Annotated in this window: 95 protein-coding genes and 5 pseudogenes (1 of these 100 only partly in view); 34 read left to right on the forward strand and 66 right to left on the reverse strand. The window is 71.8% G+C overall.

Annotated elements, in window-relative coordinates:
* Together ACFU95_RS10625 and ACFU95_RS10630 are read left to right on the forward strand one after the other, a co-directional pair.
* Positions 1-573, forward strand: the 3' portion of a protein-coding gene (locus tag ACFU95_RS10625) for a response regulator (RefSeq protein ID WP_383824752.1). The gene continues 90 nt to the left of window position 1, outside the view; 573 of the gene's 663 nt are visible here — the last part of the coding sequence; its start codon lies beyond the left edge, outside the window; the stop codon is at positions 571-573.
* 121 nt (positions 574-694) lie between these two features.
* The gene (locus tag ACFU95_RS10630; protein ID WP_383824754.1) at positions 695-1,852 is read left to right on the forward strand and encodes an ROK family protein; all 1,158 of its coding nucleotides are present in this window, start codon (positions 695-697) and stop codon (positions 1,850-1,852) included.
* Positions 1,853-2,016: 164 nt separating this feature from the next.
* Here the strand turns inward: ACFU95_RS10630 and ACFU95_RS10635 are convergent, their stop codons facing one another.
* Entirely contained in the window at positions 2,017-2,778 is a 762-nt protein-coding gene (locus ACFU95_RS10635) for a GntR family transcriptional regulator (protein ID WP_383824757.1), read from the reverse strand.
* A gap of 171 nt (positions 2,779-2,949) precedes the next feature.
* A complete protein-coding gene (locus ACFU95_RS10640) occupies positions 2,950-3,834 on the reverse strand; it encodes an RNA polymerase sigma-70 factor (RefSeq protein ID WP_383824760.1) in 885 nt (294 codons plus the stop codon).
* Positions 3,835-4,049: 215 nt separating this feature from the next.
* Here ACFU95_RS10640 and ACFU95_RS10645 point away from each other — a divergent pair, with 215 nt between their 5' ends.
* Positions 4,050-4,880: an alpha/beta fold hydrolase gene (locus ACFU95_RS10645; protein WP_383824763.1), complete on the forward strand. Its 831-nt coding sequence runs from the start codon at positions 4,050-4,052 to the stop codon at positions 4,878-4,880.
* Positions 4,881-4,955: 75 nt separating this feature from the next.
* On the opposite strand, the pseudogene ACFU95_RS10650 reads toward ACFU95_RS10645, so the two are convergent.
* A pseudogene (locus ACFU95_RS10650) lies at positions 4,956-5,852 on the reverse strand (EamA family transporter); the annotation flags it as partial.
* On the opposite strand from ACFU95_RS10650, the gene ACFU95_RS10655 reads away from it, so the two are divergent.
* The 3 genes from ACFU95_RS10655 to ACFU95_RS10665 all read left to right on the forward strand — a co-directional run bounded on the left by ACFU95_RS10655 (position 5,843) and on the right by ACFU95_RS10665 (position 10,673).
* Positions 5,843-7,318: a PLP-dependent aminotransferase family protein gene (locus ACFU95_RS10655; RefSeq protein ID WP_383824766.1), complete on the forward strand. Its 1,476-nt coding sequence runs from the start codon at positions 5,843-5,845 to the stop codon at positions 7,316-7,318. The pseudogene ACFU95_RS10650 and the gene ACFU95_RS10655 sit on opposite strands and share 10 nt — an antisense overlap.
* Positions 7,319-7,451: 133 nt before the next feature.
* Entirely contained in the window at positions 7,452-9,026 is a 1,575-nt protein-coding gene (locus ACFU95_RS10660) for an alkaline phosphatase D family protein (RefSeq protein ID WP_383824769.1), read from the forward strand.
* A 261-nt stretch (positions 9,027-9,287) separates the two neighbouring features.
* Entirely contained in the window at positions 9,288-10,673 is a 1,386-nt protein-coding gene (locus ACFU95_RS10665; protein ID WP_383824994.1) for a GNAT family N-acetyltransferase, read from the forward strand.
* Between the two features lie 24 nt (positions 10,674-10,697).
* On the opposite strand, the gene ACFU95_RS10670 is transcribed toward ACFU95_RS10665, so the two are convergent.
* Positions 10,698-11,939, reverse strand: coding sequence for a trans-sulfuration enzyme family protein (locus ACFU95_RS10670; protein ID WP_383824997.1), 1,242 nt, complete (start codon positions 11,937-11,939; stop codon positions 10,698-10,700).
* A 93-nt stretch (positions 11,940-12,032) separates the two neighbouring features.
* Between ACFU95_RS10670 and ACFU95_RS10675 the strand changes: the two genes are divergently transcribed.
* Together ACFU95_RS10675 and ACFU95_RS10680 are read left to right on the forward strand one after the other, a co-directional pair.
* Entirely contained in the window at positions 12,033-12,539 is a 507-nt protein-coding gene (locus tag ACFU95_RS10675; RefSeq protein ID WP_383824771.1) for an Lrp/AsnC family transcriptional regulator, read from the forward strand.
* Between the two features lie 64 nt (positions 12,540-12,603).
* Entirely contained in the window at positions 12,604-14,292 is a 1,689-nt protein-coding gene (locus tag ACFU95_RS10680; RefSeq protein ID WP_383824774.1) for a DUF885 domain-containing protein, read from the forward strand.
* Positions 14,293-14,304: 12 nt separating this feature from the next.
* On the opposite strand, the gene ACFU95_RS10685 is transcribed toward ACFU95_RS10680, so the two are convergent.
* From ACFU95_RS10685 to ACFU95_RS10695, 3 genes are all read right to left on the reverse strand, one after another.
* Positions 14,305-15,138 (reverse strand): SDR family oxidoreductase, encoded by an 834-nt coding sequence (locus ACFU95_RS10685; RefSeq protein WP_383824777.1) that lies wholly within the window; start codon positions 15,136-15,138, stop codon positions 14,305-14,307.
* Positions 15,139-15,298: 160 nt separating this feature from the next.
* On the reverse strand, positions 15,299-15,814 hold the full coding sequence (locus ACFU95_RS10690) for an immunity 21 family protein (protein WP_383824778.1): 516 nt from the start codon (positions 15,812-15,814) through the stop codon (positions 15,299-15,301).
* A 55-nt stretch (positions 15,815-15,869) separates the two neighbouring features.
* Positions 15,870-16,376, reverse strand: coding sequence for a rhodanese-like domain-containing protein (locus ACFU95_RS10695; protein WP_383825000.1), 507 nt, complete (start codon positions 16,374-16,376; stop codon positions 15,870-15,872).
* Between the two features lie 145 nt (positions 16,377-16,521).
* Here ACFU95_RS10695 and ACFU95_RS10700 point away from each other — a divergent pair, with 145 nt between their 5' ends.
* Positions 16,522-16,968 (forward strand): Lrp/AsnC family transcriptional regulator, encoded by a 447-nt coding sequence (locus ACFU95_RS10700; protein WP_383824781.1) that lies wholly within the window; start codon positions 16,522-16,524, stop codon positions 16,966-16,968.
* Positions 16,969-16,989: 21 nt separating this feature from the next.
* Here the strand turns inward: ACFU95_RS10700 and ACFU95_RS10705 are convergent, their stop codons facing one another.
* The 22 genes from ACFU95_RS10705 to ACFU95_RS10810 all read right to left on the reverse strand — a co-directional run bounded on the left by ACFU95_RS10705 (position 16,990) and on the right by ACFU95_RS10810 (position 51,535).
* Positions 16,990-19,980 carry an AAA family ATPase gene (locus ACFU95_RS10705; RefSeq protein ID WP_383824784.1) on the reverse strand — a complete coding sequence of 997 codons (2,991 nt, stop codon included), beginning with the start codon at positions 19,978-19,980 and terminating at the stop codon, positions 16,990-16,992.
* The gene (locus tag ACFU95_RS10710; RefSeq protein ID WP_383824787.1) at positions 19,977-21,140 is read right to left on the reverse strand and encodes an exonuclease SbcCD subunit D; all 1,164 of its coding nucleotides are present in this window, start codon (positions 21,138-21,140) and stop codon (positions 19,977-19,979) included. The genes ACFU95_RS10705 and ACFU95_RS10710 overlap by 4 nt, the downstream gene beginning before the upstream one ends.
* A 142-nt stretch (positions 21,141-21,282) precedes the next feature.
* Positions 21,283-25,851 carry a sacsin N-terminal ATP-binding-like domain-containing protein gene (locus ACFU95_RS10715; protein WP_383824790.1) on the reverse strand — a complete coding sequence of 1,523 codons (4,569 nt, stop codon included), beginning with the start codon at positions 25,849-25,851 and terminating at the stop codon, positions 21,283-21,285.
* A gap of 247 nt (positions 25,852-26,098) precedes the next feature.
* Positions 26,099-27,397 (reverse strand): MDR family MFS transporter, encoded by a 1,299-nt coding sequence (locus ACFU95_RS10720; protein WP_383824793.1) that lies wholly within the window; start codon positions 27,395-27,397, stop codon positions 26,099-26,101.
* Positions 27,387-27,656 carry an MbtH family protein gene (locus ACFU95_RS10725; protein ID WP_383824796.1) on the reverse strand — a complete coding sequence of 90 codons (270 nt, stop codon included), beginning with the start codon at positions 27,654-27,656 and terminating at the stop codon, positions 27,387-27,389. Before ACFU95_RS10725 ends, ACFU95_RS10720 begins: the two co-directional genes overlap by 11 nt.
* 45 nt (positions 27,657-27,701) lie before the next feature.
* Positions 27,702-28,475, reverse strand: a complete 774-nt coding sequence (locus ACFU95_RS10730) for a thioesterase II family protein (protein WP_383824799.1) — start codon at positions 28,473-28,475, stop codon at positions 27,702-27,704.
* Positions 28,476-28,477: 2 nt separating this feature from the next.
* Positions 28,478-29,731 (reverse strand): ATP-grasp domain-containing protein, encoded by a 1,254-nt coding sequence (locus ACFU95_RS10735; RefSeq protein ID WP_383824802.1) that lies wholly within the window; start codon positions 29,729-29,731, stop codon positions 28,478-28,480.
* Positions 29,728-30,774, reverse strand: a complete 1,047-nt coding sequence (locus ACFU95_RS10740; protein ID WP_383824804.1) for a PLP-dependent cysteine synthase family protein — start codon at positions 30,772-30,774, stop codon at positions 29,728-29,730. The genes ACFU95_RS10735 and ACFU95_RS10740 overlap by 4 nt, the downstream gene beginning before the upstream one ends.
* A gap of 4 nt (positions 30,775-30,778) precedes the next feature.
* On the reverse strand, positions 30,779-31,681 hold the full coding sequence (locus ACFU95_RS10745; protein WP_383824807.1) for a kinase: 903 nt from the start codon (positions 31,679-31,681) through the stop codon (positions 30,779-30,781).
* Positions 31,674-39,737 carry an amino acid adenylation domain-containing protein gene (locus ACFU95_RS10750; RefSeq protein ID WP_383824809.1) on the reverse strand — a complete coding sequence of 2,688 codons (8,064 nt, stop codon included), beginning with the start codon at positions 39,735-39,737 and terminating at the stop codon, positions 31,674-31,676. The genes ACFU95_RS10745 and ACFU95_RS10750 overlap by 8 nt, the downstream gene beginning before the upstream one ends.
* Before the next feature lie 116 nt (positions 39,738-39,853).
* Positions 39,854-41,044, reverse strand: coding sequence for an MFS transporter (locus ACFU95_RS10755; protein WP_383824811.1), 1,191 nt, complete (start codon positions 41,042-41,044; stop codon positions 39,854-39,856).
* On the reverse strand, positions 41,041-42,264 hold the full coding sequence (locus ACFU95_RS10760; RefSeq protein ID WP_383824813.1) for an ATP-grasp domain-containing protein: 1,224 nt from the start codon (positions 42,262-42,264) through the stop codon (positions 41,041-41,043). The genes ACFU95_RS10755 and ACFU95_RS10760 overlap by 4 nt, the downstream gene beginning before the upstream one ends.
* A gap of 13 nt (positions 42,265-42,277) precedes the next feature.
* Complete coding sequence (locus ACFU95_RS10765; RefSeq protein ID WP_383824816.1) at positions 42,278-43,291, reverse strand: fatty acid desaturase family protein; 1,014 nt, start codon at positions 43,289-43,291, stop codon at positions 42,278-42,280.
* On the reverse strand, positions 43,291-44,685 hold the full coding sequence (locus ACFU95_RS10770; protein WP_383824819.1) for a methylaspartate mutase: 1,395 nt from the start codon (positions 44,683-44,685) through the stop codon (positions 43,291-43,293). Before ACFU95_RS10770 ends, ACFU95_RS10765 begins: the two co-directional genes overlap by 1 nt.
* On the reverse strand, positions 44,679-45,170 hold the full coding sequence (locus ACFU95_RS10775; RefSeq protein ID WP_383824821.1) for a cobalamin B12-binding domain-containing protein: 492 nt from the start codon (positions 45,168-45,170) through the stop codon (positions 44,679-44,681). Before ACFU95_RS10775 ends, ACFU95_RS10770 begins: the two co-directional genes overlap by 7 nt.
* 82 nt (positions 45,171-45,252) lie before the next feature.
* Positions 45,253-45,867: a GTP cyclohydrolase I gene (folE, locus tag ACFU95_RS10780; protein ID WP_383824823.1), complete on the reverse strand. Its 615-nt coding sequence runs from the start codon at positions 45,865-45,867 to the stop codon at positions 45,253-45,255.
* A gap of 1 nt (position 45,868) precedes the next feature.
* A complete protein-coding gene (locus ACFU95_RS10785; RefSeq protein ID WP_383824826.1) occupies positions 45,869-46,540 on the reverse strand; it encodes a 7-carboxy-7-deazaguanine synthase QueE in 672 nt (223 codons plus the stop codon).
* Between the two features lie 135 nt (positions 46,541-46,675).
* Positions 46,676-47,038: a 6-pyruvoyl tetrahydropterin synthase family protein gene (locus ACFU95_RS10790; protein ID WP_383824828.1), complete on the reverse strand. Its 363-nt coding sequence runs from the start codon at positions 47,036-47,038 to the stop codon at positions 46,676-46,678.
* A 3-nt stretch (positions 47,039-47,041) separates the two neighbouring features.
* Positions 47,042-47,713: a 7-cyano-7-deazaguanine synthase gene (locus ACFU95_RS10795; RefSeq protein ID WP_383824829.1), complete on the reverse strand. Its 672-nt coding sequence runs from the start codon at positions 47,711-47,713 to the stop codon at positions 47,042-47,044.
* 10 nt (positions 47,714-47,723) lie between these two features.
* Entirely contained in the window at positions 47,724-48,980 is a 1,257-nt protein-coding gene (locus ACFU95_RS10800) for an ATP-grasp domain-containing protein (protein ID WP_383824832.1), read from the reverse strand.
* Positions 48,981-49,014: 34 nt separating this feature from the next.
* Positions 49,015-50,112: an acetyl-CoA carboxylase biotin carboxylase subunit family protein gene (locus tag ACFU95_RS10805; RefSeq protein WP_383824835.1), complete on the reverse strand. Its 1,098-nt coding sequence runs from the start codon at positions 50,110-50,112 to the stop codon at positions 49,015-49,017.
* Positions 50,113-51,139: 1,027 nt separating this feature from the next.
* Positions 51,140-51,535 carry a RidA family protein gene (locus ACFU95_RS10810; protein ID WP_383824838.1) on the reverse strand — a complete coding sequence of 132 codons (396 nt, stop codon included), beginning with the start codon at positions 51,533-51,535 and terminating at the stop codon, positions 51,140-51,142.
* A 96-nt stretch (positions 51,536-51,631) separates the two neighbouring features.
* On the opposite strand from ACFU95_RS10810, the gene ACFU95_RS10815 reads away from it, so the two are divergent.
* Positions 51,632-52,603: a helix-turn-helix transcriptional regulator gene (locus ACFU95_RS10815; RefSeq protein WP_383824840.1), complete on the forward strand. Its 972-nt coding sequence runs from the start codon at positions 51,632-51,634 to the stop codon at positions 52,601-52,603.
* Positions 52,604-52,627: 24 nt separating this feature from the next.
* On the opposite strand, the gene ACFU95_RS10820 is transcribed toward ACFU95_RS10815, so the two are convergent.
* A complete protein-coding gene (locus ACFU95_RS10820; RefSeq protein ID WP_383824843.1) occupies positions 52,628-53,326 on the reverse strand; it encodes a B3/4 domain-containing protein in 699 nt (232 codons plus the stop codon).
* Positions 53,327-53,578: 252 nt separating this feature from the next.
* Between ACFU95_RS10820 and ACFU95_RS10825 the strand changes: the two are divergent.
* Both ACFU95_RS10825 and ACFU95_RS10830 read left to right on the forward strand, forming a co-directional pair.
* Positions 53,579-54,148 (forward strand): annotated as a pseudogene (locus tag ACFU95_RS10825) (RNA polymerase sigma factor); the annotation flags it as partial.
* A gap of 36 nt (positions 54,149-54,184) precedes the next feature.
* Positions 54,185-55,831 carry a CHAT domain-containing protein gene (locus ACFU95_RS10830; protein ID WP_383825003.1) on the forward strand — a complete coding sequence of 549 codons (1,647 nt, stop codon included), beginning with the start codon at positions 54,185-54,187 and terminating at the stop codon, positions 55,829-55,831.
* Between the two features lie 17 nt (positions 55,832-55,848).
* Here the strand turns inward: ACFU95_RS10830 and ACFU95_RS10835 are convergent, their stop codons facing one another.
* Positions 55,849-57,039, reverse strand: coding sequence for a hypothetical protein (locus ACFU95_RS10835; protein ID WP_383824846.1), 1,191 nt, complete (start codon positions 57,037-57,039; stop codon positions 55,849-55,851).
* A gap of 106 nt (positions 57,040-57,145) precedes the next feature.
* The gene (locus ACFU95_RS10840) at positions 57,146-61,033 is read right to left on the reverse strand and encodes a CHAT domain-containing protein (RefSeq protein WP_383824849.1); all 3,888 of its coding nucleotides are present in this window, start codon (positions 61,031-61,033) and stop codon (positions 57,146-57,148) included.
* Positions 61,034-61,198: 165 nt separating this feature from the next.
* Here ACFU95_RS10840 and ACFU95_RS10845 point away from each other — a divergent pair, with 165 nt between their 5' ends.
* A complete protein-coding gene (locus ACFU95_RS10845) occupies positions 61,199-61,825 on the forward strand; it encodes a glyoxalase (protein ID WP_383824852.1) in 627 nt (208 codons plus the stop codon).
* Positions 61,826-61,866: 41 nt separating this feature from the next.
* Here ACFU95_RS10845 and ACFU95_RS10850 read toward each other — a convergent pair whose 3' ends face one another.
* The 3 genes from ACFU95_RS10850 to ACFU95_RS10860 are packed head-to-tail and all read right to left on the reverse strand — an operon-like array spanning position 61,867 to position 63,825.
* Positions 61,867-62,493: a YigZ family protein gene (locus ACFU95_RS10850; RefSeq protein WP_383824854.1), complete on the reverse strand. Its 627-nt coding sequence runs from the start codon at positions 62,491-62,493 to the stop codon at positions 61,867-61,869.
* 34 nt (positions 62,494-62,527) lie between these two features.
* Positions 62,528-63,070, reverse strand: coding sequence for a SixA phosphatase family protein (locus tag ACFU95_RS10855; protein ID WP_383824857.1), 543 nt, complete (start codon positions 63,068-63,070; stop codon positions 62,528-62,530).
* Complete coding sequence (locus ACFU95_RS10860; protein WP_383825007.1) at positions 63,067-63,825, reverse strand: hypothetical protein; 759 nt, start codon at positions 63,823-63,825, stop codon at positions 63,067-63,069. Before ACFU95_RS10860 ends, ACFU95_RS10855 begins: the two co-directional genes overlap by 4 nt.
* 312 nt (positions 63,826-64,137) lie before the next feature.
* Between ACFU95_RS10860 and ACFU95_RS10865 the strand changes: the two are divergent.
* Together ACFU95_RS10865 and ACFU95_RS10870 are read left to right on the forward strand one after the other, a co-directional pair.
* Positions 64,138-64,542 (forward strand): annotated as a pseudogene (locus tag ACFU95_RS10865) (CoA-binding protein); the annotation flags it as partial.
* Positions 64,543-64,630: 88 nt separating this feature from the next.
* A complete protein-coding gene (locus tag ACFU95_RS10870; protein ID WP_383824860.1) occupies positions 64,631-65,854 on the forward strand; it encodes a 4-hydroxybenzoate 3-monooxygenase in 1,224 nt (407 codons plus the stop codon).
* Positions 65,855-65,867: 13 nt separating this feature from the next.
* Here the strand turns inward: ACFU95_RS10870 and ACFU95_RS10875 are convergent, their stop codons facing one another.
* Positions 65,868-66,227, reverse strand: coding sequence for an ArsR/SmtB family transcription factor (locus tag ACFU95_RS10875; RefSeq protein ID WP_383824863.1), 360 nt, complete (start codon positions 66,225-66,227; stop codon positions 65,868-65,870).
* Positions 66,228-66,288: 61 nt separating this feature from the next.
* Here ACFU95_RS10875 and ACFU95_RS10880 point away from each other — a divergent pair, with 61 nt between their 5' ends.
* Positions 66,289-67,380, forward strand: coding sequence for a cation diffusion facilitator family transporter (locus ACFU95_RS10880; RefSeq protein ID WP_383824866.1), 1,092 nt, complete (start codon positions 66,289-66,291; stop codon positions 67,378-67,380).
* Between the two features lie 28 nt (positions 67,381-67,408).
* Here ACFU95_RS10880 and ACFU95_RS10885 read toward each other — a convergent pair whose 3' ends face one another.
* The gene (locus tag ACFU95_RS10885) at positions 67,409-67,966 is read right to left on the reverse strand and encodes a YbaK/EbsC family protein (protein ID WP_383824869.1); all 558 of its coding nucleotides are present in this window, start codon (positions 67,964-67,966) and stop codon (positions 67,409-67,411) included.
* Between the two features lie 43 nt (positions 67,967-68,009).
* Entirely contained in the window at positions 68,010-68,582 is a 573-nt protein-coding gene (locus ACFU95_RS10890) for an XRE family transcriptional regulator (protein WP_383824872.1), read from the reverse strand.
* 103 nt (positions 68,583-68,685) lie between these two features.
* On the opposite strand from ACFU95_RS10890, the gene ACFU95_RS10895 reads away from it, so the two are divergent.
* A complete protein-coding gene (locus ACFU95_RS10895) occupies positions 68,686-69,543 on the forward strand; it encodes a DMT family transporter (RefSeq protein WP_383824875.1) in 858 nt (285 codons plus the stop codon).
* 1 nt (position 69,544) lies between these two features.
* On the opposite strand, the gene ACFU95_RS10900 is transcribed toward ACFU95_RS10895, so the two are convergent.
* Positions 69,545-70,342, reverse strand: coding sequence for an acyltransferase (locus ACFU95_RS10900; RefSeq protein ID WP_383825010.1), 798 nt, complete (start codon positions 70,340-70,342; stop codon positions 69,545-69,547).
* A 115-nt stretch (positions 70,343-70,457) separates the two neighbouring features.
* Between ACFU95_RS10900 and ACFU95_RS10905 the strand changes: the two genes are divergently transcribed.
* The gene (locus tag ACFU95_RS10905; RefSeq protein ID WP_383824878.1) at positions 70,458-70,988 is read left to right on the forward strand and encodes a gamma carbonic anhydrase family protein; all 531 of its coding nucleotides are present in this window, start codon (positions 70,458-70,460) and stop codon (positions 70,986-70,988) included.
* A 93-nt stretch (positions 70,989-71,081) separates the two neighbouring features.
* Here the strand turns inward: ACFU95_RS10905 and ACFU95_RS10910 are convergent, their stop codons facing one another.
* The 4 genes and pseudogenes from ACFU95_RS10910 to ACFU95_RS10925 form a co-directional block, all read right to left on the reverse strand.
* Positions 71,082-71,726 carry a DedA family protein gene (locus tag ACFU95_RS10910; protein ID WP_383824881.1) on the reverse strand — a complete coding sequence of 215 codons (645 nt, stop codon included), beginning with the start codon at positions 71,724-71,726 and terminating at the stop codon, positions 71,082-71,084.
* Positions 71,727-71,798: 72 nt separating this feature from the next.
* A complete protein-coding gene (locus ACFU95_RS10915) occupies positions 71,799-72,494 on the reverse strand; it encodes a carboxylesterase family protein (protein ID WP_383825013.1) in 696 nt (231 codons plus the stop codon).
* Positions 72,416-73,249: pseudogene (locus ACFU95_RS10920) on the reverse strand (carboxylesterase family protein); the annotation flags it as partial. The pseudogene ACFU95_RS10920 and the gene ACFU95_RS10915, both read right to left, overlap by 79 nt.
* A 245-nt stretch (positions 73,250-73,494) precedes the next feature.
* Positions 73,495-75,195, reverse strand: a complete 1,701-nt coding sequence (locus tag ACFU95_RS10925; RefSeq protein WP_383825016.1) for an RICIN domain-containing protein — start codon at positions 75,193-75,195, stop codon at positions 73,495-73,497.
* Positions 75,196-75,684: 489 nt separating this feature from the next.
* On the opposite strand from ACFU95_RS10925, the pseudogene galU reads away from it, so the two are divergent.
* Positions 75,685-76,646: pseudogene (gene galU / locus ACFU95_RS10930) on the forward strand (UTP--glucose-1-phosphate uridylyltransferase GalU).
* A gap of 82 nt (positions 76,647-76,728) precedes the next feature.
* Here the strand turns inward: galU and ACFU95_RS10935 are convergent.
* From ACFU95_RS10935 to ACFU95_RS10950, 4 genes are all read right to left on the reverse strand, one after another.
* Positions 76,729-77,166, reverse strand: a complete 438-nt coding sequence (locus ACFU95_RS10935) for a DUF4442 domain-containing protein (protein ID WP_383825018.1) — start codon at positions 77,164-77,166, stop codon at positions 76,729-76,731.
* Between the two features lie 208 nt (positions 77,167-77,374).
* Positions 77,375-78,220: a spermidine synthase gene (locus tag ACFU95_RS10940; protein WP_383824884.1), complete on the reverse strand. Its 846-nt coding sequence runs from the start codon at positions 78,218-78,220 to the stop codon at positions 77,375-77,377.
* A gap of 151 nt (positions 78,221-78,371) precedes the next feature.
* The gene (gene tuf, locus ACFU95_RS10945) at positions 78,372-79,553 is read right to left on the reverse strand and encodes an elongation factor Tu (protein ID WP_383824886.1); all 1,182 of its coding nucleotides are present in this window, start codon (positions 79,551-79,553) and stop codon (positions 78,372-78,374) included.
* Between the two features lie 285 nt (positions 79,554-79,838).
* Complete coding sequence (locus tag ACFU95_RS10950; protein WP_383824889.1) at positions 79,839-80,561, reverse strand: DNA alkylation repair protein; 723 nt, start codon at positions 80,559-80,561, stop codon at positions 79,839-79,841.
* 49 nt (positions 80,562-80,610) lie between these two features.
* Between ACFU95_RS10950 and ACFU95_RS10955 the strand changes: the two genes are divergently transcribed.
* Entirely contained in the window at positions 80,611-81,405 is a 795-nt protein-coding gene (locus ACFU95_RS10955; RefSeq protein WP_383824892.1) for a TVP38/TMEM64 family protein, read from the forward strand.
* A 30-nt stretch (positions 81,406-81,435) separates the two neighbouring features.
* Here the strand turns inward: ACFU95_RS10955 and ACFU95_RS10960 are convergent, their stop codons facing one another.
* On the reverse strand, positions 81,436-82,605 hold the full coding sequence (locus tag ACFU95_RS10960) for a thiolase family protein (protein ID WP_383824895.1): 1,170 nt from the start codon (positions 82,603-82,605) through the stop codon (positions 81,436-81,438).
* Between the two features lie 116 nt (positions 82,606-82,721).
* Here ACFU95_RS10960 and ACFU95_RS10965 point away from each other — a divergent pair, with 116 nt between their 5' ends.
* Positions 82,722-83,192, forward strand: a complete 471-nt coding sequence (locus tag ACFU95_RS10965) for a winged helix-turn-helix transcriptional regulator (protein WP_383824900.1) — start codon at positions 82,722-82,724, stop codon at positions 83,190-83,192.
* Positions 83,193-83,241: 49 nt separating this feature from the next.
* On the opposite strand, the gene ACFU95_RS10970 is transcribed toward ACFU95_RS10965, so the two are convergent.
* Positions 83,242-84,168 carry a PmoA family protein gene (locus ACFU95_RS10970; RefSeq protein WP_383824903.1) on the reverse strand — a complete coding sequence of 309 codons (927 nt, stop codon included), beginning with the start codon at positions 84,166-84,168 and terminating at the stop codon, positions 83,242-83,244.
* On the reverse strand, positions 84,165-85,418 hold the full coding sequence (locus ACFU95_RS10975) for a Gfo/Idh/MocA family protein (RefSeq protein WP_383824906.1): 1,254 nt from the start codon (positions 85,416-85,418) through the stop codon (positions 84,165-84,167). Before ACFU95_RS10975 ends, ACFU95_RS10970 begins: the two co-directional genes overlap by 4 nt.
* Before the next feature lie 284 nt (positions 85,419-85,702).
* Here ACFU95_RS10975 and ACFU95_RS10980 point away from each other — a divergent pair, with 284 nt between their 5' ends.
* From ACFU95_RS10980 to ACFU95_RS10990, 3 genes are all read left to right on the forward strand, one after another.
* Positions 85,703-86,578 carry an undecaprenyl-diphosphate phosphatase gene (locus ACFU95_RS10980; protein ID WP_383824908.1) on the forward strand — a complete coding sequence of 292 codons (876 nt, stop codon included), beginning with the start codon at positions 85,703-85,705 and terminating at the stop codon, positions 86,576-86,578.
* Between the two features lie 154 nt (positions 86,579-86,732).
* Positions 86,733-86,912 carry a hypothetical protein gene (locus ACFU95_RS10985; RefSeq protein WP_383824910.1) on the forward strand — a complete coding sequence of 60 codons (180 nt, stop codon included), beginning with the start codon at positions 86,733-86,735 and terminating at the stop codon, positions 86,910-86,912.
* 50 nt (positions 86,913-86,962) lie between these two features.
* On the forward strand, positions 86,963-87,547 hold the full coding sequence (locus tag ACFU95_RS10990; protein WP_383824913.1) for a chloramphenicol phosphotransferase CPT family protein: 585 nt from the start codon (positions 86,963-86,965) through the stop codon (positions 87,545-87,547).
* On the opposite strand, the gene ACFU95_RS10995 is transcribed toward ACFU95_RS10990, so the two are convergent.
* On the reverse strand, positions 87,548-88,681 hold the full coding sequence (locus ACFU95_RS10995; protein ID WP_383824916.1) for a hypothetical protein: 1,134 nt from the start codon (positions 88,679-88,681) through the stop codon (positions 87,548-87,550).
* A 153-nt stretch (positions 88,682-88,834) separates the two neighbouring features.
* On the opposite strand from ACFU95_RS10995, the gene ACFU95_RS11000 reads away from it, so the two are divergent.
* Both ACFU95_RS11000 and lnt read left to right on the forward strand, forming a co-directional pair.
* The gene (locus ACFU95_RS11000; protein WP_383824919.1) at positions 88,835-89,329 is read left to right on the forward strand and encodes a nuclear transport factor 2 family protein; all 495 of its coding nucleotides are present in this window, start codon (positions 88,835-88,837) and stop codon (positions 89,327-89,329) included.
* Between the two features lie 70 nt (positions 89,330-89,399).
* Complete coding sequence (gene lnt, locus ACFU95_RS11005; protein WP_383824922.1) at positions 89,400-90,983, forward strand: apolipoprotein N-acyltransferase; 1,584 nt, start codon at positions 89,400-89,402, stop codon at positions 90,981-90,983.
* Here the strand turns inward: lnt and ACFU95_RS11010 are convergent.
* Positions 90,904-91,812, reverse strand: coding sequence for a Gfo/Idh/MocA family protein (locus ACFU95_RS11010; protein ID WP_383824925.1), 909 nt, complete (start codon positions 91,810-91,812; stop codon positions 90,904-90,906). The two genes, lnt and ACFU95_RS11010, sit on opposite strands and share 80 nt — an antisense overlap.
* Positions 91,784-93,010 (reverse strand): FAD-dependent monooxygenase, encoded by a 1,227-nt coding sequence (locus ACFU95_RS11015; protein ID WP_383824927.1) that lies wholly within the window; start codon positions 93,008-93,010, stop codon positions 91,784-91,786. The genes ACFU95_RS11010 and ACFU95_RS11015 overlap by 29 nt, the downstream gene beginning before the upstream one ends.
* A 97-nt stretch (positions 93,011-93,107) precedes the next feature.
* On the opposite strand from ACFU95_RS11015, the gene ACFU95_RS11020 reads away from it, so the two are divergent.
* From ACFU95_RS11020 to ACFU95_RS11030, 3 genes are all read left to right on the forward strand, one after another.
* The gene (locus ACFU95_RS11020) at positions 93,108-93,698 is read left to right on the forward strand and encodes a TetR/AcrR family transcriptional regulator (RefSeq protein WP_383824930.1); all 591 of its coding nucleotides are present in this window, start codon (positions 93,108-93,110) and stop codon (positions 93,696-93,698) included.
* 57 nt (positions 93,699-93,755) lie between these two features.
* On the forward strand, positions 93,756-94,268 hold the full coding sequence (locus ACFU95_RS11025; protein WP_383824932.1) for a DinB family protein: 513 nt from the start codon (positions 93,756-93,758) through the stop codon (positions 94,266-94,268).
* Positions 94,269-94,380: 112 nt separating this feature from the next.
* Positions 94,381-94,911 (forward strand): hypothetical protein, encoded by a 531-nt coding sequence (locus ACFU95_RS11030; RefSeq protein ID WP_383824934.1) that lies wholly within the window; start codon positions 94,381-94,383, stop codon positions 94,909-94,911.
* Between the two features lie 25 nt (positions 94,912-94,936).
* On the opposite strand, the gene ACFU95_RS11035 is transcribed toward ACFU95_RS11030, so the two are convergent.
* From ACFU95_RS11035 to ACFU95_RS11065, 7 genes are all read right to left on the reverse strand, one after another.
* Positions 94,937-95,392: a hypothetical protein gene (locus ACFU95_RS11035; RefSeq protein ID WP_383824935.1), complete on the reverse strand. Its 456-nt coding sequence runs from the start codon at positions 95,390-95,392 to the stop codon at positions 94,937-94,939.
* A 123-nt stretch (positions 95,393-95,515) separates the two neighbouring features.
* A complete protein-coding gene (gene ung, locus ACFU95_RS11040; RefSeq protein ID WP_383824938.1) occupies positions 95,516-96,199 on the reverse strand; it encodes a uracil-DNA glycosylase in 684 nt (227 codons plus the stop codon).
* 129 nt (positions 96,200-96,328) lie between these two features.
* Positions 96,329-97,909 (reverse strand): ABC transporter substrate-binding protein, encoded by a 1,581-nt coding sequence (locus ACFU95_RS11045; RefSeq protein ID WP_383824941.1) that lies wholly within the window; start codon positions 97,907-97,909, stop codon positions 96,329-96,331.
* Between the two features lie 190 nt (positions 97,910-98,099).
* Positions 98,100-98,861 carry an SDR family oxidoreductase gene (locus ACFU95_RS11050; RefSeq protein ID WP_383824944.1) on the reverse strand — a complete coding sequence of 254 codons (762 nt, stop codon included), beginning with the start codon at positions 98,859-98,861 and terminating at the stop codon, positions 98,100-98,102.
* 19 nt (positions 98,862-98,880) lie between these two features.
* Positions 98,881-99,642: a 3-oxoacyl-ACP reductase FabG gene (gene fabG / locus ACFU95_RS11055; protein WP_383824946.1), complete on the reverse strand. Its 762-nt coding sequence runs from the start codon at positions 99,640-99,642 to the stop codon at positions 98,881-98,883.
* A 126-nt stretch (positions 99,643-99,768) separates the two neighbouring features.
* Positions 99,769-100,179, reverse strand: a complete 411-nt coding sequence (locus ACFU95_RS11060; RefSeq protein WP_383824949.1) for a DUF3037 domain-containing protein — start codon at positions 100,177-100,179, stop codon at positions 99,769-99,771.
* Positions 100,176-100,931, reverse strand: a complete 756-nt coding sequence (locus ACFU95_RS11065; protein ID WP_383824952.1) for a HipA family kinase — start codon at positions 100,929-100,931, stop codon at positions 100,176-100,178. Before ACFU95_RS11065 ends, ACFU95_RS11060 begins: the two co-directional genes overlap by 4 nt.
* Before the next feature lie 220 nt (positions 100,932-101,151).
* Between ACFU95_RS11065 and ACFU95_RS11070 the strand changes: the two genes are divergently transcribed.
* Entirely contained in the window at positions 101,152-101,643 is a 492-nt protein-coding gene (locus ACFU95_RS11070) for a Rieske (2Fe-2S) protein (protein ID WP_383824955.1), read from the forward strand.
* On the opposite strand, the gene ACFU95_RS11075 is transcribed toward ACFU95_RS11070, so the two are convergent.
* Positions 101,630-102,280, reverse strand: a complete 651-nt coding sequence (locus ACFU95_RS11075) for a cysteine hydrolase (protein WP_383824958.1) — start codon at positions 102,278-102,280, stop codon at positions 101,630-101,632. The two genes, ACFU95_RS11070 and ACFU95_RS11075, sit on opposite strands and share 14 nt — an antisense overlap.
* Positions 102,281-102,440: 160 nt before the next feature.
* Between ACFU95_RS11075 and ACFU95_RS11080 the strand changes: the two genes are divergently transcribed.
* Positions 102,441-102,908, forward strand: a complete 468-nt coding sequence (locus tag ACFU95_RS11080) for a pyridoxamine 5'-phosphate oxidase family protein (RefSeq protein ID WP_383824961.1) — start codon at positions 102,441-102,443, stop codon at positions 102,906-102,908.
* A gap of 6 nt (positions 102,909-102,914) precedes the next feature.
* Here ACFU95_RS11080 and ACFU95_RS11085 read toward each other — a convergent pair whose 3' ends face one another.
* Positions 102,915-103,817: a LysR family transcriptional regulator gene (locus ACFU95_RS11085; RefSeq protein WP_383824964.1), complete on the reverse strand. Its 903-nt coding sequence runs from the start codon at positions 103,815-103,817 to the stop codon at positions 102,915-102,917.
* 74 nt (positions 103,818-103,891) lie between these two features.
* On the opposite strand from ACFU95_RS11085, the gene ACFU95_RS11090 reads away from it, so the two are divergent.
* A complete protein-coding gene (locus tag ACFU95_RS11090; RefSeq protein WP_383824967.1) occupies positions 103,892-104,839 on the forward strand; it encodes a DMT family transporter in 948 nt (315 codons plus the stop codon).
* 16 nt (positions 104,840-104,855) lie between these two features.
* On the opposite strand, the gene ACFU95_RS11095 is transcribed toward ACFU95_RS11090, so the two are convergent.
* Positions 104,856-106,187, reverse strand: coding sequence for an aminotransferase class I/II-fold pyridoxal phosphate-dependent enzyme (locus ACFU95_RS11095; protein WP_383824969.1), 1,332 nt, complete (start codon positions 106,185-106,187; stop codon positions 104,856-104,858).
* A 57-nt stretch (positions 106,188-106,244) separates the two neighbouring features.
* Here ACFU95_RS11095 and ACFU95_RS11100 point away from each other — a divergent pair, with 57 nt between their 5' ends.
* Both ACFU95_RS11100 and ACFU95_RS11105 read left to right on the forward strand, forming a co-directional pair.
* Positions 106,245-106,928 (forward strand): pyridoxamine 5'-phosphate oxidase family protein, encoded by a 684-nt coding sequence (locus tag ACFU95_RS11100; RefSeq protein WP_383824972.1) that lies wholly within the window; start codon positions 106,245-106,247, stop codon positions 106,926-106,928.
* A complete protein-coding gene (locus ACFU95_RS11105; protein ID WP_383824975.1) occupies positions 106,928-107,560 on the forward strand; it encodes an FMN-binding negative transcriptional regulator in 633 nt (210 codons plus the stop codon). The genes ACFU95_RS11100 and ACFU95_RS11105 overlap by 1 nt, the downstream gene beginning before the upstream one ends.
* Before the next feature lie 40 nt (positions 107,561-107,600).
* On the opposite strand, the gene ACFU95_RS11110 is transcribed toward ACFU95_RS11105, so the two are convergent.
* The 3 genes from ACFU95_RS11110 to ACFU95_RS11120 form a co-directional block, all read right to left on the reverse strand.
* Positions 107,601-108,575 carry a DMT family transporter gene (locus ACFU95_RS11110; RefSeq protein WP_383824978.1) on the reverse strand — a complete coding sequence of 325 codons (975 nt, stop codon included), beginning with the start codon at positions 108,573-108,575 and terminating at the stop codon, positions 107,601-107,603.
* Between the two features lie 175 nt (positions 108,576-108,750).
* The gene (locus ACFU95_RS11115) at positions 108,751-109,743 is read right to left on the reverse strand and encodes a DMT family transporter (protein WP_383825021.1); all 993 of its coding nucleotides are present in this window, start codon (positions 109,741-109,743) and stop codon (positions 108,751-108,753) included.
* A gap of 104 nt (positions 109,744-109,847) precedes the next feature.
* Positions 109,848-110,420: a Clp protease N-terminal domain-containing protein gene (locus ACFU95_RS11120; RefSeq protein WP_383824981.1), complete on the reverse strand. Its 573-nt coding sequence runs from the start codon at positions 110,418-110,420 to the stop codon at positions 109,848-109,850.
* Positions 110,421-110,633: the final 213 nt, after the last annotated feature.

The following is a 110,633-nucleotide window of genomic DNA, read 5'->3' on the forward strand; positions in this document are numbered from 1 at the left end:
GTCGGGGAGGCCGCCGACGGGGCGGCGGTGATTCCGCTGGTGCGGCAGCTTCGGCCCGACGTGGTCGCCATGGACGTACGGATGCCGCTGCTCGACGGGATCGAGGCCACGCGCGCGGTGCTGCGGACGGTCGACGCGCCGCCGAAGATCCTTGTCGTCACGACCTTCGAGAACGACGAGTACGTGTACGAGGCGCTGCGGGCCGGCGCCGACGGCTTCCTGCTGAAGCGGGCCCGGCCGGCCGAGATCGTGCACGCCGTCCGGCTCGTCGCGGAGGGCGAGTCGCTGCTGTTCCCCGCCTCGGTGCGGCAGCTCGCCGCGCGGTACGGCGACGACGGCGGGAACCGGGCGGCGCGCGCGCTCCTGGAGCGGGCCCGGCTGACCGACCGGGAGGCCGAGGTACTGCGGCTGATGGCGCGCGGCCTGTCGAACGCGGAGATCGCCGCCCGGCTGGTGGTCGGGACGGAGACGGTGAAGTCCCATGTGAGCGCCGTCCTGGCGAAGCTGGGGGCGCGGGACCGTACTCAGGCGGTGATCACGGCGTACGAGTCGGGGTTCGTGGCGCCGGGGTGACCGCCGCCGCGGGCGAGGCCGACCCGACCGGCCGGTAGGCCGCAGGGTCCCCACCCCTCGCCCGGGCCCGCCACGACGAGTAGCATCCGCCCAACACGCGCACGAGCTGGAAGGACGGACGTTGGGGCAGCTGACCGGCGGGGATCCCTCGCTGTTGCGAAGGATCAACTCCGCGGTGGTGCTGCACGCGCTGCGTGCCACGGACGCCGCCACACTGACGGAGATCACCCGGGTGACCGGACTGTCCCGGCCGACCGTCGAGGGCGTCGTCGAAGGGCTCATCGAGGCGGGGTACGTCGTCGAGAAGGCGGCCGACGAGAGTGTCGTCCGGCGCCAGGGCCGGCCCGCGCGGCGTTTCCGGTTCCGGGCCGAGGCGGGTCATCTGCTGGGCGTGGACATAGGCGCGCACCGGGTCGCCGCGCTCCTCGCCGACCTGGACGGCCGGGTGCTCGGCGCCATCGACAAGGAGGTCGACGAGACCGCTCCGGCCGACGAGCGGCTGGAGCGGGTGCGTACGGCGGTCGCCGAGCTGCTGCGCCGGGCCGGTGTGGCACGCGGCTCGCTGCGCGCCGTCGGGGTCGCGACGCCGGGGATCGTCGAGGCGGACGGGACCGTGCGGCTGGGCGCGGCGCTGCCCGACTGGACGGGGCTGCGGCTGGGCGAACGGTTGAGCCGGTCCTTCAAGTGCCCCGTCCTGGTGGAGAACGACGCCAACGCGGCGGCCGTCGCCGAGCACTGGAAGGGTTCCGCCACCGAGTCAGACGACGTGGTGTTCGTGCTGGCCGGCCTGAGCCCGGGCGCCGGTTCGCTGATCGGCGGGCAGTTGCACCGGGGGTTCGGCGGCGCGGCCGGGGAGATCGGCGCGCTGCACCTGCTGGGCCGCGAGGCGACGCCCGAGACCCTGCTGTCCACCACGGACGAGCCTCTGCGCCCTCTCGACGAGCATGCCGTCGCCGAGGTCTTCGCCCAGGCCCGCAAGGGCGACCAGCAGGCCCTCGCGGCCGTCGACCGCTTCATCCAGCGCCTCGTCCACGACGTGGCCGCGCTCGTCCTCGCCCTCGACCCCGAGCTGGTCGTCGTCGGCGGCTGGGCCGCCGGCCTGGACGGCGTACTGGAGCCCCTGCGGCGCGAACTTGCCCGCTACTGCCTGCGCCCGCCGAGGGTCGCCCTGTCCCTGCTCGGCGAGGCCGCCGTGGCGACGGGTGCGCTGCGGCTCGCTCTCGACCATGTGGAGGAGCAGCTCTTCGCGGTCGAGGGGACGGTGACGGGGCGGCGCTGACGGACACCGCGCCGACCGCCGGGCCGCCACCGGTCCGCGGCCGACGCCGGACGGTCCGTGCCACGCCCTCAGTGCTGCACTCTCCGTGCCACGCCTTCCGTGCCGGTGAAACGCGACGCGCCCCGGAGTGGCTCCGGGGCGCGAGGCAGGTGCCGGTACGGCGGTCAGGACGCCTGGCGTTCGGGGTCCTGGTGGATCTCCACGCGGCCGGAGTCACCGAAGGTCAGCCGGCAGGTGTCCGCGCGGTACGTGGCGACGGAGAGGGCGGCGGTGCGGCCCTCGGCGAGGTAGCGGGTGGTCACGACGAGGACGGGTGCCCCGGGGAGGCGGTCCAGCTCCTTGGCGTCCTGCGCGCTGGCCGAGCCCAGCTCGACGGCGCTCTCCTGCCCCTCCAGCTCCAGACGCTGAAGCTCGCGCAGCACGGCACGCGCGCGTGCCGCACCGGACGGGGCGTCGATGGCGGAGAGGTCGGGCACCGACGACTGCGGGACGTAGAGCAGTTCGGCGGCGACGGGCTGGCCATGTGTCACGCGGGAGCGGCGCACGATGTGCACGGTCTCGTCCCGGCCGCTCTCCAGGGCGCCGGCGACGGACACGGGCGGCACCGCGGGAGTGCAGTCCGCGGGCTGCCAGACGTCGTCGGCCGTGCCCGGCCAGGCGTGCTGCTCGCTGCCGACGGACACGCCCACCCGCGGCGGGGCGACGGTCGTACCGACGCCGCGGCGGCGCTGCAGCCTGCCCTCCAGTTCGAGCTGTTCCAGGGCCTGGCGGAGCGTGGCCCTGGCGACGCCGAAGCGGGCGGCCAGGTCGCGTTCGTTGGGCAGAATCTCGCCCACGGTGAATTCGGAGTCCAGTGCCTCAGTGAGCACGGTCCTCAGGTGCCAGTACTTCGGTTCCGGCACCGATTCCAGCTGCGTGGTCCCCACCCTGTCCTCCGCAATCGCCGTGGCCCAGCGGCGTTTTAGCGCCCTTGTTTATTAAAGGTTGTTGCACTTATCAGCGACCATAGGGCGGCCCACACCCTTGGTCAATACCAATCTCCGGGAACGTTCACGGGGCGGGCTGGAGCCGCCGCGTCCAGGACGCGGCGGCGGGACCTACGCCGTTGCCAGCGAGGTCAGCTTGTCGGGGTTGCGGATGATGTAGACCGCCTGGATCCGGCCGTCCCGGACGTCCAGCTGGAAGACGCTGTCGGGCTTGTCGCCGGAGCGCACCAGCACCGCGGGCCCGCCGTTGACCTCCAGGAACCGGAAGGACACGTCGGCGGCGCCCTTCTGCGCGACACCGACGAGGAAGCGGCCCACCTTGTCGGCGCTCTCCAGGACCCGGACCGGCGCCTTGGCCTTGCCGCCGCTGTCGCCGACGAGACGGACGTCCGGCGCCAGCAGGGACATGAGCCCCTCCAGGTCGCCCTCCGCCGCCGCGGCCAGGAACCGTTCGGTGAGATCGCGCCGTTGGACGGGGTCCACCTCGTAGCGCGGCCGCCGCTCGTCGACGTGCTTGCGGGCCCGCCCGGCGAGCTGGCGGACCGCCGCCTCGCCACGGTCGAGCATGGCGGCGATCTCGGCGTACGGGTAGCCGAAGGCCTCCCTGAGGACGAACACCGCTCGCTCCAGCGGCGACAGCGACTCCAGGACGACCAGGACGGCCAGGGAGACGGAGTCGGCGAGGACGGCCCGCTCGGCGGTGTCCGGGACGGTGTCCCCGAAGTCGGTGACGTACGGCTCAGGCAGCCAGGGGCCGACGTAGGTCTCGCCGCGCGCCTTGACCTGGCGCAGCCGGTCGATGGCGAGCCGGGTCGTGATACGTACCAGGTAGGCCCGTGGTTCACGCACCTCGGACCGGTCCACGTGGGACCAGCGCAGCCAGGCTTCCTGCACCACGTCCTCCGCGTCGGCCACCCGGCCGAGCATGCGGTAGGCCACTCCCAGGAGGACGGGGCGGTGTTCTTCGAAGACGTCGGTCTCGGTGTCGGTGGTCACTGTCACATCCCATCCGACCCGCCCGGTCGTGTCCAGGCGAAATCGAACGCCCCGGGCGCGTGCCGCTCGACCCCGGGCAATCCCGAGGCCCACAGGGCGCGTTGCGGGTCACGCCCTCGCCAGGACCACTGACCGCCGAGGTCTACCCGTCGGTAGCAATTGCTGACAAGCTGTCTACGGCCGTCCGTCAGTGTGTCCCAGACGAGGAGCACCCCATGTCCGCCACCGTCTCTTTCCCGGTCGCTTCTCCGCACGGCCCGCAGAGCGTGACCGTCGACTACGCGCGCGTGGGCAGCGGCGAACCGCTGCTCCTGCTGCACGGGATCGGTCACCACCGGCAGGTCTGGGACCCGGTGGTGGACGTCCTCGCGGCCGAGCGCGATGTGATCCTGGTGGATCTGCCCGGCTTCGGCGCGTCCCCGGGGCTGCCTGACGGTTTCACCTACGACCTGGCCACGACGACGGCCGTGTTCGGTGCCTTCTGCGAGGCCATGGAGATCGAGCGGCCCCATGTGGTGGGCAACTCGCTGGGCGGTCTGATCGCGCTGGAACTGGGCCGTGAGAAGCTCGCGCGGTCCGTCACCGCCCTCTCCCCGGCCGGGTTCTGGTCCGAGGCCGAGCGGCGCTACGCGTTCGGCGTGCTGCTCGCGATGCGGCACATCTCGCGGCGGCTGCCGCTTGCGCTGGTGGAGCGGCTGTCCCGGTCGGCGGCCGGCCGTGCGGCCCTGACCAGCACGATCTACGCCCGCCCTGGTCGCCGGTCACCCGATGCCGTGGTCGCCGAGACGCTCGCCCTGGCGCGGGCCACGGGCTTCGACCAGACCCTCGGCGCCGGTCGCGCCGTCCGTTTCACCGACGACATCCCCGGGATCCCGGTCACCGTGGCCTGGGGCACCAGGGACCGGTTGCTCGTGCGCCGCCAGGGCGTGCGCGCCAAGCAGATCATCCCCCGGGCGCGGCTCGTCAGGCTGCCCGGCTGCGGTCACTGCCCCATGAACGACGACCCGGCCCTGGTCGCGCGCGTCATCCTCGACGGCAGCCGCTGACTCGCGCCGGGCACGCACGCGTGGGCCACGCCCGCGCGGGGTGCGCGTCAACGCGCCGGAGCCCAGGGCGACTCCGGCGCCGACCAGGGCGCTGCCCAGGGCCTGGACGGTGCCGTAGGAGCCGGTTCCGACGAGTGGGGCGGTGCAGGCGGCGGCCACCGGGATGAGGCCGGAGAAGAGCGTGGCGCGCTCGGCGCCGATCCGCTGCATGCCGATGTACCAGCACACGAAGCCGACGACGGTGACGATCACCGCCTGCCACAGGAGAGCGGCGGTCTCGGTGCCGTCGGGGCGTCGCAGCCACGCGGGGCCGTCCAGCAGCAGCCCGGCCGCCGCGGACTCGACCGCGGCGATCCCGCACACCGTGGCGGACAGCAGCCGCGGGCCCAGGGGGCGCAGCACGGGCACCGCCAGGACCGCGAAGCCGACCTCACCGACCAGCGCGCACGCCGAGAACACGAGGCCGGCACCGTCGGTTCGGCCCCAGCCCTGGACCGTGAACGCACCGACCGCGACGAGTGTCGCCCCGTACAGGACGGTCCGTCGGGGTCGTCGCCGCCCGTCCAGCAGGGGCACGAGCACGGCCACGACCACGGGTGCGCAGCCGACGAAGACTCCGGGGACCGCCGGTTCGGCCGTACGCTCGGCGGCGATGACGGCCAGGTTGAAGCCGACCATGCCGACGGCCGCGAGCACGATCAGGCGGGCCCACTGACGCGCGGCCAGCGCACGCAGCCGGGCCGCGGCGTCCCGTCCGGCGAGGGGGACGAGCAGGAGACAGGCGAGGCCGTAGCGCAGGAACTGGCCGCCCGCGTACGGGTAGTCGCCCAGGAGGCTGTTGGCGGTGAAGGATCCTCCGACGAGGACGCAGGCGAGCGCGGCGAGAAGGGCTCCGCGCGTGGTGGTGGCGTTCATGGGTGCGACGCTAGGAACCGGCGCGGCCCGCATTAAGGTCCACTTCCATGACGCCATCGGAGACCAATCCAGCCGGCGGTCCGCAGCGGCAGGTGGCCTCCGCGGCCTGGGAGTTGCTCCTGCCGGCCGCTTCGGCGCCCGCACGCACGCGTGGGCGTTCGTTGCAGGCGGCGCTGCGGGAGGCGGTGCGCTCGGGGCGGCTGGCGCCGGACACGCGGCTGCCGTCGAGCCGGGATCTCGCCGCCGACCTGGGCGTGTCACGGGGGCTGGTCACCGAGGCGTACGAGCAGTTGACGGCGGAGGGCTATCTGCGCAGCGGCCGGGGTGCCGGGACGTGGGTGGGCGGTGCCGTACGAGCCGCCCGGCCACGCGCGCGTGACCTCGCTCCGCGTGCCGCCGGCGCCCGGGCCGACTTCGTCCCCGGGACGCCTGACATGTCACTGTTCCCGCGCGCCGCGTGGGCGGCCGCGCAGCGCGGGGTGCTGGCCGAGCTGCCGCACCACGAGCTCGGCTATCCCGACCCGCGCGGGCTCCCCCGGCTGCGTACGGCGCTCGCCGAACTGCTCGCCCGCCGCCGGGGCGTGGTCGCGGACCCCGAGCGCATCGTGGTCGTCTCCGGGGTGGCGCAGGCGACGACGCTGCTCGGTTTCGTGCTGTACGCGCGCGGGCTGCGCGAAGTCGGCGTGGAGAACCCCGGAAGCCCGCAGCACGACGCCCTCTACGCCGCCGCGGGCGTCACCACCGTGCCGCTGCCACTGGACGACGAGGGGCTCGTCATGGACCCGCTGCGGGAGTCGGGCGTACGGTCCGTGGTCACGACGCCGGCGCACCAGTTCCCCACCGGCATCGCCTACTCCGCCCGACGCCGTACCGAACTGCTCGACTGGGCGCGCACCGTCGACGGATTCGTCCTGGAGGACGACTACGACGGCGACTTCCGGTACGACCGCGCCCCTGTGGGCGCACTCCAGGGCCTGGACCCGGAGCGTGTCGCCTACGCGGGCTCGGTCAGCAAGTCCCTCGCGCCGGGACTACGGCTCGGCTGGCTGCTCGTACCGGAGGCCCTGGCCGAGGACGTCGTCGAGCGCAAGCGGACCATGGATCTCGGGCACCCCACCCTCGACCAGGCACTGTTCGCCAGGTTCGTCGAGCGCGGCGACTACGACCGCCAGCTGCGCCGGTGCCAGCGCGCCTACCGGGAGCGTCGCGACACCCTCGTCGCCGCCCTGGAGGAGGACTTTCCGGGCGCCGAGGTGACCGGGATCGCCGCGGGTCTGCACGTCATCGCCGCGTTGCCGGAACGGTACGGGCCCCAGGAGCGGTTCCTGGCGCGCGTGGCCGCGGCCGGTGTGGCGGTACGTCCGCTGACGGACTACGCACACGCGGACCACGCACACGCGCCTGCCGGGGAGGGCGGGCAGCCGGGTGTGCGGCTGGTCCTGGGATACGCGCACCTGCCGCCGACACGGATCCGGGCGGGCGTACGGCTCATGGCCGGGGCGACCGCCCCGCGTGGAAGCTGAGCACGACTCGCGCATGACAGACCGGTTCCCTTGTGGATGCGGTCAGTTGTTCACTTGTGGTTTGCGTGTGCGCTGCGGCGCACCAGTAGTTGTGGCACTGCACACTGGCCGGATCCCGCCCCTGGAGGCCTCCATGTCACACCGTTCGTTCCCGGGCCGCCGCAGCGTTCTGCGCGGCTCGCTCGCCGCCTCGGCGGCGCTCACGCTGCCCACGGCACTCGGCTCGGCACCGGCGTTCGCCCTGTCGGGGCGTCCCAGGGCGGGATGGGGCGTACAGGCGGGAGACGTGACCTGCGACTCGGGGCTGGTGTGGGTGCGCTCCGACCGTCCGGCCCGGATGATCGTCGAGACGTCCGCGACCGAGTCGTTCCGCGAAGCGCGCAGATGGCACGGCCCGCTGCTGGGCGCGGACACGGACTTCGCCGGCACGACCCGGCTGCGCGGCCTGCCGTCCGGCGAGCAGATCCACTACCGCGTGCTGCTCGCCGACCCGGACGACCCGCGCCGCACCGGCGAGCCGGTCACCGGCACGTTCCGTACGGCCTCCGCGCGGCGGCGCGACGGCGTGCGCTTCGTGTGGTCGGGCGACCTCGCCGGTCAGGGCTGGGGCATCAACCCGGACTTCGGCGGCTACCGGATCTACAACGCGATGGCCGCGCTGGACCCGGACTTCTTCCTGTGCAGCGGCGACAACATCTACGCCGACGGCCCGATCTCGGCCTCGGTCGCCCTGCCAGACGGCAGCACCTGGCGGAACATCACCACCGAGGAGAAGTCCAAGGTCGCCGAGACCCTGGCCGAGTTCCGCGGCAACTTCCGCTACAACCTGCTCGACGACAACCTCAAGCGGTTCAACGCCCAGGTCCCGTCCATCATCCAGTGGGACGACCACGAGGTGACCAACAACTGGTACCCCGGCGAGATCCTCGCCGACGCCCGCTACACCGAGAAGAACGTCGACGTCCTGGCTTCACGCGCCCGGCAGGCGTTCTCCGAGTACTTCCCGATCTCGACGCTGCGCCGCCCCGACGGCCGGGTCTACCGGGTGGTCAACCACGGTCCGCTGCTGGACGTGTTCGTGCTGGACATGCGCACCTACCGCAACGCCAACTCGACGGACGACCAGGCCACCGACGCGCAGGGCATCCTCGGCGCCGAGCAGCTGCGGTGGCTCAAGCGCGAGCTGTCCCGTTCCCGGGCGGTGTGGAAGGTGATCGCCTCGGACATGCCGCTCGGCCTGGTGGTGCCGGACACCGGCGACGGCAAGCCGAACATCGAGGCCGTCGCGCAGGGTGACCCGGGGGCTCCGCTGGGGCGGGAGCTCCAGATCGCCGAGCTGCTGCGGTTCATCAAGCACCACGGGATCACCGGCACGGTGTGGCTGACCGCCGACGTGCACTACACCTCGGCCCAGCACTACCAGCCGTCGCGGGCGGCCTTCACCGACTTCGAGCCGTTCTGGGAGTTCGTCTCCGGCCCGCTCAACGCGGGCGCGTTCCCGGCGAACACGCTGGACGGCACCTTCGGTCCGGACCGGGTGTTCATCAAGGCGCCGACGACCGCTAACGTCTCGCCGGCCGGCGGCTACCAGTTCTTCGGCGAGGTCGACATCGACGGCGACAGCGGTGAGCTGACGGTGCGTCTGCGCGAGTCCGACGGCACCGTGCTGTTCACGCAGGTCCTCCAGCCGGGCCGGGTCGGTCAGTAACTTCCGCAGCCTGGGCCCCGTGCCGCCAACTCGGCTCGGAAACAGGTATTTCCGCAGGTCGGAGCCGCTTGTCAGTGGTCGCCGCCCCGATTCGTTCCGAACCTGGTCCGCGCCGGCATAATTGAATGAGTCACAAAACCGGCATAAGCCTTCTTTACCGCCCGGTCACAATGCGTTCGTGATCACGCAACACCCTTCCTTCACAGTGGCTGCATGAGTCGAGACATGTCTGATGTGACGCGTGCGAAGGACGGACGTCCCGTGCACCACTGGCGGCGTAACGTCGTCCAGCTCGCCGCACTCCTCACGGCGGCGGCCGTGGTGGACGGCGTGACGAATCTGGTCGGGCACGGGCCCGACGGACCGGCACTGCTGCTGGTCCCGGCGACGGTGCTGGTCGCCGCGGCGGGGTTCCACTCATGGTGGGCACGCCGCCACGGTCACGCACCGCCGACGGGCGATACCGGTGCCCGGCCGCGCTCCGAGGAGCGGGCCGGGCCGTCGGAGCGGTCGCGGGATTCGTCCGCGCCGGTGTCCGAGGAGAGTGCGCTGTGGCGGATGCGGACGACGGTGCAGGACGAACCGGGATCGCTGGCGGCGCTGTGCACGGCGCTCGCCGGGCTGCGGGTGGACATCCTGAGCCTCCAGACGCACCCGCTGGCCGAGGGCACGGTGGACGAGTTCCTGCTCCGTGCGCCCGGCGGGCTCGCGGCGGCCGAGCTCGCCCAGGCGGTCTCGGCGGCCGGCGGCACCGGCACGTGGATCGAGCGGGCGGACGCCCACGACCTGGTGGACGCGCCGACCCGGGTGCTGGGCCTCGCCACCCGTACCGCCCTGGACGCGGCGGAACTCCCGTTGGCGCTGCGGCAGTTGCTGGGCCGGTGCACCATCCGGTCACTGCCCGCCGCGCCGGCGGGGGGCGGCCGGGGCCCGGCGGCCGTCCCGGTGGAGGGGGCACTCGAGGACACCGTGATGCGGCTGCGGGCGCCGGAAGGCGGAGTGATCACCGTGGAGCGGCCGTATCTGCCGTTCACGCCGACCGAGTTCGCCCGGGCGCGGGCGCTGGTGGAGCTGGACGCCCGGCTCGGCCCGCGCGTGCCGCGCAGCCAGGACGTGCTGACGCTGCCCGAGGGCAACGACATCACCGTGCGCCGGGTGGACACCGGTGATCTCAGGCCCGCGAAGGAGATGCACGGGCGGTGCTCGGCACGGACGCTCGCGATGCGGTACCACGGCCCGATCGGTGACGCGGACCGGTACCTGAACCATCTGCTCAGCCCCCGCTTCGGCCGCACGATCGCCGTGCAGACCGCGTCGGGCCGCGTCGTCGGCCTCGGTCACCTCCTGTGGGACGGCGACGAGACGGAGATCGCGCTGCTCGTCGAGGACGCGTGGCAGCGGCGCGGCATCGGCGGCGAGTTGCTGCGCAGGCTGGTGGGGATGGCGGTCGAGGCGGGCTGCGAGAGCGTGTACGCCGTGACGCAGTCGTCCAACACCGGCATGGTCGCCGCGATGCGCGGCCTGGGGCTCCCCCTCGACTATCAGATCGAGGAGGGGACCCTGGTCATCACCGCGCGGTTGGCTCCGCCGGTTGCACCGGAGGGGACCGTGGGGGTCGTGGGGCGCGTGTCGGGTTCGGGTGAGTGAGGGCGACCCGAAGCGCCGTAGGAGCTACGGCCGACCGGCGGCCGCGGGTTCGTCGTGGCTGGTCATGCCCCGCGGCGGAGCCTCCTGTTGACACAGCCCCGCGCCCCTTCGAGGGCTCGCCGCCATCCGCAGCGCTCCGTCCAGATCAGCCCACAGGTCCTCCACGTCCTCCAGGCCCACCGACATGCGCAGCAAGCGGTCGCTGACGCCGGCGCCCCGGCGGTCGTCGGCGTCCACGATGCGATGGCTGATGGACGCCGGGTGCTGGATGAGGGTGTCGACGCTGCCGAGGCTCACGGCGGGGGTGATCAGGCGGACGCCGGCGATGACCTCGTGCGGGTCGTCGTGCACCTCGAAGGCGATCATGGCGCCGCCGATGCGCGGATAGTGGACGCGGGCGACGCGCGGGTCGGCGGCGAGGCGGCGGGCGAGTTCGCAGGCGGTCTCCGAGGCGGCCCGGACCCGTACGGGGAGGGTCGACAGGCCGCGCAGCAGCAGATAGCCGGCCAGCGGATGCAGGACACCGCCCGTGGCGAACCGTATCTGCCGCAACCGCCCGGCGAACTCCTCGTCGCAGGCCACCACGCCCGCCAGTACGTCCCCGTGCCCGCCGAGGTACTTGGTGGCGCTGTGCAGCACCAGCCGCGCACCGTGTTCGGCGGGGCGCTGGAGCACGGGTGTGGCGAAGGTGTTGTCCACGAGCAGCGGCACGGAGCCGCAGGCATGGGCCACCGCCCGCAGGTCCACCTCGGTGAGCGTGGGGTTCGCCGGGGTCTCGACCAGCACCAGGCCGGTGTCCGGACGCAGCGCCTCCGCTATTCCGGCGGGGTCGGTCCACGTCACCTCCGTGCCCAGCAGCCCGGCGGTGAGCAGATGGTCGCTACAGCCGTACAGCGGGCGTACGGCGACGACGTGGCGCAGGCCAATCGAGGCCCGTACGAGAAGGACCGCGGTCAGTGCCGCCATACCGCTGGCGAACGCGACGGCCGCTTCGGTGCCCTCCAGACGGGCCAGGGCGGTCTCGAAGCGGGCGACGGTCGGGTTGCCCAGGCGGCCGTAGACGGGCGGGCCGTCCGGCTCGGCGCCGGTCGTGGCGAAGGCGTCGATGCGGGCGGCCTCGCCGCGGCTGTCGTAGGACGGATAAGTGGTCGACAGGTCGATCGGCGGGGCGTGCAGTCCCTGCCGGGCGAGGTCGTCACGGCCCGCGTGGACGGCCTCGGTGGCGAGTGCTCTGGATGCGGTGCGTACATCGTCGTACCCGTGCATACCGGCGTATGCCTCCCTGCTCGCTGGGTCCATGGGCGGAAGACTGAACAACGGACGGGTCACTGGGGACACACCCCGTGCTACGTTCGGCCAATGGCCGAATCTGTCGTACTGGATCCGGTCGATCTGCATCTGCTGCGGCTCCTGCAGAACGACGCCCGGACCACCTACCGCGATCTCGCCGTGCAGGTCGGTGTCGCTCCGTCGACCTGTCTGGACCGGGTGACGCGGCTGCGCCGTTCGGGCGTGATCCTCGGCCATCAGCTCAGGCTGGACCCGGCCAAGCTGGGCCGCGGGCTTCAGGCACTGCTGTCCGTGCAGGTCAGGCCGCATCGGCGGGAGCTGGTGGGACCGTTCGTGGAGCGGATCCGGGCGCTGCCGGAGTCGCTGACCGTCTTCCACCTCACCGGCCCCGACGACTATCTCGTGCATGTCGCGGTCGCGGACATGGCGGATCTGCAGCGGCTGGTGCTCGACGGGTTCACCTCCCGGCGCGAGGTGGCGCGGGTGGAGACACGGTTGATCTTCCAGGAGTGGGACTGCGGGCCGTTGCTGCCGCCCGACGCGGCCGAGAACACGCCCTCAGCGAAATCCGGGTGACGCGGGGCGAACGCCGGTGAATCCGGGCTGACGCGGCAGCGGTCGCCATATGAGGATGGTCCGCATGTCCGAGACCAAGACTCCGCTTCCCCGTGAGGTCGCCGACGCGTATGTCGACGAGCTCATCGCCCTCGACCCGGTCACCGGTACGTATCTCGGTGTGCAGGAAAGTTCGAGCAAGCTCCCCGACCTCTCGCCCGCGGGCCAGGAGGCACTCGCGGAGCTCCAGCGAGCCACCCTCGCGCGACTCGACGAGGCCGAGCGCGCGCCCGGCGCGGACAGTGACATCGAGCGCCGGTGCGGGCGCCTGCTGCGCGAGCGGCTCACCGCGGAACTCGCCGTGCACGAGACCGACGAGGGCCTGCGCTCGGTCGGCAACATGGCCACGCCCGCCCACTCGGTCCGCGAGATCTTCACCGTCACCCCCAACCAGACCGACGAGGACTGGGCGGCGATCGCCCAGCGGCTGCGCGCGGTGCCGACCGCGTACGCGGGCTACCGCGAGTCCCTCGCGCTGGGCCTGGAGCGCAAGCTGTACGCGGCCCCGCGTCCGACCGCCACCTTCGTCGAGCAGCTCACCGAGTGGTCCGACACCGGCGAGGGCCGGGGGTGGTTCGAGGACTTCGTCGCGGCCGGCCCCGAGGCGCTGCGCGCCGAACTGGACGAGGCCGCCCGCGGGGCGACGGCCGCCGTGGTGGAACTGCGGGACTGGATGCGCGACGTGTACGCGCCGGCCGTCGAGGGTGCGCCGAACACGGTGGGCCGCGAGCGCTACGCCCGCTGGGCGCGCTACTTCAACGGCACCGACCTCGACCTCGACGAGGCCTACGCCTACGGCTGGGCCGAGTACCACCGCCTGCTCGGCGAGATGAGGAAGGAGGCCGAGAAGATCCTCCCGGGCGCCGCGACCCCGTGGGTGGCGCTGGCGCACGTCGACGAGCACGGCACGCACATCGAGGGCGTCGACGAGGTCCGTGACTGGCTCCAGGGCCTGATGGACGAGGCGATCGAGAAGCTGGACGGCACGCACTTCGAACTCGCCGAGCCGGTACGGAAGGTGGAGTCGCGCATCGCCCCGCCCGGCGGTGCGGCGGCGCCGTACTACACCTCCCCCTCGGAGGACTTCTCGCGTCCGGGCCGCACCTGGCTGCCGACGATGGGCCTGGACCGCTTCCCGGTCTACGACCTCGTCTCGACCTGGTACCACGAGGGCGTGCCGGGCCATCACCTGCAGCTCGCGCAGTGGACGTACGTCGCCGGGAACCTCTCCCGCTACCAGGCCACGATCGGCATCGTCAGCGCCAACGCCGAGGGTTGGGCGCTGTACGCGGAGCGGCTCATGGACGAGCTCGGCTTCCTCACCGACCCGGAGCACCGGCTCGGTTACCTCGACGCGCAGATGATGCGGGCGGCCCGCGTCATCGTCGACATCGGCATGCACCTGGAGCTGGAGATCCCGGCCGACTCGCCCTTCCACCCGGGCGAGCGGTGGACTCCGGAACTGGCCCAGGAGTTCTTCGGTGCGCACAGCAGTCGTCCGGCGGACTTCGTCGAGAGCGAGCTGACCCGGTATCTGACGATTCCGGGTCAGGCGATCGGCTACAAGCTCGGCGAGCGGGCGTGGCTGCTGGGCCGTGAGAAGGCGCGGGAGCGGCACGGCGCCGGGTTCGATCTCAAGGCGTGGCACATGGCGGCCCTGTCCCAGGGGTCGCTGGGTCTGGACGACCTGGTGGACGAACTGGCCCAGCTCTGACGGACCACCGGGTCAACGCCGGAAGCCGCCCTCGGAGTTGACGACCTCACCGGTGATCCAGCCCGCCTCGTCCGTCGCCAGCCAGGCGATGAGGCGGGCCGGGTCGTCGGGCATGCCCCACCGGCCGGCGGGGAAGGCGGCCGCCACGGCCTCGTACACCTCGCCGGTCAGGTAGTCCGTGTCCACGGGGCCCGGGTTGACGGTGTTCACGGTGATCCCCTGCTCGGCGAGCGTGGTCGACAGGGAGCGGGTGATCGAGGCGAGGGCGCCCTTCTGGAGGGCGTAGGCGATCTCGCCGGGCATACCGCCCGCGATGTCCTGCCCGGAGGTCATCATCACGACGCGCCCGCCGGGGCCGGGCGGCCGCAGCCGGGCATGGGCCTGGACGAGGAGCAGCACCGCGCGTGTGTCGACCGCCCAGTGCGCGTCGAGCATGGCGGCGTCGATCTCGTCGAGGGTGCCGTCGGAGCCGCTGACGGCATGGTTGGCGATCAGGATGTCGAGCCGCCCGCCGAGCGCCGCGGCGGCCGTGGCGATCAGCTCGGCGGGTGCGGCCGGGTCGGAGAGGTCGCCGGGCCCCGCGAGAACCTGGGCACCGGGGTCGCCGAGTGCCTCGCGCACGGAGGCGACGACCTCCTCGGGCCGGTCGGCTCCCCAGGGCATCGCGGCGTCGTGCGGCACATGGTGGTGCAGATAGACGCTCGCCCCGTACGCGGCGAGCCGTCGGGCCACCGCATGGCCGATGCCGGCGCGTCTGCTGGCTCCCGTCACCAGGGCGGTCCGGCCGCGCAGGGGCAGGGGGTCTCGGCGCAGGTCTTCGGGCGCGGGGTGCGGGAGTCGGGGCATGGCAGATCATGATGGTCGACGGCCGGGTCCGGCGCACCCGGTTATCGGCGCGGGCGCACCTGGACATCGGCGCCGGCGCACTCGGTCGTCAGCGCGGACCCGCCCCGGAGGTGGGTGAACGCTCGCCCCGGGGCCGCGCGAGAGTCCGGTGGGCGGCAGGTCAGTGCGGCAGCCGCTGGAGCTGGACGAGCCCCAGCCAGGTCTCGGGCCCGGGCTGCACCTGCGCCGCGCGCACCGCGTACGCACCGGGCTCCAGAGCCACCCGCAGATGTCCGGCCCGTTCGGTCTCGCTGCCCGGCCAGGCCGAGTCGAAGAGGACCACCGTGCCCGGGACCTTCCAGCGCACCTCGCGTTCCCAGACGGCCGTGGCGAGGGCGGCCGGGACCCGGGACAGCAGTTCCGCTTCGGAGTCGGCGGCGCGCCAGCGTACGAAGATGCCGTGGTCGGGCAGGTAGGCCGTGGAGGCGGGCTCGTCGCCCAGCACCAGTGCCGCGCTGTCTCCCACGGGCAGGAGTCCTACGGCCCCGTCGACCTCGCAGGCCCGGTCGTAGTCCGAGGCCGTCTCGTCCCCGTCGGCGCCCGCCCAGAACGGCAGCACCGTCTCCGGTATCGCTATCAGCGGGCCGCCGCCCGACTCGACCCACTCCACCGCGCCCGGTTCCGCGTATCGCACCATGGCAGCAGAACCTACACGCCCAGCGCCCCACGCGGTCACCGTGCCCAACTCCGCTTCAGCAGCCGCAGTTCTCCGCGTCCACCGGCGCCGTCAGGGGGTCGGCGGCACGCCGCTCACGGCCCTCCCAGGTCTCGTACGCGAAGCCCTCGCGCGTCCAGTACTCGAAGCCGCCGAGCATCTCCTTGACCTGGTAGCCGAGTTCGGCGAGGGCGAGGGCGGCACGGGTCGCGCCGTTGCAGCCGGGGCCCCAGCAGTACGTCACGACGGGCACGGACCTGTCGAGGAGCTGCTCGGCCTGCTCGGGGATCAGCGCGGTGGGGAGGTGGATCGCGCCCGGAATGTGGCCCTGGTCCCAGGACTCCGTGGAGCGGGAGTCCAGGACGACGAAGCCGGGGTCGCCGTCGGCCGCGAGGGCGGCGGCTACGTCGGACACGTCGGCGTGGAAGACGAGGCTCGCGCGGAAGTAGGCGGCGGCCTCGGCCGGCGCGGCGGGCGCGACGCGCAGTACAGGGTTCGCGGTGGCGGTGGCGGTGGCGGTGGCGGTGGCGGTGGCGGTGGTCATGATCTGGTTTTCCTCCCCGGCGGATCCCGGCGGAACCCGGCGGATCCCGACGACCAGAAATCTACGGTCGATGATCCACTTCCTGAAGGGCCGTTCCACGGTGCCGACCTTGATTCGCCGGGGATTCCCCTGCTATCCCTCGGACATGACCGCGTATTCCCCGGACGCCACAGACTGGCGCATCCTCGACGTCCTCCAGCGGGAGGGACGGGCCAGTTTCGCCGAACTCGCCCGTGCCGTCTCCATGTCCGCGAGCGCGGTCACCGAGCGGGTGCGCCGCCTGGAGGAGGCGGGCGTCATCCAGGGGTACGCCGCCGTGGTCGACCCCGAGCGGCTGGGGCTGCCGATCCTGGCCTTCGTGCGGCTTCGGTACCCGAACGGCAACTACAAGCCGTTCCACGACCTGGTCGGCACGACGCCCGAGATCCTGGAGGCCCATCACGTCACGGGCGACGACTGCTTCGTCATCAAGGTCGCCGCCCGCTCCATGCGGCATCTGGAGGAGGTGTCCGGCAAGATCGGCACGCTCGGCTCGGTGACCACGAGCGTCGTCTACTCGTCACCGCTCCCCCGCCGCCCGCTGGGCCACTGACGTCGCCGGGCGCCGCCTCGCTCACTGGCCCCGCTGCCGCAGCACCGACCCCGATCTGCCCTTCACGACCTCCAGCTGCGCATGGATCCGCCGGCGCAGATCGGCGACATGGCTGACGATGCCCACGCTGCGGTCGCGCTCGCGCAGGGAGTCGAGCACGTCGAGCACCTCGTCGAGGGTCTGGTCGTCGAGGCTGCCGAAGCCCTCGTCGATGAAGAGGGTGTCGAGTCGGACCCCGCCGGCCTCGTCGGTGACGACGTCCGCCAGGCCCAGCGCGAGGGCGAGCGAGGCGAAGAACGTCTCGCCGCCGGACAGCGTCGCCGTGTCCCGCTCGCGCCCGGTCCAGGCGTCGACGACATGCAGCCCGAGCCCGCTGCGGCCGCGTCCGGCCCGGTCGTCGGAATGGACGAGGGTGTAGCGGCCGGAGGACATGCGCTGCAGCCGCGCGGTCGCGGCGGCGGCGACCTGTTCGAGCCGGGCCGCCAGCACGTACGCCTCCAGGCGCATCTTGCGTTCGTTGTCCGCCGCGGTGCCCGCGGTGAGGGCGGCGAGGCGGGCCACGCGGTCGTACTCCTCGCGCAGCGGCGCGAGTTGGCGTACGGCGGCGGCCGCGCGCGCGGACAGCCGGTCGAGTTCGGTACAGCGCCGGCCGGCCGCGTCGCGCGCGGAGGCGGCGTCACGGGACCGCTGGGCCGCGGCCGAGGCGGCCCGCTCGGCGGCGGCGAGATCGGCGGGCGCCTGCCGGGCGGCGGCCGCGGTGTCGGACTCGGCGAGGACGCTCCGTACGGCGGCCTCCTCGGACTGCCAGGCGTCCAGCCGTCGTTGGAGCTCACGGTGCGCGGCGTCGTCGAGCAGCGCGGCGGCCGCGGCCTGCGGGGTGTCGAACCCGGCGCGGAAGGCCGCGTCGGCCAGGCGGGCGTCGGCGTCCTTCAGGCGCTGGGCGGTTTCCTCGGCGGTGCGCGCGGTGTCGGCGGCGGCGGTGAGCAACTCGGCCCGGCGGGTCAGTTGGGCGGCCCGCGCGGCCACGCTCGCGGCAGTGCCCCGGACCTCGGCCAACTCCCCCTCCAGGGTGGCCTTCTCCCGGTCCAGTCGCTCGCGGTGTCCCACCCGGGACGCACCTCTGACCGCCGCCTGCTGCCGGTCGGCGGTCCGCCGCTCGTACTCCGCCTCGGCCCGGCGCAGCTCCTCGTGAGCCGGGTGCAGGGCGGACGCGTCCCGCCGGGCCTGTGTGTAAAGCCCCTCCAACTCCTCGCAGCGCACGGCCAGTTGCTCCGTCGGCGAGTCCCCGGCCTCGGCGGTCGCGGCGGCCAGTGCCTCGCGTACGACGCCCAGGTGCCGTTCCTTCTCGGTGTGCCGCTCGTCAGCCTGCTGGTAGGCGGCCAGCGCGCGCTCCTCCGCCTCGCGGTCCACGTGCCCGGCGTCCTTGCGGGCGGGGGCGGGGTGGTCGGTGCCGCCGCAGACGGCGCAGGGTTCGCCGTCGCTCAGCTGGGCGGCGAGTTCGGCGGCGATGCCGTTCAGGCGCTGTTCCTTGACGTCGAGCCAGTGCGCCTTGGCCGTGAGCACCTGCTCCTGCGTGCGGCGGGCCTGTTCGGCGGCCGTGTCCGTGTCGCCGGCCAGCTGGTCGCGCAGCCGCGCGGCGCCGAGCCGCTGCCGCGCCGGTTCGCGCTGTACGGCGAGCTGCTCGGCGCGGGTCGCGGCCTCCTGGGCGGCGTCGATACGGGCCTGGTGCGAGGCGCGCTTCTCCTCCCACCCGGCGAGCCAGTCCTCGGCGTCCTGGAGCAGCCCCTCGTCGGCCCGTTCCTGACGGTCCAGCTCGTCGCGCTCGTCGACGAGGCCCGTCAGCCGCTGCTCGGCGCGGCGGGCGGACTCCAGTCCGCCCAGTTCCTCGGCGGCCCGGCGCGCGGCGGCCGCGAGCCCGGCGGCCTCGGCCCCGGCGAAGGTGTCCGGCAGCAGCCCACGCGCGTGTGCCTCGGCGGTGGCCGCCCGCCGGTGTTCCGTCTCGGTGGCCTCCCGCAGCTCCAGGGCGGGTGCCACCGCCTCCGCCTTGCGGGCCCGTTCCATCCGGTTCTGCGCCTGGCGACAGCCGTCGGCCCGCTCCTGAAGCAGCCGGGCCCGCTCCCGCGCGTCGGCGAACCGCTGCTGCAACCGGGCCACTTCGCGTACGTCGCCCAGGGCGCGGTCGGCGGCGGCCTGGGCGGATTCGGCGGCGAGCAGGCGGCAGTGCGCGACGGTCAGCTGTTCACGGGCGGTACTGCGGGCGACGGCGGCGGCGCCGAGGATGGTGTCCGCCAGGCCCGGCTCGCCCGGTGCGAGGTCGGGCAGCCGCATGGCGTCACCCGCCGCCTGCTGCATCCGGTGGGCGTCGGCGAGCAGCGCGGCGTCGCCGTCCCGCACCTGGGCCTCGGCCGCGCGCCGGCGCTCGGCGAGGCGTTTCTCGACCTCGGCGAAACGACGCGTGTCGAAGAGCCGGCCCAGCAGCTTGCCGCGCGCCTCGGCGTCGGCGCGCAGGAAGCGGGCGAAGTCTCCCTGGGGCAGGAGTACGACCTGGCAGAACTGCTCGCGGCTCATGCCGAGCAGCTGGGTGATCTCCTCGCCGATCTCCTGGTGCGAGCGGCTGAGGTCCTTCCATGCCCCGGCCTGTCCGTCGTACTCGCGCAGCCAGCTCTGCGCCTTGTCGAGTGTCGTGCCCGTGCCGCGCTTCTTCGGGCGCGCCCAAGGCGGTTGCCGGGTGACCTCCAACCGGCGCCCGGCGACGGTGAGTTCGAGGCGGACCTCGGTGCGGGTGCCGGGCGCGGCGTGGTCGCTGCGCAGGGTGATGCCCTGGCCGCTCTGCCGGGCGCCGGGCACGGAGCCGTAGAGCGCGTAGCAGACGGCGTCCAGTACGGAGGTCTTGCCTGCGCCGGTGGGGCCGTGCAGGAGGAAGAGCCCGGCCGCGGACAGCGCGTCGAAGTCGACGCTCTGGGAGCCGCCGAAGGGCCCGAAGGCCGTCACGTCGAGACGATGGAGCCTCACCGCGCCACCTCCCGCACGGCTTCGTCGGCCCGGACCGTGTCGAACGCGTCCCGCAGCACGCCCTGTTCGTGTTCGTCGGGACCGGCCCCGCGCACATGCCCCACGAAGTCCTCCGCGATCTCCTGGTCGCTCCGTCCGGCGAGCCGCCGCGCATAGGACACATCGGGGTCGTCGGGCGCCCGGTCGGGGTCGAAGGCGAGGCTCAGCGTGTGCGGGAAGCGCTCGGCGAGCCGCGCCATCGGGTCCGCCGGGCGCACCGCGTCCGTGAGCGTCGCCTCGACCCACGCCTCCTCGTGCCGCGTGAGCGCGGGGTCGGCGAGCAGTTCCTCCAGCGTTCCCCGGATCCGGGCCAGCGCACGCGGCACCGGGCAGTCGACCCGCTCGGCGGTGACCGCGCCGTCGGCGTCCAGGTCGACGAGCCACACGCTCTTGCGGTGATCGGCCTCCGAGAAGGAGTACGGCAGCGGGGAGCCCGAGTAGCGGACGCGCTCGGTGATGGTCTGGCAGCCGTGCAGATGCCCCAGCGCCGCGTAGTCGACGCCGTCGAAGACCCCGGCGGGCACCGCGGCCACGCCGCCGACGGTGATGTCCCGCTCGCTGTCGCTGGCCTCGCCTCCGGTGACGAAGGCGTGGGCGAGGGCGACCGAGCGCGTCCCACGCGCGCGTGTCGCGAGGTCGGCGCGCACCCGGTCCATGGCGGCGGCGAGCACCGCCTCGTGGCCGGGCTTGTCGACGCCGAACTCGCCCTTCACCAGGGCGGGTTCGAGGTAGGGCAGTCCGTAGAAGGCCACGTCGCCGAAGTCGTCCCGCAGCACGACCGGTGTGCCGCAGGCAGCGGGGTCGGTCCGCAGGTGGATGCCCGCTCGGCCGATCAGACCGGCCCCGACGCCGAGCCGGCGCGCCGAGTCGTGGTTGCCGGAGATCATCACCGTCGGCACCCCGAGGTCGGCGAGCCGGTGCAGGGCGTCGTCGAACAGCTCGACCGCGGCGAGCGGCGGTACCGCCCGGTCGTACACGTCTCCCGACACGACCACGGCGTCGACGCCGTGGTCACGCACGGTGGTGACGAGGTGGCCGATGAACTCGGCCTGGGCACCGAGCATGTTCACTCGGTGGAAGGCCCGGCCGAGATGCCAGTCGGACGTGTGCAGAATTCTCATGAAATCGATCTGATCCGCACTTTTTAACCCCTACCGCACCTTTGGAACCCGCACGAACCAGCACAGGGCTCGCTGTCAACACCCGCCACGCTAACGCATGGCGTCCCTTGATCCGATCGCGAGCAGGGGCCTGGCGAGGCCGTCAGGGTTCCGTCGGTTCCTTGGTCGTCTCCGTGCCGAATTCGACGACGAGGCTTCCGGACTGTTTGATCCCGGTGAGCTGGACGCTTCCGCTCGGGCGGATGCGGAGCTGGTGCAGCGGATCCGGGACGAGGCGCAGGACGGGATCGGAGTCCGCCGCGAGTCCGGACACCACGACGAGGAAGAACTCGGCACCCGAGGCCGCCCGTTCGCACTCCTTGGCGGTGAGGGTCACCGTGTCCTGTTCGGGTCCGTAGGTCGTCTTCAGCTCGAAGAACCGATCGAGCCCGTCCACCGCGTCGGCGCCCACACCGTGCTGGTGCCGCAGATCGCGCAGCCACCGCGGTTCCTGCTCCGTGCCCAGCACCTTGCGCAGAAGGTCCAGAGCCACCCTCTCCTGGCGGTCGATGGCGGGCGCGGGAGGCACCGGACGCGGCGCGGGCACGGCCGGTGCGTACGCGGGTGGGGTGAGGCGTGCCCTGGCGGGTGCGCCGCCGCCTGCCCCGGTCGCGCCGCCGACGGTCGGCGCCGCCTGGGCGGTGCGGCGGATGCCGGTGATGCGAAGAGCCGCCGGGTCGACGAACTCCCGCACCGCGGGGAGCGACGGGACGGTCAGGGCCGGGCGGACGGTGACCGGCGCCAGGGGTGCCGGCGCGGGCGGCCGGGCCCCCGCCTTGTGCTGGGCCGTCCTGACTTCGGTCTCCAGCGCGGCGAGTCGTTGGGCACGCTCGGCGTCCGTCGCCGCCCGGTGCCGCGCGACCCGCTCCTCGGCCAGCTCCAGCCGCACCGCCTCGCGTCCGCGCTCCGCCTCGTCGTAGGCGGCCGCCCAGGAGTGGGCGACCTGGCGGCGGTCCCGGGTGAAGCGGGTCGCGATGGCCCGGCCCGCCTCGGAGGGCCGCCTCAACAGCTCGCGGTCCACCGTCCACAGCGTGCGGGAGTCCTGGTCGAGCGCGGTACGCACCGGGCCCCGGGCCGGTTCCCCGCCGGGGAGCGTGACCAGGCACTCCAGCGACGAGGTGATCCGCACCTCGACCTCGGCCAGGTCCTCCCAGGAGCAGTCGAGCGATCCCGCGACGGCGACGGCGTTGCGCTGGAGGTCCTCGCGGAGCAGATCCAGGGCATGCCGCACCAGGTCGGTCGCCTCCTGGTCGACGGGCGCGTCCGGCCCGGGACAGAAGGTGATGTCCGCCGCTTCCAACTCGGTCACCCGCAAGGGTCCGAGGAGCGCCCTGAACTGTTCGAGTTCCGCGCCCGGCAGCCACACCGGGATCCGGGAGCCCAGCGCCTCGGCCACCATGGCGTCGGCCGCGTACACCGGACGCTTGCTGGTCCAGCCCCGGCTCGTGCGCAACGGCAGTCTCCCCAGGACGGAGGCCGTCACTCGCTCGGGCCGTTCGCGGGCCGTTCCGGCGAGCATCTGGAGGGTTTCGAGCACCACGGTCTCGGCCTCGGCGTCGACCGGCGCCCGCGCGTCCCGCTCCTCCCTCGCCTCACGGGCCACGTCCCGGACGACCCGCACCGCGTCCTCGACACCGGCCTGCGGTACTCCGAGGGTCTCCCAGAGTGCGTCGCTGCCCTTGAACGACGGTGCGAAGGGGGCCCAGCGGCCGAAGACCGGGAGGCCACGGAAGCAGTCGCCCGGCCGGCGCCAGCCCAGGGCCGTGAGAACCAGTCCCCGCTCCTGCCGGAACGCACGCACGACATCGGCGGTCACCAGTGCCGCGTCCTTGCCCCGGTGGGCGGCGAGGCGCTCGGCGAGCGCCCGGTAGACGAGCTGCGCGGCCGGATGGTCCGGGGCACCGGCCTCTTGGTCGCGCAGTCGGCCCAGTGCCTCCAGGAGGTCCGTCACACCCGGCTCACTGGTGACGCCGAGGGCGATCAGCACCTCTCCTCGCCTGCCCACCGCCTGCTGGAGGTCGGGGTGCAGGAAGCCGGCGCCGTCGGCGCCGTAGACGGCGACGGTACTGGTCGTGCGCTCCCGCAGGCCGCTGGGAGCGGCCGGTTCGCCGTCCTGGTTGTCCAGCCATGCCGTGGTCTTCAGCTGCCACAGCCAGAAGCCGTCCGTCTCCCCTCGGGAGTTCCACGTCTGGTAGTCGGAGACGGCGCGGACCTTCTGGTGCTCGGACATGGCGCCCCATGAGCGCCCCAGCACCCGCAGCAGTGCGGCGGCCCGGCGGCGTCGTACCGTCCCGTCCCGCTCCGCGGCGATGTCGCGGACGACGGCCACCAGGTCCGGGCTGTCGTGGTCGTCCAACGTGTAGGTGGCCGACCGGTTACGGAGGTCCTTCAGGCGCTCCGCCGGACCGCCCTGGATCCCGGCCGGCAGCCCTTCGTTCGGGTAGGAGGCGGAGAAGCGGTACTCCACGTGGGGGTGCGGCCGCAGCCGGGGTCCCTTCTCGGCACCGAGCAGGCGGAAGAAGGCCCGCGCGCCCAGGCCCGTGCCCGCGCCGAGCAGGACCTGGGCGTAGCGGGGGCGCAGCCAGGTCAGGCCGCCGGCCGTACCCGCGGCTGTCTCGAAGCTGTCCGCCCGGTCCACGCTGTCCAGCCGGGACGGCAGATGGGCATCCGCGGGACAGACCTGTACGTCCTCCCAGCGGCCCCCGGGCCCGGTCCGGCGTCCCTGTAGCTGGACGGCGCGGCCCACCTGCCTGCCCAGCTTGCGGCGCTCGTTCGCGGGAACGCGCAGGAACCCGTCGCGCAGCGCCACCAGTTGGGCGTCGTCCAGGACCAGGGGCGCGACGGACCGTCGGCTGCCCCGCGCGGCGAGACGGCGGATGGCGGGCACCGGGTCCGCGCCCGTGACGAAGACCTGCTGTTCGCGCAGCCACGCGTGGACCCGGGCCGCTTCCCCGGTCTCGGAGACGAAGGCCGGGTGCAGGACGCGGCTGAGCCCGAGGACCTTCGAGAGCCCCTGCGCCTTGTCGGTGAAGATCTCCGCGGCGTCCGGCCCGGGTACCCGGTGGCGCGTCCCGGAGACGTCCACCAGCCACTCGTGCTGGCGAAGCCGCCCCGCCTCGCCCTCGGTGACGGCGACGCAAGCGAGTGCGACCGTCGCCTCCGGGCTCCGGGACGCATCGCCGAGGAGCGCGTCCAGAGCCATCGCCACGGTGACGGTCCTGGCCGCGGCACCGTCGTGTCCGGCCCAGTCGTCGAGGACGTCCTGCCACCGGCCGTCCGCGTCCCGCACCGCCGCGGGCAGTACGGCCGTACGCCCGGCCACCCGCGCGATCTCCGCCTCCGACAGGGCGCGTGCGAGCGCCTCGTCGCCGACGGCGAGGTCGGCGAGCCCGAGGTCGCCGTGGAGCGGCGTCCGCACCCGCAGTTCGTACGACACCCGGGCGCGGGCCAGGGCGAGGAGCCGCCGCTCCAGGTCGTGTACGGGTCCCTTCGGCGACTCGGCGTCGTGCGGCAGCGGCAGGCACTGCCAGGCCGCGGTCGGGTTCAGGCGCAGCTGTCGCACCATGACGGCGGCCCACAGGTCACTCAGCAGGGGAAGGAGTGCCTGGTTCCACGGGGTGTCGTTGAGGTGCTGACGGCTCGGGTTCGGGTCGAACTGGGCGGCCAGCCGGATCGGTGGGTTCAGCGCCGTCACGGGCAGCCCGATGTGCACCTGTCCGGCCGCCTCGTCGCCCGCGGCCTCGTGCAGTGGGATCGCGACGCCGAGGCCGGTCGATTCGCCCGTGGCCTTGCGGATCCGTGGCACGTCGGGCGGACTCGGCACGACGGCACGGCTGACCTGCCAGGACGTACCGCCGGAAGACCGCGCTGTGCGCACGTCGATCAGGGTGTCCCGGCCGTCGACGGCCGCCTCGAAGGCGTCCGGTTCGCTCCACTCCAGTGCCAGCCGGGTGCGTACGTCACCGCCCTCCCGCTGGTGCACGACCGTGCGCACCTGGTCGAGGAAGAGGAGCGCCTCGTCACCCCACGCGGTGAGCCAGTCGTCCACGTCCTGCGCCCGTACGTCGGCCGGTGTGGCGAGCGGGACACGCAGGACCGTCCAGCCGTCCCGCGCGAACCAGGCGGGAACCGACAGGGGCTCGGCGAGGGACACGTCGGGATCCCCGATCCGGACGCGGTAGTAGCCGCAGAAGATCTCCAGCACGGGGGACAGCCGACGCAGTGTCATGAGTCCGATGCCGAACCTGCCTGTGGCGTCGGGGTCGTCGGCCTTGCTGGTCAGCGACGGCATGGCGAGCGCCATGACATCGGTCAGCCGTACCGGACGGCCGTCGTGCGCCACCAGCAGTTCCGTGCCGCGGACGAGAATCCTGACCTGGGACGCGCCGAGGTCGTCGGCGTTCTGCACCATCTCGGACAGGCCCTGGAGCGGGTCGGTCGAGAGGTCCCCGCCGTTGTCCCGCTGTCGGCGCAGCCCGTACCGCATCTGTCCGGGCAGTTCCACGAACAGGTGTCCGAGCCGCTGAACGGCCGCGCACGTCGCTTCGGGCCCGACCGGCTCGGGCACCTCCGGGCCACCGTCCGCCAGCCCTTCACGCTCCATGAGCTCCTCGGCGGCGCGGATCGCCCGCTCAACGTCAGCCGCCGTCGACCCACCACACTCAGCGGTCATCCCCCGCCCCCCCTTGCTGTGATACCCCGTCAGCGATCGTAGATCGTCGGGACCGGGGTGGGGGGGGTGAACGGCGGTCGGAGGACGGCATCAGGCAGGAGAGGCGGTCACCCGCACGTCGAGGCTGGGCGCGCCGGCGACAGCGGCCCGGAAGGCGACCGACAGTTCGTCGATCGGACGCGGCAGCACGGGGAACGCGGGGCCGACTCGTTCGCCCCGGTCTCAGGCCCCCGTTGCCACCCGGCCGTCACGTCTCGACGGAGCCGCGGGCCGGTTGAGCGGCGGGGAGATGTGGTTCGTCCGGACGCGGCGGGTGCCGTCCCTCGGGACGTCGCAGCAGCATCCAGTACCCGCCGGCCGTCACCGTGCCCGCCACGGCGCAGGCGCCCCAGACGGCTACGGATCCGAAGCGGTCGAGGACGACACCGCCCGCCACGGGACCGGCGAAGGCCGATGCCGACGAGGCCAGAGCGAAGATGCCCTGGTAACGCCCGCGGGCCTCCGGTGGGGACGCCTCGGCCGCCATGGCCATGGACGCCGGCTCATGGATCACTTCCCCCAGCGTCCAGACGGCCACCGCGAGCATGTAGAACCCCACGTACACGGGCAGTCCCGCTCTGCCGACCAGGGCCATCAGCCCGAAGCCCCATCCGAGCAGCAGGGCACCGGAGGCGAGCATGACCACCGGGCGGCGTTTCCTCGCCCACCGTGTGACCGGTATCTGGAGGACGACGATCAGCAGGCCGTTGAGCGCCAGCACACGCCCGTAGTCCGAGGCGCTGAACCCGCTCCGGGTCATGTCGACCGGCAGGGTGGTGAAGGCCTGCTGGAGCACCGTGCCGAGGACGAACGCCAACCCGACCAGCGCCATGAAGCGCCGGTTGCGCCACACCTGGCGGAGCCCGGTCCGCGGGCCCTTCTCACCGGCGGCCCTGCCGAGGGGTTTCCCCGTCTCCGGTACCCGTGCGAAGACGACCAGGGCGCACAGCACCGTCATCAGCGCGTCGCCGAGAAACAGCCACAGATAGCTGTGCCCGGCGATGAACCCGGCCACCACACCCGATACTCCGAATCCGACGTTGATCGCCCAGTAGTTGAGGGCATAGGCCCGCAGCCGGTCCTCGGGCCGCAGCAGGTCGACCATCATGGCGGAGACCGCCGGCCTGGAGGCGTTGCTGGTCAGCCCCACCGTGAAGACCACGACCGCGAGCACGACCGGGTGCGTGACGAAACCGAGGATCGCCGTCGTCACCCCCGCGCCCAGGGAGGCGAGCAGAAAGGTACGCCGGCGGCCGATCCGATCGGCCAGCACGCCACCGATCACGGCGGCCAGGCCCCCGCCCAGCCCGTACAGCGCTGCGACCAGGCCCGCGTACGCGGCCGAGAAGCCGCGCTGCGTCGTCAGGTACAGGGCGAGAAAGGTGACGACGAAACCGCCGAGGCGGTTGACGAGCGTGCCGGCCCACAGCCACCAGAAGGCGCGGGGCAGGCCGGAGAGGGTCTCCCGCGCGGTCCGTCCGGCGTAGGACAGGGCTCTACTCGGCACTGTCCCCGGGTCCCTGCCCCGACGCCGTGTCCCGGTGCGCCTGCGGACCGGTGGCGGACATGACGGCGACGAGGCTGCTCGGGCGCATGTCGGTCCAGGACCTCTCTATGTACTCCAGGCACGCGTCCCGCCGCGCCCTGCCGAAAACGGCGTTCCAGCCGTCCGGTACCGCCGTGGCGGCGGGCCAGAGCGAGTGCTGCCCTTCCTCGTTGACCAGGACCAGGAAGTCCGCGTTTTCGTCCTCGAACGGATTCGCCACCGGTTCACCTTTCTCGCTGCCGAATTGTGGGGTGAGCTTCTGTCATCAGGCCGTGGGCTTCAGGCGGGCGAACAGGTCGTCCAGCAGGGCCGGCGCCTGGTCCGTCAGGTAGAAGTGCCCGCCACCGAAGCGGCGGACGTCGAACGTCGACCCGGCGACGGCCGACCATGCCTCGACGGCGTCCTGGTCCAGGTCCGGGTCCGCGTCCCCGCAGTAGACGACCACGGGCGCGGCCAGTTCGGTGAGTGGTGCCCGGTACCGGGCCAGCAGCCGGTAGTCCGCCCGGATCGCGGGAAGGACCAGTTCGCGCAGCTCGGGATGTGCCAGGGCGGCGGCTTCCGTACCCCCGAGCAGGCCGATGAGTTCCACGAGTTCGTCGTCACCGGCCTCGGCGTATCGGCCACCCGTTTCCTGACGGCCGGGGCCCGGGCGGCCGGAGACGAAGAGGGCGGCCACCGAGGCGCCGTACTCGCGTTCCAGGCAGCGGGCCGTCTCGTGGGCGACCGAGGCGCCCATGCTGTGCCCGAACAACGCCAAAGGCTTGTCGAGGAGCCCCGAACACGCGCGCGCTATCGGCTCTGCCAGCTCCCGCACGGTTTCCGCGAAGGGGTCCAGCAGTCGGTCCTCGCGGCCGGGATAGCGGACCCCGATGAGCTCCACGTCGGCCGGCGTGAGCTTCTCCCAGGGGGCGAAGAAGCTCGCCGCTCCCCCGACATGGGGAAAGCAGACCAGTCGCACACGCGGATCGATGCTTCGCTTCACCGTCCGCAGCCATGTGTCCGCCGCGTCGGCGTGCGTCCCGTGCATGTCCATGGCCATCGTCACTCCGTTCCTTTGTCGGTGCCGCGCAGCGCGGCGCCCAGTTCTACCAGTCCGGCGCTCGCGGCTTCGGCCGCGTCGGGAACCGTGTCCGCGACGGCGATGACATGGCCCAGACGCCCCCGGAAGTCGTGTGCGGGAGCGACCTGTTCGCCGGCGGCGCGGTACAGCTCGGCCGCTTCGACCCGTGCGGTGGAGCGGGCGGCGGCCAGTGCGGCAGCCCACGTGTCCGGACCGGCGAGCACTCCGGGACGCTCGGCGGTGAGGAAGCGGATGGCCGCCGCTCGGGCCGGGCCCCGCTGTTCCCCGTCGTGGCCGAGCCCCATGGCGGCGGACACCTGAGCGCGTACCAGGTCGACTCCCAGGGCCCGGCTGACGAGGTCGGGAATCATGCCGCCCGCGAGGCGCGGGTTGACCTCGATCACCCGCGTGTCATCGCCGTGCCGGCGCAGTTCCACATGTGCCGCGCCCCAGCCGAGACCGAGCGCCTTCACCGCGCGCACGGCCACGTCCTCCAGCTGCGCCCTGGCGTCGGACGTCGGCTCGGCGGGCAGGTCGTGTCCGTGTTCGACGAAGTCGGGCAGGGGGCCCAGATGCTTGGCGACCACGACGACGACGGTGTTACCGAAGACCTCGACGGAGTACTCCGCGCCGGGCAGATACCGCTCGACCAGCACGCCGCGAGAGACGGGGAGCCCGCGTTCGTTGACCGAGGCGGCGGTCAGCTCCGTGGCGTGGGCCTTCGTCGTCGCCGGGTCCGTGCAGAGCCGTACCCCCAGGCTTCCCGATCCCAGTACCGGTTTCAGCACCACCGGGTACCCGATCCGCTCGGCCGCGCCGACCGCCTCCCGCGCGTCCCGCACCCGCGTGAACTCGGGTACGGGTACGCCGGCTTCGGCGAGCATGCGGCGCTGCTCGGACTTGTCGCGGCAGGTCCGTACGGCGTCGGCGTCGGGTCCTGGCAGGCCGAGGCGGTGTGCGGTCGCGGCAGCGGTGGCCGCGTAGTACTCGGAACTGCTGGTGACACCGGCGATACGGGACCGCTCACCGACGGACCGGGCGGCGGCCAGCACCGCGTCCTCGTCCGAGGTGTCGGTGGTGACGACACGCAGTCGGTCCTCGGCCGCGTAGGGGTAACGGCTCGCGTCGGCCGTGAGCAGTACGGGTTCGGCGCCGAGGTCCGCCGCACGCCGCGCGAACTGCCGTCCGGTCCCGGTGGTGTTGCTCTCGACGAGAAGGAGTACGGGCGAGGTCACGAGGCTCCCTCCGGACCCACGACCTGGGCGTGGCTGCGGCGGCCCCACACCAGTCGTGCCCAGCTCTGCCCGGCCTCGCTCGGATGCCGGATCAGGCGGGGCCCCGCCGTGGCGGCCGGAGTCACCCCCTGTGCGCGCAGCCAGGCGTCGTTGTAGACGGTCGACTGGTAGCGGTAGCCCTCGTCGGGCAGGAGCATCAGCACCTTGTCGTCGGGGTGCTGCTCGGCCCACCAGGACGCGGCCTGGTAGCTGGCTCCGCTGGTCGGGCCCATGAACAGGCCGTGCCGGCGGTAGAGCTCGTGGGTCGCGTGGAACGCCTCCGCGGGCGCGACCCAGTGGATCTCGTCATAGGCGGTGTGGTCGACGTTGCCGGGGATGAGGCTCATGCCGAGCCCCCTCAGGAGCCGCTTTCCGTCCGGCGCCCCGAACAGGACGGAGCCGTGGGTGTCGACGCCGACGAGGCTGAGGGGCAGATCGTCCCGTCGTAGGGACGCCGCGACGCCGGCTGTGGAACCGCCGGAGCCGACGGGTCCGACCAGGCACTCCACGCCGCCGAGCGTGTGGGCGATCAGCTCGCCGACGGCCGCGTAGGCCGCCGGGTTGTCCGGGTTGTCGTACTGGCCGGGGATGAAGCTCTCGGGCCGCTCCCGGTGGAGCTCGTCCACCCGGGACAGGCGCGCGGCCTGGATTCCTCCGGGCCGTCCGTCGTCCTCGACGATGTCCACCGTCGCGCCGAGCATTTCCAGGCGGTTCTTCAGGTCCTGGTCGATCACCGGGTCACCGACCACGGTGAGCGGATAGCCGCGCGCCTGGCACACCATGGCGAGCCCCAGGCCGAAGGTGCCGGATGACGTCTCCAGGATCGGGGTTCCCGGGCTGATCAGGCCGGCCTTTTCCGCCTGTTCGAGGATGTAGCGCGCGGGCAGCAGCTTCATGAGGTTGAAAGCGGCCGCGTACAGGTTGTCGCGCACGCGGATGATCCGCGGTAACTCCATGGCCTCGTACGCCGATCCGTAGACTTTTCCATACACCGTCGTTGACATGACGTCAGCCACCCGTTTCGAATTCCCATTGCTCGGTTATTTCAATGTCCCGGAGAAGTCCTCGGGCCCGTTCCATTCGCTCGGATACGTCCAGCCGGCCACGGTCGAACATGAGGCCCGCTATGTCGCCGCTGTGGGCCGTCTGAACGCCGACCGCCCCCACCTCGTCCGCGATGACCAGAATGCGGTCCAGTCGGGGAACGGGGAGCCGGCGCTGATTGATCCGCGTGCTCGCGGTGGCCACTTCCCCGAGCAGCGTGACGTCCTTGGCCGCCATGGCCTCGCCGAGCATCCGGCGCAGTTCGGCGAAGTGCTCTATCTCCTCGGCGTCGTAGGCGGCCGGCGGCAGTGCCAGCGTGTCGACTCCGGTCCCGGTGGCACCCGGCCTGGATCCGAAGCCCAGGACGCTCAGCGGTGGCATCGGGGATCCGAAGTCCTCGAGGACCTCGCCGTCCCGGTGGGCGAAGAGCACCGTCGTGGACGGGTACATCAGCGAGTCCGACGCCGTCTCGGCCCGGACGGCGATGCGTGCGACGACGTCGTCGGGGAGGGTCAGCGAGAACGCGCTCTGCACCGCGCCGACCGCCGCCAGCACATCGCTCGTCGACGACCCGAACCCGCGCCCCAGAGGCACGTCGCCGGAGAGTTTCAGCCCGCCCCCGGTCTTTCCCAGTTCGGCCAGCGCGAGTTCCGCCGCCCGCTGCGCCTTGACCTTCCACGGTGGAAGAACGGTCACTCCGGCGTGGCCGTCCGGAATGAAGTGCGCCTGAACCGAGTAGAGGGCGCAGGGCAGCGTCACCAGTCCGCGGCGCAGCCCTCCCTCGTGCCGGAAAACGCCTTGGAGTATTTCACCGTGATGCACGGGAGCCGAGGACTGGCCCATGCGTCGTGCGTTCTCCTCAGTCACGGTCTCGGCCGTCTCCGTCGGGAACTCCTGCGGGCTGCCCGGTGTGCTTCCGTGGTGGTTCCAGGAGCTCGGCGATCTCAGCGACGGTGGGGTGTTCGAACATGGCGCGCATGCTGAATTCCGCGTCGAGTTCGGCACGGATCCGGGCGACCAGACGGATGGCGAGCAGAGAGTGGCCGCCGAGATCGAAGAAGCTGTCGTGGATGCCCACACGTTTGTGGCCCAGCACGTCGGCGAACATGCCGCGCAACGCCTGGTCCCGGTGCCGGGACGCCGGGCGCGCGGGTGCGGACGCAGTCGTGCGCACCGAGTCGCGGTCCGGTGCCCGCTGCGCTCCCGCCGGTACCGCGTCACCGTGCCGGCCCGTCGGGGGCTCGGCCCCGCCCCGCACCTCCACGTCCCGCAGTGGCAGGTCCGGTGTGTTCTCCAGAGCCGTCACCAGGTGTTCGGTGGCGTCGGTCAGCCAGGCGCACACCGCCTCGGGGGCCAGCGGTGCGACCGACTGCACGGTCAGCCGGAAGCCGGTGCCGAAGTCGTCGACGGAGACGGTGAGCGGATAACTGGTCCGCTCACCGGCCGGGAGCGTCTCGACTCCTTCGAGCCCCGGGTGCGCAGCCTCGTCGATGTCGCTGCTGTACCGGTAGTTGAGCAGCGAGGAGAACAGGGGGATCGTCGGTCCGAGGCCACTGGCCTGCTGGGCGACGGCCAGCGGAGCGTGTTCGTGGGCCAGCAGCTCGGCCATCTGGAGCTGCGTCGTCCGCACGGCCTCCCGGGCGGTCGTGTCCTGGACGGCGAGTCGGACCGGCAGCGTGTTCAGGAACATCCCCGGGACCCTGTCGGCTCCCACGCCGGCGTGCATCCGGCCGAAGAGCACCGTCCCGAAGACGACGTCGTCGCGCGAGGACGCCGCGGCGAGGACCCGTGCCATGACGACGTGGAAGAGGACTGCCGGGCTGACACCGAGGCAGCGCGCCTGCTCCCGCAGGCGGAGCGCCAGTCGCCGGTCGACCGGCACACCGGCCTCCTCGGCGTGGGCGCCCGAGCCGTGGACGTTCGCCACTCCGTGGGGCGTGGTCGCCTCGGTCACGTCGCCCAGCAGTTTCGCGAAGAAGCGCTGGTGCTCCTCCCGGCCGGCCTGCCGGCGGGACTGCGTGACGAACTCCCGGAAGGAGACCGGCTCCGCCAGCCCGCCCTCCTCGCCCCTCAGGAACGCCGCCACCTCCTCCAGGATCACCGCGAGACCCGTGTGGTCCTGGGTCAGCTGATGGAACTGGAGGACCAGCAGCCAGCGGCCGGTACCGGGCTCCGCCGCGACGTGGGCCCGCAGCAACGGGGCGCCGCCGAGGTCCATCGGCCTGTCGGACTCGGTCAGGAGCCGCGCCGCCGGGTCGGGCTCGGCCGTGTCCAACTCGACTTCGACCACGGGGACGTCGACGTGGCGGAGGACCACCTGGACCGGTTCGGGCATCCCCTCCCAGACCACGACCGTCCGCAGGGCGTCGTGCCGCTCGACGACCTTGCCGAAGGCGCGCAGGAAGGCGTCGACGCCGTCCCGGGAGGCGAAGCGCAGCGCCGTGGGCAGGAGGTAGACATCGCTGCCCTGGTCCGCCTCCAGCAGGTGATGGAAGAGGATGCCCTCCTGGAGCGCGGTCAGCGGGTAGGCGTCGGCGATGTTCGCCGCACCGCCGGGGACGGACCCGGCGATCCGGTCGGCGTCCTCGGCGCTCACGGCAGGCAGCCCGGTCGACGACCCCGGGGCGGCCCCGGCGTCGTGCTCGACGGTCGGCCGCGCGGGGGGTGTGCTGGACTGCGCGGCTGCCCGCGCGGCGAGGCTGGCGACCGTCGGCGACGCGAACAGGGTCCGTACGTCGACCGGCAGACCGCGTTCACGCACGCGTCCCACCAGGGTCACGGCGAGCAGGGAGTGTCCGCCGAGTTCGAAGAAGTTGTCGTCGACACCGACCCGCGGCAGGCCCAGCACATCGGCGAACACCTCACACAGCACCCGCTCCTCAACCGAACCCGGCGCCCGGTAGGAAACCCCCGCAACCACCTCCGGCACAGGCAGAGCACGCCGGTCCAACTTCCCGTTCAACGTCAACGGCAACGCGTCCAACACCACGAACGCCGACGGAACCATGTACTCCGGCAACACCCCACCCACACGATCCCGCAACACCCCACCATCCAGCACCACCCCCGCCCCACCAACCACATAAGCAACCAACCGCCGATCCCCCGGACGATCCTCCCGCGCCACCACAGCCACCTGCCCCACCCCAGGACACGCGGCCACCACCGCCTCCACCTCACCCAACTCGATCCGGAACCCCCGGATCTTCACCTGATCATCAACCCGCCCCAAATACTCCAACCGCCCATCCCCACACCACCGCACCACATCCCCCGTCCGGTACATCCGCGCACCCCCACCACCGAACGGATCAGCCACAAACCGCCCCGCCGTCAACCCCGCACGCCCCAGATACCCACGCGCCAACCCCACCCCCGCCACATACAACTCACCCGCCACACCCACCGGAACCGGCCGCAACCCACCATCCAGCACATACACCCGGATGTTGGGCAGGGGGCGGCCGATCGGGACCGACGCCTCGTCGCTCCCCGCGCGGGCCTGCGCGTAAGTGACCTCCACCGATGCCTCGGTGGGGCCGTAGAGGTTGTGCAGCGGAACGTCGAGCACGTCCCGGAACCTTGCCGCCAGCTGGGCCGGCAGGGCCTCGCCGGAGCACAGGACGTGCCGGAGCCCGGTGCAGCGGGCGGCGGACGGCTCGTCGAGGAAGGCCGAGAGCATCGACGGCACGAAGTGGACGACCGTGACGCGCCGGGAGCGGATGACCTCGGCCAGGTAGGCCGGGTCCTTGTGCCCGCCCGGTTCCGCCATGACCAGGGTCGCGCCCGTCGTCAGGGGCCAGAAGAACTCCCGCACGGAGACGTCGAAGCCGAACGGGGTCTTCTGCAGGACCCGGTCCGTGGTGCGCAGGCCGTACTCCTCCTGCAGCCACAGCAACCAGTTCACGACCCCGCGATGCGGGACCACGACACCCTTCGGGCGCCCGGTGGAACCCGAGGTGTACATCACGTAGGCGGGGTGGTCGGGGTTCACCGAGGGCGGGTTCTCCGCGCCCGCCTCGCTGTTGTCGGAGGATCCGGTGAGGTCCACGGACGCCAGCCATGACGCGTCGATCACCAGGGCGGGTCGGGCGTCGTCCAGCATGTAGGCGATGCGCTCGGCCGGGTATTCCGGGTCCACCGGAAGATAGGCGGCGCCCGTCTTGAGCACGGCGAGCAGCACGACGACCAGGTCCGTGGAGCGGTCCATGCGAACCGCGACGACGTCCTCGGGGCCGACCGCGTGGCCGCTCAGGTGCCGGGCCAGGCGATTGGCGCGGGCGTTCAGCTCGCCGTAGGTCAGTTCCGTGTCGCCGCTCGCCAGGGCGACGGCGTCCCGGCTCCGCGCGACCTGGGCCTCGAACAGCTGCGGCAGGGTCAGGGACGGTACGGATGCCGCCGGGCCCTGCCAGTCGACGAACAGCCGGTGCCGCTCGGCCTCGCCCAGGACGTCCGGTTCACCGATCCGCTGGTACGGATCGGCGACGACCGCCCGGAGCAGCCGCGCGAACCGGTCGGCGATGCCCTCGGCCGTGCCCCGGTCGAAGAGGGCGGCCGAGAAGTTGAGGGTGCCGTCCAGGCCGGCCGGGGACCCGTCGGCTCCGTACTCCTCGCTCAGACTGAAGTCCAGATCGAACTTGGCCGGGAGCGGTGCCACGGGGAGCGTCTCGGCTTCCACGCCCGGGAAGCACAGCTCGGTCCGGCTGTTGTTCTGGAGCACGAACATCACCTGGAACAGGGGATGCCGAGCCATGGCGCGGGTCGGTGCCAGGTCCTCGACCAGCTGGTCGAAGGGGAGGTCCTGGTGGGCCAGCGCGCTCAGCCACTGTTCCTTCACGCGTGCCAGCACGTCGACGAAGCGGGGGTCGCCGGAGAGATCCGTGCGCAGCACGAGGGTGTTGACGAAGAACCCGACCAGTTCGTCCAGGGCGTCGTCGGTCCGGCCCGCGACGGGCGTGCCGATGGGGATGTCGGTGCCGCACCCGAGCCGGGACAGCAGGACGGCCAGCGCCGATTCGAGCACCATGAACACCGTCGAACCCTGCTCCTGTGCGAGGGAGAGCAGTTGTCGGTGGGTCTCGGCCGGCACCCGTAGGGGGATCTCGCCGCTCACATGGCTGACGGCGGCAGGGCGGGGGCGGTCCGTGGGCAGCGCCAGTTCCTCCGGCAGGTCCGCCAGGGCGGACCGCCAGTAGGCCAGTTGCCGGGCCGCCTCGCTTTCGCTGTCCCCCTTGTCGCCCAGCAGGTCGTCCTGCCACAGGGTGTAGTCCGCGTACTGCACCGGCAGTGGCGCCCAGTCGGGGGCCTTGCCCTGGCAGCGGGCGGCGTAGGCGGCGGAGAGGCCCCGCACGAGCGGGGCGAGGGACCAGCCGTCCACCGCGATGTGGTGCATCACGAGCAGGAGTACATGGTCGTCCGGTCCGGTCGTGAACAACGTGGCGCGGAAGGGAATCCGGGACGACAGGTCGAACGGTTCCAGCGCGGCTTCCCGGATCGCCTCGCTCGGGTCGGCGCCGGCGGGCCGGACGGTGAGCAGGGCGGCCAGGTCCTCCGGTGCCAGCACCCGCTGCCGTGGCTGAGCATGGTGGGCGGGGAAGACCGTCCTCAGTGCCTCGTGCCGGACGACGAGGTCGCCGAGGGCATCCCGCAGCGCCTCCTGATCGAGCGCGCCCGTGAGGCGTACGGCCAAGGGGGTGTTGTAGGCGGGGTTCGGCCCCTCCAGTTCGTTGAGGAACCACAGCCGGCGCTGCGCGAACGACAGGGGCAGGACGGCCGGACGCTCCCGCACCGTCACGGCCGGCCGGGTGTGGCCGGGCTGTTCCAGGCCGGCCGCCAGTGCGGCGACGGTGGGGTTGTCGAAGAGGTCGCGCATGCTCAGCTCGACACTCAGGGCGGTCCGTACCCGGGAGACCAGGCGGGTGGCCAGCAGGGAGTGTCCGCCGAGTTCGAAGAAGTCGTCGTCGACACCGACCCGCGGCAGGCCCAGCACATCGGCGAACACCTCACACAGCACCCGCTCCTCAACCGAACCCGGCGCCCGGTAGGAAACCCCCGCAACCACCTCCGGCACAGGCAGAGCACGCCGGTCCAACTTCCCGTTCAACGTCAACGGCAACGCGTCCAACACCACGAACGCCGACGGAACCATGTACTCCGGCAACACCCCACCCACACGATCCCGCAACACCCCACCATCCAGCACCACCCCCGCCCCACCAACCACATAAGCAACCAACCGCCGATCCCCCGGACGATCCTCCCGCGCCACCACAGCCACCTGCCCCACCCCAGGACACGCGGCCACCACCGCCTCCACCTCACCCAACTCGATCCGGAACCCCCGGATCTTCACCTGATCATCAACCCGCCCCAAATACTCCAACCGCCCATCCCCACACCACCGCACCACATCCCCCGTCCGATACATCCGCGCACCCCCACCACCGAACGGATCAGCCACAAACCGCCCCGCCGTCAACCCCGCACGCCCCAGATACCCACGCGCCAACCCCACCCCCGCCACATACAACTCACCCGCCACACCCACCGGAACCGGCCGCAACCCACCATCCAGCACATACACCCGCGTGTTCCACAGCGGACGGCCGATGGGGACGATGGACTCCGGCACCGGGTCACCCGCGCGCATCGGGTTGACGGTGGAGAACACGGTCGTCTCCGTGGGGCCGTACTCGTTGGCGACCACGGTGTTGGGGCAGGCCCGGAGCACCCGGCGTACCGCGTCCGGGGAGACGACGTCGCCTCCGGCCCAGATCTCGCGCACCCCGGCGAAGCACTCGGGGTGCTCGTCGGCCATGACCCTGAAGAGGCCGGCGCTGACGAAGAGCCCGGTCACCTCCTGCTCGGCGATGACGGCGGCCAGGGCACCGGCGTCCAGCCGGCCCGGCGGGGCGGCCACGATCCGGCCGCCGGTGAGCAGCGGGGTCCAGATCTCGAAGGTCGAGGCGTCGAAGGCGTACGGGGAGTGCATCAGCACCCGTTCGTGGTTGCCGGTGCGCCAGTAGCGGTCGGCGGCCAGGTGTACGACGTTGCGGTGGGTGTTGGCGACGCCCTTGGGGGTGCCCGTCGAACCGGATGTGTACATCACGTAGACGAGCTGTTGTGCGTCGGTGGGGACGCCCGGATCGGCCGGGGACCGGTCCTCGGTGGCGGGCGCGTGCCCCACCCGCACGATCGGAACGTCCACGGCGAAGCCGATCTCGTGCTGCTCGCGGTCGGTCAGCAGGGCCACGGCCGCCGTGTCCCGGAGGATGAACTCCGAACGCGATGCGGGCTGGTGCGGATCGATGGGTACATACGCTCCGCCCGCCTTGAGCACGGCCAGGGAGGACACCACCAGTTCCGCCGTGCGCTCCTGGAACACCGCGACACGGTCCTCGGGTCGTACTCCGAGGTCGATCAGCCGATGGGCCAGCCGGTTGGCGCGGGCGTTGAGCTGGGCGTACGTCAGTCGTGTCGTCCCTGCCACCAGCGCGACGGCGTCGGGGGCACGGTCGGCACGGGCCTCGAACAGCGAGTGCACCGTGGCGTCCGCGGGGAACGGTGTGTCCGTCTCGTTCCACTCGGTGAGCATCCGGTGCCGCTCGGCTTCCCCGAGAAGGTCGATGTCGCCGATCAGCGCGTCGGGATCGGCGGTCATCGCTTCCAGTACGCGCAGCAGACGCCCGGCGTGTCCGGCTGTCTCGGCGGGTTCGTAGAGCGCGGGGTTGGCGTCGATGTCCAGGCGCAGGCTCTCCGCGTCCGCGCTCGGGTGGACGCCGTAGACCAGGTCCTCGACGGGACCGTTGTTGTCGGTGCGTACGGTCGCCGGGCAGGGGCCGAAGCTCGGTGCGGGCTCGTCCGTCGCGGTGTCGACCCGGGTCACGGCCAGTTGCTGTGAACTCCCGCTCAGTTTCAGGTCGCGGCGCAGGTCCTCGTAGCGGTAGCGCCGGTGCGACAGTGCTTCGTCCACGGCCTCGTCCACGTGACGGATCAGCGCGGTGACGCTGAGGTGGGGCGCCGTCGTCACGCGCAGGGGCAGGACGTTCGCGAGCGTGCCGGCCCCGGATCGTGTCCGGTCCGCGTGCCGCCCGGACACGGGCAGGCCGAGGACCAGGTCGTCCGCTCCGGTCAGCCGACCGGTGCAGAGCGCGACCGCGGCGAGCACGACGGTCGGCAGGCCGACGTCGAGGCGTCGGGCCAGGGCCCGCAGCGCCGTGGCCCGGGCGGGGGTCAGCTCGGTGGTGTGCCGGTGGTGCGTGGCGGAGGCGGCCGCGAAGCATCCCGCGAGGCTGACCGGGTCGGGCCGCCCGGTGAGCGTCCGCAGCCAGTACGCGCGGTCCTGCGCGCGGGCCTCGGAACCGAGGTACGCGGCCTCCTCCTCGACGAGTTCGCGGAACGGGGGGAACGCGGTTGCGCACTCCGTGCCCTCGGACAACGCGCCGTACAGCTCGGCGACACGTGCCCTGACGAGGCGCAGGGTCTGCCGGTCGGCCAGGGCCAGGTGCACGCGCTGGTGCCACACGTGCCGGTCGGCGGCGAGCTTGAACAGGAGCTGGGTGACTCCGGCGCCGCCGTCGAGGTCAGGCACCTCCCGCAGCCCGCGGTCGACGTGTTCCCGCACGGCGGCCCACGGGTCCCGCGCGGCGCCGAGGTCCACGACGCGCAGCGGTGCCGACGGTGCGGGCTCCTCGATGACCTGCCGCCTGTCCTCGGCGGGGCCGGTCAGCCGCAGACGGTACGCCTCGCACTCCTCGACCGTCCGCCGCAGCGCCGACTCGAACAGGCCGACGTCCAGGGGGCCGTGGATGTCCACGGTCTCGGCGACCTGGTACGCGGGGTTCGTCGGATCCAGCTGCTGGGCAAGCCACATGCCCGACTGGCCGGTCAGGAGGGGAAGTTCCTCGGCGTGGGGGCCCAACACGTCATTCGCTCCGCTTCGTCGGCATATCCGTCTACTGGGTGCGGGGCGGGGGCGCGGCGGTCCGCCTCGTTCACGGCGTACGCCGTGACCGCGCGGTGATCCGCTCCGCCCGCCCGTCATTCGGCCACGACCCGAGGCGTGATCCGTTCGGCGAAAAGGGCCAGGCCCGCCCCGAGGAGGGCGAAGAGAGGGATCAGGACCATGCTCCGGCCGAATCCCAGGGCGCCGAGCCCATAGGCACCGGCGGCCTGGCCGAGGGCGCTGCCGCCCTGAAGGGCCGCGCCCACCCACGCCTGTGTCTCGGCCGCGCTGCCGGCCGGTGAGAACTCCGCGGTCTGTCCGTACAGCGCCACGAAACACGGGCCGAAGGCCATCCCCACGGCCATCACCAGCACGACGGTCAGCACGGCGTGGCCGGCGCCGGACACCGCGAGCAGCGCCCCTGCCGCGCTCAGGTAGAGCAGCAGCGGTGGCAGCCGGCCGACCCGCGCCGCCTGCCCCGGGGACAGGGCGCCCACCGCGAGACCTCCCGCGATGCTGCCGACGGACAGCACACTCACCAGCACGCTGCCCAGCAACTCGCCGCCGTGGGAGGCGAGGATGACCTCGACCCCGCCGACCGCCGCCGAGAAGAACAGCGTGCAACCGAGGAGGAGGCGCAGCGGGGGGCTGGCCAAGGACCCCTTCCAGCTCCGCCCGGCGGCGTCGGACTTGGCCGGCTCCCGTCCCTTCAGGGCGCGGAGCAACAACACCGTGGCCAGCGTGCTGGCCAGGACGCTCGCCACCATCGAGGCCGACGGGGCCAGCATCGAACTGATCACGCCGACCGCCATCGGCCCCAGGATGAACCCGACGTCGGCCAGGACCGCGTCCAGCGCCAGGGCCGTCGACCGGTTCTCCTCGGATGTGACGAACCGCCACATGACCCGGGTCACCACGCCGACGGGAGGAGCGGCGACGCTCGCCCCCAGCGCCGCGGCGAAGGTGATCGACAGCGGGCCGTGGGCGCTCTCGTTGACGAGGAGCAGGGCGACGAGCACCGCGTGCAGCGCGAGCACCGACCACAGCACCGGCGCGTACCGTCTGCGGTCCAGCAGCCGCCCGCGGGCCGGGGCGGCGATGCCGCCCAGCGCCGAGACGGCCGCCACCGCGCCCGCGGTCGCGTACGAGCGACCGGGGGCGACGGTGAACAGCAGGCTCAGGGAGAACATCGAGCCCTGGAACTTGCTCGTCAGTGCGGCCGTGCCACAGCCCAGCATGCCCGGTCCGGACAGGAGTCGCCGGTAGCGCGCGAGCCCTCCCCTCATGGCGCGGGTGACGTCTCGGCCGTGCGGACGATGAGCCGGCCGACCGCACGGCGTGCTCGGTGCAGTGCCTCGTCGGGGGTGTCGCCCACGGCGATGACGGCGCCGGCCCGGTCCGAGGAACTGCGCAGCTCCGCGATGACGTCGCCCTGCGACGCGGTCAGGTAGGCCTCGGTCACTCCCTCCTCCGAGAGTGCCTCCCGCACACCGCCGCGCTCGGTCACCGTTCCCGGAGGCGGGGTGAGGAACCACGTCGCGGCGGCCCCCGACGCGTCCTGGGGCAGCTTCAGGTCCAGCGGGCGGCCGGACAGCCAGTCGAAGGTGAGTTGCTGGACGTCCACTCCCGTGGCCAGCCGCACCAGCTCGACGATTCCGTCCCCGCCGGGCCGGGCGTGGGTCTCCACCACGCGGGGCCCCCGGTCCGTGAGCACCAGTTCGGTGTGCCCGGGGCCCTCCTTCAGGTCCACCGCGTCCAGACAGGCGAAGACCTCGGCGGTCATGGCACGCACGGTGTCCGGGGACACGCGGGCCGGGACGACGTGTCCTGTCTCGACGAAGTTGGCGCCCTTGAACTTCTCCGTCACCGCCAGGAGATGGTGCTCACCGGCGGCGGAGAACGTCTCGACACTGAACTCGGGCCCCTCCAGGTACTCCTCCGCGATCCACGGGCCGGGATCGGCCTCGACGGTGTGCGCGAGGGCCGCGTCGAGGCTCTCCTCGTCCGGTACGAGCGTCACGCCGCGACTGCCCGTGCCGTCGACGGGCTTGAGGACGAGGGGGAAGCCGGATCCGGCGGCGAACTGCCTGGCCTGGTCGGCGGTGGTGACGCGCGCGGCCGCGACCGGGACGGTCCGGGAGTCGCGCAGGACGTCCCGCATCACGGCCTTGTCATGGACGGCCCTGGTGGTCCAGGTGGTGTTGGCGAGCAGTCCGAGTCGTTCGTTGACGACGGCGACGGCTTCGATGTACAGGTCGCTCACCGTGATCGCCACACCGAACGGCCGCTCGGCATGGGCGGCCAGAGCCGCGGTGATCACCGACTCGGCGTCGCCGGTGTCGACGAGCGTCACCGCGTCCGCCTCGGCGTCGAGCCAGTCCGGCGCCCTGTCGCGCACGCCCAGGTAGTGGACGTGCAGTCCCGCTCGGCGGGCGGCCTGGGCGGCCGAGGGATGGCGGCCACCGACGATCAGAACGGACGACACCGCGGGGCTTCTCAGGGTCATCGCACACCTTCTCCTAGGAACTAGAGGACACGGCTCGGGGATTCTCGAGCAGACGTCGGCGCATGCGGATGCGCCGGGCGTAGTCCGGGTCTTGGGCCATGAGTGTGGTGTGCACCCGGCGCAGTGAGTGATGGGGGATACCGGGCCACAGGTGATGCACGGTGTGGTAACCGTCGGCGTGCGGATGGATCAGCACCCGCTGGACGAGCCCCACGTTGGTGATGGTGGCGTCGAAGACCGTGTCGCAGTCGGAGTAGACGTGCTCGTCGCTCTCCGCGACCAGACGCAGGACCGGCAGGACGACGAACGCCGAGGCCAGCCACAGCACTCCGGCGAGGACGCCGGCGCCCGGGCCCGCGAGCAGCGCTGTGGGCAGGGCCGCGCAGAGCACGCTCCACAACAGGACGCCCGCGGTCGCGAGCAGGTCCGTCTTGACCTCGCGAAGCCAGCCGATCTGGTAGCGCGTGATCCTGACCGCCACCGACGAGACGAACGCCCGCGGCGAGGTCCGCCGCAGTGCCTCCAGGTCGAGTTCGGCGTAACGCCGCCGGTCGGGGTCCTCCGAGGTGCCGAACCGGCCGTGGTGGCGCAGATGGCTCTCCCGGTAGGCGGAGAGCCTGCCGCCGGTCGGCAGTCCGGAGAACAGCCAGCCGAGGACGTCGTTCCATCCGCGGTGGTGACGTGCCCAGTTGTAGTGGGAGGCCTCGTGCGTCAGGTTCTCCAGGGCGCGCAGCTGTCGTGCGATGAACAGGCATCCGACGAGCGCGGCCGGAACGGACAGCAGCGGGTGCGCGGCCGTCAGGAGCCAGGCGCAGACGGCGGCGGTGGCCAGGGCGGTCACCGCGTCGGTCAGTGCGCAGGCCACGGTGAGTACGGGCCGGGTGCGATGGGCGGCGGCGATGTCGCCGCGCAGTTCGGGTGGGAGGCGGTAGCCCTTGCGGTACGGCTTCTCCGCCGCGGGCCGGGCGGCGGCCTCGGCCCGCCCGTCGGCCGCCGACGGTGCGGGACTTATGGAGTCGGTGTTCATCAATCCCCCGTGGACAATGGAGCGGCAGCCCGTCCCTCGTCTTCCACAGTCGTCATCACGTGCTGTCCGGGCGTGGGAGCAGGGACGTCGTAACGCCGCTGGATGTAATGGAGCATGTGTAGGAGGCCGGCCGAGGTCAGCTGCTCGCGTGCCGACGCGGCGGGGCGCGGCAGGGGCATGGCGCCGACGTCCGCCCAGCGCAGGCGTCCCAGGTCGTCGATGACGGCGCGGGCCCGCTGCGCGTTGTCGGGGTGCAGGCAGTAAGGGATGTCCAGCGTCCCCAGGCGGAACGCGTGCCCGAGCGCCTTGCCGACCCGGGGGTGGAGGGCCAGCGTGTGCTCCACCAGGGCGGCGGCCTCGCGGTAGATGCCGGTGTCGGGTACCGGTTCCGCGGCGGTGGCCAGTGCGCGGGCTTCCCGGGCGGCCTGTGCGGCGTACTCCAGGGAGTGGACGTTCTCCTCGACGGTGGGGATCCGGTGCGCCTCGGCGGGTGTCTTGACGATGAGGCGCTCGGCTCCGCCCGTGACGGCCAGCCGTGCGCTGTCCCCGAGGAGTGCCAGAGCGCCGTTCCGGGTCTCCGGGAAGACGCCCATGTACGTGTAGAGCACGAGGTGCCAGTCCATGTCGGACAGCAGTTCACCGGCCAGGCGGCGCAGGGCGGCCAGGGCCTCGCGGTCCTGTTCCGGACTGGTCTGCTGCGCGTAGCTCAGGGAGACGCTCCGCAGCCCGTGCTGGCGGAAGAACAGGCACTCGAGGACGCTCATCGCGATCAGCACGCTGGGCGGGCAGAGCTGGCCGAGCATGCACCCGCCGAAGCTCTCCAGGTGTGCCGCGGCGCCGGGCCGGGAGGCCGTCGCCAGCAGTTCGCAGCACTGGGCCCAGGCGTCGACGGATTCGTCGAGCGGTGTCCGGCTGTAGGGGAGGCAGTAGGAGACCGGACCGCCCTCGGTCGCGGTGAGTCCTGCCTCCGTGAGGCTCTGGAAGATGGCGTGCGGCAGGGCGGAGCCGTGCCGCACCTGCACCGGGAAGCGTTCGGACCGCAGTCCGTCCAGCATCCGGCGTGTGACGGTGGGGCCGTGGGCCACGAGGGGGAAGCCGTTGAGGTCGGCTTCCCCCACCAGCGCACGGCGTGCCGAGGCGTGGTCGCCCACGCGGGTGAAGCTGTCGACGGTGACGGTTCCCACGGTCACCGCGTGACTGTCGCGTACGGCCGTGAGCCCGTCCCGCATCCGGGCGACAGTGCCGAAGCCCATGCGCGGCTGTACGACGAGTTCACCGCGCGCCCGCGCACGGGAGACGACGGCGGGCAGCCCGCCCAGCGCCGCCGGATCGGGCCCGGTCCGCACCCCGCCCGTTTGGGCGGGAGGGGCCGGCTGGTCGGCGGGGCTCAGCATGCCGTGACCGTCGTCGTCTCCACGGCATGCCCGTTCCTGCCGAGCATGGTGAGGTAGCGCTGGAATTCCATGATCCCGGCCTCGGCGCCGAAGACGGCGTCGAAGCCGGCGTCCAGCAGCTTCTGGTGGAACCGTGCGTTGCCGATCCCATGGATGCCCAGCTTCCCGCCGATGACGGCGGGCAGTGTCGCGAGCGGCCCGCCGGCCTCCCGCAGCGTACGGATGAGCCGTACGCCGTCGAGGTGGCCGTGCCCGTTCACCGTGCTGATGACGAGGGCGTCCGGGCGCCAGGTGACGCAGTGCTCGAGGATCAGTTCGTCCGGGGCGCAGGGCCCCAGATTCCTTACGTGATGGCCGCTTTCCTCGATGAAAAGCTGAAGGTAGATCAAGTTCCACATGTGGGCGTCGGACGAGACGCCGGACAGGAGGATCTTCTTCGGGCCATCGAGGTGTCGCGATCCACGAGGGGCGACTGCCCCCGTCATGAGAACTCCTCTACTGGGCAACGAATCCACTGGCAACGAACCCGGATGTCGGCAGCGCGAGGGGGGGCGGGCGCCCCCTGCCTCAGTGGCGCAGCGAGGCGCCGGCCGAGTTGGCGAGCGTCAGCAACTCGGTGCGCTGCGGACCGTCCTCACCGAACACACCGCGCATGACGGCCGACGTCATGACGGCACCGGTCCTGATGCCCCGCATGGTCATGCAGAGGTGCTCACCGCGGCCGATGACGGCCACGTCCTCGGAGCCGGTGATCGAGGAGATCTCGTCGGCGATGTCGGCGACGAGCCGCTCCTGCACCTGGAGCTTGTGGGCGTGCTTGTGGGCGACACGGGCGAACTTCGACAGCCCGAGCAGCTTCTTGTTGGTGCGGTAGGAGACCGTCAACGAGCAGTTGAACGGCAGCAGGTGGTGCTCGCACAGCGACCACACCCGCATGTCGGACACCAGCACCATCTGGTCGTCCGCCACGCTGTCGAAGACGGTCTCGATCTTCCCGGCGTCGTAGTTGACGAACTCGCGCCACCACTTGGCGTAGCGCCGGGGGGTGTCGAGGAGGCCCTCACGGTCCGGGTCCTCACCGATCTCGACGAGCAGTCGGCGGGCCAGTTCCTCGAGCGGGTCCGCGGTCTGGGCGACGCCGTTGACGGAGGTCGCCGCGAGGTCTTCAAGTTCCATAGTCATGTCAAACTCCCCGTTTTTCTCCCCAGGCCAGGACATGGAGCCTGGTGGAGAGATTCCAGTTGCGCCGCACGACCTCGTCGGAGAGGTCTCCCAGATGGCGGCTGATGTCAGTGACGTTCTTGCCTTCCGGCATGATCCAGATGGGACCGATACCGAGGTCCTGCGCCAGCTCGGCGACCTCGTCGAGGTCGTCGTGTGATCGGCACACGAACTTGAAGGCGACCGCGGGTGTGGTCGCGAGCTTGCGCAGCGCGACGGGTTTGATCCTGCGGTGTTCGGGGTCCCCGGCGTGCGACAGCTTCGGGGAGACGTTGAAGCGGATGCCCAGGTCGATCAGTTCGTCGTCCGGTACGACCGTTCCGTTGGTCTCCACCTCGACGGAGATGCCGCGGTTGCGCAGTTCACGCACCAGGGGCAGGATCCGCCTCTGCTGCTTCAGTGGTTCTCCCCCGCTGATGACGATGAGGTCCACGTCCATCGCCAGCAGGTCATGGAGCACGTCGGCGGGCCCCCGCGAGGTGAGCTCGACCCGGGGGTCGTAGGCCCGGCCCTCGTCACTGACGCCCTTCCAGTCCCAGGTGTAGGGGGTGTCGCACCAGTGACAGGAGAGGTTGCAGCCGCCCAGGCGGAGGAATCCGCACCGCTGGCCGGCCGAGGGGCCCTCACCCTGCACCGTGGGGCCGAAGATCTCGTTGACGACGATCTTCGCCGCATCCGCGAAAAGTTCGGCCTCTTCTGCCGGCTCTTCGCTTTCCGCTGTCTCTGCTGTTTCTTCGAGAGTGTCGATGACAACGCTCCGTTCATGTCCTCACGGACGGAATTCGGCCCAGGTCTTGGGCGTTTCGGAGACGCGGACCGCGGAGAGCTCGGGAATGCGCTCGGACCAGATCTGGTGGATCCAGTGCGCCATGTTCTCCGCCGACGGGTTGCGGTCGCGGATCACCTCGTTCAGGTGCCGGTGGTCGAGCTCCGCGTCGATCCACTTCTTGAAGTCGCCGAGCTCGCCGTAGTCGCGTACGAACCCGGGCTCGGTGAGCTGGTCGTCACCGCAGCGCAGCTCCAGCTGCACCGTGTAGTTGTGCCCGTGCAGGCGGGCACACTGATGGTCCTCCGGGAGGTGGCCGAGCCGGTGGCTGGCCGAGAACTGGAAGTCCTTGGTGATGGTGAACATGGGTCAGGCACTCCTGTACTGGGTGGGATCCGACACGTCGGATTTCTGGAAGGCCAGCTGCCGGTCCTGGCAGGCGGCGCACAGCCCGCACTGCAGGTCGTAGTTGTTGAAGCAGCTCCAGGTCTCCTGCCACGGCACCCCGAGCCGCTCGCCGAGATTGATGACCTCGTGCTTCGGCATGTCGATGAAGGGCGCCACGACCTCCAGGCCCTCGGGTGCGTACCCGGCGGTGGCCACGCGCTCCATCGTGTTGAAGGCGTCGATGAAGGCACGCGAGCAGTCGGGCGCGGTCGCGTCGTCGCCGGCCACGGTGCCGATGGCGACCTTGTCGGCCTTCTCGGCGGCCGCCCGCCCGAAGGCGACGGACAGCAGGATGACGTTGCGGTTCGGCACGACGTTGACACTGCCGGGGGCCGTGTAGTGCTGGTCGGGGACGTCGACGCTGCTGTCGGTCAGCGAGTAGCCGGGCAGCATCGTGGCGATGTTGCGCAGGTCGACGACCTCGTAGTCGGCGCTCAGCCGATCAGCCGTGCGCTGCGCGAACTCGTGTTCCTTGCGGTGCCGCTGGCCGTAGTCGATGGACAGCATCAGCAGGTCGTTTCCCTGGTCCACCAACTCGTGGGCCAGGACGACGGAGTCGAGTCCGCCGGAGACGATGGCGACTATCCGTGCCATGGAGACACACCTAACTCTCTTGTCCGGCGAGTTCGATCACCGCGATACCGCGGATCTCGTCGAGGGTTCGGATGACGTCGTTCCGCGTGGCGCCGGACACCCAGACGCCGAGCGGAATGGTCTTCGTGTTGCGGGTTACGGGGACCTGGTCGCCCGGCTGGTAGGTGACGAGCAACTTGTCCACGCCGGGAAGCGCCTCGATGACGTCCAGGCCGTGGATGGCCACGAGCGTTCCGGGCCGTTCCTCGTTGCAGATGGCGCTGGCTCCGCACACCGCGTGGAAGGTCGGGGCGTCTTTGAGCAGCCTGGGCTCGGAGCCGTCGTCCAGATAGAAGTCGAGCGCGTCGTGGAAGGGCCGGATGTCACTGTTCTGGGTCCACTGGTCGGTGATGGGACCGCCGGGCAGCCGGGCACCGGTCTCGATCAGGTAGATGCCGTCGGCCGCGCACTTCACCTCGGTGTGGCTCGGGCCGCTGCGGATGTCCAGCGAGTCCAGCACGGTCGCGACGAACTCCGCGACCGGCTGCCAGTCGGGGTCGTCCGCGTCCAGTTGGACGGAGCCCCAGTACGGCAGGTCGTAGTCCGCGTCGTCGGGCCTGCGGTACTCCCACATGTCCACGACGCGGTGCTGACCGCCGAAGCTGAAGCAGTTGACGGCGATCTCACGGCCCCGGACGTATCGCTCGACCAGCCACTCGGTCACCTCCCAGCCGAACAGGTCGCGCCGCTCCTGGTCCTCCAGGTGTCGGGCGGCCTCCGCGTCCGGCAGCAGGGTGACTCCGTGCGATCCGGCCCCTGTGGTCGGCTTGAGGATCGCGGGGAAGCCCGTCTTCCCGGCCGCGGCCGGGACCTCGTCGAGACTGTGCACCAGGTGGAACTCCGGCACCCGCACGCCCGCGGCCTGGGTGACCCGGCGCATCTCGGCCTTGTTGCGGCGGGCGCGGGCCAGCCGGGTCCCGTTGCCGGGCAGGCCGAGTTGCTCGGCCACCTGCTCGGCCAGGTGCACCGCGGACTCCATGGCCGGCACGACGCCGCGGATCCGGTACGGCAGGTCGGCCAAGCGGGCCAGCACGTCGGCGGCCTCGGAGGCGTACACGCTCGCGTCGTCGCCGTCGGCGTGCGAGGGCCAGCGCTCCCGCAGTTCGGTCGGCTCCACCGTGTAGACGGAGACGATGGCCAGGCCGCGGTCGCGCACGGCAGGCTTGTAGTTCGCGCCGGTCTTCACCGGGTCCAGCAGGAGAACGGCGTCTTGTGTCAGTGATTCCATGGCTCGCCTGTGGGTTGGGAACGGATGGGGCGCGTCACACGACGGGGGGCGCGTCGTCCAGCGGGGTACCGACGAGCTGGACGTGCTTCTCGGCCACGGCCCTGGCCTCGTCGCAGGCTTCGGGCGTCCCCGCCACGGTGACGACGACGGCGTAGCGGCCGCGCACGTGCTCGCGCGGCGGGATACGCAGCGTCCGGCCCGGGCCGACCAGCGGGATGATCCGGTGCACCTCGGCCGGCAGGCCGCCCTCGGTGACCTCCAGCGTGTCGACCACGAGATCGGTGACGGGGTAGAGGAAGTCGATCTGCGCGGTCCGCTCGGGGAGTTCGTCGGACGTCGGGCGGATGCCCTGGGCGAGCCGGGCGGCCACCGTGCCGTAGTCGACCCCGGTGGCCAGCTGAGCGGTGTAGGGAATGAGGTCGCCGCCCAGCCGGGCGTTCACCTCGATGACCTTCGGTCCCTCGGGGGTCAGCCTTATCTCCGTGTGGGTCATGAGAGTGGACAGCCCGAGCGCGCTGTGGGCCGCCTGAAGCACGCCAACGATCTCCGGATCGTCAAGAAGGGGGTCGCGGGCGCTGATCACATGTCCTACTTCTTCGAAGTAGGGAGCGAACCCGGTCTTCTTGCGCGCGACGAACAGCGGGTACACCGTGCCGTTGTGACAGGCCGCGTCGATGCTGATCTCCGGCCCGTCCGCGAACGACTCGACGAGGACGCCGTCCTCCAGGCGCGGGAGTTCGGAGAATTCCGCGCTGCGCGTCGACGCGTACGCGGTGGGCAGGGCCTCGGGGTTCTCGACCAGCGCGACGCCCATACTGCCTGCCAGCGCACGTGGCTTGACCACCACCGGATACCCGATGGAGGCGGCCCGAGCGGCGGCCTCCTCGACGGAGGACACCGCGTACGAGCTCGGCTGGGGGACCCCGGCGGCGGCGAACCGCTGCCGGGTGAGGGCCTTGTCGCGGCACGCCACGACCGCTTGCGTACCGCCGCTCGGCAGGCCGAGCGCCTCGGCCACCGCCGCTGCGACCGGCACCCGGATCTCGTCGTACGACAACACCCCGCGGATGCCCAGCCGTTCGTTCAGCTCGCGGGCCGCCCGAATGGTCGCGGCCGCGTCGAGCGTGTCCACCCGAGTGCTGCCGACGATGTAGGGAGATTCCCAGGTTGCCTCACCGGCCGAGAAGAGCCACACATCACAGTATTCGGATATGGAGCGCAGCAGATATTCCCGCCAAATGAGCGACCCGCTACCGATGACCAGAAGTGGAGACTTCTTTGCCGATCCTTGGGTAATCGCTGTCATGCGGGCCTCCCATGAAACCGGGCAAGGCCATCACATTCCCCTCCCCCGTTGCCTTCTTGTCCCGGTGATCACCGGTACCGGGAAAGCAGAACACGAAATTTCAGAGGGCGGCAAGGAATTTGAGCTTGGCTTGAGGTGGCCGTGCGCCAGAACCAGCCACCTGGTACGGGGAGTCGGACATGTCCGCCCCTTCCATGGTGAAAAGTTGCACCACAACCGGCCTCGCTGGATGCCGGTGCGAAGAGTGGCACGATTTCGACACGATGGAATTCAATATTCCGCGTATTCAGTGGCTGGAAACCGCCATGGATTGACGGCCGAACGTCACGCGGCCGCAACAGATGGAGGTCGACTCGGCGACTACGGACGGTCGAATTCGCCCGATTGTTTACGGATTTATAGATTCTGTACACCTCTGAGGGCAAGCATCGACGCTCTCCGCAGTGCGCGAGGCCGAAGCGGGAACCGGACGCGCGATCAGATGTCGTTCACATTTAAGTAAGTCCTGACTGCGCCCTGGAGAAGCCGGACGAAAGCCACCGACCTTCACTTTCGGGACATGCCCGCCGGCCTCTCTCAGGCTTCTCCGGTTACGAACAATCAGCCAAGAGGCGAACTGCGGATGCCGGTCCGGCACAAGGACTCCGCCACAATGCCGCAACGCCGGTTGGCAAAAGCAAACTTCTGCCGGGATTTCCCGAATCCGTCGACGATCCGCGCACTCGGGTGCATCGGGCATCGACCTCTCGACAGGAATGCGTTACTCCGCTTGAGGCGCTGCACCAGTTCCTCCGAACCACCCGGCCGCCGAACTCCGTCCCACGTTTTCGAAGTTCCCGTACGATTACGGACGTCACGCGACGGCGGTCCCCTCCAGTTCGACCATCTGCCCGTGGATCGCCAGCCGTGTCACCCCGAGCATGGTGGTGGTCGGCGCCACCCCGGCGGCGCCCAGCCGCGACGCCAGCACTCCGTAGTGCGTGAACAGCAGATCGACGTCGGTGGTGTAGACGTTGAGCCGGACGACGTTCGCGAGCGACATGTCGGCCGCACCGAGCACGGCCTCCAGGTTGTCGAGGCTCAGCGCCAGTTGCGCGGCCATGTCACCGTCGTGCCGGGGCTTGCCGTCGGCGCTCATCGCGGTCTGTCCGGAGCAGTACAGGGTCCGGGTGTGCCCGGAGACGACCTCCCCCTGGTTGAACCCCATCTCCACCGACCACGTCACCGGGTTGACTGCCGTTCGTTCCACTGCCACATCAGCTCCATTCGATTCGTCGACGTCGGTGCTGACGAGCCTTCCAAGGAATCACGACATCCTTGGTCACGTATTCGATAGCGTGCTCGTGTGCGCGCCGATCGGCTGGTCTCGCTGGTGTTGCTGCTGCGTCAGCGCGGTCGGCTGACCGCGGACACGCTGGCCCGCGAGCTGGAGGTGTCCACCCGTACCGTGCTGCGCGACATCGAGGCGCTGTCCGCGGCCGGTGTCCCGGTCTACGCCGAGCGCGGCCGGCACGGCGGGTTCGGGCTGTTGCCCGGCTTCCGCACCGAGCTCACCGGGCTGAACCACGACGAGGCCCTTGCCCTGCTGACCGCCGGATCGGCGCGCGGCGAGCGGGTGTTCGGCCTCGGCTCGGCGCTCGCGTCGGCCATGCGCAAGGTGGTTGACGCGCTGCCCGAAGGCCATCGGACCACCGCGAGCGACGCGGCCGGACGTCTCCTCGTCGAGCCGGAGACCGACCTGCTCGCACGCCGACCGGTCACCGAGCATGTGCCGGACACCGCGATGATCGAGATCCGGCACGCGGTGCTCGCCGGACACAAGCTGCGCATCCACTACGCGGCCACGGACCAGACGCCACAGTGGCGCACGGTGGACCCGATCGGCCTGGTCACGGTACGGGACCGGGGCTATCTGCTGGCCACGCGAGCCGGCGCGGACCGCACCTACCGGCTGTCGCGGGTGTCGGCCGCCGAGAGACTCCCCGAACCGGCACAGCGACCGGAGCGGGTCGACCTGGACCAGGTCTGGCGGGAGCGCTGCGCGCAGTTCCTGTCCAGCGACCATGTCGCCGTGCTGGCACGGGTGAACCCTGAGCGGCGGGAGGACCTGGTGAGCACCGCGGTGGCCGTCCGCGCCGCGGAACCCGAAGCCGGCGGATGGCTGCGGCTTGAGGTGACGTTCCAGGATCTACGGCATGCCGAGTGGGCGCTGTGGCAACTCGGCACGGACGCCGAAGCCCTGGCCCCGGCGCCGTTGCGCACCTCCCTGCGCGACCGCGCCGCCGCGCTCGCCGCCCGCTACGAGGACTCCCCCTGAGAGCCGGTCAGGCTTTCGGCCCGCCTACCTCGAAGCCGGGGCGTGCACCTCGATACGGGCGCCGGGGCTGAACTTCCCGAGAACCTCGGCCAGTTCGGCAGCAGCCGTCTCCAGGTCGGCGACCGGCATCGGCGCCAGACTCTCCAGCAGGAAGACCCCGGACGTCGTCTCCTCGGTGAGGCGCGTGCGCGGGCCCTGGCGCCAGTTCCAGCGGCGGCAGGTCACACCGGCGTCGTCGCACCACACCACCTCGCCCACGTCAGGGTGTTCGACGCTCTTCTCGCCGCCGGTCACGGTCACGAAGTCCTCGTCGCCCTTGGCGCACACCAGCCGCATCCCGCCCTCGATGCGGTCGATGTCCTCGCCGCCCACCGGGATCAGGTGGGCCACGCTGATGGCGTTGTAGAGGTCCACCAGCAGGTTGATCCGGGGCAGACCGGCGTCGGACAGCGCTCGCTTGGCCAGCGCCTCGGCCGAGTTGCGGGTGCGCGAGGGCTTGGAACCAAAGGCTGTGTACGTCTCCCGCCAGGCGACCATGTGCGGGTCCTCGTGCGGAGCACGGCCGTCCAGTCTGGTGGCGAGACGGCGAGCCGCGTCGTCGAGGAACGCGGCACTCTCCTCGGTGCTGGGCCCGTTGACGAGGTCGTACGCCTCGATCACTACATGGGTGAAGCCGGGCGCGAGGGTGCGAACCTCGTCGGACACGGTGAGCGTGAACGTCATCTGTATCGCCTCAGGAGGTGCTGGGAGCCTTTTCACAGGTGCGACCGGCCTGGGACGGTTGTCACGGCGCGGGGCGGCCGCGACGGATCACCCTACAGGACCGGGTCAATTCTGCTCAGGGCAAGCAGGATTGCTCAGGGGAAGCAGGATCTCTCGGTGCACAAGGCAGCGCGTCACGGCGCCGGGCCGTAGTGCCGGCGGAACCGATCCTTCCAGGGCGTACGATGACTGGCCCTACACGAGGGGGAAGCCGTGGACCGAGGACGAGTCGGCGCGCTGGTCCAGTCCGCTGCCGACGGCGACGCGGCCGCCTGGAAGGCACTCGTGGAGGGGCTCAGCCCGCTGGTGTGGTCCGTCGTACGCGCACACCGGCTCTCCGACGCCGACGCCCACGAGGTGTACCAGACCGTCTGGTTCCGCTTCGCCCAGCACCTCGGGCGGATCCGCGAACCCGAGAAGGCCGGGTCCTGGCTCGCGAGCACCGCACGACACGAATGCCTGAAGGTACTCAAGAGCCTGAGGCGGCTCACCGTGACCGACGATCCCCAACTGCTCGACCGGGTCAGCGCGGACCGTACGCCCGAACAGTCGCTCCTGGACTCCGAGGAGGCCACCGCCGAGTCCGAGCGGATCCGACAGTTGTGGCAGGAGTTCGAGGCACTCGGCGAGCGATGCCGCCAGTTGCTGCGCGTCCTGATGGCCTCGCCGCCGCCCAGCTACCAGGAGGTGTCCGCCGCACTGGGCATCGCCGTGGGCAGCATCGGACCGCTGCGCCAGCGCTGTCTGCGCCGACTGCGGGCCAGACTCGACGCACGCACGGCCAGAGTTCGCAGTCGCGGCGACAGCGCTGGTGTCGCCGTGGATCCCGAGCGGTCCGAGTTCCGGCGGGACCTCACCCTCGATCGCCACATCAGCGGCTCTCCCCCAGCCGCCTCCACGCGGCCCGCGCCCTCCGAAGACGTCCCGGTCCGGGATTCCGGTCCCGACGCCCTTGGCGTCATCGATCCCGGTGGCGGGGACGCCTCCGGCCCTCCCGACGACGGCCTGCGTGTCGGACCGGCGCAGCCTTTCGAACCTCGCCGTCTGACCGTCGAACTCGCCGAGCAGGCGCCGCCGGGCCGCGAGGTTCCCCTGCAAGTACAGGTCACCCGGGATTCCGGCGACGTCGGCGTGCGGTTGCGGGCGTTCCGCATCCCGGTGGACGGCGCGCTGCTGACGATTGCCGTGCATGCGCCTGGCCTTCTCGCGCTCGGCGATCTGCAGCAGGAGCTCGTCGTCCGCCCCGGGCGCGATTCCGATGTGCTGCGGTTCGGCCTGCGGACCATGACGACCGGTCTGCACACCGTCACCGTGCGGGCGTTCCGCGCGGGTACCTTCCTCGGTGAACTCCGCACGCAGATCTCCGTACAGGAGGACGTGCCCGCGCGCGACGGCCCCACGCGCAACACCACGCTGACGACCCTGGCCTTCGACCCCGGGGAAGTGACGCTTCAGGTGCTCAAGGGGGCGAACGGCGCCTACAGTTTCCAGCTGCTCGGCGAGACGACGTACGCCCCGGAATCCTTCCGGCTCCTGGCCGGAGATCCGCACAGCGTACGAGAACGCATCTACGACGAGCTCCGGCGTACGGCCGCGAGTGCCGGCCCCGGTGGCGGCGGTGACCCGGAACAGGCACGGAAACGCCTGCGCAACCTGGGCGTGCAGCTGTGGGCCACCGCCGTACCCGACGCCGTTCGGCGACAGTTCTGGGAGGAGGCCGGACGGGTCACCGCGCTGACGGTGCTGGGGGAACACGACATCGTGCCCTGGGAGCTGCTCTATCCGCTGGACGGACAGCACGAGGGCGAGGGGTTCCTCGCCGAGTGGCTGCCCGTGGTCCGCAGGGTGTTCGGGCAGGACCGGGTGCGCACGCTGTCACTGGGGCGCGCGGCGTTCGTCGTGCCGCCCGGTTCGCCGCCCGAGGCGGACCAGGAGATCGCCGCCCTGCGCGCCAGGCTGGGCGCGGCGGTGGCCGACGGCGGAACGCTGACGCACCGCGCCTCCGTGAGCGATCTGATCGACGCGGGCTTCACCGGGCTCCTGCACTTCGCCTGCCACAACACCTTCACCAGTGCCGGTTCCCATGTCGCCATGCCCGACGGCCCCTTCGACCCGATCGACCTCGCCTACGCCACCCAGTCGGGTGCCCTGCGCGCCACCCACCCCCTGGTGTTCTTCAACGCGTGCCGCAGCGCCGGGGAGATCAAGTGGTTCTCCTCCACCCTGGGTTGGGCTCCGCAGTTCCTGCGGGCCGGGGCGGGCGCCTTCGTCGGCACGCTGTGGCCCGTGCGCTCTGATTCCGCGCTGCGTTTCGCCGACCACTTCTACGGCCACTTCGTCACCCGGGGCAGGACCCTGGGCCAGGCGTCGCTGGACGCACGCCGGGCCATACGGCATCAGGGCGGGGACCCCAGCTGGCTGGCGTACGCCGTGTACGGCAGCCCGGCGGCACGGGCCGTCCCCTGATCGACGGCACGCAGGTCCTAGTCGGCGTCGGCCGGGAGGTCTGCCATCACCTCGGCGATGGCCGTGGCAACGTCCGGCAGATCCCAGTAGGCGGAGTGGGTCCACAGCCCGGTGCTCGCGGCGTGCGGGACCGGCCGGTCGGCCGGGCTGCTTCCGTCGTTGAGCCGGAAGACCTGCGAAGCGGCGAAGGCCAGCATGTCGAGGGGCTCCCAGAGATTGGTCCAGCGGCCGAGCGAGGCGGGAAGCTGGACCGGCGTCTGCCCGGAGTAGGGCAGGAGCTGCCCACCGCGTGGGTCACAGACGTGGAAGAAGGCCGACTGAGAGCCGAAGGTGACCAACCGCTCGGTCCAGAGCGGCTCGTGCGCGGTCGCCATGTCCACCGCGATGACGCCGCCAAGACTGTGCGCGACCACCCGTACGGGACGCTCCGGGCTGCGACCGAGCAGCGGGTCGACCTCGTCGATCCGGGCCCGGACACGTGCGTGAATCGCGTCGCGGTGCCGCTGGTAGACCAGCACATCGCCCAGGAAACGAGTCGTGCCGGGCCCGAAGCGCGTGCGTACGGCGTCGTTGACGCGCCCGGCCACGGCACCGATCGCCGCGCCCGCGATCCGATCGAAGTCCTGGAGCCGCCGCCGGACCAACTCGCGCAGTCGGCCGGGCTCGCCGGCCGGGGCCCCACGCAGACCGTCGTATCCATACGCGTCGGACGTGAGGGCGTCCTGGTCCAGCAGAGCCTGAGCCAGGGCCCGGCCGGTCTCGGCCAGCAGAGCGGGGTCGCCGGTTCGGCTGAGCCAGCGGGTGTCCGGCCACTCCGTGGCAAGGCAGGCCATGACGTCGTCGGGTGTCGGTCCGCCCGGTCCTGGGGCGTCCCGCAGCGGACCGGGGTCGGACTCCAGCTCTTCGCGCAGAGCGGTGTCGATGATCCCCAACTGGTCGGCGAGATACGACTGGTCGGCGAAGAGGTAGGACGGAACCGCGCTCGGCGCCTCGTCGCGCATCACGCCGCCGGGCCCGCCGGCCGGCCGGGGTGCCGTGTCCCGGGTGGGGAGGGCGGCGGTGATGAAGCGTTCCTCCGCGCCGAGATCACCCCAGTACACCGGCACCATGGCGAGTTCCGTCGCGGCCTGGAGGGCGGTCACAGCGTCGGTGAAACCGTCGAGGTCGCGGTTGGCGACACCGTGGATGACGAAGACCGGGTCCTTCACGTACTGACTCCCTCTGGGTAATGGTGCTTGCGGTGGTGCCGCGGCTGCCGTACACCGCGTGCGCGAGCCCTGTCGGATCATCTCCGCCGGGCAGAGCTCCCCTCCTTCACGCGAGGGCGGCTCGGGCGGCGGGGCTGCCGTAGACGGCGTAGGCGAGCCAGGTGGGGTCACCTCCGTGGTCGCGGATGGCTTGCCGGGCCCTCATCGACGCCTCCCCCAGCGGGAGTCCGTCAGTGACCAAGTGAGTGTAGAAGGCATCCGCATAGGCCAGTGCCGAGTCCGAACGCACCGGCCACAGGGTTCCGATGAACGCGCCCGCGCCCGCTTCGAGGAACTGGGGGGCCCACCCCAGGGAGGTGGCGTACCAGTCAATCTGGCCGGCGCTGCGGCACGCGTTGAAGAAGACCAGCGGGCGCGTGTCGCCCAGGGCGCGGGATCCCTGAGCGGTCGCGAGGTCCAGCGGGTCGAAGGGGCCGTCCGCCATGGTGACCTGGGAGCCGGCCTCCGTGAACGCGTTGTGGCAGGCGAAGTGCAGCAGTCCGTCCAGCCCCTCGTCGATGCGGCTCTGGATCTCCGCGCCGCTCGTCAGGACGCCGCCGTCGCCCATGACAGGGCCGAACCGGGCGCGCAGAGCGGTGACCTCCAGTCCCGCCTCGGGTGGTGATCCGGGCGGTACGACGAAAGTGGCCCGGGGCAGGAGAAGTTGCCGTACCCGCTCCTGCCCGAAGACGCGACGGACAACGGGAAGCCATTCGGCGAGGAAGCCGTCGCCCTGCTGTGTTCCGTCGAGCGGGTACAGCAGCTCCCACGGCACCACGTCGTGCTCGCCGAGCACGGTGAAGGCGCGGATCTTGTCGGTTTCCCGCCAGAACTGTCCACGCACCGCGTCGGGCACAGCGGCCCGCCAGAGGGCTACTCCCAGGTTCTGCAGACGTCTGCGCACCTGTCGGGCATCCGTCCGGACGCCGGCCGCGGCCGCGATCCGGCGCAATTCCCGGTAGATGTTCTCCGTGGCCTGCCGGGGGTCGCCGGCCTTCAGCTGGAACGCCGGCGCGTAACTGGTCTCGCTGAGCAACTGGAAGGTGTAGCCGTCGGCGGCCCTGAGCACCTGGAGCGTCACCTCGCCCGGGTCGAAGGCGAGCGAGTCGAGCGGCGCCGTGCGCGGCGCTCCGTCACGGGCGGGTACATCCGCCTGGACCGAGATCTGCAGCCGCAGTTCCCCGAGGAAGGACCCCCCTCGGAACGCGCGCACCGTGACCGTGTGCAGTCCGGGCCGGTCGGTACGCAGGCCGAAGCGCAGTACATCGGAGTCCCGCCCCGTCTCGACGGACAGCTCCTGCTGCAGGTCCCCCAGCGCCAGCAGCCCCGGAGCGTGCACGGTGATCAACAGCCGGGCCCCCTCGGGGGGCAACACGAACGGCCGCAGGGCCACACCCTCCTGGCCGCCACCGCGGGTGACCTGGACGTGCAGCGGTACCTCGCGGCCCGGCGACGCCTGCTCGGCGAGCTCCGCTCGCAGCCGACGCCGCTCGGGGCGGTCGGCCTGCCCCCCGATTACGGGGCCCCCGAACGTTCCACCGCTGAAGTCGATGGTGTCGCCCGTCAGGAACGGCGGAGGGGAGGGCCGTATGGTGCCCGTCGGCGCGGCTCGTCCGAGGGACGGCACGGGGCGATCACGCCGGTCGTCCTCGGTGGTCGCCTCACCCCGCGGGTACGCATGCTCCCGGGCCGTGTGCGGCACCCCGGCCAGATGGTTGCGCAGGGCGAGGTGCCGGAAACGGTAGAAGGGGCCCGACGGACTGAGCACGCCCAGGACACATGCGTGGGTCAAGAACCGCTGGAGCCGCAACGGCACGCGCCCGCGCAGCGCCAGGTACAGGCGGGCGACGGTGTAGTTCGCCCAGGTGGAACCGCTGAGCACGACCGCGGCACCGAAGGTCCATGCCGCCGCCATGGCATCGGCCGGTGCGGGTGCCCCTGGAATCGCCGCGCTGTCGAGCAGTGGCCGCGACAGCGCACCGAGCAGGACGACGCCGGTCACATTGACGAGCGTCACCCGTCGGGCGGCGTCCAGGGTGGAATGGGGACTCGCGACACCGCGCAGCGCGACGACGCGCCTCAGGTCCCGCAGCAGCAGTACGACCAGGAGCAGGCAAATGCTGAGAACCAGGGGTGTTCGCGGGGACGCGAACCACAGCACGGCCAGGGGAAGCGCCCGTGTGGAGGCCAGCACGGTTGCCTCGACCGCCCTTGGCGGTCCCGTCCGCGCACCCCGATCGGCATCGGGGGCGCCCGGAGGCATCGGGAGGCCCGCGGCCAGGAAGGCCACCAGGGCAGCGGTCCCGGCGATCAGCAGACCAGTCCTGGCGCCGTAATCCAGGTCCTCCGGACTCGTCCGCCCCGTAGCCATGAAGAGCAGCGCGAGCGCCGCGGCGCCGACCGCGCCGCCGCACAACCACGTCATCACCATCAGGCGCACCGGTCGGTGCCGCCACCGCCGTCTCCCGGACAGGCCGTCCCGGACGCCGATGATGGTCGCGGTGGCCACGGCACCGACGAGGGTTTCGCGGGCCGCCGCCAGGGACGTCGGCAACGCCGCGTCGTAGGCGACGAGGGCGGCCAGGGGCACATGGAGCAGGGCCGCGGTCAGTGTCCAGATCAGGACACGGCTCCATGTGCGGGTCAGCCCCGCCACGTCGAGGTGCAGCTTCCACCAGGCCAGTACGGGCGATTCACGGCGGGTCAGGGAGCGGGCGAGGAACGACAGATACCGACGCGCCCTGACCGGATCCCACCCATGACCCTGCCGGGACTGACGCTCGCGCCCGAGCGACGCCGACATGGCCCGGTCCAGCAAGTGTTCTTCGATGTCCGCGGCCGTGTGGAAGCGCCTGCCGTCCAGGAGTTCACTGGGGTCGACGTCCGGACCGGCATAGGCGGAGCGGACCAGCACCACCCCCACCGGGCGGGCGAGCACCCGGGCGACAGCGCTGTCGGGGTGGCGGGCGAGGAAGCCCGCCAGAGGTAACCACCGGTCCCCGGGAAGCGCTGTGCCGTGGCTCAGATGACCGATGGCGTCCTGGGGAGCAAGGGGGCCCGGAGCGACCGTCGTCATCGTTTCGGCCATCGACGGCGGCCACAAGTCGGACCACTTCCGGCAGGTCAGCACCAGCGGCGCTGTGGTGGGGTAGTACCGCGTCAGCGTCTCAAGCACCGCTCCGCGAGTCTCGGCGGGCAGTTCGTCCAGACCGTCCAGCACGGGGAACACCCGGCCGTCGGCGATGAGGTCCTCGGCCGTCGTCCGATCAGCGGGTGTGTCGGAAAACGTGTCGAAGATGGCTGCGATCTGCTGTTGCGCCCAGTCCGTCAGCGTCGCTTCCCGAGGGTCGTACGAGGTGAGGTGCAGCAACACCGGAACGGGGTCGTCGCTGGTGCGCGACTCCAGCAGTTCGCGCGTGAGCAGCACCGCGAGGGCGCTCTTGCCCGCCCCGGGCGGGCCGGTGATGATCAGACGTCGGGTCGGCAACGCGCGGAACGCGGCAGCCAGCTGCTCGTGACGGCCGGTCCTGAACAGGACGGTGCCGCCGCCGAGTTGGCTGTACGAGCGGCCGCCGTGCGGGTCGGTGACGGCCCAGTCGACAGGCAGCAGCCGGGATTCCCCGAGCCCCGCCTCACGGACCACGGACCCACAGCGCCACCGCTCCCATCGAGCCAGGCGTTCCGCGGGCGCGTCGACGGCCTGACGGCCGGTCACCTCCGCGAAGCCGGAAGAGCCACCCACCAGGAGAAGAGCCAGCACACCGATCATCGACGCCGCGAAGACGATCACGGCGAGGGGTGCGCCCGCCACGGCCCACAGGAACGCCCCGGCGGGAACCGCCACCGACAGCGCTGTCCACACGACGGCCCCACCGAGGCTCTGCCACCGAAGACCGGTCGCGCCGACGCCTTTCGAACCCGGGTGCATCTCGTCCCGACCGTGCTCAGCGTTCACTGCCCATGTCCCATCCGGTCTGCTCCGCCCCGCTCACTCTGGCAGGAACCGCCCGGCGAGGCGCGCCGTTCGGCACCGCACGGCATCGAAATGCGGGATCCGGTCCGGCGTAGTGGTCAGGAATCGAGAAGCGTCGGTCTCGGTGCCGCAGCTACCGTCGTCGACATGACCTCCATCGAATCCGTCACCCTCGAGGTGGCCGACGTCACCGCCGCCGACCGCTTCTACACCGCGGCCTTCGGGCTGGGCGACCAGGTACTGCTGCGGGCCTCCGAGGCACCCACGACCGGCTTCCGCGGTTTCACGCTGTCCCTCGTGGTGGCCCAGCCGGCGAACGTCGACGCCCTCGTCGACGCGGCCGTGGACGCCGGCGCCACGACACTGAAGCCCGCGGCCAGGTCGCTGTGGGGTTATGGGGGTGTCGTCCAGGCCCCGGACGGGACGATCTGGCAGGTCGCGTCGTCGTCGAAGAAGGACACCGGCCCGGCCACCCGGCAGATCGACGAGATCGTGCTCCTGCTCGGCGTGCAGGACGTGAAGGCCACCAAGCAGTTCTACGTCGATCATGGCCTCGCCGTGGCGAAGGGGTTCGGCAGCAAGTACGTCGAGTTCGCCACCGGGTCGGGTCCGGTCAAGCTGGCGCTCTACAAGCGCCGTTCCCTCGCCAAGGTCGCCGGCGTCTCGCCCGACGGCACCGGATCGCACCGCCTGGTGATCGGCGGCGATGCCGGGCCGTTCACCGACCCGGACGGGTTCACGTGGACGACCGCATCGCGGACCGTGTCGCGGTGAACCGGGTCGCCCCCTCCCGAGAGCGCCGGCCCCCGCGTCGGTCACGCGTCCCCGTACGCCTCTCCCCCGAGTTCGAATCCCGCCGCCCCCGCCGTCGCGTCCGCGAGCCAGGCCCGGAACGCCTCCACGTCGGCGTCCGGCAGGCCGATCTCGATGGTGACCGCCTCGCCGTACCGCACGTCCCGCACCTCGCGCCCGGTCGACCTCAGGTCGTTCTGCACCTTGCCCGCGCGCTGGTGGTCGACGGTCACCGTGGCCAGCCGGAAGCGGCGCCGCGTCAGCGTGCCGAGCGCGTCCAGCGCCTCGCCGACCGCTCCGCCGTAGGCCCGGATGAGCCCGCCCGCGCCGAGTTTGACGCCGCCGTAGTAGCGGGTGACGACGGCGACGACGTACCGCATGTCGCGGCGCAGCAGCATCTGGAGCATGGGGACGCCGGCCGTGCCGCCCGGCTCGCCGTCGTCACTGGCCTTCTGGATGGCGGCGCCGGCGCCGATGACGTAGGCCCAGCAGTTGTGGCTGGCGTCCGCGTGCTCCTTGCGGACGGCGGCGATGAAGTCCTGGGCCTCCTGCTCGGTGGCCGCCGGGGCGAGCGCGCAGAGGAAGCGTGAGCGGTTGACCTCGGTCTCGTGCACGCCCGCGTGGGCGACTGTGCGGTACTCGTCCTGCATCGGGCCAGCCTATGCCGACGTCCTGCCTTCGCTCTCACCGCTTCCTGCCCCGCGCCACCAGCACGCCCGTCAGCAGCGCCGTACCGGGCGCGAGGGCCTGCCAGGTGGTGCCGTGCCAGGCCAGTACGGCCATCGCCGAGGTCGGGAACTTCGTACGGACCTCGTCCAGCGCGTCGTCGAGGCCGTCCCCGGCGAGGTCCAGGACGAGCTCCTCCAGACCGGGGTTGTGCCCGACCAGGAGCAGCGTGCGGACCCCGGCGGACACCTCGTGCACGACGGCCAGCAACTCGGACACGTCCGCCGCGTACAGCCGCGGATCATGCTGCACCGGCGGCGGTGTGCCCCACTCCGCGGCCGCCAGTTCCCAGGTCTCACGCGCGCGCACGGCGGTCGAGCACAGGGCGAGGTCCGGCAGACAGTCGTTCTCGGCGAGCATCCGGCCCGCGACCGGGGCGTCACGGCGGCCGCGCGGGGCGAGCGGGCGTTGGTGGTCGGCGACGCCGTCCGGCCAGGCGGACTTGGCGTGCCGCAGGACGACCAGGCGGCGCAGCGGGCCCGCGCCCGGGCGCGCGGTCACGCGGGGCTTCCCAGGTCGTGGGCGAGGTCTAGGCCCAGGAGCCGGTCGGCGTAGGCGTACGTCTCGAAACGGGCGCCGTCCGGCAGGTCCGGCGCGGTCTCCACCCAGCGCAGGACGCCGAGGACCCCGGGCAGGTCGAGGTCGTCCTCCCATGCGGTACTCAGCTCCGCCCGCACCTCGTCGGGGATGGGCCGCGAGGGCTGCCGCGCCCAGGCCGCGACGGCACGGCGCCAGCCGACGAGGGTGTCATGGGCGTCGGTGAGCGCGGCCACGTCGAGCCGTACGGGCACGCTTCTGCGCCGGGACAGCAGCGCGAGGCGCAGGGCGGCGGGGTCGGCCTCCTCGGGGGGCGCGTCCGCGTGCACGGGCGCCACGGCGATCCGTACGCCGTCGGGTTCCGCGCCGCCCTCGCGTACGACGTGCAGGACCTGTGCCTCGCCGAGCCCCGACGCGGCGTCCCGACCGTCCTCGAAGGGCCGGATGCCGAGCGCCGCGGCGCCGGCCCGGAGCTCTGCCCGCTGCCGCTCCTCGTCGAGCAGCGCCCAGACCGGCGTACCGCCGAGTTCCAGCGCGCGGACGAGGAGATCGGCGACGAGCAGCACCCGTAGGGCGGTGACGTCGAAGCCCTCGGTATGCGCCTCGATGCGGGTCAGGCCCCGGCGGGCGGGCGCGGCGTCGACGGGCTCGCCGGTTCGGTCGTCGATGATGCGCAGCACGGAGCGAGCGTAGGCGGACACGCGCGCGTCCGCAGCCATCCGGCCCGCTTTCCGGTCAGCGTGGCGGGAGCCGGGGCTGCCGGGAGTCGCCTGGTCACCCATGGCCGTACGGTCTCTTCACGCGCGCGACACGCACGTCGTACCCGGGCATCGCCACCCCCTGCCGTGCGGACTGCCCGAACGGTACTGCGCCCCGGCCCGCCCGGACAGGAGTTCGGGCCCGGCTTCCGGGATCGGCCGGGCGCCGGTGCGCAGCCGCGGGGTGACGGCGGGAATCCTGGGGGGTCGCCGGCCGTTGTGGGTGATGAGAACAGCTGGACGGCAGCTGGACGAGGCACAGGGAGGCCGGCGGTGTACGGCGACGAGGCAGCGGTCCGCAGGATCCTCACCGAACTGGGCGACACCTGGGCCGTCGTGGGCCTGTCGTCGAACCAGCGGCGGGCGGCGTACGGAGTCGCCGAGGTCCTCCAGCGCTACGGCAAGCGCATCGTGCCCGTCCACCCGAAGGCGGAGACGGTCCACGGCGAACCGGGCTACGCCTCCCTGGCGGACATCCCGTTCGACGTGGACGTGGTCGACGTCTTCGTGAACAGCGACCTCGCCGGCCCGGTCGTCGACGAGGCGCTCGCCAAGGGCGCCGAGGCGGTCTGGTTCCAACTGGGTGTCATCGACGAGGCGGCGTACGACCGGGCCCGTGCGGCGGGCCTGGAGATGGTCATGGACCGCTGCCCGGCGATCGAGATACCGCGCCTGGGCCAGGGCCGTCAGGTGCCCTCCGCCGGCCTTCTGCCGAGGGGGCCCCTGAACCCTCCCCTCCTTCCCCGGCCACCTTCATAATGCTGGGGTGACCTCCCCTTCCCCCCACCCCGACTCCGCCGCCTCGCACCGCTTTCCGGTCGTCGTCGTGGGCGCCGGACCGGCCGGCCTCACGACCGGCAACCTCCTGCGGGCGGCGTCCGTCGACTGTCTGGTCCTGGAGACCGGGACCAGACAGTCCATCGAGCAGCGGCCGCGGGCCGGGGTCCTGGAGGAGTGGGCCGTACGCGGACTCCAGCGGCGGGGCCTCGCGGACACGTTGCTGGAGCGGGCGCAGCGCCACACGGAGTGCGAGTTCCGGTTCGCCGGGGAGCGCTACCGGTTCGAGTACGCGCAGCTCACGGGTGTTCATCACTGGGTCTACCCGCAGCAGTTGCTGGTGACGGACCTGGTGCGGGAGTACGCGGACGTGCGCGGCGGCGCCATCCGCTTCGGCGTGCGGGACGTGCGGCTGCACGACCTCGACACCGACCACCCCTCGGTGTCGTACACCTGCCCGGAGACGGGGCAACGGCAGGTCGTGCACTGCGACTTCGTGGCCGGCTGCGACGGCGCGCGCGGAGTGACGCGCACGGCGCTGCCCGCCGACCGCGCCCACATCTCCCGCACTGACTACGGCATCGGCTGGCTGGCGCTGCTCGCCGAGGCGCCGCCGTCCGCCGACTGCGTCCTGTTCGGCATACATCCGAACGGCTTCGCCGGGCACATGGCGCGCAGCGCCGAGGTGACCCGCTACTACCTCGAGTGCCCGCCCGGCGACGACCCGGAGAACTGGTCGCACGACAGGGTCTGGACGGAGCTGCAGCAGCGGCTCGGGGCGAACGGCGTGCCGCGGCTGACCGAGGGACGGCTGATCGAGAAGCGCGTCCTGGACATGCACAACTACGTCGTCGAACCCATGGTGTTCGGCCGTCTCTTCCTGGCCGGCGACGCCGCCCACCTCACCGCCCCCATCGCCGCCAAGGGCATGAACCTCGCTCTGCACGACGCCTTCCTGCTCGGCGACGGGCTGGTCGCGTACCTCACGAAGGGCGACAGCACCGGCCTGGACGGCTACTCGGCGGCCTGCCTGGGCCGGGTGTGGGACTACCAGGAGTTCTCCCACTGGCTCTCCGAGATCTACCACGGCACGTCCTCGGGCGACCCGTACCGCGCGGGCACCACTCTTGCCCGCCTCCGCCGCATCTTCGGCTCCCCGACGGCGGCGATCGCCTTCGCGGAGCAGTACCTGGGCGAGAACGCCGACTACTGACCCGCGTCTGCCCTCAGTCGTGCAGCGGCCGGTCGCTGAGCCGGTGGTCCGCCACGTTCAGCGCCTCGTCGACGAGGCGGCGCAGATGGCCGTCGCGGAGGGAGTAGACCACCCGGCGGCCCTCCTTCCGTGTGGTCACCAGGCCCGCGAGGCGCAGTCGGGCCAGATGCTGGCTGACCGCGGGCCGGGCCGCGCCGCACGCCTCCGTGAGCGTCGTGACGTCGGCCTCCCCCGCAGTGAGGGCATGCAGCAGCGTGAGACGGGTGCGGTCGCCGAGCAGGGCGAGGACCTCGGCGGCGAGCGCGAACTGTTCCTCGCCCGGGGTGCGCGGATGCGCATCGTGTGCAGATGACAGGTGCATGCGTGCGCTCATACGCACATAATGGCGTCGTGCGCGGCACACGTCCACTCCCGCGCACCGGAAGGGGACCACCGTGAGCGACCGGCACGAGCACGAGCACCACGACGGGCACGGACACCGCCACGCCCACGACCATCCCCACCCGCATCCCCGCCCCCACCCGCACCCGCACTCCCCCGGCGGCCTCCGCCACCGCCTCGCCCACCTCCTCAAACCCCACTCCCACGAGACCGCCGACAAGCTCGACTCCGCCCTGGAATCCTCGGCCCGCGGCATGCGCGCGCTGTGGGTCTCGCTGGCCGTGCTCGGACTGACGGCCCTCGCGCAGGCGGCCGTGGTGGTCGTCTCCGGGTCCGTGGCGCTGCTCGGCGACACGGTGCACAACACGGCGGACGCGCTGACCGCCGTACCGCTCGGGATCGCCTTCGTACTGGGCCGACGCGCGGCGACGCGCCGCTTCACCTATGGCTACGGACGGGCCGAGGACCTCGCGGGCATCGTCATCGTGCTGACGATCGCCGCGTCCGCGGCCTTCGCCGCGTGGACGGCCGTCGACCGGCTCCTCGACCCCCGCCCCGTGCAGCAGATCCCGGCCGTGGCCGTGGCGGCGATCGTCGGGTTCGCGGGCAACGAGTGGGTGGCCCGGTACCGGATCCGGGTCGGCCGCGCGATCGGCTCGGCCGCGCTCGTCGCGGACGGGCTGCACGCCCGCACGGACGGATTCACCTCACTGGCCGTCCTGTTGAGCGCGGGCGGTGCGGCACTGGGGTGGCAACTGGCGGACCCGATCGTGGGGTTGGCGATCACGGCCGCGATCACACTGGTGCTGCGGGACGCGGCCCGCGAGGTCTTCCGGCGTGTGATGGACGCCGTTGACCCGGCCCTGGTGGACCGGGCCGAGCGGGCGCTTCGTGAGGTCGCGGGGGTGCGCGAGGTGGGCGAGTTGCGGATGCGCTGGATCGGGCACCGGCTGCGCGCCGAGGTCGCGGTCGTCGTGGACGGCGACGTGACGGTACGTCAGGCGCACGCCATCGCCGTCGACGCCGAGCACGCCCTGCTGCACGCCGTCCCCCGGCTCACCGCGGCCCTGGTCCACGCCGACCCGGCTCCGGTGCCGGGCGAGGCTGATCCGCATCTCGCTCTCGCGCACCACACCGCGCCCTGAACTCGGGCGACGGGCCCGTACGGCGGGCTCAGGCGACTCCGAGGCCCTCCAGTACGACGGCCCCCGGCAGCTCCGCGAACGCCTTGCCCGGCACCAGCAGCTTGCCGCGCCGGCGCCCGCTGCCGACCAGCACGTACGGCAGGTCGACGACGGCCGGGTCCACCAGCACCGGCCAGTCGCCCGGCAGCCCGATCGGGGTGATACCGCCGTACTCCATGCCGGTCTCGCCGGTCGCGGTGTCCATCGAGGCGAACGACGCCTTGCGGGCGCCGAGTTGACGGCGTACGACACCGTTGACGTCGACCCGGGTGGTGGAGAGCACGACGCACGCGGCCAGTGTCGTCCCGCCGCCGCGCCTGCCCGCGACGACCACGCAGTTCGCGGACTGTTCGAGCAGTTCCTGCCCGTAGTGCTCGACGAAGACGGAGGTGTCGGCCCACCGCGGATCGGTCTCGACGTAGACGATCTGATCGGCGGGGACGCTGCCGTGCCAGTCGCGCACGGCGTCGGCGACCGGGCGGGTGAGCTCGTCCAGGCAGGCGGGGGCGGGCGTGGCGTTGTCGAAGCGTCCGATGGGTGCGTCCATGAGCGCACGCTAACAGGGCCGCCGAGGCCCCGCCCCGGGCGTCTCAGTGCACGAGCGGGACCGACACCGTCAGCGTCATCTCCATCGGGACGTCGCCCTGATTGGCGTAGGTGTGGGGGGCGTTGGCCTCGAAGGTGACGCTGGAGCCGGCCGCGACGCGGTACTCCACACCCTCGACGGTCAGGGTGAGTTCGCCCGCCGTGACGTGGGCGATCTCGACGGTGCCGACGGGGTGCGGGTCGGATCCGCTGCTCTCGCCCGGCATCAGCTTCCAGCCCCACATCTCCAGCGGGCCGGGGGCCTCCGTGCCCGCGAGGAGCTTGCTGTAGCTGCCCGCGTCGGTGTGCCACAGCCGGACCACCTGCTCGGGCGGGACGACGCGCACCTTGGGTCCCTGCTCGTAGTCGAGGAGGGTCGTGATGCTGACCCCGAGTGCGTCGCCGATCTTGACCACGGTGCCGAGGCTCGGATTGGTGCGGGCCTGTTCGATCTGGATGAGCATGCCGCGGCTGACCCCGGCCCGCGCGGCGAGCGTGTCCAGGGTGAAGCCGCGCTCGGTGCGCCAGCGCTTGACGTTGCGCGCCAGGGACTGGGTCAGCAGGTCGAGGTCCGACACATTCCGTCCTTGCGGAGTCCAATATTCTGGATGACAGGGTTCACCTGAATGCACTACCGTGAGGTGTCCCCGATCGTGCACCGAACTGTACTGCGAGGCTCCCGTGACAGCACTCTTCGCCCTGGCCACCAGCCTGCTGTGGGGGTTGGCCGACTTCGGCGGCGGACTGCTGACGCGGCGCACCCCGGCCCTCACGGTGGTCGTCGTCTCGCAGGCGATCGCGGCCACCGTGCTCGGCGTGATCGTGGTCGCCACCGGCGGCTGGAGCGAGGCCGGTCCGCGGCTGTGGTTCGCGGTCGCCGCCGGCCTGGTGGGCCCGATCGCCCTGCTCTGCTTCTACAAGGCGCTCGCGCTGGGCCCCATGGGCGTGGTCTCCCCGCTCGGCACCGTGGGCGTCGCCGTCCCGGTCGGCGTGGGGCTCTTCCTCGGTGAACGGCCCGCACTGACGCAGGTCGCGGGCATCGCGGTCGCCGTGCTCGGCATCGCGCTCGCGGGCGGACCCCAGCTGCGGGGCGCACCCGTGCAGCGGCAGGCCATCCTGCTCACGCTGGTCGCGGCCTTCGGCTTCGGCACGGTGTTCGCGCTGATCGCGGAGGCGTCGACCACCATCACCGGTCTGTTCCTGGCGCTCTTCGTGCAGCGCGTGGTCAACGTGGCGGCCGGCGGCGTCGCGCTCTTCGCCTCCGTCCGGCGCGGCGGCACCGCCCTCCCGGACGGCTCCTTCCCCTGGCGCTCCCTGCCGGCGCTCGCCTTCGTGGGCCTCGCCGATGTCGCGGCGAACGGCACCTATGTGATCGCCGCCCAGCACGGCCCGGTCACCGTGGCGGCCGTACTCGCGTCGCTGTACCCGGTGGTCACCGCCCTGGCCGCACGCGGCTTCCTGCGGGAGCGACTGCAGGGGGTGCAGGCGGCGGGCGCGGGGCTCGCACTGGTGGGCACGCTGCTGCTGGCGACCGGCTGACTCAGGACTCCGTGGCCGGCTCGGCGAGTCCGGCGGCCGCCTGCCCGTCGAGTTCCGCCAGCCTCGCCACCGTCTCCTCGTCCAGCTCGGCCAGCGCCTGGAGCTGCTCCGGTGTGATCCCGTCGGGTATCGGCACCGGCGCGGGCGTCCGCAGCGGCGGCTGCCAGCCGTCGTCGGGCGTCCAGCGCCGTACGACACGGGCGGGCGCCCCCGCCACCACGGCGTGGTCGGGCACCACGCCCCGGACCACCGCGCCGGCCGCCACCACGACGTTGCGCCCGATGCGCGCCCCCGGCAGGATCACGGCCCCGGTGCCGATCCAGCACCCCGGGCCGATCTCGACCGGCTCCATGCGCGGCCACTGCTTGCCGATGGGCTCGTGCGGATCGTCGTACGAGTGGTTCGTGGACGTGACGTAGACGTACGGGCCGAAGTAGCAGTCGCTGCCGATGGTGACCGTCGTGTCGGCGATGACGTGGCTGCCGCGGCCGAGCACGACGCCGTCCCCGATCCGCAGGATCGGATCCGGACCGAGGTCGAGGTCGGGCATCAGACCCGCGGTCAGCGTCACCTGCTCGCCGACGATGCAGTGGGAGCCGAGGTGGATCCAGGGTTCGCCGAAGACGGTGCCGAGCGGGAAGGCCAGCCGGGTGGCTTCGCCGATGGAGCCGAAGCGGAAGCGGCCGGGGCTGTCCGCCGTCACCGAACCCGTGCGCTGCACCCAGGCCCAGCCCGCGTGGACGGCGCGCTGCGCGAGGCCGCGCCGCCAGGACGAGAACGTGTTCTTGCGCTTGAGCACCCGCTCACCGTACTGAGCGTTCGGCTCCCTCATGCCGTCGAGGGCCTGTGATCTTCGCCCTACCGGGTGGCGTACGGTGCGCAGTGTCTACGACGTTTGCGGCGAGGAGAGGGCGATGACGCACAAGGCGCTGGTCATGGGTATCGGGGGCCGGGAACCGAAGATCGACGAGGCCGCGTTCGTGGCGCCGACCTCGTCCGTGATCGGTGACGTGACGCTGGCCGCGGGGGCCAGTGTCTGGTACGGCGCGGTGGCGCGCGGAGACGTGGAACGGATCTCCGTCGGGGCCCACTCCAATGTTCAGGACAACTGCACGCTGCACGCCGACCCGGGGTTTCCCGTGACCATCGGGGAGAGGGTGTCGGTCGGCCACAACGCCGTGGTGCACGGGGCGACCGTTGAGGACGACTGTCTGATCGGGATGGGCGCGACCGTGCTGAACGGTGCGGTGATCGGGGCGGGGTCGCTCGTGGCCGCGCAGGCGTTGGTCCCGCAGGGGATGCGGGTGCCGCCCGGGTCGCTGGTGGCGGGGGTGCCCGCGAAGGTCAAGCGGGAGCTGACGGAGGAGGAACGTCAGGGCGTCACCCTGAACGGAACGATGTACGCCGAGTTGGCGAAGGCTCACCGGGAGGTGCAGGGGGCGTAGGGAAGTGCGCGGTCCGCGGATGCGTCGTGGCCGGTCGCGCCCGCGCGGCGGAGCCTCCCACAGATACAGCCCCGCGCCCCTCAAGGGGCGTCTTCAGTCGCCGGCGGCCACTGGCGCCGGTTCCGCAGGGGCCGTCTGGGCCTTCGTCGCCTTGCGCTTGATGATCAGCATCGACGTCAGGCCGATCAGGACCGCTGCCACCAGGCCCAGCCATGAGAAGCGCTTCAGCCAGGACTCGGCGACCACGCCCACGTAGTAGATGACCGCGGTCGTGCCGCCCGCCCAGAGGATGCCGCCGAAGACGTTGGCGATCAGGAACTTCCAGTACGGCATCCGCAGGACGCCCGCGAGGGGGCCGGCGAAGATGCGCAGGAGGGCGACGAAGCGGCCGAAGAAGACGGCCCACATGCCCCACTTCTCGAAGGACCGCTCGGCGGTGGCGATGTGCCCCTCGCTGAAGTGCTTGGGGAATTTCCCGCCCAGCCAGGCCAGGAGTGGGCGGCCGCCCTTGCGGCCGATGGCGTAGCCGATGGAGTCACCGATGATCGCGCCCGCGCTGGCGCAGGCGCCGAGCACGAAGGGGTCGATGTCACCGTGCTGTGAGGCGAGCAGCGCCGAGGAGACCAGGATGATCTCGCCGGGCAGCGGAATGCCCAGGCTCTCCAGACCGATGACGAGGCCCACCAGCAGATAGATGGCGAGCGGGGGCACCGTTTCGAGCCATTCCTGGACGTGCAACGCCGCTTCCTCTCATGTACTGCGCCCTGTGTTCCCGGCGTACGCCCGGCCGCGGGCGTACGCCGGGGCAGCCTACCCGTTCTGTGTGACGGTCTCGGCGTCCCACAGGTTGCACCGGTGCTCACGGTGCGCGGTGGTACTCAGCACATTGCCGTCGGCGGACGCGGTGCGCAGGGTCAGTACCGTCCCGGTCCGGGCGGGCATCGTGGGCTGTCCCACGGCGCTCGGCACACCGTCCCGGACGAAGGAGCCCCAGTACCGGGTCATCTGCCGTGCCAGCGTCCGCTGCTCGGTGTTGAGCGGCGACTCTAGGCCGAAGTGCTTGAACAGGTACTGAAGCTCGTTGACGTGGGTGGCGCCGAAGTCGAAGTCCGTGCCGAGGTCGCGCAGGGAGGCGAAGGGCGGGGAGGTGCGGTCGGCGAACTCGTACGCGTAGACCTGGCCGCGTCCGCGAGCGTGCCGTCGAGGCGGAGCGCCGAGCAGGCGAACATCTCGTCGCCCTGGGCGGTGGCGTAGGCGAGGGTCGGGGACAGGTAAGCCGAGAGGGGGTAGCGCGCGAGGGCCTCGTCGCCGTAGTCGGCCCGCATGACGGCCGGGTACTGGTCGGCGGTGAGCGGCGTGCCGTTCAGGTCGAAGCGGCTGAAGGCGAACAGTCGGCCCTCGTCCTGGTTCGCCCCGTTCATGACCGGCACCCCGGCGGCGGCCCCGCGCTCGAACGCCTCCTGCGGCTGCCTCGGCAGGAAGGCGCCGCCGACCACCGGCGCCCAGTCGAAGCCGTTCTGCGCGGCCAGGATCTCGGCGGCCGGCTTGGCGCGCAGACAGGCCAGGCCGGTGCAGCCGAGTCGCTTCGCGAAGGCGGCGCCCTGGGACACGGCCGTCCGGTGCGGACGCGCACCGCATTCGCCGTACGCCCCGCTCTGGATGATCCCCGCCCTGAAGAGGCCCTTCGCCGACGGCGAGGCCAGCTGGGTGCAGACCGAGCGACCGCCCGCCGACTCGCCCGCGACGGTCACGCGGCCCGGGTCGCCTCCGAAGCGGCCGATGTTGGCCCGGACCCAGCGCAGCGCGGCCTGCTGGTCGAGCATGCCGAAGTTGCCTGAGACCCCGTCGCGCGCCTCGTCGTCGAGGCCGGCCGTGGCGAGGAAGCCCATCGCCCCGAGGCGGTAGTTGACGGTGACGACGACGGTGCCGGTCTGCCGGGCGAAGGTGTCGGGGACGACGTCCTGGCCGGCCCCGCCGGTGAGTCCTCCCCCGTGGAACCAGACCAGGACCGCACGACGGGCGGCCCCCGCGGGGGCGTACACATTGAGGTCGAGACATTCCTCGGTGTGGCTGGGCCGCTCGTAGCCGGGGTCCCAACTCGCCCCCTGCACGCACTTGTTGCCGAAGTCCCCCGCCGCGCACACTCCTTGCCAGGGCCGGACGGGCCGCGGCTCCCTCCAGCGGAGCTGTCCGACGGGCGGCTCGGCGTAGGGGATGCCGAGGAACTGGCGTCCCTCGGCGGTGTTTCCCCCCGGACTCAGCCCGCGGCGGTGCGGACGACGGGGTCGTCGGCGGCCTGGGCGGGCACGGGGGTGACGAGCGCGGCCGCGAGGGCCATCAGTGCGACGGTCGTACGACGGATCACGGGTCCACCTTCGCGTTCGTGAGCTGGGACACCACTGGCGCGGCGGGAAAACTATGAACCAGGGTGACTCGTGTCAATGACGTGAACGAGAAACGGCCGAATGACGTCAGACGTCGATCAGAAGTCGAAAGGGCCGAAGGGTCACCCCGACGGGATGGCCCCTGACTCGTGGCGAACGGAGTCGAGCTTGGTCGTGGCGGTGCCGACGGCCGTGGCCACGGGGGCCGGTACCTCGGCCGGGAGAGCCACCACGGCAGGGGCGGCGGGCTCGGCCCCGTCACCGGGTTCGTCCTGGACGTACCGCGTCTCGTACGACGGCTGAGGATCCTCCTCCGGCACGGCCGGCCCGCCCTGCGGCGGTTCGGGGACGGCGCCGTCCGGCGACTCGCGCTCGGGCGCGGCGCCCTTCTCACCGTCCGGCTTCTCCCGCTGGAGCCCTTCGTCGGGTCTGTCGTCGGGTCTGTCCTCGCGTACCTCCGCGAGCCCGCCGTCGAGCATCCAGCGCTGAGCCTTTGACCCGTCCCGCTCGTCGAGCACCACGCTCACGCCCTTGCCGGACGCGACCGCCAGCCCCTCGGAGCGGCGGGGCAGGAGCTCGCCGTGGACGGTGAGGTCGTAGCGCACCTCCCCGGCGTGCGCGAGGCAGCTCGCCAGGACGACCGTGCCCTCGTCGGGGTCGGAGTCAAGGCACAGGGTGGGGTCGGCAGCGCTGCGCAGCAGACCGTTGTCCCGGTACGACCACTGCTGGGACACGACGGACGAGCACTGCGCCAGCTCGGCCCGGGCGCCGGTGCGGACCTCGCCGTCGCGCAGGTCCAGGCACAGGCCGCGGTCGAGGTTGCGGAGCCTGCCCTGGGCGATCTCGACGGGCTCCTCGGCCGAGGCGGCCGACGGGGATCCGCCGGAGGGCGGCGGGGAAGCGGCGCCCGGGTGGACGGTCCTGCCGCTGGGCGCGCCCCATGTGGCGTGCGGGCCGGGTACGCCGTTCTCCTCGGTCCAGCCCTTGGCGGTGAGGACCGTCACGAGCAGGGCGAGCGAGGTGACGCCGACTCCCACGGCGACGGCCTTCGCGCGTGCGCGCGGTGGGTCGAGCCGCTCCGGGCGGTGCCGTCCGCCGCGTCGCCGGCGGTCGCAGGGCGTCGCTGCGGAGCCACCCCGTCCGGGCCGGGAGTCGAGATAGCGCCGGGCGCCCCAGCCGAGCACGGTTTCGGCGAGCAGGACGCCCAAGCCGCCCTCGAAATGGCTGAGCTGCTCGGCGGCGTGACGGCAGTAGCGGCACTCCGCCAGATGCTGTTGGACATCGGGCAGCAGGGCACCGCCCCGGCGCATGGGGACATCGAGGAGGCGGTTGTAGTAGCGGCATTCCCGGGTGGGCGCGAGTTCGCGGTGGGCGCGGACGCAGCCCGTCCGGAATTGCTCGCGCACCCCCTCCAGCGCCGCCGACGCGGTGGCCGCATCCACCCCCAGCAGACCGGCGGGTATGGTTATCAGTTCGGCTTCGACCTCGGCGTGCCAGAGGATGCATTGCGAGGCCCCCGGCAGCGCCAGGAATGCGCGCTCGGCGATTTGCCGCCTTTCGGGCGTCACGGATCGTGCGGCGCGCAGCCCGCGCCCGCCCGTCGGTTTGCCGAGTTCCGGCAGGAGGGCGGAAATACCGCCGTCGGCCGCCCACTCCTTCACCAGATCCCGTACGGCCGTGAGCAGCTGAGGGCGCAGCGCGCCGCCGGCGGGCCGGCCGAGCACGCGATGGAACGCCGCGGCGGCCACCATGGCGGCCGAACTCGCCGTGGACACCAGGCAGATGGCCGCGTAGTCGTGGGTGGCACGCCAGTGCCGCGCCATCAGCAGGGCGACGGCATGCGCGTTCGCTTCGGCTTCGCCCAGGCTCGCGACGAGATCGCGGTCGGACTCTCCGGGGCTCACCCCGGGCCGTGGCGGGTACGGCGGTCGTGGGGGGTAAGGGGATTGCACTGAACCATTTCCTTCCCAGCCGCAGGACGGCAAGGGGAATGCGCGTCCATCGGAAAGCAGGTGCTTGATTGGTGCGTACCTAGGCCGCGTCGGATGTGGACCGGCTATCGGGTCGCTCACTTTCGCACAAGCAACGCACAGGAAACAAGAAGTTCGAGTGACCGACGTTCAAAAAGCAAGAAATTCAGAAAAGTTACCGCCGGTATCCGCACCCACATTCGAAATCGCCGCCGCTGCCGGCGTCAAGTTGTGTGCAGGCAAGGAGCGCTGGTCCACGGAATCTTCAATTCCGCATGCCGCACAGCAAGCTCCGAGGTTTCTCTCGGCGGGCTCTCATCCCCGTGTTCCACCATGAGCCGCATGATCGTCCCCCACACGACACCCCCGTCCGAGCCCACTCCCGAACAAATCCGCACCGTCCGCAAGGCGGTCGTCCCGGCGGCGGGACTCGGCACGCGCTTCCTGCCCGCGACCAAGGCGACCCCCAAGGAGATGCTGCCGGTCGTCGACAAGCCGGCCATCCAGTACGTCTCGTGGAGGAGGCCGCGGCGGCCGGTCTCGACGACGTACTGATGATCACCGGCCGGCACAAGCGGGCCATCGAGGACCACTTCGACCACGCCTTCGCGCTGGAGCAGGCACTCGCGGCCAAGGGCGACACCGTACGGCTGGACGCGGTGCGCGACCCGGCCCGGCTCGCCGACATCCACCACATCCGCCAGGGCGATCCCCTCGGTCTCGGTCACGCGGTGCTGTGCGCCCGCCAGCACGTCGGCGACCAGCCGTTCGCCGTCCTCCTGGGCGACGACCTCATCGACCCGCGCGAGACCCTGCTCAGCCGGATGCTGGAGGCCCGCGACCGTTACGAGGGCAGTGTGGTCGCCCTCATGGAGGTCCCGCCCGAGCAGATCCACCTCTATGGCTGCGCGGCCGTCGAACCGTCGGGTGAGGACGGCGTCGTCCGCGTCACGGGCCTGGTGGAGAAGCCGTCGCGCGAGGACGCGCCGAGCCACTACGCGGTCATCGGCCGCTACGTCCTCGACCCGGCCGTGTTCGGCGTCCTGGACCGCACCCCGCCAGGGCGCGGCGGCGAGATCCAGCTGACCGACGCCCTACAGGAGCTCGCGGCGGGCGGGACGGTCCACGGAGTCGTGTTCGACGGCCTGCGCTACGACACCGGCGACAAGGCGGACTACCTGCGCACGGTGGTTCGGCTGGCGTGCGACCGGGCGGACCTGGGGCCGGAGTTCGTGGCCTGGCTGAAGGAGTTCGTGGCGCGCCTGGAGGACACCGGGGCGAGCAGGGGCCGACTCGCGGCCTGAGTGCCGGGCCGCCCGGAGGTGCGCCGGGTGAAAGGGGACAGGGGCCCGTCCAGGGCCCCTGCTCGCCACCGCGCCGTAGGGCTCAGCCGTTCGGCCGCAGGGTCCAGACGACGGTCATCTCCCCGGTGACGGCCCCGTCACCGCGCTGGATCTCGATGGCCACCGGGAACTCGGGGCGCTCCCCCGCGTCCAGCTGGGCGACGACCTCGGCGGCCGGGCGGCCCAGCGTCGCGGTGGCCGTGACGACGCCCATGGCGAGCTTCTTGTAGGAGATCTCGGCACTCACGGCGAGCGGCACGGCACGCGAGAGCTGGTCGCCGAACGCGGCCAGCACGATCGCCCCGCTGGCGGACTCCCCGAGCGTGAACATGGCGCCGGCGTGCGGTCCGCCCACGTGGTTGTGGTACTCGCTCTGGTCGGGCAGAGCCACCACGGCCTTCTCCGGCGTGGTCTCCAGGAACTGGAGGTTCAGGGTCCGGGCCATCGGCACGGTGGCGGCGAGCATCTCGCCGATCGACATCTGGTCTGCGCTCATGGCCGCCATGTTACCCATGAGTAGGAACCGGGAACAGGGTGCTGCGATGTGACGAGCGTCGTACCGGCGAAAGCTCCGCCCGGAGCCCGCCCCAGGCCCGTCCGCGGCCCGCCCGAAGCCCAGCCGCAGCCCACCCGAGGACCGACCGCCACGGCGCCGTACCCAGCGCGTGACCGCCGGTGCCCGACGTGACTCAGCCGATGCCGAAAGCCCCGTCGGGGGGCTCGGGAGACGGCACTGCGTCCTCGTCCCGCACCGGCCGCGCCCCGCCGATGAACTGCCGCAGGGCGAGCCCGTGTTCGACCCGGGCCGGGAAGGCGTCGGAGGCGGTGAGCCGGGCGAGGGCCACCGTGTCGAGGGGCCGGTGCGAGGCGACGAGCACCGCGTTGCCGAACCGCCGGCCGCGCAGCACACCCGGCTCGGCGATCAGCACCAGCTCCTCGAACAGCGTGGCGTAGGTGGCGAGTTGGGAGCGCAGGAAGGCGAACGGCGCGGCATCGGCGAGGTTGGCCAGATAGACGCCGCTCCCCCGCAGCACCCGCTCGGCCTCTCGGGCGTACGCGACCGACGTCAGGTGCGCCGGCACCCGTGAGCCGCCGAAGACATCGGCGACCAGCACGTCCGCGGAGTCGTCCGGGGCCGTCTCCAGCCAGGCACGCGCGTCCCCGGCGTGCAGCCGGATGCCGGCCCCGTCCGGAACCGGCAGATGCTCCACGACCAGCTCCATCAGTCCACCGTCGGCCTCGACGACATCCTGCCGCGAGCCGGGCCGGGACGCGGCCAGATAGCGGGGCAGCGTGAGCGCCCCACCTCCGAGGTGCAGCACGTCCAGCGCCCGCCCCGCCTCGGCGACGGTGTCCAGGACATGGCCGAGGCGGCGCGCGTACTCGAACTCCAGGTGCTCCGGCTCGTCCAGATCGACATACGACTGGGGAGCCCCGTCGACGGTGAGCAGCCAGGCCCGCTTCCGATCGACGTCGGGCATCAGCTTGGCGGTGCCGTGGTCGACGGACCGGGTGACGGGTATGGGCTCGTTCACCTCCTCATTGTGCCGGTGGATTTCCGGCACGGGGCACGGGGAGGCACGGGGAGCACCCCTTCAGGGGCGCGGGGCTGTGTCGATATGCGGCTCCGCCGCACGGGCGCGACCAGCCGCGACAGCCCCGCAGTCCCCCACTCCGCGACCACCCTCACTCGACGGCTGTCACGGTCCCCGCCCCGACGGTCCGTCCACCCTCACGAATGGCGAAACCGAGACCAGGCTCCAAAGGCACCTCACGCCCCAGCTCAACGGTCATCGTGACCGTCTCCCCGGGCCGCGCGACACCTGCCTCCCCCAGGTCGACGTCCCCCACCACATCCGCCGTACGAATGTAGAACTGAGGCCGGTACCCACTGGAAACCGGCGTCGAGCGACCGCCCTCACGCGTCGACAGCACATACACCTGCGCGGAGAAACGACTCCGCGGCACGACACTCCCCGGCGCCGAGACCACATGCCCCCGCCGGACGGCGTCCCGCGGAACCCCGCGCAGCAACAGCGCCACGTTGTCCCCGGCCTGCGCCTCGTCCATCGGCTTGCCGAACGTCTCCAGGCCGGTGACCACGCTCTCCAGCCCGGCGCCGAGCACTTCGACCCGGTCGCCCACCCGCACGGTGCCGCGCTCGACCGCCCCGGTGACGACGGTCCCCCGGCCGGTGATGGTGAGCACGTTCTCGACGGGCAGCAGGAAGGGCGCGTCCACATACCGCTCCGGCATCGGCACGTACGTGTCCACCGCGTCGAGCAGCGCCTCGACGGCCGCCGTCCACTTCGGGTCCCCTTCCAGGGCCTTCAGCCCCGACACCCGTACGACGGGCGCGGCGTCGCCGCCGTATCCGTGCTCGGAGAGCAGGTCGCGGACCTCCAGCTCGACGAGGTCGACGAGCGCGGCATCCTCGCCGTCGTCGACGGCGTCGGCCTTGTTGAGGGCGACGACGATGTGGTCGACGCCCACCTGCCGGGCGAGCAGCACGTGCTCGGCGGTCTGCGGCATGATCCCGTCGAGCGCGGAGACGACGAGGATCGCCCCGTCGAGCTGCGCGGCGCCGGTGACCATGTTCTTGACGTAGTCGGCGTGGCCGGGCATGTCGACGTGCGCGTAGTGGCGGGTGTCGGTCTCGTACTCGACGTGCGCGATGTTGATGGTGATGCCGCGCGCGGCCTCCTCCGGCGCCCGGTCGATGCGGTCGAAGGGCACGAACGTGCCGGACCCGCGCTCGGCGAGGACCTTGGTGATGGCGGCGGTCAACGTGGTCTTGCCGTGGTCGACATGACCCATCGTGCCGATGTTCAGATGTGGCTTGGTGCGCACGTATGCCGTCTTGGACATGGCTGTACCTCGAAGTCTCTGCGTAGGAGAGGAGGACCCCCAAGGACTTGCCGACCCTCCCCCTGCGGGGTCCGCCGGACTGTCCGGGGAGGGTCAGCTTCGGGCGCCGTCGACGGCAGCCAGGAAGACGAGAACGGCAGCCTTCGGGGCATCCGCGACCGCGGATGCTGCGAAGAGGAAGGCGTGCCGGAACATGACGTCGATCATCGTCGACACCGCGCCCGGCGTCGAATGGTTTTCCGCTGATGGGGAGTTCGCGGCCTGCGTCCCTCCCTCGCGACGGTCCTACGCCCCGATGTTCTTCAGCGCCTCCCGCACCGACAGCGGAGCGAACCGCCCCCGCTCCCGTGCCAGGAAGTCCCGTACGGCGTCCGGGTCGGTCTTGGCGTACTCGCGCAGGCACCAGCCGATCGCCTTGCGGACGAAGAAGTCGGTGTGCCCGGACTGGCGCAGGCAGTAGGCGAAGAGTCGCCGGGTGTCGGTGTGTTCCTTGTAACGGAGCTGGTGGAGCAGGGCGGTGCGGGCGACCCACAGGTCGCCGTCGACGATCCAGGCGTCCATGTCCGCGGTGAGCTTCGGATCGGCCGCGACGAGCCCGCCGACGACATGCGCGGCGAGCGCGTCGACGGTGTCCCACCAGGGGACGGTGGTGACGAGGTGCCGGGCCACCGGAAGGAAGCCGGAGGAGCAGCGCCCCACGTGCCGGCGCAGGTAGTCGACGGCGAAGTAGTGGTACTCGCGCTCGGGCAGCCGCCAGCAGCGCAGGGCGATGGCGGTGCAGTCGGCCTCGTCGGGGCGCGGTGTGCCCTGAAGGACGGTGCGCGACAGGGCTCGGCGCTCGGGCGTGGGGACGCCGAGGAAGGGGGCGACGTCCTTCATGTACGCCCCGGCGGTGGCGGCCCGCTCGGGGTCCGCGGCGGCGGCGTACGTGGCGGTGAGCCGCTCCAGGACCGTGTCGGCCAGATCACTGCGCGGAACTTCTGTTGTTCCCGCACCTGTGACGCTCATGAGACGAACCATACGGCGATCACACATCTTTGTCGGTTACTGTCGCCGGATGCTCGACGATGCCACCACCCGCTCTGGGGGCACCGCCACCGCCCCTCCCCGGCCCGCCGCCACGGGGCTCGCCGTCCCCGCGCCCGTACCTGTCCCGGTCCCCGTCGCGGGGCCCGTGGGTTTCGCAGCGCGCTGCACGAGAACGCTGCTCTCGCCGTGGTCGCGACTGTCCCTGCTCGTGCTCCTGCTCGCGGCGGCCGCGTCGTCCGTGCTGCTCTTCGAGCCGCAGAAGCTCCTGGCGAACGGCTGGCCGCCGCAGATCGAGGGCTCGGCCGCGGTGGTGCTGTTCGCGGTGGCGTACGGCCTGGTCACGGTGGCATTCGTGCCGCGGCCGCTGCTGAACCTCGCGGCGGGCGCGCTCTTCGGCTCCGAGTGGGGCATCGGCGCGGCCCTGGCGGGCACGGTGCTGGGCGCGGGCATCGCCTTCGGGCTGGGCCGGCTGCTGGGCCAGGAGGCGCTGCGCCCGTTGCTGCGCGGCCGGTGGCTGAAGGCTGCGGACGGCCAGTTCAGCAAGCACGGTTTCCGCTCGATGCTGGCGGTGCGGCTGTTCCCCGGTGTGCCGTTCTGGGCCGCGAACTACGCCGCCGCCGTCTCGCGGATGGGCTACGTCCCGTTCCTGCTGGCGACGGCGCTCGGGTCGATCCCGAACACCGCGGCGTACGTGGTCGCCGGCGCCCGTGCCTCCACGCCGACCTCGCCCGCGTTCCTGATCGCGCTGGCCTGTATCGCCGTACCGGCACTGGCCGGCGTGGTGGTGGCCTGGCGCAAACGCCACCACCTGCGCGGCCGCTGAGCCGCCCCGCCGCCCGCGGACCGGATCCGGCTACACCGTCTCCAGGATCATCGCGTTGGCGAGGCCGCCCGCCTCGCACATCGTCTGGAGCGCGTAGCGGGCGCCGCGCTCGCGCATCGCGTGCACCAGGGTGGTCGTGAGCCGGGTGCCGCTGGCGCCGAGCGGGTGGCCTATCGCGATCGCCCCGCCGTGCACGTTGACCTTGGCCAGGTCGGCGCCGGTCTCCTGCTGCCAGGCCAGGACCACGCTGGAGAATGCCTCGTTGACCTCGAAGAGGTCGATGTCGCCGAGGGCCAGGCCCGCCCGGCGCAGCACCTTCTCCGTCGCCGGGATCACCCCGGTGAGCATGAGGACCGGGTCGGATCCGGTGACCGCGAAGCTGTGCAGCCGGGCCAAGGGGCGCAGGCCGAGGCGGGCGGCGGTCTCGGAGGAGGTGACGAGGACGGCGGAGGCGCCGTCGTTGACGGGGCTGGCGTTGCCCGCGGTGACGTTCCACTCGATCTGCGGGAAGCGCTCGGCGAACACCGGGTCGTGGTAGGCGGGCCTGAGGCCGGCGAGCACCTCGGGTGTGCTGCCCGGCCGTACGCACTCGTCGCGGGAGACCCCGTCCAGGGGCGCGACCTCGGTGTCGAAGAGGCCCTTGTCCCAGGCCGCGGCCGCCTTTTGGTGCGAGGAGACGGCGAACGCGTCCATCTGCTCGCGGGTGATCGACCACTTGGCGGCGATGAGCTCGGCGCTGATGCCCTGCGGGACGAGCCCCTCCGGGTAGCGCTCGGCGATGCCGGGCCCGAAGGGGTCCTTGCCGGGCGGCACGTTCGACCACATCGGCACCCGGCTCATCGACTCGACGCCACAGGCGACGGCCAGGTCGTACGCGCCCGAGATGACGCCCTGGGCGGCGAAGTGCACGGCCTGCTGGGAGGAGCCGCACTGGCGGTCCACGGTGGTCGCCGGGACCGTCTCCGGGAAGCCCGCTGACAGGGCGGCGTAGCGGGTGGTGTTCATGGCCTGCTCGCCGACCTGGTCGACGGTGCCGCCGATGACGTCGTCGATCAGGGCCGGGTCGACGCCCGAGCGCTCGACGAGGGTGCGCAGGGTGTGGGCGAGGAGCTCGACGGGGTGGACGTGGGCCAGGGAGCCGTTCGGCTTGCCCTTCCCCACGGGCGTGCGTACGGCTTCGACGATGACTGCGTCACGCATGGTGCGGGCCTCCCGATTACTGATGAGTAGGAAATCCAAACTCACCATAGCCTCGCGGGTTGGAAAATCAAACCCATCAGGTTGGAAAGTTGAACCCGCCGCCTAGACTGAGCGCCATGGCCGCCACCAAAGACCCGCGCCCCTGTTCCATCGCCGACGCCCTGGCGCTCGTCGGCGAGAAGTACTCGCTGCTCGTCCTGCGCGAGGTGTGCCTCGGCAACGGCCGCTTCGACCAGCTCGTGCGCAACATCGGCGCCCCGCGCGACATCCTGGCCACCCGGCTGCGCCGCCTCGTCGACGCCGGCATCCTCACCAAGCGCGCCTACAGCGAACGTCCGCAGCGCTTCGAGTACCGGCCGACGCGGGCGGGACTGGAGCTGGAGCCGGTCCTGATGACCCTCATGGCATGGGGCGACCGCCATCTGCGCGAGGACGACGACCGCCCCATGGTGATCGAGCACGTCTGCGGCAACGAACTGGTCCCGGTCGTCACCTGCCGGGCATGCGGCGACCCGGTGCGCCACGAGGACCTGGCGGCACACCCCCAGGCGCCGGGCTGGACGGTGGCGGGACCCTCGGCGGCGTAGACAGTCGGCCGCGCGGGTGGCGCCGAGGCGTCCGCGACCTCCCTGGTGACTACCAGGAATGCGACTCCAGGTACTTGACGACCTCTTCCCGCTCCCACGCCCCGTCGGCCACGACGACCCGGTAGCGGCGGGTGAGGGTGTCGCCGGGCGCCAGTTCCAGCTCGGCGTGGAACGCCCAGGACGGGGCCACGCCCGCGAAGGGCTCGTTGCGTACGAACCAGTGGGCGGGGTGGGCGCCCCGGTCGCCGGCGTGGTCGTTCTCGGGGGCGTGCGCGAAGACGAGGGTCGCGTGGCCGTCGGTGCCGTCGTGCTCGCCCGAGTAGGCCAGCCAGGGCGCCTGTTCGCCCATCAGGCCGGGTCCCTCGGCGTCCGGGGCGATGATCCGGCCGCCCTGGAAGGCGCGCGGACCGCGCCAGAACAGGCCCGTGTAACCGGCCATGCCGCGCCCGGCGGTGGTGGGACTGCCGAACCGCAGCGGCTCGTCACGCCGGTTCGTCACGGCGCTCGTCCAGGTCAGGGCCCATGAGCCGGACTCCGGCTCGATGTCGTGCACCTCGACCCGGCGCCGCTCGTCGGCCCACAGCTCACCGCCGTGGGGATGCCAGGTCAGCCGCTCGGCGATGACGACACGGTCACCGTCCGAGGAGACCTCGTCGAAGCCGACGTGCCGCATCGACCCGACGCGCTCGGGGAGTTCGAGATACCCCTGCCCGTGGACGTAGGAGTTGCCTCCCCACAGGTTGGCCCCGGACAGATGCGAGGCCGTCAGCGACAGGCCCTTGTGCCAGCGGTGGTCGTTGGGCCGGTAGTCGGTGACGACGTCACCGGCGAGGGTCCGCAGCGGGTGGACGTACGGCTTCGGGGCCTCCCAGGCCGCCTCCGGCCGGTAGACGTAGGAGAGCAGTTCGACGCCGGTGGCCGACTCGGTCACGGTGACGCGGTCGCCGTGCGCGTGGACGATACGGAGCCCGGTCACGCGGCGGCTTCCTCACCCGACGCGGCCCGCTCACCCATGACAGGCGCCCAGCCGGGCGCATCCCCGTGCATCGCCGAGTAGAAGGGGTCTCCGGGGCCGATCTCCCCCGCCCGCACCGTCGCGTCCGTGAACGCCGACTTGTACAGCGCGGCGATCAGCTCCAGGCTCGTGCGCCCGTCCGCGCCGCTGCTGCGCGGCCGCTCTCCCGCGCGCATGCTCGCGACCAGTTCCCGCAGCTGCTCCAGATGCGAACTGGGCCGGTCCGCGCCGAAGTCCTGCCAGGCCCCGGCCTCGGCGTCCGGCACGCCCCGGGCCGGTGTGACGCGCCAGTCGTCGTTGCGGTGCCCGTACAGATGGGTGAGTTCGACGGTGGCGCGCTCGCAGTCGATGCGGATGCGGCTGACCTCGTCGGGGCTCAGCACGCTGTTCACGACGGTCGCCATCGCACCGTTCGCGAAGCGGACGAGAGCTGTCGACACGTCCTCCGTCTCGACGTCGTGCACCAGCCGGCCGGCCATGGCGCGCACCTCGCTCCAGGGTCCGAGCAGGTCGAGCAGCAGATCCATCTGATGGATCCCGTGCCCCATCGCGGGGCCGCCGCCCTCGGTCTGCCAGCGGCCGCGCCAGGGCACCGCGTAGTAGGCGGTGTCCCGGTACCAGGTGGTCTGGCAGTGCGCGACGAGCGGGCGTCCCATGGCGCGCTCGGCGAGCAGCCGTCGTACGTGCCGGGTGCCGGAGCCGAAGCGGTGCTGGAAGACGATCGAGGCGTAGGGGCCGCCGTCCCTGCCCTCCTGCGCCTCCACGGCGTCGAAGTCCGCGAGACTCGGCACCGGCGGCTTCTCGCACCACACCCAGGCGCCGGCACGCAGCGCGGCGACGGTCTGGTCGCGGTGCAGGGTGGGCGGCGTGCAGATGACGACCAGGTCGGGGCGCTGCTCACGGAGCATCACGTCGAGATCGGTGTAGGCACGGGGCGCCTCAGCCGCGGCCTCGACCTCAGCCCTGGCCGCGGCCACGGTCGCGGCGGCGACCGTGCAGAAGTCCTCGGCCGACTCCGCGGTGATGTCCACGGCGGCGACGATCTCCGTCTCGCCCTCCTCGGCGAGCCTGGCGAGCGCGGGCAGGTGGGAGTCGCGGGCGATGGCGCCGGTGCCGATCACGGCGACCCTGATGCGGCGGCCGGTCAGCGGGGCCGGGCGGGAAGGGTCGTGCCGCTGGTGCGTCCCTGGAGAGGTCTCGGCTGTGGCCATGGGTGGATCGGACTCCTCCGGGACAACGGGCGACGCCAGGCGGGCGTCGTAGGGACGGGCGACGGAGGCAGCAAGCGCTTTCCGCTCGCTGCAACGTAAGCGGCGGCCCCGCAGCAGGTCAACACCGGTATGGCAGGTGCGGGGCGAGCGCCGGCCGAGCCCCCTGTGCCGGAGCCGTCATCGAGGGGCGCTACGCTGCCCCTCGACCCGCGCGATCTCTGTGCCGCCGACGCGGTGTCCTCCGCCATCCCTTGCCACGATCAGCACTTGGACTCCGTAACTCCATGTCTTGGTTTGAATCGCTCATCCTCGGACTCGTCCAGGGCCTGACCGAGTTCCTCCCCGTGTCCTCGAGCGCGCATCTGCGGCTGACCGCGGCGTTCTCGGGCTGGGAGGACCCGGGCGCGGCCTTCACCGCGATCACCCAGATCGGCACGGAGGCGGCGGTACTGATCTACTTCCGCAAGGACATCGGGCGGATCATCTCGGCGTGGACGCGGTCGCTGGCCAACAAGGAGATGCGGCGGGACCACGACGCCCAGATGGGCTGGCTGGTGATCGTCGGCTCGATCCCGATCGGCGTGCTCGGCCTGACACTGAAGGACCAGATCGAGGGCCCGTTCCGTGACCTGCGCATCACGGCGACCATGCTGATCGTCGTCGGCGTCGTCATCGGCGTCGCCGACCGGCTGGCGGCACGCGACGAGTCGGGGGGCCGGCACCGCGCCGCCAAACAGCGCAAGTCGCTGGAGGATCTGAACGTGAAGGACGGCCTGATCTTCGGCCTGTGCCAGTCCGCGGCGCTCATCCCCGGCGTCTCCCGCTCCGGCGCGACCATCAGCGGCGGCCTCTTCATGGGCTACCAGCGCGAGGCCGCGGCCCGCTACTCCTTCCTGCTCGCGATCCCCGCCGTCCTCGCCTCCGGCCTCTTCGAACTCAAGGACGCGATGGAGAGCGACCACGTCACCTGGGGCCCGACGATCTTCGCGACGGTGATCGCGTTCGTGACCGGTTACGCGGTCATCGCATGGTTCATGAAGTTCATCTCGACCAAGAGCTTCATGCCGTTCGTCTACTACCGCGTCGCCCTCGGCATCGTCATCATCGTGCTGGTGGCGGCGGGCGTCCTGAGCCCGCATGCGGCGGAGTCGGCGGGCTGACGCACCGCGGCGCCCCCTGGGCGGCCACGCCGTGCCCGGCCTGCTGACCGATGAGTCAGTACGCACGCCCCCGCCAATTCCCGTGACCAATCACATACGTTGTGCGTAGCCGTCCGGTAGCGCACTGTCAGTCCTTGCCCCTAGGCTTGTTCGTATGTCCCCCCATTTCTTAGACCCTGGTTCCGTGCGGTCTGCTGCCGAGGTGAACGAGGAAATTCGCGCTCTGTGGCTGCGCGCGGGCGGCTCGCTGTCCGCTCAGGAGCGTGCGGAGTACGAGCTGTTGGTGGTCGAGTGGGCGGCAGCCATCCGCGGTGAGATCATCGAGGCCGCCTGAGGGCAGGACACCCGGACCCGCCCGGGTCCCACGTGCCTAGGATCCGCTCCATGGAGCATCTGGATCACGTACCCGCTCGCCGCGGCCTCGTCATCTTCCTCAACGGCACGTCCAGTTCGGGCAAGTCGAGCATCGCGACCGAGCTGCTGCGGATCCTCGACGAGCCGTATTTCCACCTGCCGGTCGACGCCTTCCACGCGATGCGCTCCCGCACCCCGGTGCCGCCGGACCGGATCGCCACCGTCCTGCACCGCACCTGGCAGGGCTTCCACCGTGCGGCCGCCGGCATGGCCGCGGCCGGCAACAACGTCGTCGTCGACCATGTGCTGAGCGCCGAGTGGCGGCTGAGGGACTGTCTGTCGCTCTTCGTGCCGCAGGACGTCGTTCTCGTCAAGGTGCACTGCTCACCGGAGGAACTGGAGCGCCGGGAGCGCGCGCGGGGTGACCGGCCGCCCGGCCTCGCCGCCGGCCAGCTGGAGCAGGTGCACGCGCACGGCGTCTACGACATGGAGTGCGACACCAGCCGCACCACACCACAGGAATGCGCCCGCCGCATCAAGGACTTCCTGAGGGACCGGCCCGGCCCCACCGCCTTCGAACAGCTGCGGGCCGGGACGGACCGGCGACCGCTCTGATCAGAGCACCGCACGGGCCTTGTGTATGCACCGCAGCGTGCCCTTGTGCGTGACCCACCTGCTCAAGGTGTCCAGCTCCGCCCGGGCCGCCCGGTCCCCGATCAGCCCCAGGGCGACGATGCCCGCCTCCGCCACCTGAGGCGAGCGCGGAGTGTCTCCGGACCGAGGATCCAGGGACGTCTCCACGAGGCCGACGAGAGCGTGGACCGTGTCCGGCAGCGGCGGAAGAAGGGCGAGCATCCAGGCGAGGCCACGCAGCACATGGGAGTTGTACGGGTCGAAGCACGCGTTCACATCGAACGGGAGGTGCGGATGACCGAGGAGCGGGACGGTGCGGGCCCGGTCAGCCGGCTCGATCCACCTCAGCACCGCTCGTCGCGCCGCTTCTGGGCCGATGGCGTCCATCAGAGCCGATCCGGTCCGTCTCCACTTCGCCGAGGGTGCGTGCGCGCCGGCGGGGGCCGCGTGCTCCAACAGCCGCTGCCACGGCTCTCCTTCGGCGGTGGCTTCCTCGAGAGCGGTGTCGGCCCACGGTTCACCGGGATTGAGCAGCGGCCCGGGGAAGCGGGCCAGCAGGTCGCGCATTCCGGGTTCCGCGCCGTTGGCCGCCGCCTGCGTGCGACGCAGACCCGGGAAGTTCACCGCCGCACCGGTGCGCCGGAACGCGGCCAGGACGTCCGCGTCGGGGACACGCCCGGCCGCGAGCTCCGCGTCGGCCAGTTCCCAGATCCGGTGGGTCGACCAGATGAGGTACTGGTCCCGCAACCCGTGGAGCCGCTCCTGGCGTTCGGCAGCCAGCAGGTCCCCGTCGAGCCCCCGGGCGACTCCGCAGGCAACCATGAGCAGTTCGGTGCGCAGGTATCCCGGATCGCGCCTGAACTCCTCGGCCGACCAGTCGTCCTCCACGTGGGCGTACCAACGGGCCCACGCTTCGGCGAGCTCCAGCCGGTACTTGTCGGGCAGCGCCCGCAGGAGCTCCATGTTCTCCGAGCCCACACCCGTCATGGAGCCGTTCGCGCAGGCGGCCCGCATGACGGCGCGGGCGAGCTCTGGCAGATCGCCGCGCTCGGCGAGCGCCCGGTACTGCGCGGCCTGTTCGGTCAGGACCCGGGTGTCCGACATCCATCTGCTCATGGTCGGCAGACTAGAAGGGGTCACTGACATCGAACGCGTACGGCGGCTCGGGACGCCCTCCCGCCGCCGCGAGCGTCCATGGCACCCGGACCTCCGCCGAATATCGCCGCACGCCCCCTTGGCTCCGTGCACCTCATGCCCAACACTGAGCCGATGACGCAGCGTGTGGAGCTCGCCACCCTGAGGGACCGGCTGGCGGTCGACGGAATGATCACCGACTATGCCGTGGCCGTGGACGACGGCGACTGGGAGGCGTACCGGAGCCTGTTCGCCCCCGACGGACGCGCGGACTACCGCTCGGCCGGCGGCATCGAGGGGGACGCCGGGAGCGTCGCCGCGTGGCTCGCGCGGAGCATGCGGCTGTTCTCGATGCGCCAGCACCTGATCGTCAACCGCAGGGTGCGCTTCGGGATCCTGGAGCAGGACATCGGCGACACGGCCAGGGTCCAGGCCGACTACATCAATCCGATGCGGTTCGCCGACAACGGCGAGGGCTCCGCGGGCTCCCTTGCCCCCGATTTCGTGTGCGGCGGCCGGTACGCCTTCGGGCTGCTGCGCACGGACGACGGCTGGCGGCTGCGCGAGGTGGTCGTCCAGGAGAAATGGCGCCGGCTGCCCGAGCGGACCGCTCCTGCGATGATCGACTGAGCGGACGCCCACTGTCCCGTTGTCAGTGCCTGCGAGCACACTGGAAGCACCACGGGGTAGGAGGCGATGCATGAAGACGATCAACCGCCGGCTCGCCTCCCCGTGGCGCCGCTCGATCGCCGCCGTTCTGGCCGGCGCCCTGCCCGTGCTGGCCTTCCCCGAGCCGTCGTGGTGGTGGTTCGCGTACGTCGCCCTGGTGCCGTGGATGGCACTGCTGCGCTCCGCGCCGACCGGGCGGCGGGCGCTGTACGACGGCTGGTGGGGCGGTTTCGGCTTCATGCTGGCGATGCACCACTGGCTGCTGCCGAACCTGCATGTGTTCACGTTCGTCATCGCGGCCCTGCTCGGTGCCCTGTGGGCCCCGTGGGGATGGCTGGTGCGTCGCTTCCTGGCGGCCGGGCCGTCACCGGGACGGGTCACCGCGGCCCTCCTGGTGCTGCCGTCCGGCTGGCTGATGATCGAACTCGTCCGTTCCTGGCAGGGGCTCGGCGGGCCGTGGGGCGTGCTGGGCTCCAGTCAGTGGGAGGTGGAGCCCGCGCTGCGGCTCGCCTCGGTGGGCGGGGTGTGGCTGATCAGCTTCCTGGTGGTGGCTGTCAACGTCGCGGTGGCGGTGCTGGTGGCGGTACGCAGGTGCCGGGTCGCCGCGGTGGCCGGCCTCGTCGCCGTGGCCGTCGCCGCCTCCGCCGCCTGGGTGTGGTCCCCGCGCCCCGACGTCGCGGACCGGGTCCGGATCGCCGTCGTCCAGCCGGGCGTCATGCAGGGCGTGGGCGGGGCCGACCGGCGGTTCGACCGGGAGGAGCGGCTCACCCGCGAGCTGGCCGGCCAGGGCGCCGACCTGATCGTCTGGGGCGAGAGCAGCGTCGGTTACGACCTCGACGACCGGCCCGACTTCGCGCGCCGCCTCGCGGCACTGTCCCGGGAGACGGGGGCGAACATCCTGGTCAACGTGGACGCGCGGCGCTCCGACAAGCCCGGCATCTACAAGAGCTCGATCCTCGTCGGCCCGGACGGCCCGACCGGCGCCCGCTACGACAAGATGCGGCTGGTCCCCTTCGGGGAGTACATACCGGCCCGTTCGCTGCTGGGCTGGGCCACCTCCGTGGGTAAGGCGGCGTCCGAGGACCGCAGGCGCGGCACGGAACAGGTCGTGATGAACGCCGGGCACGGGCTGCGGATCGGCCCGATGGTCTGCTTCGAGTCCGCGTTCTCCGACATGAGCCGCAATCTCGCGGACGACGGCGCCCAGGTGCTGATCGCCCAGTCGGCGACCTCGACGTTCCAGCAGAGCTGGGCCCCTGAGCAGCACGCCTCACTCGCCGCACTGCGCGCCGCCGAGACCGGCCGGCCCATGGTGCACGCCACGCTGACCGGTGTCTCCGCCGTGTACGGCCCGAGCGGGCAGCGGATCGGTTCCTGGCTCGGCACGGACGCGAGCACGAGCGCTGTCTACGAGGTACCGCTGGCCGACGGTGTCACACCGTACGTCCGCTTCGGCGAGTGGCCGGTGTACGCGGCGCTGCTGATCATGGCCGCTTGGTGCGCCACCGAGGGCGTACGGGCGAAGCGGCCGCGACTCAGGCGGCGGCCCGGTCCTGAACCGCGCGAACAACCCGCTCGCACAGCTCATGAGTCGCCAGCGCGTCCCGGGCACTGAGCACCTTCCCCGCGCGCACGGCGTCGAGGAAGGCCAGCACCGCCTGTTCGATGCCGCGCTGCCGGGCCACCGGCACCCAGTCCCCGCGCCGCCGCACGGTCGGCTGGCCCTTGTGGTCGACGACCTCGGCGAGGTTGATGACCTGCCTCTTGGTGTCCTGCCCGGACACCTCGAGGATCTCCTCGGCGGAGCCGCTGAGCCGGTTCATCACGCCGAGCGCGGTGAAGCCGTCCCCGGCGAGCTGCAACACGACATGGTGCAGCAGCCCGCCCTCGACGCGGGCGCGTACGGTCACGTCGACGACCGGGCCGGGGGCGAGGAAGCGCAGTGTGTCGACGACGTGGATGAAGTCGTCCAGGATCATCGAGCGGGGCTCTTCCGGCAGCCCGATCCGGTTCTTCTGCATCAGGATCAGCTCGCGCGGATGGTCGGCGCACTGCGCGTAGCCGGGGGCGTAGCGCCGGTTGAAGCCGACGGCGAGGCTCACGTCGCGCCGCTCGGCGAGCGCCACCAGCCGCTCGGAGTCGGCGAGTCGGTAGGCGAGCGGCTTGTCGACATAGGTCGGCACCCCCGCCTCCAGCAGCCGGGTCACGATCTCGGGGTGCGCGACGGTGGGCGCGTGCACGAAGGCGGCGTCGAGGCCCTGGGCGAGGAGCGAGTCGAGGTCCGCGTGCCGCCGCTCGGCCGGCAGGCGGAGGCTGTCGGCGACCCGGGCGAGCGTGGCGGGCGTGCGGGTCTGCAGATGCAGTTCGACCCCGGGCTGGACACCGAGCACCGGAAGGTAGGCCTTCTGCGCGATGTCACCGAGTCCGATGCAGCCGACCTTCACTGGGTGTGCTCCTCTGGTGGTTGCCTGCCGGGGCCTGCCTGGAAGCATACGGCCGCTGCGGCGGCCGCCAGTCGGCGATGTCCTCGAAGCCGCGCAGGACCAGCGCGGGCGCGACCTTGGACAGGGCGGTGAGCGTCGTGTTCCGAACGGCGATCGCGGCACGGCCGGTCATCAGGTTGAGGCGGGCGACCCTGACCGCCCGGCGGGCGACGGCGGTCGTACGCGGGAGGCGGGCCGCCGTGTAGGCGGCGAGGTCGCCGCCGTGGTGCGCGAGGACCACCGCGTCCTCGATGGCCTGGTTGCCGCCCTGGCCGAGCGTGGGCGGCATGGCGTGCGCGGCGTCTCCGACCAGGGCGACCCGGCCGCGGTGGTAGGCAGGCAGCGGCTCGGCGATGTGGTGGACGTCGTGACGCAGGACGTCCTCGGGGCGGGCGGCGGCGAGGATGGCGGGGACCGGGGCGTGCCAGTCGCCGTAGCGGCGCAGCAGCTCGGCCTTCTCGTCGTCGCGGGCGTGCTCTCCGGCGGGCGTGACGGCCGCGGCGTAGGCGTAGACCCGGCCGTCCTTGAGCGGGTGTGAGCCCCAGATGCGGCCCGGGCCCCAGGTCTCGTGCGAGGCGAACTCCGCACCGGGCACCGGGACCACGACCCGCCATGTGGTGAACCCGGAGTAGTCGGTGCCGGGGTGGGCCGGGAAGAGCACCCGGCGCGCGGCGGACCGGACGCCGTCGGCGGCGACCACGAGGTCGGCCTCCACCTCTGCGTCCGAGGTCGCCACGCGTGCCGGACGATCGGCGTCGCCGGGATCGACGACGGTCGCGGCGCCTCCCGGACGGAGTGCCTCGGGCGGGAGGAGCGCCACGAGGCTGTTGATGAGTGTGGCCCGGTGCAGCAGGACGAGAGGGCCGCCGAAGCGGGCTGCCACGGCGTCGGCGTCCGTGCGGGAGAGCCGGCGCCCGGACGGGGTGCGCAGTCCCCCGTCGCCCTGCCAGGCGGCCAGGTCGCGGATCTCGTCGCCGATCCCGATGACGTCCAGTGCGCGCAGGGAGTTGGGCGCGAGCGAGATGGCCGCGCCGACCGGTTCCAGGGAGGGGGCCCGCTCCAGCACGGTGACCTCCCAACCGCTGCCGTGGAGTGCGGCGGCCGCGGTCAGACCTCCGATGCCGCCACCGATCACAACGGCCCGCTTCGACTGTGCCATGGCTCCTCCGGACGACCCGACCTGACCTCACTACAGACGTAGTGACTCGACATGCCGACTGTACTACAGATGTAGTGAGACGGGTAGGTTGATCTCCATGGCCGTACACACCCCGGGCGCCACGCGCGCCGATCTCGTCGCCGACACCGCCCTCGCGCTGCTGGCCGAGCGGGGGATGCGCGGGCTCACACACCGGGCGGTCGACGACGTGGCCGAGCTGCCGCAGGGCTCGACCTCGAACCTGGCGCGCACCCGGCAGGCGCTCCTGGAACTGGCGGTGCGCAGGCTCGCGGAGCGTGAGGCGCGGGTCCTGGCGCTGGAGGAGATGCCCGATCCGCGGGGCGGCCTCGACGCGCTGGCCGCCGGCCTGGCCCTGGCGACGCACCGCGCCCTGACCCACCACCGCGAACTGACGCTCGCCCGCTACGAACTGGCCCTGGAGGCCACGCGCCGCCCCGAGCTGCGCGCCTACTTCGACGCCACGGGCGCCCGCTTCCGCGGCCAGCTCACCGCCCTGGTGACCGCCGCGGGCTCGGCGGATCCGGCCCGGCACGTGCTGTCGCTGGTCGCCTGGGCGGACGGCCTGATGTTCAGCTGCGTCGCCGGGTCGTTCGGCTCGGAGGCGCCGAGCCTGGACCAGGTACGGGCGGGGCTGCGCGAACTGCTCGACGGAATGTTCGGCCACTGAGCCCGAGGGCCGTAAAAACTGCTGGTGGACCAGTCCGAGTTGGGCAACGATGCGGGCATGACAATCGAACGCCTTGAGCCCTCCACCACCGCCGACGAGCGCACGATGCTGGAGGGCTGGCTGGACTACCACCGGCAGACCCTCGCCTGGAAGTGCGAAGGGCTGACCGACGCCCAGCTCAGGACCCCCTCCGTGGCACCGTCCGAGCTGACCCTCATGGGACTGGTGCGGCACATGGCGGAGGTGGAGCGCGGCTGGTTCCGCCAGGTACTCATGGACGAGGACGCGGCCCCGATCTACTTCTCCGAGGAGGACCCGGACGGCGAGTTCCACCTCACCGAGGCGGACACCTGGGAGGAGGCGTACGCCACCTGGCAGGCCGAGATCGACAGGGCCCGACGCAACGCGGCCGGCTTCGGTCTGGACGACCTCTCCAAGGGCAGGAGCCGGCGCAGCGGCGAGCACTTCAACCTGCGCTGGATCATCACCCACATGATCGAGGAGTACGCCCGCCACAACGGCCACGCCGACCTGGTCCGCGAGCGCGTCGACGGCTCCACCGGCGACTGACGTCAGCGGCGGCGGCAGCACACCGTCCGTACGGGGTCAGAGATCACCCTTACGGAGCAACGTCTCCTTCTCCGCCACCCCAACGGCCGCCGGAACCAGCAGAGTTGCGCGCGTGCATCGAACGACGACCACCGCAACGCTCCTGGTCACCGTGGCCGTCTCGGCCCTCTCGGGTTGTACGACGGTCCAGCACCGGCCGGCACCCGGCGGTCCGGCGGCACCGGCCCAGCCGCCGGCACCACGACCGGGCGCCCCCACGGAGCCCGAGATCGTGCAGGCACCGGCCCGAGAGGCCCTGACGCTGATCGACCCGTCCCGCCACCCGGCCCCCGAGGTCTCCGCCGCACAGTCCCCGTCGCCCGCCGCCCCGCCCTCCACCCACTCGGATCCCCGTTCGCACCCCCGCCCCCACCCCGAGCGCCAGAAGTCCCGCCGCCCGGGGCCCAACGTCCCCGAACCCCCGCATGTCGAGATCCCCGATGTGTCGGAGTCCGTCCGCCAGGGGGTCCAGGGGAGCCCAGGGAACGCGGGGAGCCCCGGGAACGGGGGAAACGCCGACGTCTGCGCGCTGGGGAAGAAGTACGGCGGGTGGAGGCCGGACAGCCCGGAGTCGAAGATCTGCGAGCAGACGTACGGCCGCTGAGACTCGGGCGGGCTCCCCGCAGCCGCTACGTGCCCTCCCCCAGCCGCACCTCCAGCCGGCGGATCTCGGCCCGCACCCCGTCCCCGTAGCTGTCGTCCCCCAGCGTCCCCGCCGCCCGCCGCGCCCTGCGCAGATGGACGCGGGCCGCCTCGGCACGGTCGAGCTTCACATAGTCGGCGGCCAGGTTCAGATGCAGCGAGGGATACAGCGCCCGTACGGCAAGGGCACCGCCGGCGCCCTCCGCCTCCGTCAACGCCCGCAGGTCCCAGGCCAGTTCGTCCGAGGGGTCGTCCTGCGTGTCGGCCAGGTAGTGCGCCAGGGTGCAGCGGTGCACGGGGTCGCCGTCCTCGCCGAGTTCCGTCCACAGGTCCAGCAAGCGGCGTCTGGCCTCCTCGCGGTCTCCCGCGTGATGCAGCATGACGACCTGCCCGATCCGCGTCGGCACGGCCTCCGGTGCCGTCCGCTCCTGTCGCTCCGCCACCGCGTCCTCCGGGCCCTCGTCGGCTGTCCCCCTCCCGACGCTAGCCGCCCCCAGCGGCATTCCCGGTCAGGCGGCTCCGTACGGCACCGGGCCGGCCCGGCGGAGGACCGGCCCGGCGATCGGTCAGCCCAGGTTCGGGATCCGCCAGTCGATCGGCTCGTGGCCCTGTCCGGCCACCGCCTCGTCGATCTGCGTGAACGGGTGGGAGCCGAAGAACTTCTTCGCGGACAGCGGTGAGGGATGAGCGCCCTTGACCACCACGTGCCGCGTCTCGTCGATGAGCGGGAGCTTCTTCTGGGCGTAGTTGCCCCACAGCACGAACACGGCGGGGTCGGGCCGGTCGGCCACAGCCCGGATCACCGCGTCGGTGAACTTCTCCCAGCCCTTGCCCTTGTGCGAGTTCGCCTCGCCGGCACGGACCGTCAGTACCGCGTTGAGCAGCAGGACGCCCTGCTGGGCCCAGGGCATCAGGTAGCCGTTGTCGGGGACGGGGAGGCCGAGCTCCTCCTTCATCTCCTTGTAGATGTTGCGCAGCGAGGGCGGCGTCTTCACTCCGGGACGGACCGAGAAGCACAGGCCGTGGCCCTGGCCCTCGCCGTGGTAGGGGTCCTGGCCGAGGACCAGGACCTTCACCTTGTCGTACGGCGTCGCATCCAGCGCGGCGAAGACCTCCTCGCGCGGCGGATAGACGGGACCCTTCGCCCGCTCCTCCTCGACGAACTCCGTCAGCTCCTTGAAGTAGGGCTGCTGAAGCTCGTCGCCCAGAACCCCGCGCCAGGACTCGGGCAGCATGGCGATGTCGGTCACGTCAACTTCCTTACGGTGTGCGGCGAACGGTGCGAGGTGACCGCGGGCGGTCACCTCCAGGCCTCAGAACCTACAGGCGGCCACTGACAATCGCCCCGCCCACCGCACATCGCACCGCGTATCCAGCGGCTACCAGCTGGTCTTGCGGTACAGCTCCCCCACCATCATGATCGTCGAGGGGTCCAGCGCCCGCTCCGCGCCCGAGACCTCCGCACTCGCGGCCACGTACTGCCGGCCCTGCCACAGCGGCAGCAGCCGCGCGTCGTCGACGAGGATGCGCTGGGCGTCCTCGAAGTCCTTGACCACGTTGGCACGGTCACTCTGGGCGCGGGAGTTGGGCAGCAGGTTGTCGGTGATCTTGGGCGTCACATAGGGCGTACCGAGCGCGTTCTGCTTGCCGACGAACGGCGCGATGAAGTTGTCGGCGTCCGGGAAGTCGGGGAACCAGCCGCGTCCGAACACCGGGTACTCGCCGTTCTGGTAGCCGGTGACGTACGACTTCCAGGGACGGCTCTTCAAGGTGATCTCGAAGAGTCCGGACTCCTCCAGCTGGCTCTTCAGCTCCTGGAACTCGGCCTTGGTGGCGGAGCCGTAGCGGTCGCTGGTGTACCAGAGGGTGAGCTGGACGGGGGTCGTGATGCCCGCGTCGCTGAGGATCTCCCGGGCCTTGGCCGCGCTCGGCTCGCCGAATTCGTCGAAGAAGCCCGTGGTGTGTCCGGTCAGGCCCTTGGGGACCATGGAGTACAGCGGTTCGACGGTGTCCTTGTAGACCTTGTGGGCGATCGCCGGGCGGTCGATGACCTGGGCGATGGCCTTGCGGACGGCGGACTTGCCGGCCGTGGGGTCCTTCGGGTTGAAGACCAGGTAGTTGATCTCGGTGCCGGAGCCCTCGATCAACTGGAGCTCGTCATCGTCGTCGGCCTGGATGTCGACGATGTCGTCGGCGGCGAGACCGCGGAAGGCGACGTCGAGCTCCTTGTCGCGCAGTGCCCCGACCATGGTGGGCGAGTCCTGGAAGTAGCGGATGGTCACCGCGTCGTTCTTGCGCTCCGCGTACCCGTCGTAGTTGTCGTTCCTGACGAGCTCGGCCTTGTTGCCCTCGTCGTACGACTCCAGGGTGTACGGCCCGGACCCGACGACCGTGCCGTCCTCGCGGAGCTTGTCCGCCGGGTAGTCCTCGGGGTCGACGATCGACATCGCGGGCGTGGCGAGCACGAACGGGAAGGTGGCGTCGGCCTTGTTGAGGTGGAAGACGATCTCGCGGTCGTTCAGCACCTGGACCCGTTCGAGGCTGCCGAGCAGGCCGGCCGGACCACCGTTGACGTTGATCTTCCGGATCCGGTCGAGCGAGTACTTGACGGCCTTCGCGTCGAGGCTGTGCCCGTCGGAGAACTCCAGGCCCTCACGCAGCTCACAGTGGTACTTCATGTTCGTGTTGTCGGTGAACTGGCAGCTCTCCGCCGCGTCGGGCTCGGGCGCGGTCGAGCCGGAGGGGTAGCTGAGCAGCGTCTGGTAGATGTTGCGGAACAGCTCCCAGGAGCTGTCCCAGGACGCGGCGGGATCAAGGGTGCTGGGGGCCGCGGTCGTCCCCACGACGAGCGGTCCCTCCTCCTCCGAGGAATCGGACGAGAGGACGCCGCACCCTGCTACCAGGGTCGATATGGACGCGATGGCCGCCACCTGCCGCAGGCGTCGGATCCGGTTGAACACGCGCACGCTCCTCGATCTGCCATGCCAAGGGTCGGCAAAACATACCGCAGTGTTCCGGCCGGTGGACCTCCAGTCTCAGGAGCACTTGTTCACCTCTGCGGTGACTACGTTGTCAACGGTTGTTGATCTCCCGAAACGTCGACAGGGGCGCCGCTGGTGTCCAGCGGCGCCCCTGTCGCAGTCCCGTGGATCAGCCGACACCGGCGTTGAGGAAGATGCCGCCGTCGATCACCAGGGTCTGGCCGGTGATCCAGTCCGACTGCCCCGAGGTGAGGAACGCGGCCGCCCCGCCGATGTCGGAGGGCACCCCGAGCCGGGCCAGCGGGTAGGCCGCGGCGGCCTCCTCTTCCCGGCCCTCGTACAGGGCCTGCGCGAACTTGGTCTTCACCACGGCGGGGGCGATCGCGTTGACCCGCACCCGGGGCGCGAACTCGTGCGCCATCTGCTGGGTGAGGTTGATCATCGCGGCCTTGCTGACGCCGTAGGCGGCGATGAAGGGCGAGGGTGCGATGCCCGCGACGGAGGCGATGTTGACGATCGCGCCGCCGTTGTCCTTCTGCCAGGCGTGCCAGGTCCGCTGCGCGAAGCCGAGCGCCGAGATCACGTTGGTCTCGAAGACCTTGCGCGCGACACCCAGGTCGAGGTCGGCGAGCGGCCCGAACACCGGGTTGGTACCGGCGTTGTTGATCAGGTGGTCGACGCGGCCGAAGGCCTCCATGGTGCGCTCGACGGCGACGGCCTGGTGGGCCTCGTCGTGCGCCTTGCCGGCCACGTAGATCGCGCGGTCGGCGCCGAGCTGTTCGACGGCCTCCTTGAGGGCGTCCTCGTTGCGGCCGGTGATGCACACACGGTCGCCGCGCGCGACGAGCGCCTCGGCGACGCCGTAGCCGATGCCGCGGCTGGCGCCCGTGACGAGGGCGACCTTGCCGGAGAGTTCAGGCAGTTCAGTCATGTTCGTTTCTCCCTCGGCCCTAGTCGAGCGGTCCGCCGGCGACGTACAGCACCTGACCCGAGACGAACCCGGCCGCCTCGCCCGTGAAGAAGGCGATGGCGTTGGCGATGTCGTCCGGCTCACCGACCCGGGCCACCGGGATCTGGGTGGCGGCGGCGGCCTTGAAGTCCTCGAAGCCCATGCCGACACGGTCGGCGGTGGCCTTGGTCATCTCGGTGGCGATGAAGCCGGGGGCGACGGAGTTGGCGGTGACGCCGAACTTCCCGAGCTCCTTGGCGAGGGTCTTGGTGAAGCCCTGGAGACCGGCCTTGGCGGCGGAGTAGTTCACCTGGCCGCGGTTGCCGAGCGCGGAGGACGAGGAGAGGTTGACGATACGGCCGAAGCCCGCGTCCACCATGTGCTTCTGACACGCCTTGGACATCAGGAAGGCGCCGCGCAGGTGCACGTTCATGACGGTGTCCCAGTCGGTGACGCTCATCTTGAACAGCAGGTTGTCGCGGAGCACGCCCGCGTTGTTGACCAGGATGGTCGGGGCGCCGAGCTCCTCGGCGATCCGCGCGACGGCAGCCTCGACCTGCGCCTCGTCGGAGACGTCGCAGCCGACCGCGAGGGCCTTGCCGCCGGCCGCGGTGATCTTCTCCACGGTGTCCTTGCAGGCGGCCTCGTCGAGGTCGATCACGGCGACCGCGCGCCCCTCGGCGGCCAGCCGTACGGCGGTGGCGGCGCCGATGCCGCGCGCTCCGCCGGTGACCACGGCGACCCGCTGCTCAGTGGTGGACATGGATGACTCTCCTCGGGTGAGCGACCGCTTAGTACCTTCGATGGACGTGACGCTAGAAGCCCTGGCACGCGGTGTCAACGGCCACCGCGCGCATGTGATCCATTACCTGATCCGTAACCCGATCCGTCACTTCACCAACAGATCGAGCAGCCGCTCCGCCTCGGCCGCCGGATCGGACGTGAGCCCGGTGTGCACCGGACCCGGCTGGACGACGGTCGAACGGGGGGCGATCAGCCAGCGGAAGCGTCGCCCGGCGTCGTCGCCCCCGGCCTGTCCCGCCGCGTCGCCGCCCGCGCACACGCCCTCGACGGCACGCAGTGCGGCCCGCACCCCGGCGACGTCGGCATCGGGGTCGAGCGCCCGCAGCCTGGTCTCGTCCAGGTGGGTCCGGGCCGCGACGAAGGACCGGGCACGGCAGTACACCAGCACGCCCGCGTTGAGGCACTCCCCGCGCTCGATGCGCGGGACGACCCGCAGCAGCGCGTACTCGAAGACGTCCTGTGCGCGGGAGCGGGTCCCCAGGGTGCGCTCGCTCACTTGATCCCCTCGATGCGGTCGTGGATGACGGCGGCGCGTGCGACCAGTGGCTCCGCGTACGCCCTGCGCAGTGCGTCCGCCGACGCGAACCCCGGTTCGTCCGCCAGCCACACCTCGGGGATCTCGGCGGTCACCTCGGCGAGCGCCTCCTCGGTGACGAGCGGCGCCAACTCGGCCGCGGCTGCCCGCACATCGGGCGCGAAGGAGGCGAGGGCATGGTCGGAGGCGTCGTACGAACGGGCCGCCGAGGCCCGCGCCCCGGGCCAGTTGTGCTGCCAGATCATGGTCGCGCCGTGGTCGATGAGCCACGGTTCGCCCTGCCACATCAGCAGGTTGGGGTTGCGCCAGGACCGGTCGACGTTGTTGACCAGGGCGTCGAACCAGACGATCCGGCCCGCGTCCTTCGGGCTCACCTCGAAGGCGAGGGGGTCGAAGCCGAGCGCACCGGAGAGGAAGTCCATTCCGAGGTTGGTGCCGCCGCTGGACTTGAGCAGCCCCTGCACCTCCTGGTCGGGTTCGCCGAGCCCCAGTACCGGGTCGAGTTCCACCGTCACCAGGCGGGGCACCCGGAAGCCCAGCCTGCGGGCGAGTTCACCGCAGACGACCTCGGCGACCAGGGTCTTGCGGCCCTGTCCGGCGCCGCTGAACTTCATGACGTACGTCCCGAAGTCGTCGGCCTCGACGAGCCCCGGCAGCGAGCCGCCCTCACGCAGGGGCGTGATGAAGCGGGTCGCGATGACTTCCTTGAGCATCGCCCCAGGTTACTGGCGCGAGGGCCGGGCACCGGACGGCCCGGGCGGGCGATGGCGAGTTCGCGCCGACAGGAAACCGACAGCCGTGGACAGTGAACCGACAGCTCCGCTTTACCCACCCCTTCACCGGACCGGGTCAGGATTTCGACTGAGTCTGAACAACCGGTCCATAAGGACCGTACCTCTCGCCAGATCAGGAATCCGCGGAAGGAACGTCAGCATGACCAGCGAATCAGTTCAGCCGGTGTCGAGCCCGAGTCGCCGTACCGTCGTGGCGGCGGTCGGCGCGGCGGGGCTCGCCGTGGCGCTGACCGCGTGCGGGTCGGACGACGACGCGTCCGGCTCGTCCACCGAACAGGGTGCCGCCGGCGGTGGCGCGAGCACCGAAGCGGGCGGCGGCTCGTCCGCCGAGTCCGGTGCCGGTGGCGCGGCGCTCGCGAAGACCGCCGACATCCCGGAGGGCAGTGGCAAGGTCTTCAGCGACGAGAAGGTGGTGGTCTCGCAGCCGACGGCGGGCGACTACAAGGCCTTCTCGACGATCTGCACCCATCAGCAGTGTCCGATGACCGACCTCCAGGGGGACACCCTCACCTGCGCGTGCCACAAGAGCCAGTTCTCCGTCCTCGACGGCAGCGTGAAGAAGGGACCCGCCACCCAGCCGCTGGCCGCCAAGGAGATCAGCGTGGCGGGCGACTCGATCACGCTCGCCTGACACCGCGCGGACGCTTGAATCCGTCCAGTACCTCGTCCGTGGTCGCGACCGTGGCGACCAATGCGAGGGTGTGGCGGATCATCGCCGGGGTGTAGTCGGAGGGCACTCCGGCGATGGCGTCCCGGGGCACGACCACGACATAGCCCCTGTTCACGGCGTCGAAGACGGTGTTGGGGATCGCCACGTTGGCCGAGACACCGGTGACGATCACCGTGCGGCAGCCGACGTTGCGCAGCAGGGCGTCGACGTCGGTGCCCTGGATCGGGGACAGGCCGTGCAGTCGTCGTACGACCAAGTCCTCCTCGGCGACCTCGATCGGCGCCGCCACGCGGACCGCCGTCGAACCGGACAGCTGCTGGACGGGGAGCCGTTCGACCGCACGGAAGAGGCGGGCGTTGTGGTTGGCGCCACGGCCGTCGGGGCGGCGTTCGGCGATCGCGTGGATCACCTGGACGCCGCTCTCGTGGGCGGCCGTGACCAGCCGGGCCACGTTGGCGAGGGCGCCCGAGGAGTGCGCCTGCGCGGCGAGTTCGGGCAGGGCGCCGGCCGGGCCGACGACGCCCTGCTGGCACTCGACGGTGAGCAGGACGGTGGTCGCGGGGTCGAGGAGTTCGCTGAGTTCGGCGTACGACGGCATGGGTCCCCCTGTGACCGACGGCGGCGTGGGCGGGCGAGCGTAGCCACGTTCGGGTGAGGACGGAACCACCATTGCGTGGGGACGGAAGACGACCCATCCTTTTCTGACGTGATGTCAGAGGATCTCTCCTCTGGCACGACGTGAGAGAAGAGGGGGCCGCATGACCGTCACTCAGCGCCGGGGCCGGAAGATCATGATGACGCCCGGCGAGCTGGACGAGTTCCTCACCGCTGAGCGCACCTGCCGGGTCGCCACGGTGTCCGCCGACGGCTTTCCGCATGTCAGCGCCCTGTGGTTCGCCTGGGACGGCGACTCGCTGTGGCTGTACTCGGTCGTCCGCAGCAAGCGGTGGGCCGATCTGCGCCGTGATCCCCGGGTCGCGATCGTGATCGACACGGGCGAGGACTACGAGCAGCTGCGCGGCGTCGAGCTGTCCGGCACCGTCGAGTTCGTGGGCGAGAGCCCTCGTGTCGGCGAGCTGCGCGCCGAACTCGACGTCCCCGAGACGCTGTTCGCGCGCAAGAACTTCGGCCTCGACGAGATGCCGCACGACGGGCGGCACGCGTGGGTAAGGCTGACGCCGGAGAAGATCGTGTCCTGGGACTTCCGGAAGCTGGGAGCGCCGTAGACGACGTCAGGAGACGTTCTGTCCGGCCTCCCGCAGCGCTCGCACCGCCGCCCGGATCGACGGGCGGCGGTCGGCGTCGGCGCGCCAGACGACGTACACATGGCGGCGTACCCGCTGCTTCAGCGGCACGGTCACCACGCCCGCGGGCATCGGATGGCGCCCCAGCAGCGGCGCGATGCACACGCCGAGCCCGGCCGCGACCAGCGCGAGCTGGGTGTGGGTCTCGGGGGCGCGGTGGCCCACGAGCGGCTCGACACCCCTGGAGCGCAGCGTGAACATCAGCCACTCGTGGCAGAACTCGCCCTCGCCCCAGGTGATCCACTCGTCCTCGGCGAACTCGGCGAGGTCCACCTCGGCCCGCTCGGCGAGCCGGTGCCCGGCGGGCATCGCCACGTCGGCCGGATCGTCCAGGATGTGCGCCTTGACCAGGCCCTCGGGCAGCGCCATCGGCTTGTTGTACCAGTCGAGCACGACGGCCAGGTCGAGGTCGCCGCGGATCACTCCGGCGATGCCGCCCTCCGGCTCCAGCTCGCAGGAGCGCACGCGCAGCGCGGGGTGTTCCGCGCGCAGTGCGGAGAGCGCGGACGGGAACAGCCCGCGTGCCGCGGTCGGGAACGCCGCCAGGCGCAGTTCGCCGACGACCCTCCCGCGCTGCGCCTCCAGGTCGGACTGGGCCAGCTCGACCTGCGACAGGATGCGCGCCGCGTGCTCGGCGAGCAGCCGTCCCGCGTCCGTGAGCCGTACACCCCGGCCGTTCTTGGCGAGGAGCTGCTGGCCGACCTCCCGCTCCAGCTTGGACATCTGCTGGGAGACGGCGGACGTCGTGATGTGCAGGCCCTCCGCCGCGCCGCTGACCGAGCCGTGCCGCGAGAGGGCGTCCAGGGTGCGCAGGCGCTCCAGATTCAACATGTAAGCAATGCTACGAGATATCGGGTGCGAAATCTCGATTGTGCTACGAAGTCGTGTGCAGCATCGTTGCTGCCATGACCACCGCCACCGGCTCTCGCGTCCCGGCCGAAGCCGCTCCCCGCCCCGACTCCCGCCCTCACCCCCGCGCCCGCCTCGACTGGCGTCTGCGCTTCGCCGCGCTCTCGCTGATCTGGGGCTTCAGCTTCCTGCTCATCAAGGTGGGCACCCACGGCTACGCCCCCTTCCAGGTCACGTTCGGGCGGCTGGTGTTCGGCACGGCGGTGCTGGCGGCCGCGATGGCGGTCAAGCGGGAGCGGCTGCCGCGTGGGGCACGCACCTGGGGGCATCTGACGGTCGCCGCGTTCCTGCTCAACGCGCTGCCGTTCTCCCTGTTCGCCTACTCCGAGCTGACGATCCCGTCCACGCTCGCGGGCATCTGCAACGCGACCTCGCCGCTGTGGGGCATGGCCCTGTCCCTGGTCGCGCTCTCGGAGGACCGGCCGACGCGGGTCAGGGTCGCGGGGCTCGGGGTCGGCTTCCTCGGCGTGCTGACCGTGCTCGGGGCATGGCAGGGCTTTCACGGGCTGGATGCCACGGGGACGGCGATGGCGCTGCTGGCCTCGTTGAGCTACCCGATCGGCTGGATATACGTCCGCCGTACGCTGGCCGGCTCCGGTGAGTCGCATCTGTCGCTGACCGGCGCGCAGTTGTTGCTGGCCACGGTGCAACTGGCCGTCGTGACGCCGGTTTTCACCTCGGTGCCGACCGGCTTTCCAGTGCTGCCGCTGCTCGCGATCGTGGCGTTGGGTGCACTCGGGACGGGGCTCGCGGTACTGCTTCAGTACGGGCTGGTCGCCGAGGTGGGGCCGACCACGGCTCAGATGGTCACGTACTTCATTCCGGTCATCGCGACGGCAGCGGGGGTCGCCGTTCTCGGGGAGTCGCTTCGGTGGACCACACCGGTGGGTGCGGTGATCGTTCTTGTAGGGGCGGCGCTTACTCAGGTGCCCCTGAAGCGGTAGCTCCCACCCACCCTGTCTAGACGTAGCCCCTTTCCGGTGCCGGGCCCACCGCTCTCGCCACCGCGTCCGCCAGTGGGGCGATCTCGTCCGTCGCGAGGGTCGCCGCGGTGATCCGGATTCCGGGGGGCGCGCTCATGCGGAAGCGGGCACCCGGGGCCACGGCCCAGCCGGCGTGCAGCAGGCGGGCCACGGCGCCCGTCTCGTCGGGAACCGGGACCCAGACGTTCAGGCCGCTGCGTCCCTGGGCCGTGATGCCCCGCTCCGCCAGTGCGGCGATCAGTGCGTCCCGGCGGGCGGCGTACGCCTCTGACACCGCCTTCGGGTCGACCGCGCCCTCGGCCCAGAGCCGCACCAGGGCCCGCTGGCCGAGAAGGCTGACCCAGCCGGGTCCCAGTCGCTGGCGGCCGCGCACCCGGTCGACCGTGACGGTGTCGCCGGTGAACACGGCGAGCCGCAGGTCGGGGCCGTAGGCCTTGGCGGCCGAGCGGACGAACGCCCAGCTGCGGGTGGTGCCGGCCAGGGGGTGCGGCGGCAGGTCGACGATGCCGTGACCGTGGTCGTCCTCGATGAGCAGGACGTCCGGGTGGTCCTTCAGTACGGTTCGCAGGGCACGCGCGCGTGCGGCACTGACGACCGCGCCCGTCGGGTTCTGCGCCCGGTCGGTGACGATCAGGGCGCGCGCGCCCGCGTCGAGGGCCCGGCGTACGTCGTCCGGGAGCGGACCCTCGTCGTCCACGCCGACCGGGGCCGTCCGCAGCCCGACGGCCGGGACGAGGTCGAGCAGGCTGCCCCAGCCGGGGTCCTCGACGGCGACGGTGTCGCCGGGTTTGAGGTGGGCCGCGAGGACCCGCTCGATCATGTCGAGCGAGCCGGAGGTGACGGCGATCGGCCCGTCCGGAACGCCGTCGGCGTCGAACGCGGCCCGCGCCCTGCGCGCCAGCTCCGGTTCCACGGCAGCGTCCCCGTACATGACCGGCTCCCGGTCGTTCTGCTCGGCGGCCGCCGCGAACGCCTTGGCCAGCGACGGCAGCAGCACGGGGTCCGGGTTGCCGGTCGCCACGTCCCGTACACCCTCCGGCACGTCCACCCGGATGGACTCGCGCCCGGTCGTGGCCGGCTTGGGCCGGACCCGGCTGCCCCGCCGCCCGGCCGTCTCGATGACCCCGCGCTCCCGCAGGATCCGGTAGGCGGCCGCGACGGTATTGGGATTCACGCCCAGCTCGACGGCCAACTCCCGCATGGGCGGGAGCAGTTCGCCCGGTGCCAGCCCGCCCGCACCCACCCCGCGCTCGACGCTCGCCGCAATCTCCGCTGCGCGTCGCCCTTCGATCCGATATCCTCCTAGCACAAAGCAGATTATGCACTAGTGCAATAGCCAGCGCAACAGAACGCAAGGGAGACCGTCATGCAGGGGACCGAGGAGTCGGCATCGTCGACCGCCGTCTACGCGCCGACCGACCGCACCGTCCCCACCCGCTCCCCGGACCGGGCGTCGTACGACAAGGACCTGGTGCACGCGATACTCGACGAGGCCTACGTCTGCCACCTCGGCTTCGTCCGCGACGGGGCGCCGGTGGTGCTGCCCACCTTGTTCGCCCGGGTCGGCGAGACGCTCTACGTCCACGGCTCGACGGGTTCGCGCCCGCTGCGGATGACCGGCCAGGGGGACCCGGGGCTGCCGGTGTGCCTGACGGTCACGCATGTCGACGCGCTGATCCTGGCCCGCTCCGCCTTCCACCACTCGATCAACTACCGGTCCGTGGTGGTGCACGGCACCGCGTACGACGTGACGGACCCGCAGGAGAAGCGGATCGCCCTGGACGCGCTCGTCGACCATGTCGTCGCCGGCCGGTCCCGTGACTCGCGGCCCGCCAACAAGAAGGAACTGGCCGCCACCGCCGTGATCCGCCTCGACCTGCACGAGGTCTCCGCCAAGCTCCGCACCGGCGGTGTCAACGACGAGCCCGAGGACCTCGCCCTCCCCCACTGGGCCGGCGTCGTTCCGCTGCGCAAGGGGTACGACGCGCCGGTCGGGGACCCCGACCTGGCCCCCGGCACCGAACTCCCCGGCTACCTCGGCGCCCTGTGATGCTGATCCACCCCTGGGACGCGCCCCGCGAAGACGCCGAGTGGCAGCGGTGGCTGGCCGTCCACGACTTCGGGCAGCTCGTCGTCAACGGCCTGGACGGCGAGCCGCCGCACGTCCAGCCGCTGCACTTCCTGTACGACGGCGAGCGCGGCGAGGCCCTCACGCACCTGGCCCGGCCCAACCCGATGTGGCCCGCGCTCCTGGCGAACCCCGAGGTCGTGCTGAGCGTGGTCGACGACTACGTGTACGTACCGGGTCCCTGGCAGGCGGCACCGGAGGAACCGCCCGAGCACGGCACTCCGACCAGCTTCTACGCCGCGGTCCAACTCCGGTGCCGGGCCCATGTCGTGGACGACCCGGCCGAGAAGGCCGAGCTGCTCAATCGCCAGGTCGGCCACTTCCAGCCGGAGGGCGGCTCGGCGCGGGTCGCGGTGGGGGAGGCTCCGTACAGCCGCCTGTTGTCCGGTCTCCGCGGGGTGCGGCTCGAAGTGACGGGCGTACGGGCCAAGTTCAAGTACGCGAATCACCGGACCGACCCGGTCAAGGACCGGGTCGCGGCCCATCTGGTGCGGCGCGACAGCCCGCGGGACGCGGCGGCCCGCGACCACCTGCTCCGGCGGCGCACGAGCTGAGCGAGGGGCCCGTCACCCGTGCGGTGCGGGCCCCTCCCTCTCACGCCCGCTGTGGCTCGCGCCGCGCCCCGCGTGTCTCCGCCACGGCGAGACCCGCGACCGATCCGAGCATCAGCAGGGTGCCCGCGAGGGTCGGCGCCGTCAGGTGCTCGCCGAGCAGAACGACGGCGAGCACCGCCGCGCTGACCGGTTCGAGCAGCATGATCACGGACACCGTGGCCGACCGTACGGCGGCCGCGCCCGCGAAGTAGAGGGCGTAGGCGAGGGCCGTGGGGACAGCCGCGATGTACACCAGCAGCCAGCCGAGCCGTACGGGTTCGGCCGTGTGCGGCAGGAGTCCCTCGGCAAGGGCGAACGGCAGCAGACACAGGCTGGTGACCGCGAAGGCCCAGAGGGACGTACTGGCGGCGTCGGCCCCTCCGTCGCGGCCCCACCTGCGCGTCAGCAGCGTCATCACGGAGTACGCGGCCGCCGACAGCAGCGCCAGCAGCACGCCCCACGGCCGTACGGTCGTGCCCTCGCCGCCGAGTGCCAGTACCGCGAGCCCGGTGAGCGCGCCGGCCACGGCCATCACGCCGCCACGGCCGAGTCGCTCCCCCAGGGTCAGCCGGGCGCCGAGCGCGATGAACACGGGGCCGGCACCGAGGGTGACGACGGTGCCCACGGCGAGTCCGGTGGCGTCGACGGCCGTGAAGTAGGCCGTCTGGAACACGGCGAGCCCGACGCCCGTGGCCACGGCCCGCAGCGCCTTGCGGCGGAAGGCGACGGCCACGGCCGTCCCGTCCGTCCCGGCGTTCTCCACACCCGGACGGGGGCGCGGGCGCAGGAGGCGGACGGCGAGCAGCAGCGCGAAGCCGACCGCGCAACGCCAGAAGGAGAGGGCGACCGGCCCCATGTCGCTGGCCCGGTAGACCAGGGAGGCGGCGGCGCCCGCGGTGCCCCAGGCGGCACCGGCGACGATCAGACAAAGAAGGCCACGCCCGATGGGCAGGCCGGAAACAGCAGTGTTCGACACGAGTTCTTCTCCGCAGACATGCAGAAGTTCTGGGAGGACCGCGGCTCAGCGGGGTCCGTGGACTTCGTCTGCGGGCAGCACCGTTCCGCCCGGCGGCACGCCGGGCTGGCTTTCCGGAGGGCCCGCCTCAGGCGGCCGGAGGCGGAAGAACGAGTGTCGAAGGCATGATCGGACCTTATGCGACGGTCGAACGGGTGGACAAATCCCTTTGCTGTCCCCCACCTGCCACCGGCTCCGGAGAACCCTTCGCGGGTGCCGACGACTGCGCGATGAAAGCGCCGACCAGGACGATCACACCACCGACGATCTGCGGGGCGGAGAGGTGCTCGCCGAGCAGAACCCAGGCCAGGACGGTCGCGATGACCGCTTCGAGGCAGGCGACCACGCCGGCGACCTGCGGCGAGAGCCGGCGGACGGAGACCACGCCGGTGACGTAGGCGACGACTGTCGCGACGAGGACGATCCAGGACAGCAGCAGGGGGGCCGCGACGGGGGTGCCGTCCATGTGCGCGGTGCCACCCAGCACGGACCAGTCCATCGTCCAGGGACGGGCCACGACCGTGAGCACAGCGGTGCCGACCAGGAGGCCGTACGCGATGACGCCGAGCGGATCGGGCGCGTCGTCGCCGGAGTCGCTGCCCTGGTCGGACAGCACGAAGTAGCCGACCTGGCAGCAGGCGGCGCCGAGCGCGAGGAGCAGGCCGACCGCGTCGAAGCTCTGCCCCGACCAGACCTCGACGACACAGGCGAGTCCGCCGACCGCGAGGGCGACACCCAGGGCGGCGGCGGGCGTGACGGGCCGCCGCTGCACGAACCGCACCCAGCCGAGGACGAGCGCGGGGGCGAGGTACTCGACGAGCAGCGCCACCCCGACCGGGATACGGGATATGGAGGCGAAGTAGAAGGCCTGGACGCCGGCCACACCGAGCAGTCCGAACCCGGCGAGCAGGGCGGGCCTGCCGCGCAGCAGCGCACGGTGGCGGACAGCGAGCGGCAGCATCACGAGAGCGGCGCCGGCCACGCGCAGCCACACCACGTGGAGCGGATCGAGGCCCGCCTCGATCAGCGGCTTCGCGGCGACACCGGAGCCTCCGAAGGCGACCGCGGAACCCAGCGCCAGACCCAGCCCGACGCCCTTGCCACGGCCGGCCCCACTGCTTTCAGACATACGCACCGGCACATGATGACAGGCGATGACATGAGCGTCATCCCCGATGACACCTGTCTCGCCGAGTGGACAGAGCGGCTGCGGACGGAGATCGCGGCGTGGGCCTAGCGAGCCGTCTCGCCGTCGGACGCGTACTCGTCGCGCCGCCCGTCGCTCCGTGCGTCGATCCGGGCGCCCAACTCGTTCGCGTCGATGCCGGCGCGGGCGAGCACCTCGACGGCGCGGGCCTGCGGGTCCGCCACGATCGCCGCGAGCAGGTCGATGCCCTCGGCACGTGGGCCGCCGCGGCGGACGGCGCGTCGGCAGGCGGCCTCCATCGCGCTCGCGGCCAGCGGCGAGAAGCCCTCGCCGTCTCTCACCACGGGTACGGCACCGGAGTCCTCGACGGTGCCCTGCCAGCGCAGGCCGTAGCCGATGGTGCGTTGCACGAGGTAGCCCAGCAGGCGGGCGATCTGGGGGCCGTCGCCGAAGACGGCGTACACATCACGGTCGTGCTCCAGGAGGGAGTGCAGCAGATGGGCCGTGTCGATCTGCCGGTCCCCGTCCCTGACCGCCCGGCGGCGGGCACCCGAGACCACCGCTGCCAGCTCGTCGCTGAGCCTGGCATCGTCCACGCCGACGGCCGGGGGCCGGCAGTCCTGCTCCTGGGCGGACTGCCGGGGAATACGGGGTTGCACACCCCCTACCCCATCAACCACTTCGAGCCGAGTCATCCCCGGGAGGAAGCATTTCGGCGTCCCACACAGAGTGGACTCAGCCGGCCGGTATCTCCTCCTTACGGATGACATCACGCCGGGTCACGTCCGCGGGAGTGGTGTATTGACGGCCACTCGGTGATCTCGTTTTGAGGCTATGCGGTGAGTTCGGTGGGTAGGTCGGTCTCGCTGGTT

The organism is Streptomyces sp. NPDC057623 (genome assembly GCF_042800355.1).
In the GTDB taxonomy this organism is placed as follows: domain Bacteria; phylum Actinomycetota; class Actinomycetes; order Streptomycetales; family Streptomycetaceae; genus Streptomyces.

Excerpts from the sequence above, each read along its gene's own strand:
- ACFU95_RS10645 (WP_383824763.1), top strand. The coding sequence starts at position 4,050 with ATGTCCGCCACCGTCTCTTTCCCGGTCGCTTCTCCGCACGGCCCGCAG.
- ACFU95_RS10655 (WP_383824766.1), top strand. The coding sequence starts at position 5,843 with ATGACGCCATCGGAGACCAATCCAGCCGGCGGTCCGCAGCGGCAGGTG.
- ACFU95_RS10660 (WP_383824769.1), top strand. The coding sequence starts at position 7,452 with ATGTCACACCGTTCGTTCCCGGGCCGCCGCAGCGTTCTGCGCGGCTCG.
- ACFU95_RS10670 (WP_383824997.1), bottom strand. The coding sequence starts at position 11,939 with ATGCACGGGTACGACGATGTACGCACCGCATCCAGAGCACTCGCCACC.
- ACFU95_RS10675 (WP_383824771.1), top strand. The coding sequence starts at position 12,033 with ATGGCCGAATCTGTCGTACTGGATCCGGTCGATCTGCATCTGCTGCGG.
- ACFU95_RS10680 (WP_383824774.1), top strand. The coding sequence starts at position 12,604 with ATGTCCGAGACCAAGACTCCGCTTCCCCGTGAGGTCGCCGACGCGTAT.
- ACFU95_RS10685 (WP_383824777.1), bottom strand. The coding sequence starts at position 15,138 with ATGCCCCGACTCCCGCACCCCGCGCCCGAAGACCTGCGCCGAGACCCC.
- ACFU95_RS10690 (WP_383824778.1), bottom strand. The coding sequence starts at position 15,814 with ATGGTGCGATACGCGGAACCGGGCGCGGTGGAGTGGGTCGAGTCGGGC.
- ACFU95_RS10695 (WP_383825000.1), bottom strand. The coding sequence starts at position 16,376 with ATGACCACCGCCACCGCCACCGCCACCGCCACCGCCACCGCCACCGCG.
- ACFU95_RS10700 (WP_383824781.1), top strand. The coding sequence starts at position 16,522 with ATGACCGCGTATTCCCCGGACGCCACAGACTGGCGCATCCTCGACGTC.
- ACFU95_RS10710 (WP_383824787.1), bottom strand. The coding sequence starts at position 21,140 with ATGAGAATTCTGCACACGTCCGACTGGCATCTCGGCCGGGCCTTCCAC.
- ACFU95_RS10715 (WP_383824790.1), bottom strand. The coding sequence starts at position 25,851 with ATGACCGCTGAGTGTGGTGGGTCGACGGCGGCTGACGTTGAGCGGGCG.
- ACFU95_RS10730 (WP_383824799.1), bottom strand. The coding sequence starts at position 28,475 with ATGGCCATGGACATGCACGGGACGCACGCCGACGCGGCGGACACATGG.
- ACFU95_RS10740 (WP_383824804.1), bottom strand. The coding sequence starts at position 30,774 with ATGTCAACGACGGTGTATGGAAAAGTCTACGGATCGGCGTACGAGGCC.
- ACFU95_RS10755 (WP_383824811.1), bottom strand. The coding sequence starts at position 41,044 with ATGAGGGGAGGGCTCGCGCGCTACCGGCGACTCCTGTCCGGACCGGGC.
- ACFU95_RS10760 (WP_383824813.1), bottom strand. The coding sequence starts at position 42,264 with ATGACCCTGAGAAGCCCCGCGGTGTCGTCCGTTCTGATCGTCGGTGGC.
- ACFU95_RS10765 (WP_383824816.1), bottom strand. The coding sequence starts at position 43,291 with ATGAACACCGACTCCATAAGTCCCGCACCGTCGGCGGCCGACGGGCGG.
- ACFU95_RS10770 (WP_383824819.1), bottom strand. The coding sequence starts at position 44,685 with ATGCTGAGCCCCGCCGACCAGCCGGCCCCTCCCGCCCAAACGGGCGGG.
- ACFU95_RS10775 (WP_383824821.1), bottom strand. The coding sequence starts at position 45,170 with ATGACGGGGGCAGTCGCCCCTCGTGGATCGCGACACCTCGATGGCCCG.
- folE (WP_383824823.1), bottom strand. The coding sequence starts at position 45,867 with ATGACTATGGAACTTGAAGACCTCGCGGCGACCTCCGTCAACGGCGTC.
- ACFU95_RS10790 (WP_383824828.1), bottom strand. The coding sequence starts at position 47,038 with ATGTTCACCATCACCAAGGACTTCCAGTTCTCGGCCAGCCACCGGCTC.
- ACFU95_RS10795 (WP_383824829.1), bottom strand. The coding sequence starts at position 47,713 with ATGGCACGGATAGTCGCCATCGTCTCCGGCGGACTCGACTCCGTCGTC.
- ACFU95_RS10800 (WP_383824832.1), bottom strand. The coding sequence starts at position 48,980 with ATGGAATCACTGACACAAGACGCCGTTCTCCTGCTGGACCCGGTGAAG.
- ACFU95_RS10820 (WP_383824843.1), bottom strand. The coding sequence starts at position 53,326 with ATGACGTTCACGCTCACCGTGTCCGACGAGGTTCGCACCCTCGCGCCC.
- ACFU95_RS10845 (WP_383824852.1), top strand. The coding sequence starts at position 61,199 with ATGACCTCCATCGAATCCGTCACCCTCGAGGTGGCCGACGTCACCGCC.
- ACFU95_RS10850 (WP_383824854.1), bottom strand. The coding sequence starts at position 62,493 with ATGCAGGACGAGTACCGCACAGTCGCCCACGCGGGCGTGCACGAGACC.
- ACFU95_RS10860 (WP_383825007.1), bottom strand. The coding sequence starts at position 63,825 with ATGGCTGCGGACGCGCGCGTGTCCGCCTACGCTCGCTCCGTGCTGCGC.
- ACFU95_RS10875 (WP_383824863.1), bottom strand. The coding sequence starts at position 66,227 with ATGAGCGCACGCATGCACCTGTCATCTGCACACGATGCGCATCCGCGC.
- ACFU95_RS10885 (WP_383824869.1), bottom strand. The coding sequence starts at position 67,966 with ATGGACGCACCCATCGGACGCTTCGACAACGCCACGCCCGCCCCCGCC.
- ACFU95_RS10905 (WP_383824878.1), top strand. The coding sequence starts at position 70,458 with ATGACGCACAAGGCGCTGGTCATGGGTATCGGGGGCCGGGAACCGAAG.
- ACFU95_RS10925 (WP_383825016.1), bottom strand. The coding sequence starts at position 75,195 with ATGGCGCGGCACTGGCGTGCCACCCACGACTACGCGGCCATCTGCCTG.
- ACFU95_RS10935 (WP_383825018.1), bottom strand. The coding sequence starts at position 77,166 with ATGTCGATCGGCGAGATGCTCGCCGCCACCGTGCCGATGGCCCGGACC.
- tuf (WP_383824886.1), bottom strand. The coding sequence starts at position 79,553 with ATGTCCAAGACGGCATACGTGCGCACCAAGCCACATCTGAACATCGGC.
- ACFU95_RS10950 (WP_383824889.1), bottom strand. The coding sequence starts at position 80,561 with ATGAGCGTCACAGGTGCGGGAACAACAGAAGTTCCGCGCAGTGATCTG.
- ACFU95_RS10955 (WP_383824892.1), top strand. The coding sequence starts at position 80,611 with ATGCTCGACGATGCCACCACCCGCTCTGGGGGCACCGCCACCGCCCCT.
- ACFU95_RS10960 (WP_383824895.1), bottom strand. The coding sequence starts at position 82,605 with ATGCGTGACGCAGTCATCGTCGAAGCCGTACGCACGCCCGTGGGGAAG.
- ACFU95_RS10965 (WP_383824900.1), top strand. The coding sequence starts at position 82,722 with ATGGCCGCCACCAAAGACCCGCGCCCCTGTTCCATCGCCGACGCCCTG.
- ACFU95_RS10975 (WP_383824906.1), bottom strand. The coding sequence starts at position 85,418 with ATGGCCACAGCCGAGACCTCTCCAGGGACGCACCAGCGGCACGACCCT.
- ACFU95_RS10980 (WP_383824908.1), top strand. The coding sequence starts at position 85,703 with ATGTCTTGGTTTGAATCGCTCATCCTCGGACTCGTCCAGGGCCTGACC.
- ACFU95_RS10985 (WP_383824910.1), top strand. The coding sequence starts at position 86,733 with ATGTCCCCCCATTTCTTAGACCCTGGTTCCGTGCGGTCTGCTGCCGAG.
- ACFU95_RS10990 (WP_383824913.1), top strand. The coding sequence starts at position 86,963 with ATGGAGCATCTGGATCACGTACCCGCTCGCCGCGGCCTCGTCATCTTC.
- ACFU95_RS10995 (WP_383824916.1), bottom strand. The coding sequence starts at position 88,681 with ATGAGCAGATGGATGTCGGACACCCGGGTCCTGACCGAACAGGCCGCG.
- ACFU95_RS11000 (WP_383824919.1), top strand. The coding sequence starts at position 88,835 with ATGACGCAGCGTGTGGAGCTCGCCACCCTGAGGGACCGGCTGGCGGTC.
- lnt (WP_383824922.1), top strand. The coding sequence starts at position 89,400 with ATGAAGACGATCAACCGCCGGCTCGCCTCCCCGTGGCGCCGCTCGATC.
- ACFU95_RS11015 (WP_383824927.1), bottom strand. The coding sequence starts at position 93,010 with ATGGCACAGTCGAAGCGGGCCGTTGTGATCGGTGGCGGCATCGGAGGT.
- ACFU95_RS11020 (WP_383824930.1), top strand. The coding sequence starts at position 93,108 with ATGGCCGTACACACCCCGGGCGCCACGCGCGCCGATCTCGTCGCCGAC.
- ACFU95_RS11025 (WP_383824932.1), top strand. The coding sequence starts at position 93,756 with ATGACAATCGAACGCCTTGAGCCCTCCACCACCGCCGACGAGCGCACG.
- ACFU95_RS11050 (WP_383824944.1), bottom strand. The coding sequence starts at position 98,861 with ATGACTGAACTGCCTGAACTCTCCGGCAAGGTCGCCCTCGTCACGGGC.
- fabG (WP_383824946.1), bottom strand. The coding sequence starts at position 99,642 with ATGTCCACCACTGAGCAGCGGGTCGCCGTGGTCACCGGCGGAGCGCGC.
- ACFU95_RS11065 (WP_383824952.1), bottom strand. The coding sequence starts at position 100,931 with ATGCTCAAGGAAGTCATCGCGACCCGCTTCATCACGCCCCTGCGTGAG.
- ACFU95_RS11070 (WP_383824955.1), top strand. The coding sequence starts at position 101,152 with ATGACCAGCGAATCAGTTCAGCCGGTGTCGAGCCCGAGTCGCCGTACC.
- ACFU95_RS11075 (WP_383824958.1), bottom strand. The coding sequence starts at position 102,280 with ATGCCGTCGTACGCCGAACTCAGCGAACTCCTCGACCCCGCGACCACC.
- ACFU95_RS11080 (WP_383824961.1), top strand. The coding sequence starts at position 102,441 with ATGACCGTCACTCAGCGCCGGGGCCGGAAGATCATGATGACGCCCGGC.
- ACFU95_RS11085 (WP_383824964.1), bottom strand. The coding sequence starts at position 103,817 with ATGTTGAATCTGGAGCGCCTGCGCACCCTGGACGCCCTCTCGCGGCAC.
- ACFU95_RS11090 (WP_383824967.1), top strand. The coding sequence starts at position 103,892 with ATGACCACCGCCACCGGCTCTCGCGTCCCGGCCGAAGCCGCTCCCCGC.
- ACFU95_RS11100 (WP_383824972.1), top strand. The coding sequence starts at position 106,245 with ATGCAGGGGACCGAGGAGTCGGCATCGTCGACCGCCGTCTACGCGCCG.
- ACFU95_RS11105 (WP_383824975.1), top strand. The coding sequence starts at position 106,928 with ATGCTGATCCACCCCTGGGACGCGCCCCGCGAAGACGCCGAGTGGCAG.
- ACFU95_RS11115 (WP_383825021.1), bottom strand. The coding sequence starts at position 109,743 with ATGTCTGAAAGCAGTGGGGCCGGCCGTGGCAAGGGCGTCGGGCTGGGT.